The sequence below is a fragment of the Streptomyces sp. CA2R106 genome (assembly GCF_037034245.1).
In the GTDB taxonomy this organism is placed as follows: domain Bacteria; phylum Actinomycetota; class Actinomycetes; order Streptomycetales; family Streptomycetaceae; genus Actinacidiphila.
Map to the genome: position 1 here is coordinate 1 of NZ_JBAGKC010000008.1, position 115,343 is coordinate 115,343.

96 protein-coding genes and 1 pseudogene (1 of these 97 running past the window's edge) are annotated in these 115,343 nt (G+C 74.5%); 44 read left to right on the top strand and 53 right to left on the bottom strand.

What is annotated here, in order from left to right:
* The 4 genes from WA788_RS13950 to WA788_RS13965 form a co-directional block, all read right to left on the bottom strand.
* Positions 1-3,565 (bottom strand): beta-ketoacyl synthase N-terminal-like domain-containing protein (locus tag WA788_RS13950; protein ID WP_335976950.1); only part of this gene is annotated, 3,565 nt, incomplete at its 3' end.
* Positions 3,566-3,762: 197 nt separating this feature from the next.
* Positions 3,763-4,677, bottom strand: a complete 915-nt coding sequence (locus WA788_RS13955) for a thioesterase domain-containing protein (RefSeq protein ID WP_335976953.1) — start codon at positions 4,675-4,677, stop codon at positions 3,763-3,765.
* Positions 4,664-4,927, bottom strand: coding sequence for an acyl carrier protein (locus WA788_RS13960; RefSeq protein ID WP_335976955.1), 264 nt, complete (start codon positions 4,925-4,927; stop codon positions 4,664-4,666). The genes WA788_RS13955 and WA788_RS13960 overlap by 14 nt, the downstream gene beginning before the upstream one ends.
* 568 nt (positions 4,928-5,495) lie before the next feature.
* Entirely contained in the window at positions 5,496-7,532 is a 2,037-nt protein-coding gene (locus WA788_RS13965; protein WP_335976957.1) for a BTAD domain-containing putative transcriptional regulator, read from the bottom strand.
* Positions 7,533-8,208: 676 nt separating this feature from the next.
* Here WA788_RS13965 and WA788_RS13970 point away from each other — a divergent pair.
* Complete coding sequence (locus tag WA788_RS13970; protein ID WP_335976960.1) at positions 8,209-11,193, top strand: helix-turn-helix transcriptional regulator; 2,985 nt, start codon at positions 8,209-8,211, stop codon at positions 11,191-11,193.
* A 171-nt stretch (positions 11,194-11,364) separates the two neighbouring features.
* On the opposite strand, the gene WA788_RS13975 is transcribed toward WA788_RS13970, so the two are convergent.
* Complete coding sequence (locus WA788_RS13975) at positions 11,365-12,366, bottom strand: AfsR/SARP family transcriptional regulator (RefSeq protein ID WP_335976962.1); 1,002 nt, start codon at positions 12,364-12,366, stop codon at positions 11,365-11,367.
* A gap of 341 nt (positions 12,367-12,707) precedes the next feature.
* Between WA788_RS13975 and murJ the strand changes: the two genes are divergently transcribed.
* From murJ to WA788_RS14015, 8 genes are all read left to right on the top strand, one after another.
* Positions 12,708-14,825: a murein biosynthesis integral membrane protein MurJ gene (gene murJ, locus WA788_RS13980; protein ID WP_335976965.1), complete on the top strand. Its 2,118-nt coding sequence runs from the start codon at positions 12,708-12,710 to the stop codon at positions 14,823-14,825.
* Positions 14,826-14,982: 157 nt separating this feature from the next.
* Positions 14,983-17,400: a phosphatidylglycerol lysyltransferase domain-containing protein gene (locus tag WA788_RS13985; protein WP_335976968.1), complete on the top strand. Its 2,418-nt coding sequence runs from the start codon at positions 14,983-14,985 to the stop codon at positions 17,398-17,400.
* A gap of 1,006 nt (positions 17,401-18,406) precedes the next feature.
* On the top strand, positions 18,407-19,957 hold the full coding sequence (locus WA788_RS13990) for an ATP-binding protein (RefSeq protein WP_335976970.1): 1,551 nt from the start codon (positions 18,407-18,409) through the stop codon (positions 19,955-19,957).
* Position 19,958: 1 nt separating this feature from the next.
* On the top strand, positions 19,959-20,393 hold the full coding sequence (locus WA788_RS13995) for a roadblock/LC7 domain-containing protein (protein ID WP_335976972.1): 435 nt from the start codon (positions 19,959-19,961) through the stop codon (positions 20,391-20,393).
* Positions 20,390-20,743: a DUF742 domain-containing protein gene (locus tag WA788_RS14000; protein ID WP_335976974.1), complete on the top strand. Its 354-nt coding sequence runs from the start codon at positions 20,390-20,392 to the stop codon at positions 20,741-20,743. Before WA788_RS13995 ends, WA788_RS14000 begins: the two co-directional genes overlap by 4 nt.
* Complete coding sequence (locus WA788_RS14005) at positions 20,721-21,371, top strand: GTP-binding protein (RefSeq protein ID WP_335976977.1); 651 nt, start codon at positions 20,721-20,723, stop codon at positions 21,369-21,371. The genes WA788_RS14000 and WA788_RS14005 overlap by 23 nt, the downstream gene beginning before the upstream one ends.
* A 23-nt stretch (positions 21,372-21,394) precedes the next feature.
* Entirely contained in the window at positions 21,395-22,612 is a 1,218-nt protein-coding gene (locus tag WA788_RS14010) for a cytochrome P450 (protein ID WP_335976979.1), read from the top strand.
* Between the two features lie 13 nt (positions 22,613-22,625).
* Positions 22,626-23,870 (top strand): cytochrome P450 family protein, encoded by a 1,245-nt coding sequence (locus WA788_RS14015; protein WP_335976982.1) that lies wholly within the window; start codon positions 22,626-22,628, stop codon positions 23,868-23,870.
* A 115-nt stretch (positions 23,871-23,985) separates the two neighbouring features.
* Here the strand turns inward: WA788_RS14015 and WA788_RS14020 are convergent, their stop codons facing one another.
* Positions 23,986-27,420 carry a glycoside hydrolase family 3 C-terminal domain-containing protein gene (locus WA788_RS14020; protein ID WP_335976985.1) on the bottom strand — a complete coding sequence of 1,145 codons (3,435 nt, stop codon included), beginning with the start codon at positions 27,418-27,420 and terminating at the stop codon, positions 23,986-23,988.
* A 220-nt stretch (positions 27,421-27,640) separates the two neighbouring features.
* Positions 27,641-28,114, bottom strand: a complete 474-nt coding sequence (locus WA788_RS14025; RefSeq protein WP_335976987.1) for a MarR family winged helix-turn-helix transcriptional regulator — start codon at positions 28,112-28,114, stop codon at positions 27,641-27,643.
* Positions 28,115-28,187: 73 nt separating this feature from the next.
* Here WA788_RS14025 and WA788_RS14030 point away from each other — a divergent pair, with 73 nt between their 5' ends.
* Complete coding sequence (locus WA788_RS14030) at positions 28,188-29,639, top strand: MDR family MFS transporter (protein ID WP_335976989.1); 1,452 nt, start codon at positions 28,188-28,190, stop codon at positions 29,637-29,639.
* Between the two features lie 49 nt (positions 29,640-29,688).
* Here the strand turns inward: WA788_RS14030 and WA788_RS14035 are convergent, their stop codons facing one another.
* Positions 29,689-30,603 carry an oxidoreductase gene (locus WA788_RS14035; protein WP_335976992.1) on the bottom strand — a complete coding sequence of 305 codons (915 nt, stop codon included), beginning with the start codon at positions 30,601-30,603 and terminating at the stop codon, positions 29,689-29,691.
* 24 nt (positions 30,604-30,627) lie between these two features.
* On the opposite strand from WA788_RS14035, the gene WA788_RS14040 reads away from it, so the two are divergent.
* From WA788_RS14040 to WA788_RS14050, 3 genes are all read left to right on the top strand, one after another.
* Positions 30,628-31,515, top strand: a complete 888-nt coding sequence (locus WA788_RS14040; protein WP_335976995.1) for a MurR/RpiR family transcriptional regulator — start codon at positions 30,628-30,630, stop codon at positions 31,513-31,515.
* A complete protein-coding gene (locus WA788_RS14045) occupies positions 31,515-32,369 on the top strand; it encodes a DMT family transporter (RefSeq protein ID WP_335976998.1) in 855 nt (284 codons plus the stop codon). The genes WA788_RS14040 and WA788_RS14045 overlap by 1 nt, the downstream gene beginning before the upstream one ends.
* Positions 32,370-32,455: 86 nt before the next feature.
* On the top strand, positions 32,456-34,486 hold the full coding sequence (locus WA788_RS14050) for a WD40 repeat domain-containing serine/threonine protein kinase (RefSeq protein WP_335977000.1): 2,031 nt from the start codon (positions 32,456-32,458) through the stop codon (positions 34,484-34,486).
* 81 nt (positions 34,487-34,567) lie between these two features.
* Here the strand turns inward: WA788_RS14050 and WA788_RS14055 are convergent, their stop codons facing one another.
* Complete coding sequence (locus WA788_RS14055) at positions 34,568-36,304, bottom strand: aromatic amino acid lyase (protein WP_335977003.1); 1,737 nt, start codon at positions 36,302-36,304, stop codon at positions 34,568-34,570.
* 200 nt (positions 36,305-36,504) lie between these two features.
* Positions 36,505-37,479, bottom strand: a complete 975-nt coding sequence (locus WA788_RS14060; RefSeq protein ID WP_335977005.1) for an ABC transporter substrate-binding protein — start codon at positions 37,477-37,479, stop codon at positions 36,505-36,507.
* 369 nt (positions 37,480-37,848) lie between these two features.
* Here WA788_RS14060 and WA788_RS14065 point away from each other — a divergent pair, with 369 nt between their 5' ends.
* From WA788_RS14065 to WA788_RS14085, 5 genes are all read left to right on the top strand, one after another.
* Positions 37,849-41,253: an ATP-binding protein gene (locus WA788_RS14065; RefSeq protein ID WP_335977007.1), complete on the top strand. Its 3,405-nt coding sequence runs from the start codon at positions 37,849-37,851 to the stop codon at positions 41,251-41,253.
* Positions 41,250-41,708 (top strand): roadblock/LC7 domain-containing protein, encoded by a 459-nt coding sequence (locus WA788_RS14070; protein WP_335977009.1) that lies wholly within the window; start codon positions 41,250-41,252, stop codon positions 41,706-41,708. The genes WA788_RS14065 and WA788_RS14070 overlap by 4 nt, the downstream gene beginning before the upstream one ends.
* A 161-nt stretch (positions 41,709-41,869) precedes the next feature.
* On the top strand, positions 41,870-42,286 hold the full coding sequence (locus WA788_RS14075) for a DUF742 domain-containing protein (RefSeq protein ID WP_335977012.1): 417 nt from the start codon (positions 41,870-41,872) through the stop codon (positions 42,284-42,286).
* A complete protein-coding gene (locus WA788_RS14080; RefSeq protein ID WP_335977014.1) occupies positions 42,270-42,848 on the top strand; it encodes a GTP-binding protein in 579 nt (192 codons plus the stop codon). The genes WA788_RS14075 and WA788_RS14080 overlap by 17 nt, the downstream gene beginning before the upstream one ends.
* A 50-nt stretch (positions 42,849-42,898) precedes the next feature.
* A complete protein-coding gene (locus WA788_RS14085; protein ID WP_335977017.1) occupies positions 42,899-43,405 on the top strand; it encodes a DinB family protein in 507 nt (168 codons plus the stop codon).
* A 15-nt stretch (positions 43,406-43,420) separates the two neighbouring features.
* Here WA788_RS14085 and WA788_RS14090 read toward each other — a convergent pair whose 3' ends face one another.
* The 4 genes from WA788_RS14090 to WA788_RS14105 all read right to left on the bottom strand — a co-directional run bounded on the left by WA788_RS14090 (position 43,421) and on the right by WA788_RS14105 (position 47,084).
* Positions 43,421-44,194 (bottom strand): alpha/beta fold hydrolase, encoded by a 774-nt coding sequence (locus WA788_RS14090; RefSeq protein ID WP_335977020.1) that lies wholly within the window; start codon positions 44,192-44,194, stop codon positions 43,421-43,423.
* Entirely contained in the window at positions 44,191-44,928 is a 738-nt protein-coding gene (locus WA788_RS14095) for a VOC family protein (RefSeq protein WP_335977023.1), read from the bottom strand. The genes WA788_RS14090 and WA788_RS14095 overlap by 4 nt, the downstream gene beginning before the upstream one ends.
* A gap of 153 nt (positions 44,929-45,081) precedes the next feature.
* Positions 45,082-45,789, bottom strand: coding sequence for a response regulator transcription factor (locus WA788_RS14100; protein ID WP_335977026.1), 708 nt, complete (start codon positions 45,787-45,789; stop codon positions 45,082-45,084).
* Entirely contained in the window at positions 45,786-47,084 is a 1,299-nt protein-coding gene (locus tag WA788_RS14105) for a sensor histidine kinase (protein WP_335977028.1), read from the bottom strand. Before WA788_RS14105 ends, WA788_RS14100 begins: the two co-directional genes overlap by 4 nt.
* 310 nt (positions 47,085-47,394) lie before the next feature.
* Between WA788_RS14105 and WA788_RS14110 the strand changes: the two genes are divergently transcribed.
* Positions 47,395-48,348: a CPBP family intramembrane glutamic endopeptidase gene (locus WA788_RS14110; RefSeq protein ID WP_335977030.1), complete on the top strand. Its 954-nt coding sequence runs from the start codon at positions 47,395-47,397 to the stop codon at positions 48,346-48,348.
* A gap of 71 nt (positions 48,349-48,419) precedes the next feature.
* Here WA788_RS14110 and WA788_RS14115 read toward each other — a convergent pair whose 3' ends face one another.
* From WA788_RS14115 to WA788_RS14160, 10 genes and pseudogenes are all read right to left on the bottom strand, one after another.
* On the bottom strand, positions 48,420-48,824 hold the full coding sequence (locus WA788_RS14115; protein WP_335977031.1) for a hypothetical protein: 405 nt from the start codon (positions 48,822-48,824) through the stop codon (positions 48,420-48,422).
* A gap of 50 nt (positions 48,825-48,874) precedes the next feature.
* Complete coding sequence (locus tag WA788_RS14120) at positions 48,875-49,189, bottom strand: helix-turn-helix domain-containing protein (RefSeq protein ID WP_335977033.1); 315 nt, start codon at positions 49,187-49,189, stop codon at positions 48,875-48,877.
* Positions 49,190-49,240: 51 nt separating this feature from the next.
* Positions 49,241-49,420: a hypothetical protein gene (locus WA788_RS14125; RefSeq protein ID WP_335977035.1), complete on the bottom strand. Its 180-nt coding sequence runs from the start codon at positions 49,418-49,420 to the stop codon at positions 49,241-49,243.
* Positions 49,410-49,703 (bottom strand): annotated as a pseudogene (locus WA788_RS14130) (FAD-dependent monooxygenase); the annotation flags it as partial. The pseudogene WA788_RS14130 and the gene WA788_RS14125, both read right to left, overlap by 11 nt.
* A gap of 26 nt (positions 49,704-49,729) precedes the next feature.
* Entirely contained in the window at positions 49,730-50,212 is a 483-nt protein-coding gene (locus tag WA788_RS14135; protein WP_335977038.1) for a GNAT family N-acetyltransferase, read from the bottom strand.
* A 154-nt stretch (positions 50,213-50,366) separates the two neighbouring features.
* Entirely contained in the window at positions 50,367-52,442 is a 2,076-nt protein-coding gene (locus WA788_RS14140; protein WP_335977041.1) for an iron ABC transporter permease, read from the bottom strand.
* A 4-nt stretch (positions 52,443-52,446) separates the two neighbouring features.
* A complete protein-coding gene (locus tag WA788_RS14145) occupies positions 52,447-53,451 on the bottom strand; it encodes an iron-siderophore ABC transporter substrate-binding protein (RefSeq protein WP_335977044.1) in 1,005 nt (334 codons plus the stop codon).
* Positions 53,448-54,329 carry an ABC transporter ATP-binding protein gene (locus tag WA788_RS14150; RefSeq protein WP_335977047.1) on the bottom strand — a complete coding sequence of 294 codons (882 nt, stop codon included), beginning with the start codon at positions 54,327-54,329 and terminating at the stop codon, positions 53,448-53,450. The genes WA788_RS14145 and WA788_RS14150 overlap by 4 nt, the downstream gene beginning before the upstream one ends.
* A gap of 167 nt (positions 54,330-54,496) precedes the next feature.
* On the bottom strand, positions 54,497-55,276 hold the full coding sequence (locus WA788_RS14155; RefSeq protein ID WP_335977052.1) for a VOC family protein: 780 nt from the start codon (positions 55,274-55,276) through the stop codon (positions 54,497-54,499).
* Between the two features lie 222 nt (positions 55,277-55,498).
* Complete coding sequence (locus tag WA788_RS14160; protein ID WP_335977563.1) at positions 55,499-55,897, bottom strand: winged helix-turn-helix transcriptional regulator; 399 nt, start codon at positions 55,895-55,897, stop codon at positions 55,499-55,501.
* A 133-nt stretch (positions 55,898-56,030) separates the two neighbouring features.
* Here WA788_RS14160 and WA788_RS14165 point away from each other — a divergent pair, with 133 nt between their 5' ends.
* Positions 56,031-56,885 carry an NmrA family NAD(P)-binding protein gene (locus WA788_RS14165; protein WP_335977054.1) on the top strand — a complete coding sequence of 285 codons (855 nt, stop codon included), beginning with the start codon at positions 56,031-56,033 and terminating at the stop codon, positions 56,883-56,885.
* 184 nt (positions 56,886-57,069) lie between these two features.
* A complete protein-coding gene (locus WA788_RS14170) occupies positions 57,070-58,083 on the top strand; it encodes an SMP-30/gluconolactonase/LRE family protein (protein WP_335977056.1) in 1,014 nt (337 codons plus the stop codon).
* Between the two features lie 13 nt (positions 58,084-58,096).
* Here WA788_RS14170 and WA788_RS14175 read toward each other — a convergent pair whose 3' ends face one another.
* Positions 58,097-58,675 carry a TetR/AcrR family transcriptional regulator gene (locus WA788_RS14175; RefSeq protein ID WP_335977059.1) on the bottom strand — a complete coding sequence of 193 codons (579 nt, stop codon included), beginning with the start codon at positions 58,673-58,675 and terminating at the stop codon, positions 58,097-58,099.
* Positions 58,676-58,746: 71 nt separating this feature from the next.
* On the opposite strand from WA788_RS14175, the gene WA788_RS14180 reads away from it, so the two are divergent.
* The 4 genes from WA788_RS14180 to WA788_RS14195 all read left to right on the top strand — a co-directional run bounded on the left by WA788_RS14180 (position 58,747) and on the right by WA788_RS14195 (position 64,545).
* Entirely contained in the window at positions 58,747-59,643 is an 897-nt protein-coding gene (locus WA788_RS14180; protein ID WP_335977061.1) for an NADP-dependent oxidoreductase, read from the top strand.
* A 113-nt stretch (positions 59,644-59,756) separates the two neighbouring features.
* Positions 59,757-60,377 carry a hypothetical protein gene (locus tag WA788_RS14185; protein ID WP_335977064.1) on the top strand — a complete coding sequence of 207 codons (621 nt, stop codon included), beginning with the start codon at positions 59,757-59,759 and terminating at the stop codon, positions 60,375-60,377.
* Between the two features lie 145 nt (positions 60,378-60,522).
* Positions 60,523-60,894, top strand: a complete 372-nt coding sequence (locus WA788_RS14190; protein ID WP_335977067.1) for an SH3 domain-containing protein — start codon at positions 60,523-60,525, stop codon at positions 60,892-60,894.
* Between the two features lie 315 nt (positions 60,895-61,209).
* A complete protein-coding gene (locus WA788_RS14195) occupies positions 61,210-64,545 on the top strand; it encodes an AfsR/SARP family transcriptional regulator (RefSeq protein WP_335977070.1) in 3,336 nt (1,111 codons plus the stop codon).
* A gap of 14 nt (positions 64,546-64,559) precedes the next feature.
* Here WA788_RS14195 and WA788_RS14200 read toward each other — a convergent pair whose 3' ends face one another.
* Positions 64,560-65,318, bottom strand: coding sequence for a hypothetical protein (locus WA788_RS14200; RefSeq protein ID WP_335977072.1), 759 nt, complete (start codon positions 65,316-65,318; stop codon positions 64,560-64,562).
* Positions 65,319-65,509: 191 nt separating this feature from the next.
* Here WA788_RS14200 and WA788_RS14205 point away from each other — a divergent pair, with 191 nt between their 5' ends.
* The 3 genes from WA788_RS14205 to WA788_RS14215 are packed head-to-tail and all read left to right on the top strand — an operon-like array spanning position 65,510 to position 67,625.
* Entirely contained in the window at positions 65,510-65,770 is a 261-nt protein-coding gene (locus WA788_RS14205; protein WP_335977074.1) for a hypothetical protein, read from the top strand.
* A 33-nt stretch (positions 65,771-65,803) separates the two neighbouring features.
* Positions 65,804-66,595, top strand: a complete 792-nt coding sequence (locus WA788_RS14210) for an inositol monophosphatase family protein (RefSeq protein ID WP_335977076.1) — start codon at positions 65,804-65,806, stop codon at positions 66,593-66,595.
* Positions 66,596-66,644: 49 nt separating this feature from the next.
* Positions 66,645-67,625 carry a phosphotransferase family protein gene (locus tag WA788_RS14215; protein ID WP_335977079.1) on the top strand — a complete coding sequence of 327 codons (981 nt, stop codon included), beginning with the start codon at positions 66,645-66,647 and terminating at the stop codon, positions 67,623-67,625.
* Here the strand turns inward: WA788_RS14215 and WA788_RS14220 are convergent.
* On the bottom strand, positions 67,550-68,848 hold the full coding sequence (locus WA788_RS14220; protein WP_335977081.1) for an MFS transporter: 1,299 nt from the start codon (positions 68,846-68,848) through the stop codon (positions 67,550-67,552). The two genes, WA788_RS14215 and WA788_RS14220, sit on opposite strands and share 76 nt — an antisense overlap.
* Positions 68,849-68,937: 89 nt before the next feature.
* Here WA788_RS14220 and WA788_RS14225 point away from each other — a divergent pair, with 89 nt between their 5' ends.
* Positions 68,938-69,699 carry a DeoR/GlpR family DNA-binding transcription regulator gene (locus WA788_RS14225; RefSeq protein WP_335977084.1) on the top strand — a complete coding sequence of 254 codons (762 nt, stop codon included), beginning with the start codon at positions 68,938-68,940 and terminating at the stop codon, positions 69,697-69,699.
* A gap of 93 nt (positions 69,700-69,792) precedes the next feature.
* The gene (locus tag WA788_RS14230) at positions 69,793-70,821 is read left to right on the top strand and encodes a hypothetical protein (RefSeq protein ID WP_335977087.1); all 1,029 of its coding nucleotides are present in this window, start codon (positions 69,793-69,795) and stop codon (positions 70,819-70,821) included.
* On the opposite strand, the gene WA788_RS14235 is transcribed toward WA788_RS14230, so the two are convergent.
* The 4 genes from WA788_RS14235 to WA788_RS14250 all read right to left on the bottom strand — a co-directional run bounded on the left by WA788_RS14235 (position 70,736) and on the right by WA788_RS14250 (position 81,352).
* Complete coding sequence (locus WA788_RS14235; protein WP_335977091.1) at positions 70,736-71,962, bottom strand: MFS transporter; 1,227 nt, start codon at positions 71,960-71,962, stop codon at positions 70,736-70,738. The genes WA788_RS14230 and WA788_RS14235 overlap by 86 nt on opposite strands.
* A gap of 104 nt (positions 71,963-72,066) precedes the next feature.
* Positions 72,067-72,960 (bottom strand): alpha/beta fold hydrolase, encoded by an 894-nt coding sequence (locus tag WA788_RS14240; RefSeq protein ID WP_335977095.1) that lies wholly within the window; start codon positions 72,958-72,960, stop codon positions 72,067-72,069.
* 109 nt (positions 72,961-73,069) lie between these two features.
* Positions 73,070-79,288, bottom strand: coding sequence for an amino acid adenylation domain-containing protein (locus WA788_RS14245; RefSeq protein WP_335977097.1), 6,219 nt, complete (start codon positions 79,286-79,288; stop codon positions 73,070-73,072).
* Positions 79,289-79,486: 198 nt separating this feature from the next.
* Entirely contained in the window at positions 79,487-81,352 is a 1,866-nt protein-coding gene (locus WA788_RS14250) for a non-ribosomal peptide synthetase (protein ID WP_335977099.1), read from the bottom strand.
* A 647-nt stretch (positions 81,353-81,999) separates the two neighbouring features.
* Between WA788_RS14250 and WA788_RS14255 the strand changes: the two genes are divergently transcribed.
* On the top strand, positions 82,000-83,511 hold the full coding sequence (locus WA788_RS14255) for an amidase (protein WP_335977100.1): 1,512 nt from the start codon (positions 82,000-82,002) through the stop codon (positions 83,509-83,511).
* Between the two features lie 326 nt (positions 83,512-83,837).
* On the opposite strand, the gene WA788_RS14260 is transcribed toward WA788_RS14255, so the two are convergent.
* From WA788_RS14260 to WA788_RS14280, 5 genes are all read right to left on the bottom strand, one after another.
* Complete coding sequence (locus tag WA788_RS14260; RefSeq protein WP_335977103.1) at positions 83,838-84,155, bottom strand: nucleoside triphosphate pyrophosphohydrolase; 318 nt, start codon at positions 84,153-84,155, stop codon at positions 83,838-83,840.
* 99 nt (positions 84,156-84,254) lie between these two features.
* Entirely contained in the window at positions 84,255-85,043 is a 789-nt protein-coding gene (locus WA788_RS14265) for an SDR family NAD(P)-dependent oxidoreductase (RefSeq protein ID WP_335977104.1), read from the bottom strand.
* Positions 85,044-85,075: 32 nt separating this feature from the next.
* Positions 85,076-85,351: a DUF397 domain-containing protein gene (locus WA788_RS14270; RefSeq protein WP_335977106.1), complete on the bottom strand. Its 276-nt coding sequence runs from the start codon at positions 85,349-85,351 to the stop codon at positions 85,076-85,078.
* Positions 85,352-85,405: 54 nt separating this feature from the next.
* Positions 85,406-85,621, bottom strand: coding sequence for a DUF397 domain-containing protein (locus tag WA788_RS14275; protein ID WP_335977109.1), 216 nt, complete (start codon positions 85,619-85,621; stop codon positions 85,406-85,408).
* Positions 85,600-86,463 carry a helix-turn-helix domain-containing protein gene (locus tag WA788_RS14280; RefSeq protein ID WP_335977111.1) on the bottom strand — a complete coding sequence of 288 codons (864 nt, stop codon included), beginning with the start codon at positions 86,461-86,463 and terminating at the stop codon, positions 85,600-85,602. Before WA788_RS14280 ends, WA788_RS14275 begins: the two co-directional genes overlap by 22 nt.
* Before the next feature lie 441 nt (positions 86,464-86,904).
* Here WA788_RS14280 and WA788_RS14285 point away from each other — a divergent pair, with 441 nt between their 5' ends.
* Together WA788_RS14285 and WA788_RS14290 are read left to right on the top strand one after the other, a co-directional pair.
* The gene (locus tag WA788_RS14285) at positions 86,905-87,501 is read left to right on the top strand and encodes a DUF6907 domain-containing protein (RefSeq protein ID WP_335977113.1); all 597 of its coding nucleotides are present in this window, start codon (positions 86,905-86,907) and stop codon (positions 87,499-87,501) included.
* Positions 87,498-88,127, top strand: a complete 630-nt coding sequence (locus WA788_RS14290; protein WP_335977115.1) for a hypothetical protein — start codon at positions 87,498-87,500, stop codon at positions 88,125-88,127. The genes WA788_RS14285 and WA788_RS14290 overlap by 4 nt, the downstream gene beginning before the upstream one ends.
* An 87-nt stretch (positions 88,128-88,214) precedes the next feature.
* Here the strand turns inward: WA788_RS14290 and WA788_RS14295 are convergent, their stop codons facing one another.
* Both WA788_RS14295 and WA788_RS14300 read right to left on the bottom strand, forming a co-directional pair.
* Positions 88,215-88,754, bottom strand: coding sequence for a class IV adenylate cyclase (locus WA788_RS14295; RefSeq protein ID WP_335977117.1), 540 nt, complete (start codon positions 88,752-88,754; stop codon positions 88,215-88,217).
* Between the two features lie 142 nt (positions 88,755-88,896).
* On the bottom strand, positions 88,897-89,805 hold the full coding sequence (locus tag WA788_RS14300; RefSeq protein ID WP_335977119.1) for a helix-turn-helix transcriptional regulator: 909 nt from the start codon (positions 89,803-89,805) through the stop codon (positions 88,897-88,899).
* 197 nt (positions 89,806-90,002) lie between these two features.
* Here WA788_RS14300 and WA788_RS14305 point away from each other — a divergent pair, with 197 nt between their 5' ends.
* Complete coding sequence (locus WA788_RS14305; protein ID WP_335977120.1) at positions 90,003-90,860, top strand: SDR family NAD(P)-dependent oxidoreductase; 858 nt, start codon at positions 90,003-90,005, stop codon at positions 90,858-90,860.
* On the opposite strand, the gene WA788_RS14310 is transcribed toward WA788_RS14305, so the two are convergent.
* Positions 90,857-91,660: an SDR family oxidoreductase gene (locus tag WA788_RS14310; RefSeq protein WP_335977123.1), complete on the bottom strand. Its 804-nt coding sequence runs from the start codon at positions 91,658-91,660 to the stop codon at positions 90,857-90,859. The genes WA788_RS14305 and WA788_RS14310 overlap by 4 nt on opposite strands.
* Before the next feature lie 198 nt (positions 91,661-91,858).
* Here WA788_RS14310 and WA788_RS14315 point away from each other — a divergent pair, with 198 nt between their 5' ends.
* On the top strand, positions 91,859-92,740 hold the full coding sequence (locus tag WA788_RS14315; RefSeq protein WP_443034039.1) for a helix-turn-helix domain-containing protein: 882 nt from the start codon (positions 91,859-91,861) through the stop codon (positions 92,738-92,740).
* Between the two features lie 173 nt (positions 92,741-92,913).
* Here the strand turns inward: WA788_RS14315 and WA788_RS14320 are convergent, their stop codons facing one another.
* A complete protein-coding gene (locus WA788_RS14320) occupies positions 92,914-93,645 on the bottom strand; it encodes a TetR/AcrR family transcriptional regulator (protein ID WP_335977129.1) in 732 nt (243 codons plus the stop codon).
* A gap of 194 nt (positions 93,646-93,839) precedes the next feature.
* Between WA788_RS14320 and WA788_RS14325 the strand changes: the two genes are divergently transcribed.
* From WA788_RS14325 to WA788_RS14335, 3 genes are all read left to right on the top strand, one after another.
* The gene (locus tag WA788_RS14325) at positions 93,840-94,433 is read left to right on the top strand and encodes a flavodoxin family protein (RefSeq protein WP_335977131.1); all 594 of its coding nucleotides are present in this window, start codon (positions 93,840-93,842) and stop codon (positions 94,431-94,433) included.
* A gap of 92 nt (positions 94,434-94,525) precedes the next feature.
* A complete protein-coding gene (locus tag WA788_RS14330) occupies positions 94,526-95,515 on the top strand; it encodes an aldo/keto reductase (protein ID WP_335977134.1) in 990 nt (329 codons plus the stop codon).
* A gap of 57 nt (positions 95,516-95,572) precedes the next feature.
* Positions 95,573-96,079: a DUF1990 family protein gene (locus WA788_RS14335; protein ID WP_335977135.1), complete on the top strand. Its 507-nt coding sequence runs from the start codon at positions 95,573-95,575 to the stop codon at positions 96,077-96,079.
* Here the strand turns inward: WA788_RS14335 and WA788_RS14340 are convergent.
* The 9 genes from WA788_RS14340 to WA788_RS14380 form a co-directional block, all read right to left on the bottom strand.
* Positions 96,076-96,609 (bottom strand): DinB family protein, encoded by a 534-nt coding sequence (locus tag WA788_RS14340; RefSeq protein ID WP_335977137.1) that lies wholly within the window; start codon positions 96,607-96,609, stop codon positions 96,076-96,078. The two genes, WA788_RS14335 and WA788_RS14340, sit on opposite strands and share 4 nt — an antisense overlap.
* Positions 96,610-96,652: 43 nt before the next feature.
* Positions 96,653-97,303 carry a PQQ-binding-like beta-propeller repeat protein gene (locus tag WA788_RS14345; protein WP_335977139.1) on the bottom strand — a complete coding sequence of 217 codons (651 nt, stop codon included), beginning with the start codon at positions 97,301-97,303 and terminating at the stop codon, positions 96,653-96,655.
* 3 nt (positions 97,304-97,306) lie between these two features.
* Positions 97,307-98,773, bottom strand: coding sequence for a serine/threonine-protein kinase (locus WA788_RS14350; protein WP_335977142.1), 1,467 nt, complete (start codon positions 98,771-98,773; stop codon positions 97,307-97,309).
* Positions 98,774-98,914: 141 nt separating this feature from the next.
* On the bottom strand, positions 98,915-99,565 hold the full coding sequence (locus WA788_RS14355) for an ABC transporter permease (protein WP_435126296.1): 651 nt from the start codon (positions 99,563-99,565) through the stop codon (positions 98,915-98,917).
* A gap of 14 nt (positions 99,566-99,579) precedes the next feature.
* Positions 99,580-100,329 carry an ABC transporter permease gene (locus WA788_RS14360; protein ID WP_335977145.1) on the bottom strand — a complete coding sequence of 250 codons (750 nt, stop codon included), beginning with the start codon at positions 100,327-100,329 and terminating at the stop codon, positions 99,580-99,582.
* Entirely contained in the window at positions 100,326-101,510 is a 1,185-nt protein-coding gene (locus WA788_RS14365; protein ID WP_335977147.1) for an ABC transporter ATP-binding protein, read from the bottom strand. The genes WA788_RS14360 and WA788_RS14365 overlap by 4 nt, the downstream gene beginning before the upstream one ends.
* Before the next feature lie 157 nt (positions 101,511-101,667).
* Entirely contained in the window at positions 101,668-102,450 is a 783-nt protein-coding gene (locus tag WA788_RS14370) for an ABC transporter permease (protein ID WP_335977149.1), read from the bottom strand.
* Positions 102,451-102,455: 5 nt separating this feature from the next.
* A complete protein-coding gene (locus WA788_RS14375) occupies positions 102,456-103,985 on the bottom strand; it encodes an ABC transporter permease subunit (protein ID WP_335977151.1) in 1,530 nt (509 codons plus the stop codon).
* On the bottom strand, positions 103,982-104,905 hold the full coding sequence (locus tag WA788_RS14380) for an ATP-binding cassette domain-containing protein (protein ID WP_335977154.1): 924 nt from the start codon (positions 104,903-104,905) through the stop codon (positions 103,982-103,984). The genes WA788_RS14375 and WA788_RS14380 overlap by 4 nt, the downstream gene beginning before the upstream one ends.
* Before the next feature lie 224 nt (positions 104,906-105,129).
* Between WA788_RS14380 and WA788_RS14385 the strand changes: the two genes are divergently transcribed.
* The 3 genes from WA788_RS14385 to WA788_RS14395 are packed head-to-tail and all read left to right on the top strand — an operon-like array spanning position 105,130 to position 107,724.
* The gene (locus WA788_RS14385; protein ID WP_335977156.1) at positions 105,130-105,792 is read left to right on the top strand and encodes a response regulator transcription factor; all 663 of its coding nucleotides are present in this window, start codon (positions 105,130-105,132) and stop codon (positions 105,790-105,792) included.
* The gene (locus tag WA788_RS14390) at positions 105,789-106,949 is read left to right on the top strand and encodes a sensor histidine kinase (RefSeq protein WP_335977158.1); all 1,161 of its coding nucleotides are present in this window, start codon (positions 105,789-105,791) and stop codon (positions 106,947-106,949) included. Before WA788_RS14385 ends, WA788_RS14390 begins: the two co-directional genes overlap by 4 nt.
* 58 nt (positions 106,950-107,007) lie before the next feature.
* The gene (locus WA788_RS14395) at positions 107,008-107,724 is read left to right on the top strand and encodes a type 1 glutamine amidotransferase (protein WP_335977160.1); all 717 of its coding nucleotides are present in this window, start codon (positions 107,008-107,010) and stop codon (positions 107,722-107,724) included.
* 486 nt (positions 107,725-108,210) lie between these two features.
* Here the strand turns inward: WA788_RS14395 and WA788_RS14400 are convergent, their stop codons facing one another.
* Together WA788_RS14400 and WA788_RS14405 are read right to left on the bottom strand one after the other, a co-directional pair.
* Complete coding sequence (locus tag WA788_RS14400) at positions 108,211-108,612, bottom strand: hypothetical protein (protein WP_335977162.1); 402 nt, start codon at positions 108,610-108,612, stop codon at positions 108,211-108,213.
* 63 nt (positions 108,613-108,675) lie between these two features.
* Complete coding sequence (locus tag WA788_RS14405) at positions 108,676-109,824, bottom strand: Gfo/Idh/MocA family oxidoreductase (RefSeq protein ID WP_335977164.1); 1,149 nt, start codon at positions 109,822-109,824, stop codon at positions 108,676-108,678.
* Positions 109,825-110,034: 210 nt separating this feature from the next.
* Here WA788_RS14405 and WA788_RS14410 point away from each other — a divergent pair, with 210 nt between their 5' ends.
* Complete coding sequence (locus WA788_RS14410) at positions 110,035-111,042, top strand: helix-turn-helix transcriptional regulator (RefSeq protein WP_335977166.1); 1,008 nt, start codon at positions 110,035-110,037, stop codon at positions 111,040-111,042.
* Positions 111,043-111,561: 519 nt separating this feature from the next.
* Here the strand turns inward: WA788_RS14410 and WA788_RS14415 are convergent.
* Positions 111,562-111,729: a hypothetical protein gene (locus WA788_RS14415; RefSeq protein WP_335977168.1), complete on the bottom strand. Its 168-nt coding sequence runs from the start codon at positions 111,727-111,729 to the stop codon at positions 111,562-111,564.
* 489 nt (positions 111,730-112,218) lie between these two features.
* Positions 112,219-112,887, bottom strand: a complete 669-nt coding sequence (locus WA788_RS14420; protein ID WP_335977170.1) for a pentapeptide repeat-containing protein — start codon at positions 112,885-112,887, stop codon at positions 112,219-112,221.
* 106 nt (positions 112,888-112,993) lie between these two features.
* Between WA788_RS14420 and WA788_RS14425 the strand changes: the two genes are divergently transcribed.
* Positions 112,994-114,484 carry an FtsW/RodA/SpoVE family cell cycle protein gene (locus tag WA788_RS14425; protein WP_335977173.1) on the top strand — a complete coding sequence of 497 codons (1,491 nt, stop codon included), beginning with the start codon at positions 112,994-112,996 and terminating at the stop codon, positions 114,482-114,484.
* Positions 114,481-115,343: the 5' portion of a penicillin-binding transpeptidase domain-containing protein gene (locus WA788_RS14430; protein ID WP_335977175.1), read on the top strand. 628 nt of this gene lie beyond the right edge of the window; the window shows 863 of its 1,491 coding nt (coding positions 1-863); it begins with the start codon at positions 114,481-114,483; its stop codon lies beyond the right edge, outside the window. The genes WA788_RS14425 and WA788_RS14430 overlap by 4 nt, the downstream gene beginning before the upstream one ends.

Genomic DNA, 115,343 nt, shown 5'->3' on the forward strand with positions numbered 1-115,343 from the left:
CCATATCCAGCTCAAGCATCTCCGCCGGATAACCCGTCTTCTCCGCCACCACACCCAGCAGCGCGGTCTCGACGGCGCCGGAGTCCGGTCCGGCGGCCACCGGCGCCGCGACGACCGGGGCGGGCGCGGGGGCCGGGGCCGGGACCTCGACCGGGGCCGGTGCGGCGATCGCGGGCGCGGCTACCGGCGCGGGGGCGAGGACGGGTGCCGGGCGCGCCGGTTCGACGTACGCGGCCGGCGCGGGCAGCGCGGGGGCAGGGGCGACGGGTGCGGCGGGGGCCGGGGCGGCGGCGGGGGCCGTGCCCAGCTCCAGCCCGGCGAGGTCGCGCAGGATCTCGTTGGCCCGCAGGTGGGTGCGGCCGATGGCGAGGCCGTGCTCCTTGACCGCGGTGACCCCGGCGATCACCTGGTTCACCCGGCCCTGCTCGTCGGCGCGCTCCAGCAGCCGGGCGAGGCGCTCGGCGCTCTGCAACTGGCCGTTCAGGTAGTCGTCGTGCAGTTCGAGGTGGTCGGCCATCAGGTCGGCCAGGCGGTCGTTGTCCACGGCAGCTGTCTCCAGGACGGCGGGGTCAGGGGCAGGGGGCGCGGCCGGTACGGGGGCGGCCGCGGTGGGCACGGGCAGCGCGGGTGCGGGTGCCGGAGCCGGTACGGGCGCGGGCCGCGGGGTGTCGGCCGGAGCGGCGGCCGCGGCGGGCACGGGCACAGAAGCCGGCACTGGCACCGGTACGGGCACCCGGTAGCCGTTGTCGATCGCGTCCCGGTAGGCCGCCTTGCGCTGCGGCGAGACGTAGTTGATACCGTTGAGCGGGATCGTCATGCCCGGCGCCGGCTCGCTGCGCCGCGCCTCGGCGACGTAGCGGTCCGCGGTGGCCAGCGGCAGGCCCAGGACGGCGAGTTGGGCCACCGCCTGCTTCAGGGTCAGCTCCGCGTCGCGCTTGGCGCCGCCGTCCAGGGCGACCGCGGTGTGCTCGCGGTCGCCGAGCACCCGTCCGACGAGCCGGGTGAGCACCGAGGCGGGGCCGAACTCCACGAACACCCGGAACCCGGCGCCGTACAGCTCCTCCACGCGGGCGGCGAAGTCCACCGGGTGGACCAACTGCTCGGTGAGGACGCGGCGGTTGGCGGCGAGGTCGGCGCCGTAGACCGCGCCGCGGGTGTTGGGCAGCACCCAGCCGCTCGGCTCGCTCATCTCGGCGGCCGCCACGTGCGCGCCGAACTCAGCGACGGCGTGGGCGACATGGGGGGTGTGGAAGGCGGCGGACACCGGCAGCCGGGAGGCCCGCAGCCCGGCCTGCCCGGCCGCCGCGACCAGGTGCTCGATCTGGTCGGTGGCGCCGCCGACCACGATCTGGTCGGGTGCGTTGCGGTTGCAGACGGACAACCCGGGTCGGTCGGCGAGGAGTTCGGCGACCTTCTCCTCGGGTGCGGTGACCGCCGCCATCGCTCCGGCGTCGAAGCCGGGGTCGGCCGGGGGTGCCATGGCGGCGCCGCGGGCCCGGGCGAGCGCGAAGTAGGTGTCGCTGTCGAGCGCGCCGGCCGCCCACAGCGCGGTCAGCTCGCCGAAGCTGTGGCCGAGGAACCCCTCGGCAATGAAGCCGAGTTCGGCCAGGTAGCGGTACTGCCCGACGGACAGCGCGCCGATCGCGGGCTGGGCGTGCGCGGTCTCGCGCAGCGCGGCCTCCTGTGCGGTGCGGGCGCCTGCGTCGAAGGAGGGCGGCGGGAAGGCGATCCGGGACAGCGGCCGGGCGCCGGCGAACTGCCGGTTGGCCTCGTCGAAGGCGGCGCGCAGCGGCGGCAGCGCCAGTACGGCGGTCCTGCCGGGGTTGACGTACTGGCTGCCCTGTCCGGCGAAGAGCGCGGCGACCTTGGTGTCCTGGGCGGCGCGGCGGCGGAAGTAGACGCCCTTGGGGTGGGTCCAGGCGTCGGCGTCGGGGCGGGCGCGCAGTTCGCCGAGGGCCGTCTCGCGCAGGGCGGCGAGTTCCTCCCCGGTCCGGGCGACGAGGGCGAGGCGGGCGTGGCCGGCGGGCGCCGGGCCGCCCTGGGCGGCGGCGCCGCTCGCCAGGGCTGCGGTGAGCGCGGCGGTGTCGGGCGCGTGCCACAGGTGGACGGCGGCGACCGGGAACATCACCTCCAGGTCGGCGCCGTCGCCGTGCTCCTCCATGACGAAGTGGAAGTTGGTGCCGCCGAAGCCGAACGAGGAGATCGCCGCGCGGCGCCGGCCGAGCTTCGGGTCGCGAATCCAGGGCCGCAGTTCGGTGTTGACGTAGAAGGGGCCGCTGTCGAAGTCGATCGCCGGGTTGGGCTCGTCCACGTTGATGGTGGGCGGCAGCACCTTGTGGTGCAGCGAGAGCGCCAGCTTGATCATGCCCGCGGCGCCGGCGGCGGCCTTGGTGTGGCCGATCTGGGACTTCACGCTGCCGACGGCGGCGTACGCGCGCTCCTCGGTGGCCTCGCCGACGACGGCGGCGAGGGCGCTCAGTTCGGTGGCGTCGCCGACCGCGGTGCCGGTGCCGTGGGCCTCGAACAGCTCGATGCTCGCCGGTGAGCAGTCCGCGTCGTGGTAGGCGCGGCGCAGCGCGACCATCTGGCCTTCCTTGCGGGGCGCGTAGATGGACTTGAAGCGGCCGTCGCTGGAGGTGCCCAGGCCGCGCAGCACCGCGTAGACGCGGTTGCCGTCGCGCTCGGCGTCGGAGAGCCGGCGCAGGGCGAGCATGCCGATGCCCTCGCCGATCAGGGTGCCGTCGGCGTTCTTGTCGAACGGGCGGATGCGGCCGCCCTTGGACAGCGCCGGGGTCTTGCTGAAGCACATGTACATGAAGATGGTGTTCTCGGCGTCGCAGCCGCCGACCAGCATGGTGTCGGCGCGGCCTTCGAGCAGTTCGCTGACGGCTGCCTTGACCGCGCCGAGCGAGCTGGCGCAGGCGGCGTCGATCGTCATGTTGGTGCCGCCGAGGTCGAGCCGGTTGGCGATCCGGCCGGCGACGACGTTGCCGAGCATGCCGGGGAAGGAGTTCTCCTCCCACGGGGCGTAGGCCAGGCGGAACTTGGCGGCGATCTCGTCGGCGTCCCGCTCGGACAGGCCGCAGCTGCGGACCACTTCCTTGAGCACGGGCGTCTGGAGCCGCGCGGTGAGCGGCTGGGTGAGCTGGTTGGCGCCGGTGATGCCGAGGATGACGCCGGTGCGGGCGGCGTCGTACCAGGGCTGGTCGGCCCCGGCGTCCTTGAGCAGGTCGCGGGCGACCACCAGGCTCAGCAGCTGGAGGACATCGGTGACCTCCAGGGTGTTCGGGGGCAGCCCGAACTCCATGGGGTTGAAGGGGACGTCGGGGATGAAGCCGCCGCGCCGGGCGTAGGTCTTGTCGGGCGCGGTCGGGTCCGGGTCGTAGAAGGCGTCGACGTCCCAGTGGGTGGCGGGCACGTCGTCGATGCAGTCGGCGGCCGAGGCGACGTTCGCCCAGAACGCGGTCAGGTCGCGGGACTTCGGGTAGAGCGCGGAGAGGCCGACGATGGCGATGGGGTCACGGGCGAGCCGGCGGTCGAGCGCGGATTCCTGCGAAGGGTTCACGGCGAGTCTCTCTGGGATCTGGGCGAACGGGATCTTCCGTGGCGACGTCCGCGCGGCGCTGGGCGGGCCGGTGGGTCGTCCGGTGGGACCGGCGGCGCGTCCGGTGGAGGCGGGGCGTCCGGTGGAGCCGGGGCGTCCGGTGGGGACCGGCGGGTCGTCCGCCGGTGCCGGGCGGGCCGCCCGGCGGGGTCCGCGGGTCAGCGGGGCGGCCGGAGCACTTCCGCGATGGCCGCCGCGGCGTCGGGGCGGGTCAGCATCGTGTAGTGGTCGCCCGGGGTGGGCGGGCGCAGGTCCAGGCCGCGGGGGGCCAGCTCCTGCCAGCCGAGCGCGTCGTCGCCCAGGATGAGGCTGTTCGTGGCCTTGACCAGGGCCAGCGGCACCGACGAGGGCACCGGCCGGTGGGTGGCGGTCAGCCGGTTGTTGCGCAGCAGGCCGTCGACATAGGTGTCGTAGAGCTTGCGCAGGCCCGGCAGCGGGGTGCTTGCCGCCAGGGCGCCGCAGCCGACCGCCGCGTCCAGGACGCGCAGCAGCCCGGTGTCGGTGTCGAGTCCGGCGGTGCCGCCGGGGCCGAGGGCGACCTCGCGGTTCCGCTTGGCGCCGAGGTACATCGCGAACCAGCGCAGCAGCATGGGCGGGTCGAGCGCGTCGTCGGCCTGCTGGTAGGCGTCGGTGGGCGCGATGCTGTCCAGGAGCACCAGCCGCTCGGGGCGTTCGGCGGGCTCCAGGGTCTCCGTCATCGCCTGCGCGAGCACACCGCCGAACGACCAGCCGGTGAACGTGGTCCGCCCCGCGCCGGACCGGGCGGCCCGGTCGGCGCGCAGCTCGGCGGTGAGCTGGGCGGTAAGGGCGGCCACGGTCAGGTCGCTGCGGCCGCCGGACAGCGCCGCCTCGAAGTACTCCGGGACGCCGGCCAGGTCCAGTACGGCGAACCCGGTGCCGTCCGGCAGCGCGTCCGCGACACCGCGCCACACCTCGGATGGCAGGGCGCCGGGGTGGACGGCGTACACGGTGTGCCCCCCGGGCGGGGTGGGCCGGTGCCGGCGGACGATCGGCGGCGCCTGCGGGCGGGGGGCGGGGCCGCGGGCGGCGCCGGCGGCTCTAGGCCGAGGCACGCTGCGCGACCTCCTCGGCGAGGTGGGCCGCCAGGTCCTTGATGGTGGGGTGGTACCACAGCGCCGTGGTCTGGAGCTCGAAGCCGAGCCAGTTCTCCATCTCGCCGGCGAGGATCAGCGCCTCGGTACTGTCCAGGTCGAGTTCGTCGAAGTACTGCTCCGGCGGAACCGCGGCCGGCTCCACACCCAGACGGTGGGCGATCTTCTCGATCAGCCACTCCTGGGCTTCCTGGGTCGTGATGTTCCCCATGCCATTCCCTTCCCGACGACTTGGGTTTCCCGGCGGTCCGCACGTGTGGTCCGGCGGCCTTTTCCCACGGCCGAATTCGGGGTGCGTCCGCGGTTCGGGACAGTAGGCGGGAGGTCTTCGCCCGGGCAACCGGCGGCGGTCCGGAAAACGCCCCGCGGGGCGCCCGCAGCGTTTCGTTCGGTGTGCATGGAAACCAACTGCCCGGGCTGAGCTGGGGAAATACGATACGGCGCGGAGCGTGCGGTTCCGCTGTCAGCATCGCGCCCGCGTGTCAGCGAATCCGTCAGCGGATGTCAGCGGCAGTCGGCGCCCGGCCGGCGCGGAACTCCCGGGGGCCGCGCACGACGATCCCGGCACGGGCCGAGCGCATATGACGCGCGGGGGGACGTCATTCCCTCCGGCGGCGGACAGCGGTTTACCGCGGCGCCGGCACAGTTGTGGCGGAACGCCGGTGACGGGATTCCGGTTGCGGAATGCCGTTCGCGGGAGGCCCGTTGCGGAAGGAGGGCGCCGCGTCGCGTGGGGCGGGGGTGAACGGGCGGGCCGGCCGCCCGCCGTGGGAGGTCGCCTACGGGCCCGCCACCGCGCGGCCGGGGTGCCCGCCCGGGCCGTTGGCGCCCGCGCCGCCGTCCGCGTCGGTGCGGGACGGCGAGCGGCGCGGGCGGGGCTGCGCCTGCCGGACCGTGGTGCTGCGCACCCACTCCCGGATCGACGCGTTCGGCCGCGCGGCCAGTTGGGCGGCGGAGCGGCGCAGCGCCAGCGGGCGGCGGCCGCACACCTCCGCGAGCGCGGCCGTGGCCTCGGGCTCGGCGGCCGTACGGGAGGCGCCCAGGAAGGCGTCGAGCAGTTCGCGTGCCTCCGCCGCCGACAGCACGTCCAGCTCCAGCGGCTTGGCGCCGTTGCGCACCACCAGGTCGGGCAGCGGATGGCGGCTGGTGACGAGCACCAGGTTGCCGGGGGTGCCCGGCAGCAGCGGGCGGACCTGCGCGGAGGTGCCCGCGTCGTCCAGCAGCACCAGGACGTACCGCCCGGCGAGCAGGGTGCGGAACAGCGCGGAGCACTCGGCGAGGTCGGTGGGTATCCGGTCCCTGGCGACCCCGAGGGAGCGCAGGAAGCCGCCCAGCACGCTCAGCGGCTCCAGGGCGGCGCCCGGCGTGCCCTCGCCGCCGCGCAGGTCGGCGTAGAGCTGACCGTCGGGGAACCACGCGTGCGCCTCGTGCGCCCAGTGCACGGCCAGCGCGGTCTTGCCCTGCTCGGGCGGGCCGGAGATGGCCGCGATCGCCACCGACGCCTGGTCCTCGCGGTGGTGGGCCAGCAGCCGGTCGAGCGCGGCCAGCTCCGCGCGACGGCCGACGAACGGCCGCACCACCGGGGGGATCTGCGCGGGCGAGGCGGTGGTGCCGGCCGGGGCGGCGGCCGGCACCGGAACCCCGCGGTCGGGGCCGCCGCGGGGTACGGCCGGGCGGGCGGCGCCGGTGGGGCGGGCCGGAGCAGCGGGGCGGGCCGGGGCCGCCGGTGCGGCGGGGCGGGCGGAACCGGCCGGTGCGGCGGGGGCCTCGTCACCGGGCTGCGCGAGGATGCTGCGGCGCACCTCCCAGATCTCCTCGCTCGGCTCCACCCCCAGCTCCTCGTGGAACCGCGCGCGCAGCTCGCCGAAGAGCCGCAGCGCCGCCGCCTTCTGGCCGGACCCGGCGAGCGCGAGCATCAGCCGCCCCTGCACCCCTTCGTGCAGCGGCTCCTCGTACGCGGCCGCCATCAGCTGCTTCACCACGACGGCGTGCCGCTTCTGGCACAGCGCCAGGTCGGCGAACTCGATGACCATGTCGAAGCGGTGCTGGCCGATGGCGACCACCACCGGGTGCTGGCGCAGCGCGGGCACGTCCTCCAGCACCGGGCCGCGCCAGTGCTGGAAGGCGAGCCCGAACAGTTCCAGGGCCAGCGCCGGTTCACGCTCGCGCGCGGCCACGGCCTGGGCGGTGTACTCCTCGAAGCGCAGCAGGTCCAGCCCGCCGGGTTCGGCCGACAGGGCGTAGCCGCCGCGCACCGTGGTGACCCGGCGCTGGTCGCCGCGCCCGCCCGGGCCGCCCTCGAGGGTACGGCGCAGCCGGGCCATGTAGGTGTGCAGCAGCCCCAGCGAGGAGGGCGGTGCCTCGCCGCTCCACAGCACCTCGGTCATCTCCGCCTGGCTGACCACGCGGTGCGGCTGGATGGCCAGCAGGCCGAGCAGCGTGCGCTGTTTCAGCGGGAGTTCCACCGGTCTGCCGCGGTAGGAGACGGCCAGCGGCCCCAGGACGCGGATGTCGTGTGCGCTCGCGCCGGCGGCCGCGGCTGGGCCCGCGCCGCCGGCCCGCCAGGGGGCCGCGGCCAGGTCCATGCCGACGGCCTCCGCCAGCCGGTCCAGCGAGTGGCGCCGGGGCTGGGCCACGGTGCCGGACTCGATGTAGCGCAGTGCGCGTACGCTCATGCCGGCCCGCCGGGCGACCTCGTTCTGCGTCAGTCCCGAGGCTAACCGGGCCTCGCGCAGAACCGCGCCCCACAAAGCCCCACTCATACCCAGAAGCCTCCCCGTGGAAACGGGCCGATCCGCTTCCGAATTACTGGTCATGACGCGTGGTTCCGCTCGATCATATCGAGGTGTTCCGTCACGTCATCAGGGCGCCGATACCCGCGATCTTGGTTTTGGAACCGGCGATGTGACGCACCGTATCCGGCACGATACGTGGCCGTGACAGGTGGGTCCAGAGTGCTTGGCGGGCTTTCCGCCCTCCGCCCCCGCTCACCCAAGGTGACCCCGGGGAAAGATCGGTGCACGGCCCGCGCACGACCGGCGCACGCCCCGAAATCCCTTACCAGACAGGCGACTTGGCGATCCGAACGCGCCACGGTGGGGCGCGGCGGGAGCCGTCGTGGGAGCCCGTGGCGGCGGCCCGTCCGGTGGCACGGCGGTGACGCCGGCGGGGCGGGCCGGCGGCGGCCGACTGCCGGTCCGGCGGCCGGAATTTCCTCTTCTTCTTGCCGACCGCTCCGGTGCCGCCCGCCGTATCGCGAGGCCAGGCCGCCAAAACGGCCGGGGAAGCGCGCGCCAGAACGGGTACAGGTACGCTCCCAGCGTTTCGCTTACCGTTCCTGTGACCTCATCAGCGGAAAACGTGCGCCCGCCGGCGAAATTCAGCAGATGGAAATGACCGGTTCACATCGTTGTGACACCAGGTATTCGCGGGCCTCGGGGCATGGGGTACAGACCACCAGATCTGCGTCTTTCAGCGGGGAGTTGCGGGAGAATGCCGGTGGACACCGGGCACGACTGGCCGATGGCCGCGCGGGACAGGGAGCTGACCGCCGTCACGGCCGCCGTCGACCACGGCGGCGGGGTCCTGCTGGACGGGGACCCGGGCATGGGCAAGACCAGGCTGCTGGAGGCGGCGCTGGAGCGGGCCGCCGCGGCGGGCCGCAGCGTCGTCGCGGTCGGCGGGGCGTGGCGCGGCGGACAGGAGGACGGTGCGCCGGTCGAGACCGTCGCCACCCTCGCCGACTGCCTGGACCGGCTCGGCGCGCTGCCGCGGCAGGCGGCGGCGCCGCGGCGCCCGCTGGTCGGGCTCGACGACGCCCACCTCGTGGACGAGGCGTCCGCGGCACACCTCTACCGGCTGGCTGCCGCGGGGCAGTTGGCGGTGGCGGCCGCCGTCCGCCGCGGCGCGCCCGCACCGGCCCCGATCGACCAGCTGTGGGTGGCCCGGCTGGTGGAGCGGATCGAACTGGCCCCGTTCGACCGGCGGGCGGTGGCGCGCGCGCTGCACGAGCGGCTGGCCGGTCACCTCGAGGCCGCGACGCTGGAGCGGCTGTGGGCCGACACCGGCGGAAACCCCTTGATCCTGCGGGAGTTGGTGGAGCACTCGCTCGCCGACGGGTCGCTGCGGCAGGTGGACGGGATGTGGCGGTGGCGGGGCCTGGCCGAGCCGCCGACCCGGCGGCTGGCCGCGGTGGTGCACCTGGGGCTGCGGGATCTGGCCCCGGACGAGCAGGAGCTGGTGAACATGCTCGCCCTCGCCGAGCCCCTGGAGGCGGACATCGCCGCCCACTTCGACCTCTCGCGGGCCGCGGAGTCGCTGAACCTGCGCGGGGTGGTGGCGGTGGAGCGGGCCGGGCACCGGCTGCGGCTGCGGCTGGCGCTGCCGCTGAGCCGGGTGGTGGTGGCCGCGCGGATGTCCGACCTGACCGCGCGGCGGCTGCGCCGCCAGATCGCCGCATGGATCGAGAGCACCGGCGCGCGCCGGGCGGACGACCAACTGCGGCTGATCACCCTGCGGTTGGACGCCGGGCTGGTCCCCGAACCGCAGCAGCTGCTCAGCTCGGCGCACACCGCCTTCCAGCAGCAGGACTTCGCGCTCGCCGAGCGCCTGTGCCGGCTCGCGCTGGACAGCGCCGGCGGCCGGACGCCGTACGAACCGGCGCCGTACGAACCGGCCCCGTACGAACCGCCGCCGTACGGACCCGCGGGGCGCGGGGCCGGGCCGGACCGGACCGGGCGGGAGGCGGACGGGCAGGAGCGGGGCGAGCCGGAGTGGGACGGGCGGGCCGCGCGTGCTTCCGCCGTGTTGCCGGCTTTCGCACGCCGTGTTTCAACGCGCGTAGCGCCCACCGGAACCTGTCCCCCGGATGCGCCCGCCGACGTCCCGGCCACACTCCTGCTCGGCCGCATCATGGCCGGTCAGGGCCGCCACGCCGAGGCGGAACGGGTCTTCGCCGCCGCGCTGCACGGCGACTGCCCTGCGCCGGACTGCGACTTCCTCGCCGCGGTGCGCGCCCGCGCGGCCAACCTCGCCGAGGGGCTGCGCCGGCTGGCGGACGCCGCGGACGTCCTGGACCGGACGACCGCCGCGGTCGGCGCGGAGCGGGCACTGCCGCTCCAGGGCTACCGCGCGGTCATCGCGATCCTGGCCGGCCGGCTGCGGCACGCCGTCGAGATCGGCGACCAGGTGCTGCCGGCCGAGCCGGCCGCCTCCCGCGTCACTCAGGAACTGCTGCCCGCGGTCGCCTTCGCCCGGATCGAACTCGGCGACCCGGCCGCCGCGTCGGAGCAACTGGTCGCCTGCCGCGGCCAGGTGGACGCATGGGCGGACGACGCCCGGCTGCGCTACTTCGTGCTGCTGGCCCACTGCTGCTTCCTCAGCGGCGACCTCGGCGGTTACGGCGCCGCGCTGGAAGCGGTCCGGCGGCACAGCGGCGGCGACGAGCAGCAGCGCCGGCTGCACGTCGCGCTGCTGCGGGCCCGGCTCCACCGCGACTTCGGCCGGACCGGCGAGGCGGTCGTGCTGCTGCGGGAGGCGAGCGCGGTGCACGGCCACGGCGACGGCGACTGGCTGGCCACGCCCGCCTGGACGCTGGCCCGGCTCGCCGGCGCTCTCGCCCAGTCCGGGCAGCACAGCGACGCGCTGCGCACCCTCGTGGAGGCGCGGCTCGTGCAGAGCGAGGCCGCCGCGCACCCGGTGGCCGCCGACGACATCGCGCTGGAGCGCGCGCTCGTGCTCGCCTGCACCGGCGACCGGTCCGGGGCGGCCGGCCAGGCGCTCGCCGTGGCCAAGCGGGCCGTCGCCGGGCAGCGGCCGGCCGCCGCGGTGGCCGCGCTGCACCTGGCGGCACGGCTGTCCGACAGCGTGTCCGTGGCCGGCCAGGCAGAACGCCTCGCCGCCTGCACCACCTCCGAGTTGGCGCGGTTGCAGGCCGACCACATCAGGGCCCTGGCGGCCGGCGACGGCGACGCCCTGACGGCCGTGTCCGTACGCTTCCGGGTCCGCGGGGCGCTGCCGCTGGCGGCGGAGGCGGCCGCGCAGGCCGCCCGCGCCTACCGGGCGGCCGGACGCCGCCGCAAGAGCCGCGAGGCGCGCGCCGCGGCGCACGGCATCCTCGCCGACCACGGCGGCAGCCTGCCGCCGTGGATGGCGACCGAGCAGCCCCCCGTCCACGCTGCGGCCGCCCTCACCGCCAGGGAACGGGAAGTGGCCGCGCTCGCCGCGACCGGCCTGTCCAACCGCGACATCGCCGGCCGCCTCGTGGTGTCCGTACGCACCGTGGAGAACCACCTGCACCGCGTCTACCACAAGCTCGGCGTCACCGCCCGCGCCGAACTGGCCCGCGTCCTGGGCCACTCCCCCGCCCCGGTCCCGATCCACGACCCGCGCCCCGCCACCCCTGCGCCCCACCCGCACCCCGCCACCGAACCCCACTGCCCCGAATGCGCCCGCCTGGGCGACTGGGCCGCCTCCTGACCCGGCGGCCGGAAGAGGGGCGTGGCGGGGGCACGTTGAAGTGGCGGCGACTCAGGAGGCGCAGTCCGACGGCGTGTTGGCGAGGCGGTAAGGGCGCGGCCCGTGGACCAGGACGGGGACCGGGGCCCGCGTCCTGCTGATCCGCCCGGCCGGGTACGGCGCCCGCGGCGCTCAGCCCGCGCTGCCCGCCGCGGCGTCGCGGCCGAGCCACGACCCGTCCGCCGCACCGAACCCGCCGGCCCCGGCCGCCAACCGCTCGATCGCCGACCGCAGCAGGCTCTGCTCCGACATCAACTGCTCGACCTGGAGCCGCAGTCGGAAGACCTCCAGCGCGCTCGCCGGGTCGTCGGGCGCGGGCTGGACGCTGCCGGGGCGGACCGGCGACGGGAACGGCAGTGCCACCGTGGGGAGTTGGCCCGCCCGAGCGACCTTCACGGCCGTACGGTCCGCCTCGCGCACCTCGCGCCACCGGTCCACGTCCCGCGCCGCGGACGGCACCACGGCCGACGGCACCACCACCGGCGGCGCCCCGCGCCGCCCGCTCCTGCCGCGCGCGACCGCCAACTGGCGCCGGAACCGCTCCCGACCCGGGTGCGCGGCCACCAGCGCCTCCAACGGCCCCACCACCTGTCGTTCGACGCCCAGCCGCAGCGCCGCGTCGTACAGGTCCTCCGTCGCCTGCAACCGCTCCTCCTCCAGCCGGGCGGCGGCCCCGGCGCACAGCGGGCCGCCGCAGCCGCCGTCCATCGCCGGGCCGCGCCACAGCTTCAGCGCCTTCGTCAGCAGCGTGTAGGCGGTGCGCGGGTCGCCCGCGGCGAACCGGCGGGCCTGGGCGGCCTCCGTCCGGAACTGCGTGCTGTCGATCTCGTCCGGCCGGACCTGGAGCAGGTAGCCGGCGCCGCGGGCGACGAGCCGGGGCGCCTTGGCCCGCGCGGGCTCCACCTCGGTCAGCACCTGGCGCAGCCGTGAGACGTGCGCCTGGAGCGCGTTGGCCGCCTTGTCGGGCGCGTCGTCGCCCCACAGCTCGCGTAGGAGCAGGACCGTCGGCACCGGCGTGCCGGGCCTGGTCGCGAGCGCGCCGAGCAGCATGCGCTGCTTGGGGCTGTTCAGCCGGACCCGCCGCCCTCGCGCGTCGTCGTAGATCTCGGCGGGACCCAGGATTCTGACCTGCATGACGTCCTCCACCCCTCGGTGCGGCCCAGGTTTCCCGGTCCCTTACAGCTCAGCACGCGCACCCGGGCGCGGACCTGAGTGGGCGGTACTCAAAGCCGCGCCGGGCGCGCGGCTGGGACCGCGCGCCAGGGGTGCCGACCAGCCCCCGCGCGGCGCCCGACGCCGCCCCGCCCTGCTCCCGCGTCCCGTCCGGGGTGAGTACCGACCACTCAGGCCCCGGCCCGCGGCCGTGTGATCGGCCGGATGCGCACGGGCCGCCGCCGCGGATGAGAAGGTATGCCGTACGGGTGGCGGACCGGGGGTGTCGACCGCGCCCTGGCGCAGCGGAAGCGGAGAGTCCTATGAGCACGCCGGACGGCGGCGACGGTCGGCGTGACCTGCACGGCGAAGGCCCGTACGGCGAGTACCCGCAGTACGGCGAGCCGCAGTACGCCGAGCCGCAGTACGGCGAGCAGCCGCCCGGCCCGTACGAGCAGCCGTACCAGCAGTACCAGCAGTACCAGCAGTACGACCACGACCAGTACCAGCAGGACGAACAGCCCTACGGCCGCCAGCAGTACGGCCAGGAGCAGTACGGCCCCTACGGCTACACCTCCGTGCCGCAGCAGGGCCCGCCGGCCGCGGACCCGTACGCCCACCTGTACCGGGACCAGTACCGCGGCGAGTACCGCGACGACGACGCCGACTACTCCCTCTACTACGCCCCGAACGTCTACGGCAGCGCCAGCGGCGACGTGGCGGCGGAGGCGACGGGGACGTTCCCGGTGATCGACGTCGACCGGGCGCCGCCGCCCGAGGCGGGGCGCGGGCAGGCCGCCGGCGGCACCCGCAAGGGCTCGGTGCTCGGCTCGAGCGCCGTGATGGCGCTGGGCACGATGGTCTCGCGCGGCACCGGCTTCGTCCGCAACATGATGATCGCCGCCGCGATCGGCCAGGGTGTGATGGGCGACTCCTACCAGGTCGCCTACACGCTGCCGACGATGGTGTATTTCCTGGTCGGCGGCGGCGCGCTCAACGCGGTGTTCGTGCCGCAGCTCATCCGCAGCATGAAGAACGACGCCGACGGCGGCGAGGCGTACGCCAACCGGCTGCTGACGCTGGTGATCACCGCGCTCGGCGGGGTGGTGCTGGTGATGGTGCTGGCCGCGCCGCAGCTGGTGCGGCTGCTGTCGCCGTCGCTGATGTCCACCCCCTCCAGCGCGCACGTCACGGTGGAGATGGCGCGCTACTGCCTGCCGACGATCTTCTTCATGGGCGTGCACGTGGTGGCCGGGCAGATCCTCAACGCGCGGGAGCGGTTCGGCGCGATGATGTGGACCCCGGTGCTCAACAACGTCGTGGTGATCTTCACCTTCGGCATGTACATCTGGGTGTTCGGCAGCTTCGGCCACACCGCGGTGAGCCCGGGCACCATATCCCCGCAGGGCGTGCGGCTGCTGGGCGTGGGCACCCTGCTCGGCCTGGTGGTACAGGCCCTGTCGATGATCCCCTACCTGCGCAAGTCGGGGCTGCGCTACCGCCCGCGGTTCGACTGGCGCGGCCACGGCCTGGGCCACGCGGCCAAACTCGCCCGCTGGACCTTCCTGTTCGTGCTCGCCAACCAGGCCGGGCTGATCGTGGTCACCCAACTCGCCACCGCCGCGGAGAAGTCGGCGGCCGCGCACGGCTTCGCCAGCGGCACCGGCCTGGCGGCGTACACCAGCGCCCAGACCATCTGGCAGCTGCCGCAGGCGGTGATCACCGTCTCGGTGATGAGCGCGGTGCTGCCCCGGATCTCGCGCGCGGCCTCCGACGGAGACGCGGCCGCGGTGCGCGCGGACATCTCGCACGGGCTGCGCACCTCAGCGGTGGCGATCGTGCCCGCCGCCTTCCTCTTCCTGTCCCTGGGCCCCTGGATCGGCGCGCTGATCTACGGCACCGGCGCCAACGGCGGCCGCTCGGTGGGCTACATGCTCGCCGCGTTCGCCCTCGGCCTGATCCCGTACTCGGCGCAGTACGTCACGCTGCGCGGCTTCTACGCCTACGAGGACACCCGCACGCCGTTCTTCAACACGGTGTGGATCGCGGCGGTCAACGCGGCGGTCGCGGGGCTGTCGTACCTGCTGCTGCCGCCGCAGCGGGCGGTGATCGGCATGGCGTTCGGCTACGGCGTCGCCTACTTCGTCGGGCTGCTGGTGGCGCTGCCGCGGCTGCGGCGCCGGATCGGCACGCTGGACGGCCCGCGCATCCGCCGCACCTACAGCCGACTGGTGGCTGCCGCGCTGATCCCCTCGGTGCTCGGCTACTTCCTCGCCCGCGCCACCGAGAGCGCGCTGGGCGGCGGGCTGGTGGGCGCGGCCGGGGCGCTGCTGGTCGGGCTCGTGGTGCAGGTCGGGCTCTTCCTGGCGATCGCGAAGCGGATGCGGATCGAGGAGCTGAACGCGCTGCTGGGGATGGTGCGCGGCCGCCTGGGCCGCTGACCCCGCCCGCGTCCGGCGCGCATCCCGGCCCGCTCCCGCCCGCGCCCGGCGGATCGCCCGTCGGATCGTCATACAACGTGCCCCATATGCGGCAAGCGTGCCGAGCCGTCCCGCGCGTCCCGGTCGGCGCCGCGGCCGCGGGACGCACCCTGGGGCCATGACGTACTGGTTCGGCCGCGCGCACGGCACGCAGACCTCGGGCGCCGGGCGCGAGCAGCTGTTCCTGCTGCTGGGCGGGCTGGTCTGCTCGTTCCTGTTCATCAGGTTCAGCACCCGGATGATCCGCCGGCAGGTGTCCTGGTGGCCGGGGAACGTGCAGCCCGGCGGGATGCACATCCACCACGTGGTGTTCGGCCAGGTGATGATGATCGTCGGCGGGGTGGGCGCGTTCGGGGTGGCCGGCGGGCCGGTGGCGCACGACGTGCTCGCGGTGGTCTTCGGGATGGGCTGCGGCCTGGTGCTCGACGAGTTCGCGCTCGTGCTGCACCTGGAGGACGTGTACTGGAAGGAGGAGGGCCGCCGGTCGGTCGACGCGGTGATCCTCGCGGTCGCGGTGATCGGGCTGCTGGTGGCCGGCGAGGCGCCGCTCGGCGGGTACGTCGGCGGCCGGTCCTACGGGTCGTACGTGGTGGCCGCGGTGCTGCTGGGGTTCGTGGTGCTGTGCCTGCTCAAGGGCAAGGTGTGGACCGGGCTGCTGGGCGTGATGGTGCCGCTGCTCGCGGTGGTGGGCGCGCTGCGGCTGGCCCGGCCGCACAGCCCGTGGGCGCGCTGGCGCTACGCCGCCCGGCCGCGCCGGATGGCCCGGGCCGAACGGCGCGAGGAAGGCGCCCGGCGGCGCGTGATGGCCGCGAAGACCGCGGTGATGGACGCGGTGGCCGGGGCGCCGACCCCGGTGTCGCTGGCGAAGCGGGCCGGGCGGGCGCCGGTGGTGCCGACCGTGGTGGAGGTGCCGCCGTCCCGGCTGGAGGTGCTGCTCGCCCGGGTGCTGCGGCCGCTGCGCGCGCCCGGCGCGGCCGCCGCCGTGTGGTACCTGCGGCTGGCGGGCGTGGTGGACCTGGTCACCGGGCTGGCCGGGCCGCTGCGGGACCGGGTGCGGGCGGCCACCGGCGGCGAGTACGTCACCGCGTTCCTGGTCGGGCCCGGGTTCACCGGCGCCGCGCTGGCGTTCGTGCTGTCGGTGAGCCTGCGGCGGCGCAAGCGGGCGGCGTGGCTGCTCACCACGGCGGCGGCGGCCGCGTACACGGTGGCGATCGCGGTCTCCATGGCCGCGGTGCCCGGCGCGCACCGGCACGCCGTCAACTGGCTGGCCGTCGGGCTGACGTTGCTGCTGCTGTGCGCGCTGCTGGTCTCGCGCCCGGTCTTCAACGTCCGCGGCGAGCGGCGCAACGTCGCCGTGGGGCTGCTCAGCCTGGTGGTGGGCGCGGCCGTCGCGGTCGGCGCCGGGACGCTGCTGGTGCACGCCACCGACCAGGACCCGCCGTCCCGTTGGGGCCCCAGCGCCCGGTACGCGGTGGTGCGCACGCTGACGCTGTCGGCGATCTTCGACCACCCCGGGATCAGGGTGCCGTGGTGGGCGGACGTGCTGATCAACCTGATCAGCGTGGCGCTGCTGCTGCTCGTGGTGCTGGCGTTCCTGCGCGCGCCGCGCGGCCGGGACCGGTTGCAGCCGGCCGACGAGCGGCGGCTGCGGGAACTGCTGCGGGCCGACGGCGGCCGGGACTCCTTCGGGTACTTCGCGCTGCGCCGGGACCGCGCGGTGTGCTGGGCGCCGGGGCGGCAGGCGGCGATCGTGCACCGGGTGGTGAACGGGGTCACGCTCGCCGCGGGCGACCCGGTGGGGCCGCCCGCCGCCTGGCCCGCGGCCGTCGCGCACTGGCTCGCCACCGCTCGCGCGCACGCCTGGGTGGCAGCGGTCGCGCACGCCGGCGACGGCGCCGCGGGCGTCTACACCGCGGCCGGACTGCACGGCATGGACTCCGGATCGGAACCCGTGGTGCCGGTCGGCGCGCTGCCGCCGGGACCGGCCCGGGTCCGGCAGGCGATGGCCGCCGCCGGCTACGGGGTGGTGGTGCGCCGCCAGCGGGACGTCGCCGAGCCGGAGTGGGTCCGGCTGCGGCAGCTCGCCGAGGCCTGGCGGCGGCACGGGCGGGCGGCGGGCGGTGTGCAGTTGGGGCGGCTCGGCGACCCGGCCGACCCGGACTGCGTGGTCGCGGAGTGCGTGGACCGGCACGGCCGGACCTGCGCGCTGCTGGTGTTCGTCCCCTGGGGCGCCGACGGGCTGACGCTGTCGCTGCTGCGGCACGACCAGGAGTCCGGGCAGGGCCCGGTCGACCTCGCGCTGACCGAGGTGCTCTCGCGGGCCCACACCGGTGCCTCGCCGCTGGCCGGGGTGACCCGGGTGTCCCTCAACCTCGCCCCCGCGGGCGGCGATCCGGCCTACGCCGCCTACGGCCCGCACTGGTCGGCCCGCCATCTGCTGTACGAGCGCCGAGCCGAGCTCCCCCGCGTCATCGCCGCCGCGGCCTACACCGAATCCCTCCGCCTCAGCGCCGCCCTCACGCCGCACCATTCCTGACCGGCGGGCGGTTCTTCAGTTCATGTTTTCAGGTCATGTTTTCGGGATGTTTTCAGGTCATGGGCCGGGCGGAATTCGGGAGCCGACACGTCGGGCGGCGCGGAGAAACACCGGAATGTGGCGGCGGAGAAAGGGAATTCGGGTCGCGAGCGGCGCCGGCCGGCCGGTCCGCGCCCGCTCCGCGCCCGATGGGCGCCCGGTCCGCGCCCGGACCGCGGGCTTGGCGGGCACGGCGGGGCCGGGCCGCGCGGGGTGGCGGGGGCGGCCGCACATGCCGACGGCAGCCGTCCGGGTCATTTCCGAAAACGCGGCCGCGCACGCACCGGAAGCGGCGCCGTCGAACGCACCGTCAAGGTGACGGAACATCAACTCCCTTTCCAGTGAACCGTGTTGAATACACCCGGCGAAGCCCTTGGCCCGGGCCACCAGGGGTGATCGGCGCCGCGGGGGCGGGCCGCACCCGAAAAGTGCCGCCACTGCCGTACTCCGAGACGCCCGGCCACCGGTCACGGTAGGCTCTCGCCCCGTACCTGACCGCGATCGCCCGCGACGCCGGTCGTGAGCCCGTGCGCCCGCTCGGCGCGCCCGCCCCCACCACCCTCGCGGGCCACCGCAACACCCCCGGAGAAGTGGAGGATTCGGTTGCCCGATCGAACGACTCCCCCGATTCCGCCGCGTTCTCCCGCACCTCCGCACGGCGTGCAATTGCAGCGACTTGGCGCCGTTCAGCCGGCTGTATATGATCACGAAGTGGCCGCACCAGGGCCGTCCGAAATCGGCCAGGCACCTTCGAATCCAGCACGGCACCTTCCCGCACCGACCGCCCCGCGCGGCCGGTCCGCCGGGACATCACGTCCGCGCATTCCGGCCACCGGCCGGCGCGCCCGCCCGTATGGCACCGGGCCCGCCCGCCGCCGTCGCCACCTGTCAGCGTCCCCCGACCCCGCCACCGCCCGCGGCCGGGCGTCGCGCCGTGTCCCTAACTCTCATTCCCGATGAGGATCTGATGACCACGTTGATACAGGAGGCGGCCGCCGCGCTGCTGCTGGCGCTCGCCCTGGCCGGCGGCGGCACGGCTCTGCGGTTCCGCCGGAAGGCCCGCACCGGGCTGGCGCGAGCCGAGCAGGAACACGCCCTGACCCGGTCCGCGCTGCGGGCCGAGCAGGAACGCGTACGCCAACTGGCCGCCCGGCAGCGGGCGGTGGAGGACGCGCTGGGCTACCTGGCCGGCTCCGGGCTGGCCGAGGCCACCGCCGCGGCCCTGGAGCCGGGCGAGGAGCGCGAGGTCGAGTTCGTGCTGCCCGAGCCGCTGGCCGGCACCCCGCTCGCCCAGCACGTCGAGGACCTGGTCTCCCGGCACACCGCGCTGGTCCGCCGGACCCGGCGCGACGCGCAGGACACCGCGGAGCAGCAGGTGGCGCAGGCCCACGAGGACGCCCGCGACGCGACCCGCGCCGCGGTGCTCACCTTCGCCTCCGCCCTGGTCAGCCTCGGCTCCGAACTCGCCGAGGAGGTCAGCGTCGGCGTGCGCCGCCACGACGGCGACGACGCGTACGAGACGCTGATGGCGATCGACCACACCGCCCAGCAGATGCTGCGCATCGCCCAGGGCTACATGGTGCTGTCCGGCGGCACCCTCGGCCGCCGCCTGCCGGCCACCGAGTTCACCGACATCGCCCGCGCCGCGATGGGCCGCATCCAGAACTACGACCGGGTGCGCACCCAGGAGCTGGACCGGGCGGTGGTGCCGCGCGCGGTCGAGGCGCTGGTGCACACCCTGGCGATCCTGCTCGACAACGCCGTCCGCTACGCCCCGCCGACCTCCTACGCGGAGGTCTCCTTCCGCACCGGGCACAACGGCGTGACGGTGGTCGTGGACGACGCCGGGTTGCAGATGAGCCCCGAACAGCTGGAGCGGGCCCGGGAGATCCTCAGCGGCCGGCAGCCGCTGGACATCCACGCCCTCGGCGCCTACCCGCAGACCGGCTTCCGGGTCGCCGCGCAGCTCTCGGCGCGCTACGGCTTCCGGATCGACCTGGAGGCGCCCAACCTGTTCGGCGGCACCCGCGCGCTGGTCTTCGTACCGGCCGCGCTGCTGACCACGCTCCCGGTCGAGCAGCCGGGCGGGCACCTGCCGGTCCGCACCGCCGCTCAGCCCTACGTGCCGGCGCAGGCCGCGCAGGACCCGCAGCCGTACGAGGCGCCCGCGCCGCGCCGCGCCGAGGCGCGGACCGTCCCAGCCGCCGCCGACCAACCGGCCACCACCCCCGGCGGGTTGACCCGGCGGCGGCGCCGGCCGCAGCCCGCACCGGCGGCCGAGCCCCCGACGCCCCCGGCCGAGGCGAGGCCCGGGCGGCCCGACATCGCCGCCGCGTGGGCCGACGGGTCGCGGCGCGGCCGGGCGCTGTCGGAGCAGCAGGAGCGGGAGCCGTCGGCGCACACCCGGTCGGAGCAGGTCCCGGCGGAGCAGGAGCCCGTACGGGACGCCGGCGCGCGGGAGACCGCCGGACCGGACACGTCGCAGCACTCGTCGGCCACTTCGAAGGGCGGTTCCTGACATGCTCAAGACTCACGACGACAACGCGCTGGGCTGGCTGCTCGACGAGCACCTCGGCACGTGCCCGGGCGTGCGGTTCGCCGTCCACATGACCTCCGACGGCCTGCTCAGCTCGTACACCAAGACCGTCGACAAGGACACCGGCGACAAGCTGGCGGCCGTCACCGCGGCGCTGCGGGCGGCGGGCCTGGCCTGGGCGGAGGTCACCGGCCGCCGCGGCGAGCCCAACGCGGTGCGCCAGCACCTGATCGAGACCGACCAGTGGATCGGGCTGGCCTCGGCCGCCGCGGAGAACTCGCTGCTCGCGGTGTGCGCCGCGCCGGACAGCGACATCGGCCTGATCAGCGAGCGGATGAACGCGCTGGCGCAGCGGGTCGGCCACGAACTGGCCAGCAGGGAGCGCCGACCCGTCGGCGAGGGCGGCAGGGCGCGGTGAGCGGACCGCGGCGGGACCCGGACCTGGTCCGGCCCTACGTCCGCGCCGGCGGGCGCAGCCGCCCCTCGCGCGACGTGCGCCTGGAGTCCCTGGTGATCGCCGCGCCCGCCGCCCCGCCCCAGGGCCTGGCCCCTGACGCCCGCCGGGTGTTCGCCCTCTGCCGGGGCGGCGTGGTCGCGGTGGCGGAGATCGCCGCCGCGCTGGAGCTGCCGCCGTCGGTGGTCAGGATTCTGGTCTCCGGCCTGATCGACTCCGGCCACCTCGCCGCGCCGGTGCGGCGCACCCGCGCCGACGCGCCGTCCACCGAACTGCTGAAGGAAGTACTGCATGGCCTCCGCTCCATCGCCTGACACCGACCGGTCGAAGGCGGCCGGCCCGCCCGGCGACTCCGCTGCCCCACCGGGTTTCGACTATCTGCCGCCCACCATCACCCGCTCGGCGAAGCTGCTGGTCACCGGCCCGTTCGGGGTCGGCAAGACCACGCTGGTGGGCACCGTGGCGCCGCTGGTGCTGCGGATGGACGAGGCCATGACCGAGGCGAGCCTCGGCGTGGACGACCTGCGCGGCACCCCGGAGAAGACCACCACCACCGTCGCCATGGACTTCGGCCGGCTGCACCTCAACGAGAGCCTGGTGCTGTACCTGTTCGGCACCCCCGGCCAGGTCCGCTTCAAGCCGCTGTGGGAGGGGCTGGCCGACGGCGCGCTGGGCGCGCTGGTGCTGGTCGACACCCGGGACCTGGACCGCTGCCACGACGTGCTGGACCTGCTGGAGGAGTACGACACCCCGTACGCGGTGGCCGTCAACCGCTTCGAGGACGGCGTCGACTACCCGCTGGACGAGGTCCGCCAGGCCCTCGACCTGGCCGAGACGACACCGCTGACCACGTGCGACGCGCGGGACCGGCAGTCCTGTGTGGGCGCGCTGATCACGCTCGTCGAGTACCTGAACTCCCGCGAACTGGAGCCGAGCCCGTGACGTCCCCGCCGTACACCGGCCCTGTGCCGGCCCCTGCCGCGCCCGGCCGGCGCGTGCCGCTGCACACCGAGGAGTTCGCCGCCGACCCGCACGGCGCCTACGCCCGGATGCGGGCGGAGTTCGGCCCGCTGGTGCCGGTGGAGCTGGCCCCCGGCGTCCCGGCGACCCTCGTCATCGGGTACGCGCAGGCGCTGCGCATCCTCAACGACCCGCAGCGCTTCCCGGCCGACCCGCGGGTGTGGCAGCGCGACGTGCCCGACGACTGCCCGGTGAAGCCGATGATGGAGTGGCGGCCGAACGCGCTGCGCTCCTCCGGCGCGGAGCACCACCGCTACCGCGGGGCGAACACCGCGAGCCTGGACCGGGTCAACCAGCACCAGTTGCGGGCCACCGTGGAGCAGGTCGCCGCCGAGACGATCGGCGCGTTCAGCCCCACCGGGCACGCCGACCTGCTCACGCAGTACGCCTGGCCGATCGCGTTCCGGGTGCTCAACGAGATGCTGGGCTGCCCCCCGGAGATCGGGCAGCGGGTCGCCGCGGGCATGGCCGCGATCTTCGAGGGCGTGGACGCCGCCGCCGGCAACCTCCTGCTCGGGCAGGCGCTGCGCGACCTGACGTCCGGCAAGCGCGAGGCGCCCGGCGCGGACATCACCAGCTGGCTGATCGGGCACCCCGCGGAGCTGACCGACGAGGAGATGGACCACCAGCTGGTCACGCTCTACGGCGCGGGCATCGAGCCGACCACCAATCTGATCACCAACACGCTGCGGCTGCTGCTCACCGACGACCGGTTCTCCGGCGACCTGCACGCGGGCAGCCTGTCGGTGCGCGACGCGCTGGACGAACTGCTCTTCACCGACCCGCCGATGGCGTCGTACTGCGTGTCGTACCCGCCGCGGACGGTGGACGTCGAAGGGGTGCTGCTGCCCGCGCACCAGCCGGTCGTGATCTGCATGTCCGCCGCGAACAACGACCCGGCGATCGGCGCCGCGCCCACCCGGCGGGTCGGCAACCGCGCGCACCTGGCGTGGAGCAACGGCCCGCACGCCTGCCCGGCCAAGTCGCACGCCTACCTGATCGCCGAGACCGCGCTGGTCCACCTGCTCGACGCGCTGCCGGAGATGGATCTGGCCGTGCCCGCCGAGGAGTTGACCTGGCGGCCGGGCCCCTGGCACCGCGCGCTGACCGCGCTGCCGGTCACCTTCCCGCCCGTCCCCGCACCGCCCGCCTCCCCGAGCTGAACGGAGCACCGCCGTGTCCCAGTCCACCCCGTTCGTATTGGACCCCACCGGCTCCGACCCGGACTCCGAGCACGAGAAGCTGCGCGCGCAGGGCCCGGCCGCCCGCGTCGACGTCCTGGGGGTGCCGGCCTGGGCCGTCACCGACCCGGTGCTGCTCAAGCAGTTGCTGACCGGGCCGGACGTCTCCAAGGACGCCCGGCAGCACTGGCCGGCGTACGAACACGCCGTCGCGACCTGGCCGTTGGCGCTGTGGGTGTCGGTGCACAACATGTTCACCGCGTACGGCGGCGACCACCGCAGGCTGCGCCGGCTGGTGGCGCCCGCGTTCACCGCCCGCCGGATATCCGCGCTCGGCGCGCGCGTGGAGCAGATCGTCACCGACCTGCTCGACGGCCTGGGCACGCTCGCCGGCGAAGCCCCCGGCGAACCGGTCGACCTGCGCGAGCACTTCGCCTACCCGCTGCCGATCCGGGTGATCAGCCACCTGATGGGGCTGCCCGAGGAGCAGCAGGCGGACTTCCGCACCGTGGTGGACGGGGTCTTCTCCACCACGCTCAGCCCCGAGGAGGCGATGGCCAACACCGTCCGCCTGTACGGGGTGCTGGACGACCTGATCGCCGCGAAGCGCACCGGGCCCGGCGACGACATGACCTCGCTGCTGATCGCCGCGCGCGACGACGAGGGCGACGGCTCCGCGCTGGACGAGACCGAGTTGCGCGACACGCTGCTGCTGATGATCAGCGCCGGCTACGAGACCACCGTCAACCTGCTCGACCAGGCGATCGCCGCGCTGCTGACCCACCCCGACCAGCTGGACCTGGTCCGCTCCGGCGGCGCCGACTGGTCGTCGGTGGTGGAGGAGACGCTGCGGCTGGAGCCGGCGGTGAAGAACCTGCCGATGCGGTTCGCGGTGCGCGACATACCGCTGCCCGACGGTCAGGTGATCGCCGCCGGTGAGCCGATCCTCGCCGCCTACGGCGCCGCCAACCGGCACCCGGACTGGCACGGCGAGAGCGCCGGGGAGTTCGACGTCACCCGCAGCGCGCCCGGCCCGGAACACCTCGCCTTCGGCCACGGCGTGCACTTCTGCCTCGGCGCGCCGCTGGCCCGGCTGGAGGCGGAGGTCGCGCTGCGCGCGTTCTTCGCCCGCTTCCCCGGCGCCCGGCTCGCGACGCCGCTGGGGGCGCTGCCCCGGGTGCCGTCCCTGATCACCAACGGCCACCAGACGCTTCCGGTGGTGCTGGGCCCGGCCGGCTGAGCAGCGGCGGGCCGCCCGGAACTCCCGGACGGCCCGCCGCTGTCGGTCCCTTGCGGTGCCTCAGCCCCGCGAAGCCGGCTCGGCCCCGCGATGCCGGCTCAACTCGCGGAGACGCTCAGCCCACGGAGAGCGCGAACACGTGGATGCCGGAGTCGGCGGGCAGCGTCACCGTGGCCACCGTCTTCGACGCGTCGAGGGCGCCCCCGGTGGTGTACAGGCTCACCTTGTGCGCGCCGATGGTGTCGGTGGCCGGGCGGTTCCAGTTCGCGGTCGTCACCGCCAGCCGGCTGTTGCCACTGGCGGCGTTGGCGTACCAGTCGGGGAAGTCCACGCTCAGGTCCGTGCTGGTGCCGTCGGTGTAGGTGACGGTGACCGTGCCGGAGTGCGCGGAGCCGACCCCGGCGCCGAGCAGGCCCAGCTTCGCGCCCTTGCCGCTGACCTCGATGACCTGCCCGTTCGCCGCCACGTTGTCCGGTTGGCCGGGCTGGGTGTCCGGCCAGGTGTAGTCGAGCCCGTCGGCGGTGACGGTGGCGCCGGGGGTGTAGCCGACCGCCGCGAGCTGGGTGGCGGAGTAGCTGTAGCCGCCCGGGTCGAGGGTCCCGGTCGACGGGTCGCTGTCGGCGCTGATCCCCTCGTTGTCGTACGCGGCCGCGAGGGTGCGGTAGGGCACCACGGTGGTGGCGGTGCCGGTGCGGGTCTGCCGCCCGTCCAGGGTGTACGCCGCCTTGCCGGTGAGGGTGGCGGTCCCGGCGGCCGCGTCCGCGGGCGCGGTCACGGTCCAGGAGGTGCTGACCGCGGAGTGCGCGGCCACGGTCGGGTACGACGTGGTGCTGCCGGCGGCGGGCGCGGCGGTCCACCCGGCCGGCACGGTCAGCGCGAGCCGCGCGCCGCGTACCGCGGTGTCACCGGTGTTGGTGAAGGTCTGCCGCACCGTGGCGGTGCTGCCCGCCCCGGTGGTCGCCGCGGCGGTGACGGCGGTGGCCTGGACACCGGCGGTGCGGTGGACCGTCAGCGACGCGGTGAGCGGGGTGTCGGCGGAGGACTCGCCGACGTACACCGGGTAGCTGCCGTCCTGCACGGTCCAGTCGTGGTGGGCGCTGTCCCACACCCGCAGCGCGTCGGCGCCCAGGGTGAGCTGGACCCGCTTGGTCTGGCCGGGCGCCAACCGCACCTTCGCGAAGGTCTTCAGCTCCTTGGGGGGTTCGCCCGAGCCCTTGGGGTGCCCGAGGTAGACCTGCACCACCTCGGCGCCGGCGCGCTTGCCGGTGTTGGTGACGTCCACGCTCAGGCGCACCGGGTCGGTGGTGCCGCTGCCCGCGGTGAGCGTGCCCGCGCCGGGCGGGAGCACGGACAGGTGCGAGAGGCGGAACGTGGTGTACGTCAGGCCGTAGCCGAACGGGAACAGCGGGGTCTGGTCCTCGTCCTGGTACCAGCGGTAGCCGACGTCGAGCTGCTCGCTGTAGTCGTAGACGCCGTTCACCGCCGGGTAGCGGCCGGGGGCGGCGGCAACCGCGGTCTGGGTGTCGGTGGCCGGGAAGCTGACGGGCAGCCGGCCGCCGGGCGAGGCGTCGCCGGTGAGCAGGGCGGCCAGCGCGTTGCCGTCCTCCTGGCCCGGGTACCACATGTCGAGCACCGCGGGCACGTCCGCGAGCCAGGGCATCAGCACCGGGGCGCCGGCCCGCAGCACCACGACGGTCTTCGGGTTGGCGGCGGCGACCGCCTCGATCAGGTCGTTCTCGTTGCCGGGCAGCGCCAGCGTGGTGCGGTCCGACCCCTCGCTGGAGTAGTCGCCGACCACCACGACGGCGGCGTCCGCGCTCTTCGCGGCGGCGACCGCGGCCTGGATCGAGGGGTCGGGCAGGCCCGGGGCCGCCCAGCCGACGCTCACCGACGCGCCGCCGGCGTTCTCGTAGTACTCCACGCGCAGGGTGTGCGGCTCGCCCGCGGTCAGCTGGACCGGGCTGCTGGTGGCCGTCTGGGCGCCGTGGTCGCCCCAGTTGTCGACGACCAGCTTGCCGTCGAGGTAGATCCGGCTGCCGTCGTCGCTCGTCGCGGCGAAAGTGTAGGCGGCGGTGGCCGGCGCGGTGACCGTACCGGTCCAGCGGGCCGAGAACCCGTCGGCGGGGATGCCGTCGCCCGGGGAGCCGTTGCCCCAGTCGAAGTCGATGTCGGTGTCGCTGCGGGTGAGGGCCGGGGTGCCGCTGAGCGTGGTGTTGGCGAAGTACTCGCCTTTCAGCCCGGTCAGCGCGGACGCCGGGATCGCCGGATACCCGCTGCCGTGCCCGGCCTTGACCGAGGTGATGTCCACGCCGCTGCCCAGCCGCGCGGTCAGCCCGCTCAGCGGGTCGACGGTCTTGTACGGGGTGACCGCCGAGCTGCCGCCGCCCCCGGTGACCGCGGTGTCGGCGTTCGGGCCGATCACGGCGAGCGAGCCGAGCTTGCCGGTGTCCAGCGGGAGCACCGAGCCGCTGTTCTTCAGCAGCACGCTGCCGTCCTCTGCGGCGGTGCGGGCGAACGCGCTGTCCGCGTCGAGGTCGGCCGTGACCGGCGCCTTCGGGTCGAACTGCCCGGTGCGGAACTCCAGGCGCAGGATGCGGCGGGCCGCGTCGTCCAGCACCGACTGCGGCACCTGCCCGGCGGCGACGGCCGCGGGCAGCTGGGCGAAGTACGTGGTGCCGGCGAACTCCTGGTCCAGGCCGGCGTTCGCGGCCGCGACGGTGCTGTGGTTGGCCGGGTAGTCGGTGTCCACCACCCCGTCGTACTTCCACTCGTCGAGCAGGATCTCCCGCAGGATCTGCGCGTTCTCGCACGCGTAGGTGCCGTTGACCTTGTTGTACGCGCACATCAGCGACCAGACGTGGCCGTCCTTGACCGCCTTCTCGAACGCGGGCAGGTAGATCTCGTGCAGGGTGCGCTCGTCGATGTCCGAGCTGGACGTGGTGCGGGCGTTCTCCTGGTTGTTGCCCGCGTAGTGCTTGACCTGCGCGGCCACGCCCTGGTCCTGGATGCCGCCGATCTCGGAACTGGCGATGTCGCCGGCGAGTTCGGGGTCCTCGCCGAGCGTCTCGAAGTCGCGGCCGCCCAGCGGGGTGCGCACGATGTTCACCATCGGGCCGTAGATCACCTGGTAGCCGCGGGACCTGGCCTCGGTGCCCATCACCGCGCCGTACCGCTCGGCCAGTTCGGTGTCGAAGGACGCGGCCAGCGACACCGGGGCGGGCAGCGCGGTCGCCGGCTGCCCGTCGCGGACCCCGCTCGGCCCGTCGGTGAACTGCATCCCGGGGATGCCGAGCCGGTCGACGCCCGGGATGTAGCCGGTCGCGTGCGAGCCGCTCGGCTTGGCGACCGCCGTCATCAGCGACGCCTTCTCGGCGTTGGTCAGCTGTGCCAGCAGCAGGTCGACGCGCTTCTCCAGGGGCAGGTGGGCGTTGAGCCAGGGCCGCGCGGTGGCGGCGTCCTGCGGGTGTCCCGCGGCGACGGCCGCCGGCATCGCCATCGGTACGGTCAGAGCGACCGCGGCGGTCGCAGCGGCGACCGCGAGTCGAGCCATGCGCATACGATTTCTCCCAGGTGGGAACGATGCCCCGACCGCTTACGACCGGGCCATCTGCGGGTACCGAGTCGCGCTGTGTCCGCGTTCACAGGGTTCAGGGGTTTCACAGGATGAACGCAAACGCCTGGAAGTGTGCGCCCGACGCATGGCAGCGTCAAGGAAGTGAACAGACCCGCACAACGCGGCGGCCCGCGGCCCAGCCGCCGCTGTCGCCGCGTCAGGCCGGCTGCGACGGAGTGATCTTGCGCAGGAGGTCGCGGAGCGTGGTGACCTCGGCGGAGGTCAGACCGGCGAACGAGCCGGGCGGGGTGGCATCGGCGAGTTGGGCGCGGCGGGTGAGCGCACGGCCCTCGTCGGTCAGGACGATCACCTTGATCCGCCGGTCGGTGGGGTGCTGTTGGCGCGTGGCCAGCCCGCGCCGTTCGAGCGCGTCGACCAGCGAGGTCACGTAGGAGTTGTCGCAGCCCAGCCGCTTGGCGAGCTGCCGCATCGGGACCGGCTCGTCGAGCGGGAGGACGAGCAGCGCCCGTAGGGGCGCCAGCGGCAGCCCCGTCTCCTGGACGATCTGGTGGAAGGCCGCCATCGCGGCCGGATTGTGGCTGATCGCGCGGATGCGCTGCCACGCCTCGGCCGCGGCGTCGTCGCCGTGGTCGTCCGGGACCGGGATCGGAAGGTCTGACGCCGTGATCACATCGCCACCCTAGCCCATGTCGCTGGCATTATCAATAGTTGAGTATGTCAGTGATAGTGCTAGCGTTTTTCCTATGAGCCTCCGCCTGGATCAGAAGCCCGTCGTGGCGACGGTCTACGTCGCCGCCATGTTCATGGCCGTCATGGACACCACGATCGTCAACGTCGCCCTGCCCACGATCGGCAGCGACCTGCACGCCCGCGCCGGCAGCGTCGGCCTGGTCTCGATCGCCTACCTGGTGAGCCTGGCGGTGTTCATCCCCGCCTCCGGCTGGCTCGGTGACCTGATCGGCGGCAAGCGAGCGCTGCTGGGCGCGATCGGCCTGTTCACGCTCGCCTCCGCCCTGTGCGGGATCTCCACCGGCCTGGACGAACTGGTCGCGTTCCGCGTCCTGCAGGGCGTCGGCGGCGCGGTGATGACCCCGGTCGGGCTGGCGATGCTCTTCCGGGTCTACCCGCCGGCCGAGCGGGTCCGGATCTCCGGTGTCCTGGCGCTGGTCACCGCGCTGGCACCGGCGCTGGGCCCGATCCTGGGCGGGGTGTTCACGACCTACGCATCCTGGCGGCTGGCGTTCTTCGTCAACGTGCCGATCGGCGCGGCGACGTTGGCGTACGGCGTCGCGGCCCTCGCCGGCCACGTCCCCGCCCGCCCCGGGCGGCTGGACGTCAAGGGCCTGCTGCTGTCCGGGCTGGGGCTGGGCTCGGTCATGTACGGCATCTGCGAGGGGCCGTCGCGGGGATGGACGGCCGCACCCGTCCTGGCCGCGGCCGGCGCGGGCGCGGCGCTGCTGGCGGCGCTGGTCCTCGTCGAGTCGCGGGCGGCGCACCCGCTGGTCGACCTGCGGCTGTTCGGCAACCGCATGTTCGCCTGCGCGACGGGCCTGTACGGCCTCGGCTCGGTCGCCTACCTCGGCGCGCTGTTCCTGGCCTCGCTGTTCTTCCAGGACGCGCTCGGCCTGTCCGCGGTGCGCGCGGGCCTGACGGTGTTCCCCTCCGCGCTCGGCGTCATGGCCGGTGGCCAGCTGGTGACCCGCGTGCTCTACCGGCGCTTCGGACCGCGTCGGATCGCGGCCGCCGGGCTGCTGGTCATGGCGGGCACGCTGGCCTCGATGACCGGGGTCGGCACCGGCGCCGCCACCGGGAGCGGCACCGTGCCGGTGCTGCTGGCCATGCTGGGCCTGGGCCTGGGCGTCTCCTTCGTGTTCATCCCCAGCCAGGCCGCGTCGATGGCCACGGTCTCCAAGGAGCGGACCGGGCGGGCGTCCTCGCTCTTCAACGCGGGCAAGCAGCTCGGCGGCGCCGTCGGGGTGGCGCTCCTCAGCAGCGTGCTCGCGGCCACGGGTCCGGCGCGGGGCGGCAGCGCGGGCCGCGCCGCCGCGGACCTGGGCGCGTACCACGCCGCGTTCCTCGTGGCCGCGGCCGTGTCGCTGCTGGCCCTTCCGGTCGCGCTCGCCGTCCGCGACGCGGACGCCGCCGCGACCATGGCGCCGCGTCAGGCCCCGCGCCCCGCACGGCAGTCGGGCTGACCGTCGCGACGTACTGCCGGCCGCCGGACCGGAGTCGGTGCGGCCGCGGTCACCCGGGGCCGTCGCTCGCGGCGGCCAGCAGCGGGACGAGGACGTCGCTGATCGGGGTGGGGATGCCGTGGGCGCGGGCGCGGCGCGGGATGACGCCGTTGCGGATGTCCCACTCGAGCGGGCGGCCGGCCTCGCGGTCGGCGAGGATGGAGGTGCCCAGGTCCGGCGGGAACGCCCGGAACGCGTCGACGATCTCCTGCGGCACCTCGTCGCCGAGCACCGCGCCCTCGGCCCGGGCGACCCGCAGGCACTCGCGCAGGTACTCCGCCGTCAGCCGGGCGATGTCGGCGCGGGCGTACATGCCGGCGCGGCGCCCGGCCAGGACCATCAGACCCGCGCCCGCGTTCTGGAGCAGTTTGCGCCAGGCCACGGAGGTGAAGTCCGCGGCGAGGTCGACCAGGCACCGGGTGCCGTGCAGCGCGTCGACGACCACGCGGGCCGCGGGCACGTCCGGCAGCGTCAGGCGCGCCTGGCCCCGCAGCCGCACCGCGCCGTCCGGCTGGGCCTCGGCCGGGAACCACACGACCGAGGGCAGCACCGGGCAGCCGGGCGCGTACGGAGAGATCGCCGTTTCCTGCTCGACGCCGTTCTGGAGCGCGCAGACCACGGTGCCCGGTGCGCACAGCGCCGCCAGCCACGGTGCCGCGGCGGCGACCTGGGTGGACTTGACGGCCAGCAGCACCAGGGCGGCCGGTTCGGCGTGTGCCGGGTCGGTGCGCACCGGGCCGGGCACGGCCACCAAGCCGTCCTCGTCCCGCAGTTCGAGGTGCGCGCGGGGTGTGCGGCCGTAGAGCGCCGGGGTGCGGCCGGCCTCGTGCAGGGCCGCCGCGACGGTGGTGCCGATCGCCCCGGGGCCGACCACGGCGACGGCCGGGCCGGTGGGCGGGTGCTGGGGATCGCCGGTCTGAGCCATGACCGTCACGTTACTCTGTTACACGTGGACGACAAAAGAGGTAACGATGTTTCGTCGCGGGCGGACGACCCGCTCACCCGCTGGCTCGGCACCGTACGGGCGCGCAGCGGCGCCCTGCCCGCGAGCGAGGCGAAGGTGGTCGAACTCCTCCTCGCCGACCCGCTGTTCGTCGGCACCGGCACCACCGCGCAGGTCGCCGCACGCGCCGGGGTGTCCGCCCCGAGCGTGGTCCGCGCCGCCCGCGCGATCGGCTACCAGGGCTTCACCGAACTCAAGTTGGAGATCGCCCGCGCCCGCGGCACCACCGAGTTCTTCGCGCCCTCCGCCGCGCTCACCGAGGACGCCACCCCCGCCGCGGTGGTCGAGGCGGCCGTCCGCACCGGCCACGACGCGCTGACCGCGCTCGCCGGCGCCCTGGACCCGGCCGCCGTGGACGCGGCGGCTGACGCGGTGCGGGCGGCCGGCCAGGTCCTCGTCGTGGGCGCTGGCACCTCCGCCGCGGTCGCCGCGGACGCCGTCTTCCGGCTGCGCGCGCTCGGCGCGCGGGCCACCGGCATCGCCGACCACGAGTCGGCGATGATCGCCACGCGCCTGCTGCACGCCGGCGACGTCGTCATCGCGGTCAGCGCCACCGGCCGCACCTCCTCCACGGTCGCCGTCGCCGACGCCGCCAACTCCGGCGACGCCACGCTGATCGCGATCACCGACCACTACGGCACGCCGCTGGCGTCCCTCGCGGACATCGCCCTCGTCGTCGGCGGCTCGCCGCTGCCCGCCCAGATGGCCGCCGCGGGCAGCCGCCTCGCCCACCTCGTCACCGTCGACGCCCTCGCCGCCGCGCTCGCCCTGCGCGACCCCGAGCGCCGCCGCCTGGCCGACCGCGCCGGCATCGACCTCCCCGACATCTCCTGATGCGCCCGGGCACGATATCGATCGTCCTCGTCGCGGCCGCCGCCCACGCGGTGTGGAACACGGTCTCGAAGTACAAGCGGGGCGACACCGCCGTGTTCGTGTGGGCCTACACCTGCGCAGCGACCCTGCTGTGCGTACCGATCGGGGCCGTCCCCCTCATCACCGGTGCGCAGCACGTCACTTGGCGGCTCGGGGCCACCTGCCTGGTCTCGGCCGGACTGCACGCGGTGTACTCGCTGACGCTCCAGACCGGTTACGACCGCTACGAACTCGGCGTGGTCTACCCCGTGGCCCGCGGCACCGGGCCGGTGCTGACGATGTGCTTCGCGATCCTCCTGCTCGGGGAGCGGCCCACCGCGGTCGCGGTGCTCGGCGCGGCCGTGGTGGTGGCCGGGGTGGCCGTCGTGACCGGCAACCCGTTCCGCGGCGGCGGGGCCGACCCCCGCGGGGGCGTGCTGTGGGGCGCGGCCACCGGTGCCACGATCGCCGCGTACACCCTCTGGGACGGCTACGCGGTCACGTCGATCGCGCCCGTCACGTACTTCACCGGCACGTTCCTGTTGCAGAGCCTGGTCCTCACCCCCCGGGCGCTGCGCCGCCGGGAGCGGATACCGGCCGCCCTGCGCACCGACACCGGGCCGATCCTGACGGTCGCGGTGTTCTCGCCGCTCGCCTACATCCTCGTCCTCACCGCGATGCGCACCGCGCCCGTCGCCCTCGTCGCCCCGCTGCGCGAATCCTCCATCGTCCTCGGCTCCTTCCTCGCCTGGCGCCTCTTCCACGAGGGCGACCTCGCCCGCCGCATCCTGGGTGCCGCCATCGTCCTGGCCGGGATCGCGGCCCTCAGCCTCTGACGGCCGGGGGCGGCGCCCAACACGCCCGCGAGCCCGCGCTGTTCGGGGAGTGGTTGGGGCGTGGGGGCGGGGCTAGGGTGGCGGGCGTGACGGAGCGGGCGGGGAGCGTGGTGGCGGGGCGGTACCGGCTGGTCGAGGTGGCCGGGCGGGGCGGGATGGGGCGGGTGTGGCGCGGCCTGGACGAGGTGCTCGGGCGCGAGGTGGCCGTGAAGGAAGTGGTGCTGGCACCGCAGTTGGCGGAGGACGAGCGGCAGGCGCTGATCCGGCGGGCGACGGCGGAGGCGCGGACGGCGGCGCGGCTGAGCCACGAGGGCATCGTGACCGTGCACGACGCGGTGGAGGACGACGAGGTCCCCTGGATCGTCATGGAGTTCGTCCGGGGCGGGTCGCTGGGCGACGCGGTCCGGCGCGAGGGACGGCTCGACCGGCACCGGGTGGCGGCGGTCGGCGCGCGGATGGCCGAGGCACTGGCGCACGCGCACGCCGCGGGCGTGGTGCACCGCGACCTGAAACCGGACAACGTGCTGCTGGCCGCCGGGGGCGCGGTCCTCACGGACTTCGGCATCTCCCGCATCCTGGACGCCACGACCCGGCTGACCCGCACGCACACCATGGTGGGCACCCCGCAGTACATGGCGCCCGAACAGTTGGAGGGCGGGCCGGGCGGACCGGCGAGCGACGTGTGGGCGCTGGGGGCGACGCTGTACACGGCCGTCGAGGGCCACCCGCCGTTCGACGGACCGACGTTGACCGCCGTCATCGCCGCCGTACTGACCCGCGAACCCGAAGCGCCGCGCGAGGCCGGGCCGTTGGCGCCGCTCATCCTGGCCGCGCTGGCCAAGGACCCCGAACAGCGCCCCGACGCCGCGACCCTGGGGCGCCGCCTGCGCGACCTCGCCGGCACGGATGACGCCGTCCCGGCCCCCGCCGACCCGACGCCCACCGCACCGGCCGCCCCGGCGCACCCTCCCACCGCATCCCCGGCCCCCGCTTCCGACCTCACCACCGAAACCGCCCTGGTCCCGCCCCCGGTCACCAACCCCCCGGCCCCGTCCGCCACCCGCCGCCGCGCCCTCCTGTTCGGCGCCGCCGGCCTCGCCGTGGCCGCCGCGGGCGCGACCACCGCCGCGCTCCTGGTCCCCGGCGGCCACCACGGCGGCACCGACGCCAAGTCCACTCCTGCCTCCGGCGCCAAGTCCACCGCGACAGGCAGCGCCGCGGACTTCACCAGTTACCAGGGCGGCGTGAACTCGATCGCGTTCAGCCCCGACGGCAGGACCCTCGCGGGCGGCTGCGACGACCACGCCGTACGCCTGTGGGACGTCGCCACCCGCCGTACGGCCACGCTCACCGGCCACACCGGCGCCGTGAAGGCCGTGGCGTTCAGCCCCGACGGGACCATGCTGGCCACCGGAGGCGAGGACAGCACGGTGCGGCTGTGGCACGTCGCCACCCGCACCGCGTTCTCCACCCTGTCCCCGGGGAACGCGGTGGAGCACCTGGCGATCAGCCCGGACGGGAAGACGCTGGCCACCTCGGGCACCCTGTACCCGGCCCTGTGGGACCTGCCGTCCGGCGCGTTCCGCACCCTGCTCACCGGGGACGGCGTCATCCTGGACTCGCTGGCCTTCTCCCCCGACGGCCGGACCCTGGCCAGCGGCGCCTTCGACAGCCGCGACTACCAGGTGGGCCTGTGGAAGGTCACCGCCCACCCCGGCCGCACCCTCGACTACACGGCGCTCCTCGTCAGCGGGAAGACCGGCCTCGTCGCCACCATGGCCTCCGTCGCCTTCAGCCCCGACGGCCGGACCCTCGCAGGCGGCGGCAGCACCCTGTCCGGCAACGGCACCACGGTGTGGGACCTGGCCGGCCGCTCGGTGGTCACCACCGTCACCACCCCCTCCGGCGCCCCGAACGCGGTCGCCTACAGCCCCGACGGGAAGGCGCTCGCCGGGGGTATGAGCGACGGCACCGCCTGGCTGTGGAACCTCCCCACCTACGCCGTGATGGCCACGAGCAAGGGCCACCCGGGCGGGGTGCGGTCCCTCGCGTTCAGCCCCGACGGGAAGACGGTCGCGCTCGCGAGCAGGACGGTACGGCTGTGGGACGTGGGCTGAACCCGGGCCCTACCGGCGGTCGGAGCAGGCGATCAGCGCCGGCGGAGCCCGCTGGGGCAGCCCGCGATCGGAGCGCCGCGGTCACAGCGCCGCGAGCGCGGGCAGCAGGAGCGTGGCCGCGGTCACGTCGGCGGTGAGCGCGCGGTCCCCCGGCGCCGACGGCAGCCCGGGCGAGTCCAGCACCGCGCGGACCGGCGCGTCCGCGGCGAGCAGCGCCGACGGCTGGGTACGCAACGCCCGTACGGCCGCGACGAGTTCGCAGGCCAGCACCAGCCGGTAGGCGCCCGCCGCGCGCAGCGCCTGCCGCGCCGCCTGCGAGGCGAAGCTCGCCGCCTCCTCCAGCCCGCGGGAGATGACGGCGTGCCCGGCCGAGGCGGGCGCGGACGCGGCGGCCCGCAGCTCCGCGAGCGCGGAGTTGGCGCTGTACTCCAGGATCATGATCCCCGAACTGGCCGCCGGGCCGTCGGCGAGGAAGGGCCGCAGCCCGGTGATGTCGGGGTCGCCGAGGTGCCCGAGGCGCGCGGCGGACAGCCGCGCGGTCTGGAGCACCGACAGCGCGAGCTGGTCGAGCCCGAGGCCGAGCGGCGCGGCGAAGAACCCGCCGTGGTGGTGGACCGCGGGCCCGCCGTCCGGCCCGCCGTCCTCACTGATCAGCGGGTTCTCCGGCGGGCAGTTGATCTCGACGCCGACCACCCGGCGCAGCGCCCCGACCGACTCCAGCGCGGGCCCGTGCACCTGCGGGAACGCCCGGAAGCCGTACGGGTCCTGGATGCGCCGGCCCGGCACCTGCGGCCGGTCCGGCTGCCCGAGCAGCCGGCGCACCTCGGCGGCGGCGTGCCGGGTCCCGGCGTACGGGCGCAGCGCGTGCACCGGCGCGGCGTACGCCTCCAGGGAGCCGCCGACCGCGGCCAGCGAGAGCGCGGCGACCGCGTGCGAGGCGCGCAGCAGCACGTCGATGTCGTGGCAGACCAGCGCGGCCTGGCCGAGCGCCAGGGCGTTGCTGCTCATCAGGGCGAGGCCGTCGCCGCGCTGGAGGGCGACGGGCGCGGGTCCGGGCGCGGTCGCGCTGGTCCGCGGCGCCACCAGCGGCCCACCGCCGGGGTACGGATCGGCGTGCACCCCCACCGGCGCCTGGTCGTACGCACCCGTGTCACCGTACGCACCCGCGCCGTCCGGCGAACCGCCGCCGTACGCACCCGTGCCGGCCTCCGGCCCGATCGGGTCCAGTTCCGGGCCGAGCGGCCCCACCGGGTCGGCCAGCCACGGCCGTTCACCGATGAGCGTCAGCCCGGTCTGCGCCAGTGCCGTCAGGTCGCCGGTGCCCACCGCCCCGAACTCGTTGACCGCCGGGTGCACATGCAGCCGCAGCGCCTCGACCATCGCCCGCACCAGCGCGGGTTGCAGTCCGGAGCCGCCGGCGAGCACCTGGTTGGCGCGGACCGCGAGCATCGCGCGGACCTCGCGGGCCGGCAGCAGCGCGCCGACGCCCCCGGCGTGGCTGCGCAGCAGCCGCAGGTCCTGCTCGTCCTTGTCCTCGTCGCTGAGGAAGACCATCCGGTTGGCGCCGACACCGGTGTCGCGGCCGTAGATCCGGCCGGAGGCGGCGAGCCGGCGGGCGGTGTGCCAGGAGCGCTCGGCCCGGGCGTACGCCTCGGCCGGGACGGCGGGCTCGGTCACGCCGTCGGCGAGGAGCGCGACGCCGTCGGCGTCGAGGCCGAAGCCGTCGAGGACCGCGCTTCCGGGCGCCGCACCCGCGCGCCGGGGCGCGGGGGAAGCCTCGGGGCCGCGGTGCGACGACGACTCAGGGGGTGTTCCCATGGTCGCCTCCGGCGGGGCCCGTACTGAGAGGTGGAGGGTGAACTCGCGTGCCGCACGGCCGGATCGACCGTGCGCGTCGAGATGCTACGCCGGGCCTTCGGCGCGTCGCGCGCCGCCCCCCGGGGTTCCGTGGTAGCGGGACCCCGGGGCCCGGGACGGCCGGCGACTCGGCCGGCGGCCCGGGTGGTGCGGCGCCCGGTTCAGCTGGTGATGCCGATGGACTTCAGCCACGCCTGCGCGACGGCCAGCGGGTCCTTCTTCTCCGTCTGCACCTGGGTGTCCAGGTCGAGCAGCTTCGCGGTGTCGAGCTTCGCCGACACGTTGTTGAGCGCGTCGATCCCGGTCTGGTTCAGCCCGGTCTTGTAGTACAGCGGCAGCACGTTGCCGAAGCCGAAGAGGTTCTTCGGGTCCTGGAGCGTGACGAACTTCTCGGCGGTGATCGTCGGGTCCGTGGTGAAGATGTCCGCGGCCTGGACGTTGTTGTTCTTCAGCGCCGACTCGGTGAGCGGGCCGCCGGCGTCCAGCGCCTTGAACGACTTGGGCACCACGTTGTACTCGGACTTCAGGCCCACCAGGCCCTGCTGCCGGGTCTGGAACTCCGGCGAGCCGCCGATCACGATGTCCTTGCTGATCGCGGCGAGGTCGGCGATCGAGGACGACCCGGTCAGGTGGTACTTCTTCGCGGTGGCGGCGTTGACCGTCACCGAGTCCTTGTCCTGCGCCGGGGAGTCGGAGAGCACGGCCAGCTTCGGGTCGAGCTTGGCGGTGATCGCGGCGTCGGTCTCGGCCGCGGTCTTCGCCACCGCCTTCGGGTTCAGGTACGACAGCAGGGCGCCGTTGAACTCCGGCAGCACCGTGAGCGTGCCGTTCTTCAGCATCCCGTAGGTGGTCTCGCGGGTGCCGATGTTGAGCTTGTAGCTGACCTTGACGCCCTTGGCCTTGAGCGTCTCGCCGTAGATGTAGGCGAGCACGGTGCTCTCGGCGAAGTTGTTGGAGCCGACGACCACGGTGCCGCCGGACGCCTTCTTCCCGGCCAGCGGGTCGCCGCCGCTGCCGCTGTCCGACGAGGAGGAACAGCCTGCCAGCAGTGGCGCCGCCACGGCAGCGACCGCCGCCACCGCGGCAAGTCGGCGGTAGCTCGGGCTGGTCCAGGTGCTGTTCTCGCGAGTTGTCACGGTTTCCGCTTCCGCCTCGGTGTTCGAAAGATGATCAACGGTGTTCGAAACATGCCTGCCGACGATCCAATCCAGCAGCTTCCGTCGCAGTCAAGCGAACCCTGGTCACTGATTGGCATCGGCGCGACCGCGGCGGCCGGGCGGGCGGTCGGAGCGCACCGCGCTGACCTGCGACAAAGTCGATTTTCTGCCGACTCGGGCGGGTACGTGCGTAACAGGATCTTGATCTGCCGGCCAGTTGCCGTACCGCAAGACGAGGTAGTCTCCGGGCAGTTGGCGACCATTCCCGGACTGGCACGGGAAGTTTTTCGGCCACTTCCACACAGCTAGAGTGCTCCGGGTGGTCGAAGTCACGGAGGAGGGCGCGTCGTGTCCGCGAACGGAGCGAACGGACCGGAGCAGGAGCATCCGGTACCGGATGTCCCGGCACCAGGGGGCCGTTCACCGCGAACATCCGCACTCGCCCGGTTCGCCGACCGCCGGCCCTTCCGCCGCAAGCTCGACGTCCTGCTCGGTGTTCCGCTCGTAGTGATCGCCCTGCTGCTCGGCTATGTGATCTACGGACTGGTCGGGCAGGCCAGGAACGCGGGCTCCGCGGCCCAGCTGGTCCGCAGCAGCCGCCAGGTCGCCACGCTGGTCGACCGGGTCGAGTCCGAGCACCAGCAGGCACTGCTGCTGTCGGTCCGCTACGAGTCCGCCACCAACGGCTCCCGGCCCTCGCTGACCGCCTACCGCGGCGCCCAGAGCGCGGTGGACCGCCAGGTCACCGCGGTCCGCAAGGCGTTCGGGTCGCGACTGCCGTCCGCCGAGAGCCAGGTGCTCAAGGAGATCGCGGGCCTGAGCAGCCTGCGCAGCACCGTCGAGCAGAGCTACCTGCCGGCCGACAACATCGACCCGGCGTACACCTCGGTGATCGACGACCTGATCGACGGCCTGGGCCTGGACACCGACACCAACCTGTCCACGTCCCGCACCGGCAACCTGCTCGACTCGCTGCTGCGCGCCGAGGCCTCGCACAGCTCCTTCGAGACCAGCGTGTTCTCCGCCCAGACCGGCGACGCGAACGCGCTCATCGAGTTCGTCAGCGCGGTCGGCGCCGAGCAGGTCTACACCACCGAGGCGGCCCGGTTCGGCCGGTACGCCACCGCGCGGCAGGCGTCCGAGCTGGGCGCCATCGAGCAGGGCACGGCCTGGAACACCATCTCGCAGCAGTACGCGGGCCTCCAGGTGGACCCGAGCACCCTGGTGGCCAACGGCCCGGGCGCGATCAAGGCCGCGTTCACCTCCGCCCTCAAGGCGTACCCGCAGTACCAGCAGCAGGCCGAGAGCCGGCTGCGCGTCACCAACTCGCTCATCGGCCAGATCGCCGACCGGGCCGACAGCGCGTCCAGCAACGCCTGGTACCGGGCGGCCTGGCTGCTGGCCGCCGCGCTGGTCGCCTTCGCACTGTGGCTGGCGCTGTCGGTCGCGATCCGCCGCTCGGTCATCCGGCCGGTGCAGGCGCTGACCGGGGTGGCCGCGGAGGTCGCCGAGGTCGCCGGGCGCGAACTGGCCCGGGTCGCCGACGACGACGCGTCGGACGACAGCCCGGCGCTGCTGCGCGAGATGCCGGCCACCGCCCGCGACGAGATCGGCGACCTGGCCGCGGCGTTCAACCGGGTGCAGACCACCGCGGCCGCGCTGCTGGAACGCCAGGTGCTCAGCCGCCGCAACACCGCCGAGATGTTCGGCAACGTCGGCCGCCGCGTCAGCAACCTCACCGCCCGCCAGCTCTCGCTGATCGACGCGATCGAGCGCGGCGAGACCGACCCCGCGCTGCTGGAGCGGCTCTACCGCATCGACCACCTCGCGGTCCGCCTCCAGCGCAACGCCGACAGCCTGATGCTGCTCGCCGACATCCGCGAGTCCGGCTCGGAGACCGAGCCCACCCCGCTGACCAACGTGGTGCGCGCCTCGCTCGGCCAGATCGAGGGCTACGAGCGGGTCGTCCTGCACGCCGAGACCGAGGTCACCGTCGCGCCGGACATCATCGCCGACCTGACGCTGATGCTCGCCGAACTCCTGGAGAACGCGGTCGCGTTCTCCCCCGCCCGCAGCCCCGTCGAGGTGGTCGTGGGCGCCCGCGCGGACGGCGCGGTGGTCGAGATCGCCGACCACGGCCTGGGCATGAGCGCGGACCGGCTCGCCGAGGAGAACGCCCGGCTGGTGCGCCGCGAGCGCCTCGACCTGGTGCCGACCAAGGTGCTCGGCCTGTTCGTGGTCGGCAGCCTGGCCCGGCGCTGGGGCGTGCGGGTCGTGCTGACCCGCACCCAGGGCGGCGGCGTCACCGCGCAGGTCGCGATTCCGGCGGCGCAGCTGCTGTCGGCCAGCCCCTACGCCGAGTCGCAGCAGCCGTCCGGCGCGCAGGCCAGTGCGGGAGCCGGCATCGGAGCAGACGGCCGAGCTGCTGGGCGAGCCGGTTTCGAGCACCCGAACGGCGCCGGACGCGAGCCGCGCGGCGGCAGGTCGTACGAGGTCGCCCCGTACGACAACAGCCCGCGCGAGGTCCGGCCCTACCGCGAGGAGCCGCAGCCCAGCGGTACGTACGACAGCGCCCCCTACGGCAACGGCGCGTACGGCGGCGGGGCCTACGCCAGCGGCGCCTACGGCAACGGCCGGCCGCAGGGCGAGGCGTACCAGGCCGGCCCCGCGTACGGGGACCTGCCGTACGGGGGCCGTGCCGCGGAGCTGGAGCGCGGCGACCTGGCCGAGCGCAGCGAGCGGGCCGCGCGCACGCCCCGCCACGCCTCCCGGATGCCGCAGTTGACCGACGGCCGCGAGCACCCGGCCCCGCCGGCCGAGTCGCGCCGCGGCAGCGGGCGGCACGCCGCGCCGCCGCGCGAGGACGACTTCCGCGGTGACGCGCCGCGCGAACAGGCCCCCCGCGAGGAGCCCTTCCGCGGCGAGCAGCCGCACCGGCCTGAGCAGCACCGGCCTGAGCCGCGCCCGTCGGCGCCCCGCGAGGAGGCACCGCGCGAGGGCGGGCCCGCGCCGCTGCCGCGCCGGGTGCCGCAGCGCACCGCGGCGATCAGCTCCGCCGCCGTGCCGTCCGCGCGGGTGCAGCCGGGCGGCGGCCCGGTCCTGGGGTACGGGATGGGCGTGGACGGGGTGATGGGGGCACCGAAACTGCCGCGCCGCTCCGGAGCCGGAGCCGGGGCCGCACCTGGCGCCGTACCCGGTGCCGGTGCCGGGTCCGGGTCCGGTGCGAACCGTCCGGGCGCCCCCGCCGGCTTCGCCGGGCCGCAGGGCGGCGCGGGCGCGCCGACCGGCCGGCCGGCCCAGCCGCAGTCCCAACCCCGTCCACAGCAGCCCCAACCCCGGCCGTCGGCGGCACCGCTGCCGCCCATGGCCGCCACCGGTCCCCACTCCCCGCGTCCCCCCGCGTCGCCGATGTCGCCGACGTTCCCCACGGCACCGTCCGCCCCGTCGTCACCCTCGTCCGGTCCGTCCGGTCCGTCCGGCTCCTCGCCGGTCGACCGGGGCGCGCCGCGCCCGCTGCGGCGCCGGGTGAAGGGCGCGACCCTCCACGCCACGCTCGGCGCGGCCGCCGGTGCCGGCCCCGCCCCCTCCCCCACCGCCCACCGCCCCGCCGCCGACGCCGAGCAGGTCCGCTTCGAGCTGGACGAGTTCGAGGCCGCGGTCGAGCGGGCCAACCGCGACAGCGCGGCGGCCGACACCGGCCACAGCCGCCACACCACACCGACCACGGAGTTCCCGGAAGGAGCCGAAGAGTGACAACGCCGACAGGTGGCCGGCCCGACGATCTGCGGGCCGCCGCAGCCGATTTCACCTGGCTGCTGAACCGTTTCGCCACGGAGACCGCGGGGGTGGTCGACGCCATCGCCGTCTCCTCCGACGGCCTGCTCATCGCGGTGTCCCAACTGCGCGACTCGGCGGACTCCGAGCGGCTGGCCGCGATCGTCTCCGGCATGACCAGCCTCGCGGCGGGCGCCGCCGGCAGCTACGGACTCGGCCCGCTGAACAAGGTGATCATCGACCTGGCGCAGGGCCACATCCTGGTCTCCGCGATCGGCAGCGGCGCCGTCCTGGGCGTGGTGACCTCCAAGGAGGCCAAGCTCGGGAACATCGCCTACGAGATGACGGTGTTCGCCAACCGGGCCGGGGCCGCGCTCAACCCCGAGCTGGTGCTGGAGTTGAAGAACTCGGTCGGTCTGCCGTCGCGCCGTTGACGTAACGGCCGTTCCCGTATGGGGTGTCCTCGTACGGACCGGCGCCGTGCGGGTGGTCGACGCACGGGTGGCCGCCGTGCGGGCAGTTGACGTAAGCGCGGCCGCGCGTGCCGCCCCCGCCGGGGACACGCCGGCGGCTCACGACGAGGAGGTGCAGGCCCATGGGCGCCGGTGACGAACCGGTCGGCCGGGCACCCGCCGTACGGCCGTTCCTGGTGACCGCCGGCCGGGTGGCCGGCACGGACGCCGGGACCGGAGCCGTGCCGCCGATGCCGGTCGAGACCCAACTCGTGGCCACCGCCACCGGGTTGGAACGGCTCAACCTGATGTCGTTCGAGCGCCACGACATCGTGGCGTCCTGCCGCCGGCCGCAGTCGGTGGCCGAGATCGCGGCACGGCTGCATCTGCACCTGAACGTGGTCCGGGTGCTGGCCGAGGACCTTTCGGCCGGCGGCCACCTGTCGGTGTACGTGCCGAAGGCCGACATCGGCCGCGACGTTTCCGTATTGCGAAGGGTTATTGATGGTCTCCGCACCATCCCCGATTCCCGGGGGACGCTCCATGACACCGCCTACTGAGGCGCCCGGCGGCACCGCACCGCTGCCGGTGAAGATGGTGGTGGCCGGCGGGTTCGGGGTCGGCAAGACGACCGCGGTCGGCTCCATCTCGGAGATCAGCCCGCTCACCACCGAAGCGGCCATCACCGAGGTCGCGGCCGGGGTCGACGACCTCAGCCACACCCCGTACAAGACCACGACCACCGTGGCGATGGACTTCGGCTGCATCACCATCGACGCCGGTCTGAAGCTGTACCTCTTCGGCACCCCGGGCCAGGAGCGGTTCGGCTTCATGTGGGACGACCTGGTGGAGGGGGCCCTCGGCGGCCTGGTGATCGTGGACACCCGGCGGCTCGACGACTGCTACGCCGCCGTCGACTACTTCGAGCACCGCCAGATACCGTTCGCCGTCGCCGTCAACGCTTTCGACGGGCGCGTGGAGCACTCCCTCGACGAGGTCCGCTGGGCCCTCGACGTCGGCGCGCACGTCCCCGTCATCGCCTTCGACGCCCGCGAGCGCGGCTCGGTCCGCGACGCCCTCCTCGTCGTCCTGGACGTGGCCCTCACCCGCGCCGAGAGCTGACCGCGCGCGGCCGCGGGTGCGGGTGCGGGTGCGGGTGGTTGGATGGGGGGATGAGCAGAACGGACATGCCCGCGAGTTTCGACGAGCGGACGATGCTGACCACGTTTCTGGACTACGCCCGGGCCACCGCGGTGGCCAAGTGCGCGGGGGTGTCCGCGCAGGACGCGGCCCGGGCACCGCTGCCGGGCTCGCCGCTGATGACGCTCGGCGGGCTGCTGAGCCATCTGCGGTGGGTGGAGTACTGGTGGATGCAGGTCATGTTCCTCGGCGAGGAGGACACGCAGGCGCCCTGGACGGACGAGGACCCGGACCGGGAGATGCGGGTGGGCGCGCAGACGCCGCTCGCGGAGCTGGTGGCCGCGTACGAGGAGCAGAGCGCCCGCTACCGGGAGCTGGTGGCAGCGACGGAGCTGTCCGCCATCGCCAAGCGCCCGGTGCGGGACGGCACCCATGTCACGCTCGGCTGGGTGCTCATGCACCTCATCGAGGAGACCTCGCGGCACAACGGCCACATCGACATCCTGCGGGAGATGGCCGACGGCACCACCGGCGACTGAGCCGCCCGTTCCTGCTCAACCCGTTGCCGGGTACGCCTCGTTGAGGAAGCCGGCCACCAGTTCCGCGGTCTCGGCCGGCCGCTCCATCCCGGGGAAGTGCCCGGCCCAGGGCAGTTCGACGTGCCGGACGTCCGCGCCGCGCAACACCTGCGGCAGCCCCGCCGCGATCGCGCGGAAGTCGGCGAGGTCCTGCCCGCCGGACACCGCCAGGCACGGCGCCGCCACCGCCGCGAGGTCGACCGGCACCTCGCGCCGCCCGGCGCCGTCGGGCGCGGCGAGCTGGACGTCGAAGGCGCGGCGCTGCATGGTGCGCAGCGCCGTACGGGCCGGCTCGTTCGCCTCGGGCCCCAGCCAGGTCGCCACGTTCAGCTCGACGGCGCCGGCCACGTCGCCGGCGGCGAGCAGCGCGTCCTCCCGCTCACCGAACGCGCGGAGTTCCGCGCTGGGTTCGTACCCCGGCTGCCCGGCGCACAGCAGGGCGAGCGCGGCCACCCGCTCGGGGTGGCGCGCGGCGATCTCCAGGGCGACGTGGCCGCCGTAGGAGGAGCCGAGCAGAGCGGCGCGGGCGATGCCGAGGGTGTCCATCAGCGCGAGGACGTCCTCGGGGTCGTTGTGGGGCCCGCCGGTCAGCGGGGACGCCCCGAAGCCGCGGAAGTCGCAGCGTACGACCCGGTATCCGGCGCCGGCCAGGACCGGCCACTGCGGGTCCCACATGCGGCGGTCGCACACGCCGGAGTGCAGCAGCACCAGTGCGGGGCCGTCGCCGGTCACGTCATGGGCGAGGGTCATGTGCCAGCCTGCTTCCCGCGGTCCGCGCGCACCCGGAACTCGTTGCCGTCGGGGTCGAGGAGGTCCACCCACCCGGGCTCGGCCGCGGTGGTACGGCCCCGGGTCGCGCCCAGCGAGAGCAGGCGCCCGACCTCCGCGTCCAGCTCCTCGCCCTCCCCCGCGACCAGTTCGAACCTCACCCGGTCCCGGCCGGAGCGCGGCATCAGCGGCGGGCCGCCCCAGGTGAGTTTCGGGCCGCCGCGGGGTGAGCGGATCGCGGTCTCCTCGTCCTGGTCCCACACCAGCGGCCAGTCCAGTGCCCGGCTCCAGAAGTACCCCACCTCCCGGGTGCCGTCGCCGGCCAGGGCGCCGACGAAGCCGCAGTCCGCGAGGAAGGTGTTGCCGGCGGCGATCACGCAGAACTCGTTGCCCTCGGGGTCGGCGAGGACCACATGCGTCTCCTCGGGCCGCTGCCCCACGTCCGTGTGCCGCCCGCCGAGCTCCAACGCCCGTGCCACGGTGCGCCGCTGCTCGTCCGGGGAGCTGCTCGTCAGGTCGAAGTGCGCCCGGTTCTGGCCGTCCTTGGGTTCCTTCACCGGCAGGAAGCGCAGCAGGAAGCCGGTGTCGTCGCCGGGCACCAGTACGGTGCCGGCCCCGCCCTCCTCCGGTTCCCACCCCAGCAGGGCGGACCAGAAGCGGGCCAGCCGCTCCGGCGCGGTCGCGTCGATACTCAGGGCGAGGAGCTGTGACGTCATGACGGCAGTACGTCTCCGATGCGCGAGGGCAGGCCGGCCGTGGCCGCGCGGAACGCCGTTCCCGCCCCGCCCCCGCACCCTAGCCACCGCCCCCGCCCCGCGCATCCGGGTTAACGGCATGCCGCCGCCCATCCGATCGGACGAAGGCGGCCGTCAGCTCCGCCGGTGCCCCTCACCACCCCCGGCCAGCCCCGCCCGGTACGCCAGGACGACCGCCTGGACGCGGTCGCGGAGGTCCAGCTTGGTGAGGATGCGGGAGACGTAGGTCTTCACCGTCTCGTGGCTGATCACCAACGCGGCGGCGATCTCCGCGTTCGACAGTCCCTCGCTGATCAGCAGCAGCACCTCCTGCTCGCGGGGGGTGAGGACCCCCAGCCGGTCGCGCTCGGGGGAGGCGGCGGCGGCCGAGGGGCGGACCCGTTCGGCGAAGCGGCCGATCAGGGCGCGGGTGACCGCGGGGGCCAGCAGGGACTCGCCACGGGCCACGGTGCGGACCGCGTTGATCAGTTCGGGCGGCGGGGCGTCCTTGAGCATGAAGCCGCTGGCGCCGGCGCGCAGCGCCTCGTAGACGTACTCGTCCACGTTGAAGGTGGTGACCACCAGGATGCGCGCGGGACTCGCCGACTCCGGGCCGGCCAGGTGGCGGGTGGCCTCGATCCCGTCGAGCAGCGGCATCCGGATGTCCATCACCACCACGTCGGGCTTCAGCTGCTCCGCCTGCCGGATCGCCGCCCTGCCGTCCACCGCCTCGCCCACCACCTCGATGTCGGGCTGGGAGTCGAGAATGGTGACGAAGCCGGCACGCACCAGCCCCTGGTCCTCGCAGACCAGCACCCGGGTCACCGCGGCCGGCACACTCATGACGCCTCCTTCTGATCGCACTGCGCTTCGGCCGGTTGCCCACCGCGCCGGCCGGGCAACGAGCTCCCGGTGGGAATCCGCGCACACACCCGGAACCCGTCCGGCCCCGGCCCGGCCGCGAACTCCCCGCCCAGCATCTCCACCCGCTCCCGCAGCCCGGTCAGCCCCCGACCGCCGGAGATGTGCGGGCCGCCGGCCCGCACCGCCGCGGACGGGGGCACGCCGTCGGCGGTCCCGGCCGTGGTGACCTCGACGTCCGTCCAGTCGGCGGTGTGGGTCAGCCGCACCAGCGTGCGCCGGCCCGCCGCATACTTCACCGCGTTGGTGAGGGATTCCTGTACGACGCGGTAGGCCGTCAGCCGGGCGCCTATGGCCATGGCCGGCTGCTCTCCGTCCTCGACCAGTTCGACCGGCTGACCGCCTGCTCGTGTCTGCTCCACCAGATCGGGCACCCGGCCGGGCACCGGCGTACGCGCTCGGGGGTCCGCGTCACCGGTCGCCTCCAACACGCCCAGCAGGAACCGGAGTTCGGCCAGGGCGCGGCGGCCGGTGCCGTTGATGGCGGCCAGGGCCTCGCCGACGCGGTCCGGCGCCCCGGTGAGGTACTGGGCCGCTCCCGCCTGCACCACCATCGCGGTCACATGGTGGGTCACCACATCGTGCAACTCCCGGGCCAGCCGGTGCCGTTCGGCAGCGACGGCGGCTTCGGCGGACAGCCGCCGGCGCTCGGCCTCCTGCGCCCGCCGCCCCCGGACCAGCAGCCCCAGGCCCCAGACCGCGGCCAGCGCCAAGTAGAACAGAACGTAGTCGGTGAGCCCCTCGGGCGACCCCAGCGCGTGCAGCACGACGCTGAAGACCACGTACCCGCCGGTCGCCAGCGCCGCCACCACCCGCCGCAGGCGCGGCTGGAGGGCGCCCACCGAGTACAGCGCGATGTACAGCCCCAGGCCGCCGACGGTCGGCGGGCAGCCGAGGGACTCGTGGACCGCGAACGAACTCCCCGCCACCGCGAGGCAGATGGCCGGCCAGCGGGTGCGCACCACCAGCGGCAGGGTCTGCCCCAGGGTCAGCAGCACGCTCGCCACCGAGGCGCCGTGCGTGGGCAGGTCGCCGAACCGCGCCCCGATCCGGGAGAGCGGCTCGGTGAACGACAGCACGCTGAAGACGACGGCGAACTCGCGGTCCCTGGTCGCCGCCGGGCGCGACCCCCACCACCGCGCCACCATGCGGAGGCGGTCGACCGCGGCGGCCAACGGGCGTACGCCCGCCGGGGTTTCCGGTACTTGCCCTGCCATGGTGATCATCCCGGTCCGGTAGTTCCCGCTCTGAAACGGCGTCGCCGGAGGCCGGAAAGTGGTCCAGGACCCGTCCGCGCGGTGCCGCCGGTCCGGCCCCGCGGGGCCGGACAGTCTTACACGGCGAACGTAGCGCCCGGTGGCCGGGGCCGGGGTCCCTCGGAGGAGGACATCCGGTAGCTCGCTCGGGGGACCCGCGGGGGCGCCGACTGCCCACCCGGCGGTGACGATCCGAGGGTGCCGCCGCCCGTAGTTTTCCGTCATCGACAGCGCAGACCGCTCACCAGGAGCGGCCCCCGAGGAGGCAGCCATGCCGGCCGACATCCACCCGTCATCGATCCACCTCGACGACCACGGACCCCAAGGGACCGCGTCGACCGCTGCGGCCGCCTCCCCCTCCACCGTGCGGGACGGCGCCCGCCGCCCGGCCCGCTGGGCGAGGTCGACCTGGGTGCGGCTGGCGGTGCTCTTCGTGGCGATGCTGGGCGTGGACGCGATCGCCGGCGGGATCAACAAGGTCGCCGACGCCACCCCGCTGACCGCCCTGATCGGAGGGGTGGCCACCGGCGGTCTCGCGCTGGCCGCCTACCTCTGGCTGGTGCGCCACCTGGAGGGCCGCACCCGGCTGGAGGAACTGGCGCCGGCCAGGGCGCGGCCGGAGCTGCGCCGGGGGTTCCTGGTCGGGCTCGGCTTGTTCGCCGTCACCATCGCGCTGGTGGCGATGACCGGCGGCTACCACGTCCGCGGCTGGGGCTCGTTCGGTGGCGCGCTGACCACGTTGGGCCTGATGAGCTGTGTGGCGGTGACCGAGGAACTCGCCTTCCGCGGCGCCCTGTTCCGGGTCCTGGAGGAGAAGACCGGCACCTGGGGAGCGCTCGTCGTCTCCGGCCTCGCCTTCGGCGGCCTCCACCTGGTCAACCAGCACGCGACCCTCACCGGCGCCCTGGCCATCGCCGTCGAGGCCGGCCTGATGTTCGGCGCCGTCTACGCCGCCACCCGCTCCCTGTGGCTGCCCATCGGCATCCACCTCGGCTGGAACCTGGCCGAGCAGGGCGTCTTCGGCACCACCGTCTCCGGCTCCGACACCCGCACCGGCGGCCTCCTCCACGCGACCGTGACCGGCCCCCACACCCTCACCGGCGGAAGCTTCGGCCCCGAGGCCAGCATCTTCGCGGTCCTGGTCTGCCTGGTCCCCACCGTCCTCTTCCTGCTGATGGCGAAGCGCCGCGGCCGGCTCCGCCCGCGGCCCGCACGCAAGCACTGACCCGAAGCCGAACCCGAAGGGGCGGGCCTTGCGGCCCGCCCCTTCATCCGCACCCGTACCACCCCGAGCGGTCAGCTGAGGGCGCGGCGCAGGGTCGTGGTGACGTCCAGGCCCGGGAAGTGCCGGGAGATCTCCGCTCGGGCCTGCTTGATCAAGTCCTCCAGCAGGACGGGCGCCGCGCCGTACAGCACGTCGTGGAGGTAGGGGACGAGCGCGGACTCGTCGGCGGGCAGGACGAGTTGAACGCCCGGGGCGGTGCCGTCGCTCTTGTACCGGCCCGCCGGGAGCCCGACCTTCTCCGGATGGACGCACACCGGCACCCGTTCCGCGGTGTACCGGTTCCCGTCCGCCGGGTCGAACGGGCAGTCCCGCGTGGGCCGTTCGTACACGTCGAACTCCCCGACCGGAAAACGGCGGGAGGGGCAGATCCCGCACGCCAGGTGGTGAACGTCGTCACCGACGAAAGCGTCCGTCACAGCCCGAGGCTATCCCGTGACAACCACCCCGCACCGGCGCGCCCGGCGCTTCAGGCGGCACTGCCGTGCGGGGTGAGGTTGATCGTCAGATCCGCGTCGAGCGCCCGGGCCAGGCGCCGCAGGAGGGGAATCGTGGGCACGGTGCCGCCGCCCTCGATGCGGGAGATCTGCGGCTGCTTCATGCGGCAGCGGTCGGCGAGTTCGGCCTGGGACAGGCCCAGCGCGATCCGCCGGTCGTAGACCATCTGCCCGAGGTCGTGCGCGAGTTCGGCCTCTTCGTACAGCCGGTCGTACTCGGCGTTCTCCTCGGTGGCCTCGCCCAGCAGCTCACGGCGGCGGCGGGTCTTCCACTCAGCGTGGTTCATCGCGGTTCCTCCTTGATGTCGCGGCTGTAGACGGCGTGCTCGGCAGCCGGTTCATGGCCTGCCTCGCAGACGGCCTGAGCGGACCGGGCTCGCACCACCTCCGCCGCCTCGCGCATCCTCCGACAGCCGGTCGACCTTCTGCTCGGTGACGACGTAGCGGTGGGCAGGGATGTTCGCCAGCCAGAGGCGCACCTCGGGCTCGCTCTCGATCGTGTACCGCTCATCGCCCATAACGTCGATGATATATAACATCGATGTTATGGGTCAGCCGCGCCCCGACGGTGACGATACGGTCCGGCCTCGGTCCGTACGCGTACACGCCGGTGTCCGTGGCGGTCCACCCGACCTTCAACTCCTCGGCGCCGGTCATCTCCACGACCGCCTGGTGGCAGGTGGTCTCCGGGTCGGTACCTGGAAACGCGAACCCCGCGGGCTTGCGGACCGTGCTGCGGCCGCCGTCGCAGCCCACGAGCCAGCCGGCACGCAATGCCCCGTGGCTGTTCCGTACCGTGACGGCGCCGACGGCCACCCGCGTGCTCGTCATGCCCCGGCGGGCGGGCCGTCGAGGGGGAGTTTGAAGCCGACGTGGCTGGGGTGGAAGCCGAGCCGTTCGTAGAAGCGGTGGGCGTCCTCGCGGCCGGCGTTGGACGTCAACTGCACGACCGAGCAGCCGCGTTCACGCGCCTGCTGCACGCACCAGCCGATCAGCGCGCTGCCGAGGCCGGCGCCCCGGGCGGCGCTGCCGATCCGGACGGCCTCGATCTGGGCGCGGGTCGCGCCCTGGTGGGACAGGCCGGGCAGGAAGGTGAGCTGGGCGGTGCCGACGACCTCGCCCGCCCGGTCCGCGACGAGCAGGAGGTGCTGGGGGTCCCGGTCGATCTCGGCGAACGCGGCTTCGTACGGGGACAGGTCGCCGGCTGACTCGCGGGTGCTGCCGAGGACGTCGTCGGCGAGCAGGGCCACGATGGCGGGGAGGTCGGCGCGGGTGGCGCGGCGGAAGGAGACGGCCGTCGTAGAGGTCACAGCAGGAACCGTACGAGGTACCCGGCCGAGCGGCGCGGCCCGGGCTCCGTCGGCGCACGGAACCGCCGTACGGAACCCGGGCACGGAGCCAGCGCACGGAACCGCCGTACGGCACCCGGGCATCGGACCCGGGTGCGGCGGCTCCCCCGGCGGGCTACTTACGGGTGCGGAAGAGCAGGCGGATGAAGTACGGCGTGCCCACGACCGCTGTCATGAGGCCCGCGCCGAGCTGCGCGGGGGCGATGACGGTGCGGCCGAGCAGGTCGGCGGCGCAGACCAGGGCGCCGCCGAGGAGCATCGCGACCGGCAGGACGCGGACGTGGCGGCGGCCGACGAGCGCGCGGGCGGCGTGGGGGGCGACGAGGCCGACGAAGCCGATCGTGCCGGCCGCCGCGGTGGCGGTCGCGCTGAGCAGGACCGCGACCGCGAGGAAGCCGAACCGGGTGGGGGCCAGCCGCAGTCCGAGGAGGTGCGGGGTGTCCTCGTCGAGCGCGACGAGGTCGAGCGCGCGGCGGCGTACGACGGCGTAGCAGGTGCCCGCGGCGAGTACGACCGCCACCGGCAGCAGGTCGGGGGCGGTGCGCCCGTAGGTCGAACCGGACAGCCAGGTCAGCGCCTTGGTGGCGTTGAAGGGGTCGGTGAGCACGATGACGAGGCTGATCAGCGCGGTGGTGGCCGCGGACACCCCGACGCCGACCAGGACCAGCCGGTTCTGCCGGAACCCGCCGCGCGCGGCGAGCCCGAAGACGACGAGCGCGGCGAGCGCGGCCCCGCCGAACGCGGCCCCGGCGATGCTCCACGCACCGGCCGCCGGCACCGAGGTCACCAGCAGCACCGCGCCGAGCCCGCCGCCCCCGGAGACCCCGAGGATGCCGGGCTCGGCGAGCGGGTTGCGGGTGACGGCCTGGACGAGGGTGCCGGACAGCGCGAGCGCGGCGCCGGCCAGGAGCGCGGCGAGCACCCGCGGCACCCGGGTGTCCAGGACGAAGGTGACACCGCGGCCGGCGCGCCCCAGCGCCCAGTTGGTGACGTCGCCCATCAGCAGCTTGGTGTCGCCGAGCAGCACGCCCGCGACGACCACGCCGACCAGGACGGCGGCGAGCACCGCCACGCACAGCGCGAAGCCGGCCCGGCCGGGGATGCGCATCCGGTCGGTCTCGGCGGCGCCGCCGGACTCGCGGGCCCGCATCGCCATCGCGATGAGGAAGACCGCGCCGAGGATGCTGGTGACGACGCCGGTCGGCACGGAGGGGGCGACCTGCTTGGAGACCATGGCGCGCAGCAGTACGTCGGCGCCGAGGACGAGCGCGGCGCCGACCAGCCCGGCGAAGGGCACGGCGGCCCGGGCCCGGACGAGGGCGCGCAGCCGGCGGGCGAGCGGCCGGGCCAGCGCGGGCGCGCACAGCCCGACGAAGCCGATCGGTCCGGCGAGGGTCACGGCGGCGGCCGACAGCAGCGCGGCGAGCACCACGACGGTGATGCGGGTGCCGCGGACCGGGATGCCGACGCCGCGGGCCGCGTCGTCGCCGAGGGCGAGCGCGTCGATCCGGCGGGCGACCAGCAGCAGGCCGAGCAGCCCGGCGGCGACGACCGGCGCCATCTGGTCGACGCCGCCGAACCCGTTCTGGCTGATGCTGCCCTGGCTCCACTGGTAGAGGCCGTTGGTGCGCTGCGGGAAGAGCAGCAGCAGCGCGTCGGTGACGGCGCCGAACCCGAGCGCGAGGGCGCTGCCGGCCAGCACCAGCCGTACGGTGCCGGCGCCGAGACCGGACAGCCCGAGGACGACCGCCGCGGCGGCCAGGCCCCCGACGAAGGCGACGCCGGAGGACGCGAGGAGCGGCATCGACGCGCCGGTGACGGTGAGCACGCCGAGTGCGAGGTAGGAACCGGCGTTCACCGCAAGGGTGTCGGGGGCGGCCAGCACATTGCGGCTGACCGCCTGGAGTGCGGCGCCCGCGCTGCCGAGGGCGACGCCGACGAGCACGCCGGCGACCATCCGCGGCAGCCGCGAGGCGATCACCACGGAGGAGTCGGTCTGGTCGGCCTGGCCGGTGAGCGCCTTCCACACCTCGTGGGCGCCGACGGCCGCGGTGCCCTGGGTGATGTCCACGACCGCGAGGGCGGCGACCACCAGCAGCAGCCCCGCCGCGGCCGCGGCCGCCGGCAGGCCGGACCTGGCGGCGGCCGCACCGGCGGCGGGGGCGGTGGCGGTTGTCTCGGTGACGGCCACGGCGCTACTTCGTGAGGGCGGCGACGAGGCCGTCGATGTACGCCTCCATCGACTCCGGGCCGCCGAACATCCACATGCCGTCGGGCAGCCGGTGGACCTGCCCGGCCTTCACGAACGCCAGCGACTTCCACACCGCGTTCTTGGCGAGGTTGGTCGCGAACGGGTCGCCGTCGGAGTCGTTCTGCTCGTACACGAACTGGACGTCGCCCAGGCCCGTGAGCCCTTCGACGTCGGTGCTGGCCAGGCCGTACGCCTTGTCGCCCTTGAGGGTCCAGGCGTTCTTCAGGCCCAACTCCTCGTTGACGGCGCCGATGAGGGAGCCGCTGGTGTAGCCGCGGACGGTGACCTGGTTGGAGACCACGTAGCTGTCGGCGAAGGCGACCTTCTTGCCGGCCAGGCCGGCGGCCTTCAGCTTCGCGGCGCCGTCGGCGACCTTGGCGGTGAAGGCGTTCTTCACCTCGGTGGCCTTGGCGGTGGTGCCGGTGGCCTTGGCGATCAGGTCCAGGCCCTTGGTCATCGTGCCGATCTGGTCGGCGGCGTCGGCGGGCTTGACCACCAGGACGGTGGAGACCTTGCGCAGTTGCTTGATCACGGACGCCGACAGGTCGGTGGTGGCCACCACGAGGTCGGGGGTGAGGGCGGCGATGGTGTCGGTGCTGGGTTCGCCGCGGGTGCCGATGTCCTTGGGCGAGCCGGTCAGCGGGGCGGCCTTGTCCCAGGTGGTGTAGCCCTTGACGTCGGCGACGCCGGCCGGGGCGACGCCGAGCGCGACCAGGTCCTCGACGACGTCCCACTCGGTGGCGACGACGCGGGTGGCCGGGTGGTCGAGGTGGACGGTGGTGCCGGAGGCGTCGGTGAGCGTGACCGGGCCGGCGGCGGCCGTCGAACTCCCGGCGGTCGACGAGGACTTCGCGGAGTCGTCGGACTTCTCGGTGGTGCCGCAGCCGGCCAGCACCAGGGCGGCGGCGACGGCGGTGGATACGGTCGCGGCGGCGGGAAGACGTCTCATGACGGGGTGTGGTGCCTTTCGCTTCGTGCGTGGTGACGGCCGATCGCGCGGGTGCGCGGCCGGCCGGTCGCGGGGTCGGTGTCCACGGTGATCCGGATGCCGTAGACCTCGGTGAGGCGGTCCGGCGTCAGCACCTCCTCGGGGGTGCCGTCGGCCACGATGCGCCCGTCGTGGAGCAGGGCGACCCGGTCGGCGACGGCCGCCGCCTGGTCGAGGTCGTGCAGGACCACGCCGACGGCGATGCCGTGGTCGTCGGCGAGGTCGCGGATCAGGTCGAGGAGCTCGACCTGGTAGCGCAGGTCGAGGTAGGTGGTCGGCTCGTCGAGCAGCAGGACGCCGGTCTCCTGGGCGAGGCAGCCGGCGAGCCAGACCCGCTGGAGCTGCCCGCCGGACAGGTGGTCCACGCCGCGGCCGGACAGCTGCTCCAGCCCGGTCAGGGCCAGCGCCCGCGCCACCGCCTCGGTGCCGCCGGGGTCGGCCCGCCCCCACCGGCCGCGGTAGGGGTAGCGGCCGAACTCCACGACGTCGCGCACCGTCAGGCCGCTCGGCGTGGGCCGACTCTGGGTCAGCAGCGCGATCCTGCGGGCGAACTCCCGCGCGGACAGCGCGATGCAGTCCGCCGCGTCCTCGGTGCCGCCGTCGAGCGTCAACGACCCGGTGCGCGGCTGCTGGAGGCGCGCGAGGGTGCGCAGCAGCGTCGACTTCCCGCTGCCGTTCGGCCCGACGAGCGCGGCGACCTCGGCCGGCCGCAGGGTGATCGCGACGTCGTGGACGACGTCGACGCCGTCGTACGCCACGGTCACGCCCTCGGCCGCGAGCTCGTGCCCCCGCCGTGGCGGCGCTGCCGCCGGCCTGGATGTCCCTTCCCCAACTCTCACGCGAATTAGGATAGCCTTACTTTACTTTCCGCTGTTCAACGGGGGTGTTCCCGGCGGTGAACGGCCACGCAACAGGCGCCGCCGCTCCCGGAGTTCGGAGCGGCGGCGCCTGGGGGAAACCGCGGTGCGGTGCGGCGGTACTACGGCGGTACGGCGGTACGGCGGTACTACATCGGCTTCGGCTTGATCATCGCGAACGCGGCGCCCTGCGGGTCGGCCACCACGGACATCCGGCCCGCGACCATGTCGAACGGCGGGAGCAGGACGCTGCCGCCGCCCCGCACCAGGGCGTCCACGGTGGAGTCCACGTCGTCCACCGCGAAGTACGACAGCCAGTGCGCGGGGGTGCCGGGCGGGTCGTTGTCCAACTGGGTGGCGCCGCCGACGGTCCGGTCGCCGGCGCGCAGCTCCCAGTAGCCGTCCGCGCCCTCCATCGGCCTGATCTCCATGCCGAACACCTCGCCGTAGAAGGCGGTGGCGCCCGGCACGTCGGTGGTGTGCAGGTCGTTCCAGATCAGCGCGCCGGGCTCGTTGGCGATGCCGACGCCGGAGAAGTCGCCGGGCTGCCACACGCCGAAGACGACGCCCTGCGGGTCGGCGGCGATCAGCATCCGCCCGAGGCCGCCGACGTCCATCACCGGCGCGATGAGGGTGCCGCCCGCGCCGACGATCGCGTCCTGGGTGGCCTGCGCGTCGGTCGTGGCCAGGTAGGCGGTCCACACGGTCGGCGGCACCGGCTGGCCCTCGGCCGCCATCGCCCGGCCGATCCCGGCGACCGGCCGACCCTTCAGCTCGCAGACCGCGTACCCGCCGAACTGCTCCCCGCCGACCTCGCCCTGCCAACCGAGCAGGTCGCGGTAGAAGTCCAGCGCGGCCTGCTGGTCCTGTGCCATCAGATCGATCCAGCACGGGGTGCCGGTCGCGAACGGAGTGGTGACTTCGGACATTCTCGCCCTCTCTGGGTGCGGCCTCGGTACGGCTCACGGCGTACGGCCCACGGCTGTACGGCTTTCACCGCTCACCGCTCACCGCTACCGCTCACGGCTCTACGGCTCCGGGCGCCCAGCCTCCCGCCGCACCCACCGCCCCCGGGCCCCCGACACGCGGGCGCGCCCGCCACGCCCCCCGGAAGGCGGTCCGCCGCCGGGCACCACCGGCGGCGGCTACGGCTACCGCCCGCCGTCGCGCCCGTCGTACTCCTCGCGCGCCGCGAGCACCTCCTCGACGTGCCGCACCGACCACTCCGTCAGCGCCTTGAGCGGCTCCCGCAGCGTCTGCCCGAGCCCGGTCAGTTCGTACTCCACCCGGATCGGCACCTCCGGGTACACCGTCCGCCGCACCAGCCCGTCCCGCTCCAGCGTCCGCAGCGTCTGTGTGAGCATCTTCTCGCTCACCCCGGCGAGCGCCTGCCGCAGCCGAGTGAAGCGGCAGGCCCCGTGCCGGGCCAGCTCGCCGAGCACCAGCACCGCCCACTTGCTGCCGATCTGGTCGAGCAGATCACGCGACGGGCAGCCCCGCGTGTACGGGTCCCAGGACGGTGTGGGCTCGATCACCTCGCCTGCGCGCACCACGCGCCTCACCTCGTTCCTTTCGCAGAGGTGGCCACCTTACCCGGAAGTGGCTCCTTACTGAAGGAGAGCGACCAGGTCATCCTGGGTTTCTCGGCGCGGAAAGCCCGCGTCGGAGAGGAGTTGAAGACCTATGACGACCGTGGTCACCGCGGCCTCAGGACAGCTGGGGCGGCTCACCGTGGAAGCGCTGCTGGCCCGCGGGGTGCCGGCCGCCGACATCGTGGCGACCAGCCGCGACCCCCGCCGGATCGCGGACCTCGCCGACCGCGGCGTGACCGTGCGCCGGGCCGACTTCGCCGACCCGGCGAGCCTGCCCGCGGCCTTCGAGGGCGTGGACAAGCTGCTGCTGGTCTCGACCACGACCCCGTCCGAGCGCGTCGCCAACCACCGCCGGGCCGTCGACGCGGCAGTGGCGGCGGGCGCGTCGCTGGTGGCGTACACGAGCATGCTGCGCGCGGACACCGCCGGCACGATCCTGTCGGCCACCCACCACGCCACCGAGCAGTACCTGCGCGAGCGCGTCCCGACGGTGCTGCTGCGCAACGGCTGGTACCTGGAGAACTACACCGTCCAGCTCCCGCAGGTGCGCGCCGCCGGGGCGCTGGCCGGGGCGGCCGGGCGGGGCCGGATCAGCGCCGCCACCCGGGCCGACTACGCCGACGCCGCCGCGGTCGCGCTGAGCACCGACGGCCACGCCGGGCAGGTCTACGAACTGGGCGGCGACGAGACGTTCACCCTCGACGAGCTGGCCGCGGTGATCGCCGCCGTCACCGGGGAGCCGATCGCCTACCGCGACCTGGCGCCCGAGGTGTTCGCGAAGGTGCTGGTCGAGGCCGGGGTGCCCGCCGAACTGGCGGAGGTCCTGGTGGACGCCGATCTGGCCGCGGCCCGCGGGCAGATGTTCACCGACTCCGGGGACCTGCGCCGTCTGATCGGCCGCCCCGCCACCACCCCGGCCGAGGCGGTCGCCGCCGCACTGGCCTGAATCCGCCGGGCGCCGCCCCGCCGGACCCGGGCCCGTAAGCACCACCCGCCCGACGGCACCCACCCATCGGCGCCCGCCCGGCCGCGCGTCCCACCGGTCCCCTCCCCCGGACGGCGTTTCGGTGCAGCCGCCCGGACGTATCCACTCTCTCCCGGCCGCGACGGCCGGGGAAAGGTTCCCTCCCATGTCCCACCGCACACTCAACCACGCCGTCGCGCCCGCCACTTGGCGGCGCGGCGCCCTCACCCTCGGCGCCCTCGCCGCGGCCTCGGCCGCGCTGGTCACCACCGCGTTCCCCGCCGCCGCGGCGCCCGCCCACCGGCCCGGTGACGCCTCCGCCGCCTACCCGATCACGGTCGACGGCAGTGACGCGTTCCCCGAGAGCATCGCCGCCGACCGCCACCACGTCTACACCGGCAGCATCGCCGACGGCACCGTCTACCGCGGCAGCCCCGGCGCGAAGAGGCTCGAACCCTTCCTGCCCGCGGGGCAGGACGGCCGCACCCAGGCCACCGGGATCAAGACCGCGGGCGACCGCCTGCTGGTCGCCGGCGCGTTCACCGGCCGGTTCTTCGTCTACACCGACGCCGGGCAGCTCGTCTCCTCCTACCGCGTCCCGGACACCGGCGAGAAGACGCTGGTCAACGACGAGGCCGTGGCACCGAACGGCGACGTCTACCTCACGGACTCCCTGCGCGCGGTGGTCTACCGGGTGCCGGCCGCCGAGGTGCACGCCCCCGCCACCGGCGCCCAGCGCACGCTCCAGGTCGCCTACCGCCTGCCGGACTACGTGGCCGGGCAGTCCAACGGCAACGGCATCGTCACCAGCCCCGACGGCAGGTCGCTGATCATCGGCTACTGGTACAGCGGCGCGCTCTACCGGCTCACCCTCGCCACCGGCGAGGTGCACCGGATCGCCGCGCCCGCGCTGCCCAGCGCCGACGGGATCGTCCGGCGGGGGAACACGCTGTACGTCGCGCGCTCCGTCGACAACGAGGTGGACACCCTGCGGCTGTCCGCGGGCGCCGACCGGGCCGATGTCGTCGCCACCCGCACCTACCCCGGGGCCGACACCGTCACCGGCGTGGCGGTCAGCCGCGGACGGCTGCTGGTGACCAACTCCCAGATGGACACGTACCTCTACGGTGATCCGCAGACCAGCCCCGACTTCACCGTCGAGAGCCTGCCGCTGCGCTGACCCCGCGGCGCGGTCAGGTGCGGGCGGACGCCTGCCAGGCCGCCTCGACCATCACGAAGACCTCGTCCACCGCGGTCTGCGGGTCGGGCGCCTCACGCGCCACCGCGTACGCGTCGATCACGAACCTGGCGATCGCCCGGCAGGCCGTGGGGGTCCGGGCCAGGGCGGGGTCGGCGGCCATGGCCGCCGCCAGCGACTCCGCGTGCCGCAGCCGCATCGACTCCTCGTACTCCCGCAGGGCGGGCGAGGAGTCGATCATCCGCCAGGTCGGGGCGGCGGCGTCGGCCGTGCAGTGCCGCACCAGCGCCTGGATCTCGCGGCGCAGCGCCGGGACGAGCGGTTCGTCCGGGGCCCGTTCGCCGACCGCCCGCAGGAGGCTCTGCTCGAACTGCGTGTCCTGCTCGAAGACCAGCGCCTCTTTGGCGGCGAAGTGGGAGAAGAGCGTGGTCACGGCGACATCGGCCTCGGCGGCCACGTCACGGATGCCCACCGCGTCGTATCCCCGCTCCAGGAAGAGCCGCATCGCGGTGTCCGCGATCTTCTGGCGGGTCGCGGCCTTCTTGCGCTCGCGGCGCCCGGGCGGCGTGGTCATGATGATCACCTTAGCAGATACAAAACAATACCTGTTTCAAAAAACTAACCGTTAGTGCTACGGTCGGCGGCATGAGGAAAGTGAGCCACGCCGAGTTCGGCGGTCCCGAAGTGCTGCGCCTGATCGACGCCGAGGAGCCCCACGCGGGCCCGGAACAGGTGCGCGTCGCCGTGCGCGCGGCGGGGGTGAACCCCGTCGACTGGCGGATACGCGAGGGCCAGAAGCTGTCCGCGCACCCGGTCGAACTGCCCGCCGGGGTCGGGCTGGACGCCGCCGGGGTGGTGGACGAGGTCGGCCCGGGCGTGACGGGCGTCGCCGTCGGCGACCACGTGTTCGGCGAAGGGACCGACACCTACGCCGAGTTCGCGGTGCTGTCCGCGTGGGCGCGGATGCCCGCGGGCCTGAGTTTCGAGGAGGCGGCCGGATACCCGTCGGTCGTGGAGACCGCGCTGCGCGTCCTGCGCGAGGTGGGGATACAGCCCGGGCAGACGCTGCTGGTCAGCGGGGCGGCCGGCGGCGTCGGCTCGGCGGTCCTCCAGATCGCCCGCGAGCGCGGCATCGCGGTGGTCGGCACCGCGGGGGCCGCGAACCAGGACTACCTGCGCGAGCTGGGCGCCGAGGCCATCACGTACGGCGACGGCTGGGCCGAGCGGGTCCGGCGGCTCGGCCGCCCCGTCGACGCGGCCCTCGACCTGGCGGGCGCCGGCGTGGTCCGCGAACTCGTCGAACTGACCGGCGACCCGGGCGCGGTGCTCACCATCGCCGACCTCACCGCCCCGCGGTACGGCGTCCGCTTCTCCGGAGTGGCCGGGAGCGTGCCGGACGCCCTCGCCGAGGCGGCCGACCTCATCGCGCGCGGCCGGCTGCACATCCCCGTCGCGCGGTCGTACCCGCTCGACGAGGCGGCCGCCGCACACGTCGACAGCCAGGCGGGCCACACCCGGGGGCGCCGCGTCATCACCGTCTGATCCCGCGGCACCCGGCGGCCCGGAGTATCGTCCGACCGCCGCCGTCCACTTCGGCGACAGCACGAACATGACGCTGCGTCAGTAGGGGGCAACGGGTGGGCGGAGTAGCCGGGTTGGCCGGATTGGCCTACACGGCGGCAGGCGGTGTGGTGGGGGCGGCGGTCACCACGTACGTGTCCCGCGTGCACGAGCGGCGCCGGCTGCGCGCGGACGTCATGCAGCAGTTCCACCAGATCACCGCGGTACGGGACGCGGTGAGCGATGTGGTGCCGCGCCCCACCGGGCGGGTCGGCCGCGGAATCGGCACCCAACGGCGCACGGCGTCCCTGGAGTTGGGGGTCATGGCCGTGCTGGAGGACGGCGCCGACGCGGAGCGCGCGCTGCGCGCCGCCTTCTCCGGGCTCGTGGTGGCGGCGCTGTCGGCCGGAGTGCCGCGCCGGGTGCTGGACTTCGCGGGCGGCGCGGAGGAGCGCGCCCTCCAGTGCGAGGCGATCCGGCTGGCGGACCTGCGGGCCGGCGGCGTGCTGGGCGAGTCGCTCGACGTCCTGGTGACGGCGTGCGAGGAGTACCGGCGGGCCACCGCCCAGCTCCTGCTCCAGGCGCTGTGGCACCCCTGGCAGGCCAGGTGCCTTATGTACGGGCGGCTGTGCGGGCTGCGCCGGGCGGTGGACGCGCTCCACCGCCGGCAGCAGGAGGCGGTGGCCGCGCTCACGGCTGAGCTGAGAGGTTCCTGAGAGGCTGCTGAGAGAACGTGCCGCTTGAGTGGTCGCATGCCCGGCGGTGAGCAGGACGGACGGGGGACGGCAGTCGTGCGGTCATGGCTGCCGCGTCGTCCTGGGCCGCCGGGCGTCCGAATCCGCGTCCAGCTGAGGGAGAACGATGACCCGGCACACCACCCGGTTACGCAGCCGCGCCGCAGCGGTGGCGGCCGTCGCGACGGCGGTCCTGGCGCTCGGCGGCCTGTCCGCCGCCACCGCGCAGGCCGCCCCGCAGAGCGCCGGGACGCGGGCGGCGCCGATGACCACGACCACGGGGTTCTTCACCGCCGGCGGCGTCAACATCCGCTCCGGGCCCAGCACCGCCTACACCATCCTCGGCCAGGGCCAGCAGGGCCAGGCGGTGTACATCTACTGCGAGGCTCCCGGCGACTGGTACCACATCCTGGACCGCGCCACCGGCGTCAACGGCTGGTCGTACTGGCCGGACAACATCCTGATCGACTCGCTGTCGCCGAACCCGCCGGGCTGCTGACGGGCCGCGCCCCTCGTACGCGCCCGAGGCCGCACCTGGTCCGCGCACGAGCCGGGCCCGGCCGATCACCCCGTTCCGCCCGCAGGTGACGATGCGGGCGGGTCTGCCGGACCCTCGCCCCCTTCTCCGCCGCCATGGACGGAGGAGGGGGCTCGCCGCGTGCCCTCGGCCCGACCAGGTGTGCCCTCCGCCCGACCGCGCCCGCCCGGGCGCCCGCTCCGCGTAAGGTGGTCGTCCCATGCGGGCGTCCACCGCCCCGCCGTGGCTCCGGTCCGCCCCGCATGGCGCTACGCACCGGGGTACGGCAGGAGATCCATGGCCACGTTGGACATCGCCGTACTCGGCCCTTTCCTGCTGCGCCTGGACGGCCGCCCGGTGGAACTGCCCAGCATGCGCCAGCGCGCACTGCTCGCCGCGCTCGCGCTGCGGGCCGGCCGTACCGTGGCGAAGGGCGAACTCGTGGAGTGCGTCTGGGCGCAGCGGCCGCCCCGGCATGTGGCCTCCAGCCTGTACACGCTGGTCAACCGGCTGCGGACGCTGCTCGGTGAGGAGTCGGTGCGGACCGCGCCCGCGGGCTACCGGCTGGACGTGCCGCCGGACCGGGTGGACGCGCTGCGGTTCGAGCGGCTGCTCGACGCGTCCCGGGCCGCGTGCCCCGGCCTCCCCGCACCCGGCGCGGGCCCGGCCGCCGCGGACGTCCCGGCGGCGCACCGGCTGCTGTGCGACGCGCTCGCGCTGTGGCGCGGCGCCCCGCTCGCGGACGTCGGCTCCCCGCACGTCGAGGACGCGTACGCCGCCGCACTGGTCGAGCAGTACCTCGGCGCGGTGGAGCGCCGCGCCGACCTGGAACTGCGGCTGGACCGCGAGCCGTCGGCCGAACTCCTCGCCGACTTGCAGCAGTTGACCTCCCGCCACCCGTTGCGGGAGTCCCTGTGGCTGCGGCTGCTCACCGCCCTGGATGCCGCGGGCCGCCTCGCGGAGGCGCTGGAGACGTACGAGGCGGTGCGGCGGCTGCTGGACGACCAGCTCGGCACGCTGCCGTCGGCCGAACTGCGCGCCGCCCATGAGCGGTTGCTCCGCCAGGACGCCGGACCCCGGTCCGCCCGGAAGATCGCGCCGACCGGCTCGCCCACCCGACTCCCGCCGCAGGCGCCGGAGTCCGGCCCCACCACCGCGCCTGCCCCCGCACCGCCCTCGCTCCTGCCGGCCCGCACCGACGGCTTCGTGGGCCGCACGGCCGAACTCGCCCTGCTCGACGCGCTTCCGGCCGCCGTGGGCGACGGCAGCGGGCGCGCCGCCGTCGCCGTCGTGCACGGCATCGGCGGCGCGGGCAAGACCACGCTCACCGTGCACTGGGCGCACACCGCCGGGCGGCACTTCCCGGGCGGCCGGCTCTACGTGGACCTGCACGGCTTCGGCCCGGACACCCCGGTCGGCGCGCACCACGCGCTCGGCCTGCTGCTGGCCCAACTCGGCGTCGACCCCGACCGGATGCCTGCCGACGCCGACGAACGGCGCGCCCTGTGGCGGACGTCGCTGGCCGGGCGGCGCGCGCTGGTCGTCCTGGACAACGCGCACAGCGTGCAGCAGGTGCGGCCGCTGCTGCCGGGGGCCGGCTGCTGCGCGGTCGTCACCAGCCGCAACCGGCTCAGCGGGCTGGTCATCCGCGACGGCGCCCGCTCGGTGCCGCTGGGCGAGTTGACCGACAGCGAGGCGGCGGCGGTGCTGGCCACCGCCGTGGGCGGCGACCGTACGGCCGCGGAGCCGGAGGCGGCGGCCCGGCTGGCCCGGGTGTGCGGGCGGCTGCCGCTGCCGCTGCGGATCGTCGCGGAGCAGGTCTCCCGGCAGCCGGGGGCGACGCTCGCCGGGTTCGCCGCCCAGTTCGAGCAGGCCGCGGCGGCGGGCGGCATCGGGCCGGGCGGCGGCAGCCTGGACGCGCTGGCCGTCGCGGACGACCCGCTCAGCGACGTACGCACGGTGCTGTCCTGGTCCTACGACCAACTCGACCCGGCCGCCGCCCGGTTGTTCCGGCTGCTGGGCCTGGTGCCCGGCGGCACCGTGGACGTCGCGGCGGCCGCCGCGCTCGCCGGGCGCCCCGCCGCCGAGACCCGCGCCTGCCTGACCGGGCTCGCCGGGCTGCACCTGCTGGAGGAGGACGGCCCGGGCCGCTACCGCGCGCACGACCTGCTGCGGGAGTACGCCGCCGAGCGCACCACCGCCGAGGACCCGGCCGAGGAGCGCGCGGCGGCCCTGGAGCGGCTGCTCACCTGGTACCACCACGCGGTGGACGCCACCGTCCGCGTCCTCGCGCCGCGCTGGAACAGCCTGTGCGCGCCGGCCGGCACCCTCGCGGCGCCGCTGCCCGCGTACGACGGGGACGTGGTCGGTGCGCGCGGCTGGCTCGACGAGCGGCGCGGCGCGCTGGTCGCCGCGGTCGAACACAGCGCGCGCCAGGGGCCGCACGCCTTCGCGTGGCTGCTCGCGGACCGGCTGCGCGGGTACTTCTGGCGCAGCGTGCGGGTCGCGGAGTGGCAGGCCGTCGCCGACGCGGCGCTCACCGCGTCGGCCGCGCACGGCGACGCGGGCTCCCGCGCGGTGGCCGCTCTCAGCGCGGCCGACATGCACATGCACACCAGCCGGCCCGCCGAGGCGGTGCCGCTCTACCGGCGGGCGGGGGCGCTGGCACGGGAGGCCGGGCGGCCGGACCTCGCGGCGACCGCGCTCAACAACCTCGCCGGGACCCTGTGGCGGGCCGGGCGGCTCGCCGAGAGCGCGGAGTGCCTGCGGGAGGTGCTGGTGCTCAACCGCGAACTCGGGCGGGCGCACAGCGAGTTCGGCGCGCACCTGAACCTCGCCGCGGTGTGCCTGCCGATCGGCCGCACCCGGGAGGCGCACGAACACCTGCTGAAGAGCCTGGAGTTGGCCGACGGGCAGCAGGAGCGGGCCCGCGCGATGGTCAACCTGGTCGGTACGACGCACGCGTTGGGCCGCCTGGACGAGGCGCTGCGGTACGCGGACATGGCGCTGCCGGCCGTCCGCGCGTCGCACGACACGACGTGGCAGGCCGACTGCCACTCCCACCTCGCGGCGATCCACTGCGACCGCGGGGCGCGGGAGCCGGCGTGGGAGGCGGCGGAGGCCGCGCTGCGGGTCGCGGGCACCACGCAGGACCCGCTGGTCCAGGCGGAGTCCCTGCTCACCGCGGGCGCGGTGCGGGTGCGGTTCGCCGCCGGCGAGCCGTCGGGCGCCGAGCCCTTCTACCGCCAGGCGCTGTCCGTCGCCCGGGAGAACGGCCTGCCGTACGTGGAGGCCGGGGCCAGGACCGGGCTGTCGGAGGTCGCGACCGCCGCCGGGCGGCTCCAGGACGCCTCCGTGCACGCGTCGGCGGCCGCCGCCTTCGCCGAGGAGCACGGGTTCGTCGTCCGCGCCGCCGACGCGCTCCTCGCGCTGGCCCGGGTCCGGCTCCGCCAGGACGACCCGGCCGCGGCGGCCGAGCTCGCCGACCGCGCCGCCCGCGGCTACGCGTCGGCCGACCGGCCCGTCGGCTCGGCCCGCGCCCGTCTGCTGCGCGCCCGCGCGCTCGCGGCCCCCGCCGACCTCGCCGAGGCCGAGGCGACCCTGACCCGCCTCGGCTGCCCCGCCGCCGACTGACCCGCGCGGCGGCCTCACCGGATGCGGTGGGTGGCCCGGTCGAAGGTCAGCCGGAACTGCGGCAGCCGTATCCGCTTCGGGTCGAGCAGGTCGATCAGCTCGACCAACTGCTGCTGGACGACCTGGAGTCGGGCCACGGCGGGCGCGGTGTCCGCCGCGAGGCGGTCCACATCGGCGAGCAGCACGCCGAACCAGCCGGCGAAGGCGGCGTCCTGGTCCAGCTTCGCGCAGAACTCGGCGTAGCCCAGGCAGCGCCTACGGCCCGGCTCACCGTCGGGGTGGATCATCAGCTCGCCGACCGCCCGCTGCTGGGCGCGGAACAGCCGCAGTTCGCTGCTCGCCGCGTCGATCTTCGACAGGCTCGACCCGATCCGGGAGATCTGGAGCGTCACCTGCGAGTTGAGCCGGCTGGTGCCCAGGTCCAGGAACTGCACGTCCCGGCGCAGGATCTCCACCCAGCCCAGGTACTCCGCCAGCACGAACACGGTGCTGCGCCGCACGAACTCCGCCTCGCGGTCGGTGCCACGCGTCAGGAAGGACGTCAGGAAGCCGGACCCGCGCGACGTTTCGCGGTCGAGCACGTGGCCGTGCAGGATGTTGTACAGCCGGGTCTGGAGGTCGTACGCGGCCCACACCAGCGAGGCGCCGTACCGGTCCATGTACGTGCGCTGCTCCCACGACCGCAGGCGCCGCTGCTGCCAGTAGCTGAACAGCGCGGCGGCGGCCGCCCCGCACACGGCGAGTGCCGCCGACACCACGGACACCGAGTCCATCCGTCCCCCCGCCTCGCGGCGCCGCCCCCGGCCGCCAGGTTACCGAACGGCGCTTCGGGGGCGTGCGGACCGGGGAGGAACCCGGGGAAAACCGATGGAGCCGCGCGGGCGGGCGCCGTTACGGTGCTCCCGTCCGCAGGCGGCCCGCCGTGCTGCTTCTGGTCCTCTTCCCACGGGAACGGTGTAGCCCCATGACCAAGACCTGGGCCGTCGTGCCCACATGCCCCTCGATCGCCCTCCTGCACCGCCGCGGGTTCGGCGCCGTCCGGCTCCGCGTACCCGGTCTGCCCCGGATGCCGCGCGGCACGCACCGCGCCGACCGCCCCGCCTGGCAGTCCCCGTACGGTCCCCCCTCCCACCGCAGCCACCGCGGCCGCTGGGCCCCCGAGCCGGGCGTGGCCCGTACCCTGGCCGCCACCTACCGCGGTGTCCTGTGCAGCCGCTGCGACTGACCTGCCGCGCGGCGGGTGGCTAGGGTGAGCGGCATGAGCGAGGGGTACGCGGACGACGCCGAGGTGGCCGCGGCCGCGGCGCGGGCCGGGGCGGACGTGGTGCGGCAGATGTACGGGCGGCCGCTCGCCCGGATCGACAAGGGCGGCGGGGACTTCGCCACCGAGGCGGACGTGGCGGCCGAGGAGCGCATCCTCGGCGTCATCCTCGCCGCGCGCCCCGGGGACGCGGTGCTCGGCGAGGAGGGCGGGCGGCGCGGCGCAGCCGACGCGGCCCGCCAGTGGCTGGTCGACCCGCTGTGCGGCACGCTCAACTACGCGGTCGGCACGATGCTGGTGGCCGTCAACGTGGCGCTGCGCGGTGGACCGGCGGCGGTGGCCGACCCGTTCGGCGGCGAGGTGTTCGTCACGGACGGCGCCACCGCGCGCCTCCGGCGCGGCGGCCCCGACGGGGACGCCCCGCTCACGCCCACCGCCGCCTCAGGACTGGTGGACGTCAACCTCGACCCGCCGTTCCTGCACGCCCCGGGCTTCCATCCGGCCGCCCTGCTGGCGCACCCCGCCTTCGTCAGCCGCTTCCGGCCCCGCGTGGGGTCCACCAGCCTCGCCCTGGCCTGGGTCGCCGCGGGCAAGCGCGCCGGCTACGTCACCGACGGCGCCGACCTGACCGGCAGCGTCCACTTCGCCGCGGGCATCGCCCTGTGCCGCGCCGCGGGCTGCGTGGTCACCGGCATCGACGGCGCGCCCCTGGGCGAGACGGTCGGCGGCCTCGTGGCCGCGGCCGACCGGGAGACCCACCAGGCCCTGATGGCGGCGGTCCGCGGCTGACCCGGGCGCCCACGTACCCGTACGCCCCACGCCGTATCAGGAGGACCCGTTGGAGAGCATCACCAAGAACCGGCAGTCGCCGGCCGCGCTCCGCGCGATGGTCGAGCGCGCGTACGGACCCGCGCAGGTCCCCGAAGGCGAGGACTGGGCCGAGGAGTTGGGGTTCGGCTGGTTCAACGCCGCCTACCGGATACGGCTGCGCGACGGCGCCCGGGTCGTGGTGAAGATCGCCCCGCCGGCCGCGGTGGAGGTGCTGACGTACGAGCGCGGCGCGATGGACACCGAGCTGGCCGCCATCGAGTTGCTGCGCAAGCACACCGACGTACCCCTCCCCCGGGTGGACTTCGTGGACCGCAGCCGCGAACTGTGCGACAGCGGCTACTTCTTCATGGGCCACGTCGACGCGGACAACCTCGCCGTCCTCGCCGAAGGGCTCCCCGCGGCCGAGCGCGACGCCTACATGGAGCGGCTCGGCGCGCTCAACCGGGAGATCAACGCGGTGCGCGGACCCGGGTTCGGCCCGCTTTCCGGGCCGCCGGAGCCGAGTTGGCGGCGCGCCTTCTCCCGGATGTTCGAGGACATCGTGGCCGACGGCGAGCGCCGCGCGATCGACCTGGGCCGGGGGTACGACGAGATCCGCGCGGTGCTGGCCGCGCACGCGCCCGCGCTGGACGAGGTGACCGAGGCGCGCCTGGTCGAGTGGGACCTGTGGATCGGCAACGTCATGGTCCGCGACGGCGCGATCGCGGCGATCCTCGACCACGAACGGGCCTTCTACGGCGACCCGTTGATGGAGTGGGGGTTCACCGGGCACCAACTCCCCGCGTTCGGCGACTCGTCGGCGTTCCTCCGCGGTTACGGCATGCCCGAGCCGACCGGGGACGCGCTCGTACGGCGCCGGCTGTACTGCCTGTACGTGGCGCTGGTGATGGTGGTGGAGACGTACTACCGCGGTCACACCGAGGAGTCGGCGCGCGACTGGGCCCGGGAGCGGCTGGCCGAGTCGATGGCGCTGTTCGGCACGGCCTGACCGTCGGGACCGGAGCCGGAGCCGGAGCCGGACCCGGCGCCCGTGTCGGCGCGCAGCACCCCCGCCGCCGGCGCCGCGACCGCGCACAGCACCGTCAGCAGCAGGAACGCGTGGTTGAGCGCCACCACGTGGGTGAGCCAGCCGATGACGGCCGGGCCGGAGAGCATCCCGAGGTAGCCGATCCCGGAGACCCGGGAGACGTTGGTGCCCGCGGCCGCGGGGTCCACGCGCCCGGCGGCGCTGAAGAGCTGGGGCACGCACCCGGACAGGCCGAGCCCGAACAGCGCCCACCCGGCGAAGGCGGCCCACAGCCAGGGCGCGAGGGCGACCACGGTGATCCCGGCCGCGGCGGTGGCCGACCCGTACCGCAGGACGGCCAGCGGCCCGAAGCGGCCGGAGACGCGGTCGGCGAGCAGCCGCCCGAGGGTCATGGCCGCCGCGTAGGTGCCGTAGCCGATGGCGGCGACGTCCGAGGGCGCGCCGAGGACGTCCTTCAGGTGCAGGGCGCTCCAGTCGTTGGCGGCGCCCTCGGCGAGCATGACCATGGCGGCGAGGAGGGCGAGTACCCAGATCCGGCCGGGCGCCTTGCGCCGTCGCGCGGACGCCGCGGGTGCGGTATCGGGTACGACCTCGGGCGCGGTTCCGGATACGGCCCCGGGCACCCCCTCCGCCGGCAGCAGCCCGCGCGCCGCCACCACCGCGACCACCACCCCCACCGCCCCGGACACCCCGAGCGTGGCCGCCGGCCCCGCGCCGGCGCCCGCCGCACCCGCCGCGACGAGAGAGGCGAGGACCCCGCCGACCGAGAACGTCGCGTGGAAGGCCGACATGACCGGCCGCCCGTACGCCTTCTCCACGTGCACCGCGTGCGCGTTCATGCTCACGTCCAGGCAGCCGTCGAAGAAGCCGAACACCAGCAGCGCCCCGGCCAGCGTCCACGGGTCGCGCGGCAGCCCGGGCAGCACAAGGGTGGCCGCGCACAGCGCGGCGGAGACGGGTACGACGACGCGCGCGCCGATCCGGTCCGACAGGCGGCCGGCGACCTGCATCCCGGCGAAGGCGCCGAGCCCCAGCAGGACGAGCAGCAGGCCGAGGGTGGCGTGGCTGATGCCGGTGCGCTGTTCGATGGCGGGGATGTGCACGACCCAGGTGCCCATCAGGGTGCCGCACAGGACGAAGTACACGAAGGTCGCCGTGCGGGCGGACCGGAGCGAGCGTTCCATGCCCACACCGTAACGACCATCGTGCGTGTTTGAAAAGGGCATCTTCGAACAGTTTGCATGTGCGTTCCGCGGTGGTGTTCAATCGCCGTATGAGCAATGCGGACCGCCACCGGCTGATCGCGCGCGAGGTCGGGGCGGCGGGGTCGGCCACGGTCCAGCAACTGGCGGAGCTGACCGGCGCCTCCGAGATGACCATCCGGCGCGACCTCGACGCCCTCGCGGCCCAAGGCGTGCTCGAACGCGTCCGCGGCGGCGCCCGCACGCTGCTGCTGCGGGGCGAGGAACCGCCGTTCGCGCTGCGGCTGAGCGACGCGGTGGACGCCAAGCGGCGGATCGCCGCCGAGACGTCCGCGCTGATCGCCGACGGCGAGACCGTCGTGCTCGACAGCGGCACCACCTGCCTGGAGGTCGCCCGCCTGCTGCGCGAACGGCCCGTCACCGTCGTGCCGTTGTCGCTCCAGGCGATCCGCCTGTTCGGCGAGCAGCCCGGCCCGGCCACCCTGCTCGTGCCCGGCGGGCAGCCGCGCGCCGCCGAGGGGGCCCTGACCGGCCCGCTCACCCTCGCCTCGCTGGCGGCCCTGCGCTTCGACACCGCCGTCATCGGCTGCTGCGGCCTCAGCGCGGCGGAGGGCCTGACCGCGTACGACCTCGACGACGCGGCCGTGAAGAAGGCGGCGATCGGCGCCTCCCGGCGGGCGGTCGTGGCGACGGACGGCGGCAAGCTCGGGCACACCGCGTTCGCCTTCGTCGCGGCCGCGGCCCAACTCCCCCGCCTCGTCACGGACATCGACGCGCCCGCGGCGGAGATCGCCGCGCTCGAGGAGGCCGGGACCACCGTCCACACGGTCTGAGCCTGCCGCGCCGGGCCGGACGGTGGGCAACCGCGGCGGGCCGCGGCGCGTCCCCGTCAGGAAACGCCCCCGACCAGGCGAAGGCCCCGTTCCATGACGCAGCACGACCGACCCGCACCGTCCGATCCCCCGCAACGAGGCGCCGCCGCCACGGTGTCCGCGGTACTGCGGCGGCAGCGCGGCGCCCTCGTCCGGGCGACGGCACAGGTCGTCGGGCTGGCCGGGCTTGCCTGGCTGCTGCTGACGGCCGCCGTGTTCGCCTGCTCCTGGCCGCTGTTCACGCACATGCGCAACCAGCGCAACCGGTACCACTACGTCGAGGACCCGTACGTCCACGACCACACCGGGCTGGCGAAGGTCGCGCTCGGCACGCTTCCGCTCTTCCTGCTCCTGCTGGGCATCGCCAGCGCGGCCCTGCAAAGCGCGTGCTCGCGGGCCGTCACGGCGGCAAGTACCGTACGGCCAACAGGCGTTGCGGCCGAGCCGGGCGCTGCTTCGGGCCGCACCCGGATACCGGCCCTCCTCACCGTCTACACGCTGCGCGGGCTGATCACCTGGCCCCTGGTGCCGCTGGCCGTCGTCGCCGCGCACGGCCTCTTCGGCTACCACCCCAACGGCCGCGACGCCCACTCCTGGAGCAACACCCTCCTCACCTGCCTGCTGGTGCTGGCCGTCCTGGCCGCCGTCCTCCTGCGCGTCGGCCTCGCCCTCGCGCCCGCCGCCGCTGCCGCCGGCCTCAACGCCCGTACGGCGCTGCGCCGTTCCTGGTCCCAGGTCTGGACCCGCGCCGGAGCCGGCCGCGTCCTCGCCCTCACCCTGCCCGCCGCCGCGCTCTGCGCCCTCCTCGCGCGCCTGGCCACCCAGGTCGCCCTCCCCGCCCGCCCCGCCGTGCGCCACCTCCTCGCCGACACCACCGGCAACTTCTTCGCGGGCTACTACGCGGGCATCCTCGCCCCCGTCATCCTCGGGCTGCTCACCGCCGCCGCCCTCACCTACCCCTTCACCTGCACCGCCTTCGCCACCCTCCACGACCGCCTCAGCCGACCGCCTCGGGCGCGGGTGCGGCGCGCCGCAGGCGCAGCAGCAGGGCCACGGCGACCCCGCCCGCGACGGCGGCCATGACGGCGCCGGCGATCACATAGCTGTGCCCGATGCCGGCCGCGGCGGTCAGGGGCGCGGTGATGACCGGCGAGACGAACTGCCCGAGGAAGGTGGTGCAGACCCGGGCCCCGATCACCCGGCCCTTGGCCGCCGGGGGCGTCACCGCGAGCATCCAGGAGTTGAGGTTCGGGATCGCCGAGCCGAGCCCGGCACCGGTCAGGACGAGCGCGGCCACCAGCACCGGATACGACGACGCCGTGCCGAGCAGCACATACGCGGCTCCCAGCAGGCCGAAGGTCAGTACGGTGACGCGTTCGTACGGCATCCGCTGCGCCAGCCGCCGGTACACCAGGGAGGACAGCGCCCAGGCCACGCCCACCACCGACAGCAGCGCGCCCGCCCTGAGGCTGTCGCCGTGGTGGAAGGAGGCGAGGTAGAAGGGGAGGTAGACCGGCACCATGAAGTAGCCGACCATGTTGACGAAGAGCAGCACATAGGTGAGGGCGATCGTCCCCGTCGCGGCGGGGGGCACCTCCCCCTGCGCGGCCCGGGCAGCGGCCGGGGCTGCGGACACCGGCGCCGGGTCGTTCGTGCTCCGCGGCTCGCGGATCAGCACCACCGCCGCCGGCACCAGCACGAACCCGATCCCGTACAGCAGGAAGGGCCAGCGCCAGCCCTGGTCGGCCAGGAGGCCGCCGCTGAAGACGAACACCACGTTGCCCAGCGCCATGAACAGCGACTGCCGGCCCATCGCGCGGCCGATGCGGTCACGTGGCGTGTAGTCCGCGATCAGCGCGGTCGCGCAGGTGGACACGCCCGCGACGGCGGCGCCGAGCAGCAGCCGGGAGAGCAGGATCGCGTAGAGCGAGTGCAGCAGGAAGCCGGCGCAGCCGGCGGCGCCGTAGAGCACCAGGGAGGCGATGAACAGCGGTCTGCGGCCCCAGCGGTCCACGATCTGGCCGCTGGGAACGGCGAACAGGCCCGCGGTGAGCGCCGGCACCGTCAAGGAGACCTTCACCAGATAGTGCCCGTGCGGCGTGTCGGCGAAGACGTGGCTCATCTTCGGCAGCGAGGCCGCGATGGCGGTGGTCCCGATGATGGTGATCGCACTGGCGACCATCAGCAGCAGTTCCCTGAGCCTGGCCTGGAGGCTTGACGGCATTCCCAACTCTCCGTGCTTCATGGGCGGTTGCGGGGGTCTTCCCTGCGGTGGGCCCGGCTTCCGGGAGCGGAGCCGGGCCCGCCGCGGGGCCGGCGGTGCGCGGGTCAGCGCACCGTGGCGAGGAAGTCGGTGATGTGCCGGGCGAGCGCGGCGGGCTCCTCGAACTGCACCGCGTGGTGGGTGTCCAGGCGGTGCACGACCGGGGCGGTGCCGCGGATCTGCTCGGTCAGCATCGCCTCGACGCGGTCGTTGTCCACCAGCCGGTCCCGGTTGCCCAGGACCGCCAGGACGGGGATGTCGCCCAGCTCGGACAGGACGCCGCCCCGCGAGAGGGCCGCCAGCTGGTCCCAGACGTCCACGGTCGTGGTGGTGATCCGGTCCAGTTGCAGGGTGTCGGCGGCCACGAACTCCTGCCACTCGGGCCGGTCGGTGAAGTCGCTGATCTGCAACGGGACGGGCACGAACGCGCGGTCCGGCTCCGGCTTGACCTCCAGCGAGTCCAGGGCGGAGAAGATGCCCTGCATGGACAGCCGCAGGACATCCGCGTACCGCTCGGTGAAGGCGTAGCCCGGCGCGACGAGCACCAGGCTCGCCACGACCCCCTCGCCGGCCAGGCGCGCCGCGGCGATGGAGGCGATCTGGCCGCCGAAGCACCAGCCGGCCAGGTGCACCCGCCGGAAGGAGCCGGTCAGGGAGCGCAGGAAGGAGGCGATGTCCGCCAACTCCCGCTCGACCGAGGGCAAGTGGCCGCGCTGGGCGTTGAGGCCCGAGCCGCGCCGGTCCAGCGCGTAGAACGCCGCGTCGGAGGTGGCGGTGACGTGCTCGGCGAGCGGCTGCTGCCATCCGCTGTGGCTGATTCCGCCGTGCAGCAGCACGATGGCGTCCTCGCCGGAGGCGGGGCCCCAGTGGCGGTAGTGCGTCTGGTACCCGTCGGACTGCTGGTGGGTGCCGATGAGGGGCTCGGTGCGGGACTCGGTGCGGGGTGCGGTGTCGGTCATGGCGTGTCAGGGCCTTTCGGAGTGTTCGATGGGCGCCCCGGGAGGTGCGGGCGCCCCTGTCTGCTTTCCTTCGGGAGCGGCCCGCCGGGGTTCCGGCGGGCCGCCGCTGTCACGAGCCGTCGTACGCGCTGCTCTCCGCCGCGATGCCGGAGAGCACGTCCTGCCACGCCCGGCCGATCGCGCGCACCGCGTCCGGGGGCAGTACGCGCCCGTCCGCGTTGAGCGTGACGATCAGCCGTTGATGCCGCAGATCGTGGCCGACATTGGCGAGCAGCGCGAAGTGGGTGTGCTCGAACCATCGGATTCCGGCCAGCACCCGCCGCCCGTCCGCGGTCCCGTCGGCCGCCAGGTCGCCGTACGCCTCGAAGCGCGTGAAGTTGAAGGCGGTACGGGGAACGGCCGGGCCGCCCGGCGTGTACAGCTCGGTGACCGGGAAGCGGCGGTGCGGCAGGGCCCGGCGTTCGGCCTCGAACACGTGGGCGGCCAGGGCCGGCCACTGCGGGCGCCCGTCCAACCGGACATGCAGCGGGAGGAAGTTGAGGAACATGCCGATCATGTCCTCGGCCCCCTCGATCTCCTGGCGGCCGCCGCTGAACACCGCGGTGAGCAGGTCGGGTTGCGTTTCGAGTCCGCGCAGCACCTCCAGGTGGGCGGCGAGCAGCACGTGCTTGAGCGGCACCCCGGCGCTGCGGGCCAGCGCGGCCAGCCCGCGTCCCGTCTCCGGGTCCACCTCGATCGCGACCTCGCTCCACCGGCCGTGCGCCGCGCCCTGGTCCGCGGCGGGCGCCGGGAAGCCGGGCGCCGGGACGCCGCGCAGTTCCGCGAGCCAGAACTCCCGCGCCTGCCCGTCCGCCCGCGCGGCTGCCTCGGCGGCGGCGTACTGGCGGGGACCGGCCGGGGGGCGCACCGGTTCCGGCACCGGCCCCGCGGCGGTGTAGAGCCGCACGAAGTCGGCCAGCAGGCGGGACAGGCTCCACCCGTCGATGACGGAGTGGTGGAAGCTGAGCGTGAGGGTGAAGGCGTCCGGCCCCTGCCGGTGGGCGTGGAACCGCATCAGCTCCGGCCGGGACCAGGTGAAGCCCGACGCCTTCTCGGCCTCGAACCAGGCGTCGAACCACGCCTCGAGCCGCGCGTCGGCGTCGGCGCCCGCGAGGTCGCCGGGCTCGGGATCGTGCACCTCCAGCCAGGCGGGCGCCGGCGCGTGCACCACCTGGAGCGGTACCGGTCGGGCGTCGGTCAGGAACGCGGTGCGCAGCGTCGGATGCGCGGCGACGAGCGCGTCCAGCACCTCGCGCAGCCGCTCCTCGCGCAGGGGGACGGCCAGCCGGTAGGCGAACACGTCGTGGTAGACCGCCTGTGCGGGGTCGGCGTCGTGCCGCCGGATCATCTCCAGTTGCAGCGCGGTCGCCGGGTAGGCGTCCTCCGCGCCGGGCGGAAGGGCCACGGCGGCCGGTCCGGCCGCCGTCCCACCGGCGGGCGCCCGGTCGGCGGAACCGCCCGTACCGCCCACCTCGCCGGCGCCGCCCACCCCGCCTGCGCCGGCGGCCAGCGCGGCCGCGAGCGACCGCACCGTACGGTGCGCGAACACGTCCTGGAGGGTGACCGGCAGGCCCTGCCGCTTGATGCGCGCCACGACCCGGATGGCGGAGATGGAGTCCAGGCCGCGGGCGAAGAAGTCCTCGTCGGGGCCGATCGGGCCGCCGGTGAGCGCGCCGTCCAGGACCGCCGCGACGCGCTCGGCCACCTCGCCGCTCCCGCCGCCCGCCTGCTGCGGGCTGCCCGGCCGCAGGCCCGCGGCCGCCGAGGCCAGCGCCTCGGTGTACGCCTCCAGGTAAGCGGTGACGGTGTCCTCGGCCACCGCCGCGGCGTCGTGGTTCACGATGAGCGAGGCGCGGTCGGCGAAGTGGTCGCGGTGCACATGGACCACGAAGGGGAAGCTCGTCATCTCGAAGTACCGGGCGCCGGTGATCCGCACCGGCGTCTGCGGGGCGTCCCGGTAGACATGGAAATCGGTGTAGTTGAACACCGTGTCGAACAGCTCGCCGCGTCCGACCCGCCCGAGGATGTCCGCCAGCGGGTAGCGCCGGCGGGCCATCAGCTCCTGCTCCGACCGGAAGATCCCGGCGAACAGCTCCGCCCACTCGTCGGCCGTCGTCGCGGCCCGCACGGGCACCGTGTTCAGGAACAGCCCGGCCAGCTCCTCGCCGTCCGGCTCGGGCCGCCCGTTGACGACGAGCCCGGTCAGCAGTTCGCCGCGCCCGGTGACGCGACCCAGAGCGTGGACGTGCAGCCCCAGGAAGACGGTGCGGGCCGGCACGCCCAACTCGCGGGCGACACCCTGGAGGGCGGCGACCGAAGCGGCCGGCAGGTCCCGCTCCGCCGAGGCGGTCCCCGTCGCCGGTCCGGCCTGGCCGCTGCCCGCCCCGTCCTTCGCGGACAGCAGGGTCGGCTCGGCGCCCTCCAGCCGCCCCGCCCAGAAGGCGGCCTGCTCCGGGTCGGCCGCCGCTTCCCGCTCCAGGGCGACGAACGCGCTGTACGGCAGCTGTTCCCGGCCGGTCTCCGGGCGCTCGCCCGCCAGCAGCGCCGCGTACCGGCGGCGGATGCCCTCCACCACCAGCGCGACGCTCCAGCCGTCCAGCACCGCGTGGTGGAAGGCGAGGGTGAGGGTGAAGGCGTCCGCCGACCGGCGCTGGGCGTGCAGCCGCAGCAGGGGGGCGCGCTCGATGTCGAAGGGCCGGGCCTTCTCACGCTCCGTCCACCGCGCCAGCGCCGCCTGCTGCTCGGCCTTCGCCGCTCCGGCCGCGTCGGAGACCTCCAGCTCCAGGTCGGCGCCGCGGTGCACCAGTTGGAGCGGCTCGCCGAAGGACGCCAGGTCGAAGGAGGAGCGCAGCTGCGGGTGGGCCGCCGCCGTCCCGGCGACCGCCTGCCGGAGCAGGTCCGCGTCCAGCGGCGCCGCCAGGTCGTAGGAGAAGATGTCGTGGTAGACGGGCGAGTCCGGGTGCAGCATCGAGTGGTAGAGCATCCCGGACTGGAGGCGGCTGAGCGGCCAGGCGTCCTCGGTGTCCTCCGGCAGCAGCTCGCGGTCGGCGGGCGATACCAGCGCGAACGGCGCCGGTGCCTCCTCCCGGCCCGCTCCGTCCCGCGCGGTGCGGGTCAGGTGCCGGGCGAGGTCGGCGACGGTGGGGTGCTCGAAGATCTCCCGCACGCTCACCCGGTAGCCCAGCTCCCGCAGCCGCACCCCGATCCTGATGCTGAGGATCGAGTCGCCGCCGAGCTGGAAGAAGTTGCTGTCCGCGCCGACCTGCGTGTGGCCCAGCACCTCCCGCCACACCCGGGCCAGGGCGTGTTCCTCGGGGGTGCTCGGCGGCGTCACCGCGGCGCCGGTGCGCGCGGCGGCGGCCGCGACGTCACCGCCCGGGGCGGGCAGCGCGCGGCGGTCGAGCTTGCCGTTGGCGCTGAGCGGCACCGCGGCGATCTCCACGAAGACCTGCGGGACCATGAACTCCGGCAGGTGCCGGCCCAGCTCGGCCCGCGCGCCGTCCTGGGTGAAGTCCTCGCCCGGGACGACGTAGGCGACCAGGGCCCGGCTGCCGCCGTCGTTCTCGTGCACCACCACCGCGGCGTCGCGGACGGTCGGCAGGCCCTGGAGCACCGCCTCGATCTCGCCCAGCTCGATACGGAAGCCGCGCAGCTTGACCTGGTTGTCGATGCGCCCCAGGTACTCCAGTTGGCCGTCGGGCAGGTAGCGGGCCAGGTCGCCCGTCCGGTACAGGCGGGCCCCGGGGGCGTCGGTGAACGGGTCGGGCCGGAACGCCTTCTCCGTGAGGTCCGGCCGGTTGTGGTAGCCCTCGGCCAACTGGACACCGCCGATGCACAGTTCGCCGGGCACGCCGACGGGCTGCAACCGCATCCGCTGGTCGACCACGTACAGCCGGGTGTTGGCGACCGGACGGCCGATGGGGACGACCCGGCCGGGGTAGTCGGCGTCGGCCGCCCAGTACGACACGTCGATCGCGGCCTCGGTGGGACCGTAGAGGTTGTGCAGTTCGGCGGCGAGCCGTGCCCGGAAGGCGGCGACCGCGCTGTGCGGCAGCGCCTCGCCGCTGCAGAACACCCGGCGCAGCGACGCCGTCGCCTCGGCGAGTCCGTCCTCCTCCAGGAAGACGTTGAGCATGGACGGCACGAAGTGGAGGGTGGTGATGCCCCGTTCGCGGATCACCTCCTTGAGGTACTCGGTGTCGCGGTGCCCGCCGGGTTCGGCGACGACCAGCTGCGCGCCGTACATCAGCGGCCAGAAGAACTCCCAGACCGACACGTCGAAGCTGAACGGGGTCTTCTGGAGCACCCGGTCGTCCGCCCGCAGTCCGTACTGCTGCTGCATCCAGTGCAGGCGGTTGAAGAGCGCGCCGTGCCGGTTGACGACGCCCTTCGGCCGCCCGGTGGAGCCGGAGGTGTAGATCATGTACGCCCGGGAGTCCGGGGTCAGGGCCCGGGGGATGTCGCGGTCGTCCGCCGCGCCCGCCAGCAGCTCGGCCAGGACGACCGGCTCGGCGGCGGTGTCCGCCAGCGCCGCGCGGTGCGCCTCATGGGTGAGCACCAGCGGCACCCCGGAGTCCTCGAGCATGTAGCGGATACGGTCCGCCGGGTACTCCGGGTCGATCGGCACATAGGCCAGTCCGGCCTTCACCACGGCCAGCAGCGCGACGACCATGTCGGCCGAGCGCTCCATGAAGACCCCGACGAAGCCGCCGCGGACGTCCCGATCCAGCAGGGCGCGCGCCACCCGGTTGGTGCGGCGGCGCAGTTCGCCGTACGTCAGGGAGGTGTCGCGGAAGCGGACGGCCACGGCGTCGGGCGTGGCCGTCGCCTGCGCGTCCAGTTGCTCGGGGACCGTGGTGTCCGGGTAGTCCCGCGCGGTCGCGTTCCACTCGTCGAGGATCAGCGCGCGCTCGGCGTCGGGCAGTACCGGGACCTCGCGGACCTCGACGTCCAGGTCCGCCGCGAGCTGCCCGAGCAGGTGCGTGTAGTGGCCGAGTATCCGCCGGGCGGTGTCCGCGCCGAACAGGTCGGTGGCGTACTCCAGTTGGAGTTCGACGGTGTCCTCGTCCTCCACCACGTACAGCAGCAGGTCGAACTTGGCGGCGGTCCGGGTGACCGGGTGCGGCCGGACCACAGTGTCCGGGCCCAGGTCGAGGCCCCGGCGGCGGCCGAGCAGGGTGAGCATGGTCTGGAACACCGGGCTGTGGCTGGGTGTCCGGTCGACGTTCAGGCTCTCCAGGACCTTCGGGTACGGCGCGTCCTGGAACTCCATCATGTCCAGGGCCGCCTCGCCGACCTGGCCGAGGAGCCCGCGGAAGGTGAGGGCCTGGTCGGCCAGGTCCACCCCGAAGGCGACGGTGTTGGTGAAGTAGCCGACGGTCGCCAGGTGGTCGGCGTCGGTCCGGTTGAGCACCGTGGTGCCCACGGTGACCCGGTCCTGCCCCGAGTAGCGGTGCAGCAGCACGGCCCAGGCGCCCAGCAGCACGCTGAACTCGGTCGCCCCGGTCTGCCGCAGTGCCTGCTCGGTGAGCCCCTTCACCAGCGCCTGCGGCACCGCGGTGCTGACGGTGCCGCCGCCGGAGCTCTGCACCGGCGGCCGGGGGCGGTCCGAGGGCAGCTTCAGCAGTTCGGGGCCGCCGGCCAGCGAGCGCTTCCAGTACTCGACCTTGTCGGCGTAGGCGCCGTCCTCGTACGCGGCGCGCAGCTGCCGGGCCCAGTCGGAGTAGCGTCCGGCCGGTCCGTCCGCGGTCTCCTCGGCGGTGCCGCCGGCGCCGGTCAGCGAGCGGTAGGCGGTGCCGATCTCGGCGAGGACTACGCCGAGGCTCCAGCCGTCGGCGTTGATGTGGTGCACCGTCAGGGCGAAGAGCGCGGACCCGCCGGGCAGCAGGGCGGCCACCGCGCGCAGCAGCGGGCCGGCGGCGAGGTCGAAGGGCTGGTTCTGGGCGTCGTCCACCAGTTCACGGGCGCGCTGTTCGGCGGCCGGGGCGTCCTGCCCGGTCAGGTCGGTGACGGCCAGCAGCGGGGACGGGGCCTCGTCGAGCACCACGGCGCGCAGCCCGTCGGCGCCTTCGGTGTACACGGTGCGCAGCGCCTCGTGGCGGCGCACCGCCTGTTGCAGCGCGGCCTCCAGCGCCTCGGGGTGCAGGGGCCCGTCGATGCGGAACGCCACGGTCTCGTTGTAGGCGGTCGGATTGCGGGACATCGAGTCGAGCAGCCACAGGCTCTCCTGGGCGTACGACGGGACGAAGCTCGTGTCCGCGGCGCCGGTGGGGAAGTGGGACGAACTCACGGGAGGGAACCTTTCGGGGCACGGAGGAACGGGCCCGCGGCGGCAGGGCCGTGGGTTGCGGAGGGTGCGGGGGGAGGGGGTGCGGCTCAAGGACGCAGTTCGGGTGGTGCGGCTCGGGGGCGCGGCTCGGGTGTGCGGCCCGGGTGTGCGGCCCGGTGCGGCTCGGGACGTGTGCCGGGCGCGCCGCCCGGGCCGCCGTCAGACGGCGGCGGTGGCTGCGGCCGGCGCCGTTTCCGGAGCGGACAGGTGGGCGGCGATGGCGTCGATGCGGCGCAGGCCGAACAGGAGCCGGGGCGTGAGGTGGATGCCGTGCTGCCGGGCCCGGGCGATGATCTGCAACCCGGCCAGCGAGTCGCCGCCGGCCTCGAAGAAGTCCTCGGAGACGGCCACTTCGGGGCGGCCGAGGGTGCGCGCCCACACCGCGGCCAAGGTGCGTTCGAGCTCGGACTCCGGGGCCCGTCCGGTGTCCGCCGCCGGCTCGGCGGTCAGCACCTCGAAGGGCAGCCCGGGCAGCGCGGCGCGGTCGAGCTTGCCGTGCGCGGTGAGGGGGAAGCGCTCGGTGACCCGGAACTCGGAGGGCACCATGTAGTCGGGCAGCGCCTCGCCGAGCCGCTCGCGCAGCTCCCGCAGCCGTGGCGGCCGGCCGTCGGGCTCCAGGTGGGCCACCAGCCGGTTGCTGCCGGTCTCGGTGGAGACCACCGCGAGCACCGCGGCGTCGCCGACGCCCGGCACCCGCCTGAGGTGCGCCTCGATCTCGGCCGGTTCCACGCGGAAGCCGCGCACCTTGACCTGGCCGTCGGCGCGTGCGACGAACTCGAGGGAGCCGTCGGGGTGGCGGCGGACCAGGTCGCCGGTGCGGTACAGGCGCGTCGCGGGCGACCGCGGGTCCAGGCCGGTGCGGAAGGCGCGGGCCGTCAGCTCGGGCCGGGCGAGGTAGCCGCGGGCCAGGGCGATGCCGCTGATGTACAACTCGCCGGTGGCGCCGTCCGGTACGGGGCGGCCGGTGTCGTCCAGCACCCGGGTCCCGACGTTCGGTATCGGCCGCCCGATGGGCACGTACGGCAGCCGCTCACCCGGGAGGCAGGTGTGGGTGAGCACCTGGACGCTCGTCTCGGTGGGACCGTAGAGGTTGTGCAGGGGTAAGGAGAAGCGCTCGAAGAATTCGTCCCGCAGGGCGGGGGTGAGGGCCTCGCCGCCGGTGAACACCTGGCGCAGGGCGTCGCACCGGGCGAGGGCGGGCTCGGCCAGCAGGTGGCGCAGCATCGCCGGCACCAGTTGGATGCCGGTGATCCGCTCGGCGGCCGCGGTCTCGGCGAGGCGGCGCGGGTCGCGTTCGTCGCCCGGCCGGGCCATCACCAGGGTGCCGCCGGCCACGAGCGGGGCGAACAGCTCCCACACCGAGGCGTCGAAGGTGTACGGCGTCTTCTGAAGGATGCGGTCCGACGCGTCCAGGCCGTATTCGGCGACCATCCAGGTGAGCAGGTTGGAGACCCCGGCGTGCGGGACCATGACGCCCTTGGGCTCGCCGGTGGTGCCCGAGGTGTAGAGGACGTACATCAGGTCGTCGGCGGAGCCGGGGCCGTCGAGCGCGCCGTCCGGGTCTTCCGGTCCGCCCGGCCCTTCCGGTGCCGGCGGCACCAGGTCGATGTCGAGACGCGGTGTGGACGCGGGCGCCGCGGCGCCGGATCGGGTGACCAGGAGGCGGGCGCGGGTCTCGGTGAGGATGAAGTCGCGGCGCGCGTCGGGCGCCCGGGTGTCGATCGGCACGTAGGCGGCTCCGGCGCCCAGGATGCCCAGCAGGGCGATCGGCAGCAGCGCGGAGCGCTCCAGTTGCACCGCGACCAGGTCGCCCGGGCCCACTCCGCGTGCGGCGAGTTCCCGTGCGAGTGCGGTGGAGCGCTGCCGCAGGGCGCGGTAGGTGATCTCCTCGCCGTCCGAGACGACGGCTACCGCGTCGGGTGTGGCGGCGGCCTGCCGGTCGACCAGCCGGTGGATGGGCGCCGGCAGCGCGGTGCTCGCGGGCCCGGCGGGCAGGCAGGAATGGACGGTAGCGGCGTCTGACACCGAAAACCCCCGTTTTGAATATCGGCGTGCAATGGGATGTACGCAGATCTGCTGGCAGACACAACGCATCGGACGCTAATCGGAGCGACTCGCGACTGTCAACCGCAATTAACATGGCCAGGGTCGGCGGAGAATATTCCCCGGACCCGCGATCTTTCCGCGTGAGCTATTTCATACGCCCAGCGAGTAAGCGGAACGTGAAATTCAGATGGCGCCGCCAGGCGAGAACAAGCCAGTCCGGAATGAACCGAATGTACGATGTGAGAGTCTTCGCCCCAGCCCGTCACAGCCGGTCAAGGGGGGTCACACCACCCACGCTGAGCTGCGTCTATCAGCAATCCCGCACGGGAGCGCGACGCACCCCGGCCGCGGTCGCGGCGGTGACGCAATCCATACGCACCCCCGTTTACCCCTTGACAGCAACCCCCCGGTCGTTAGTCTCGAAGCCGCGGACGGGGAGAAATTACGGCGGAACACGGGGCAGCCGAAATCGGCACGCGAGCGCATCTCCGGAGTTTCGTGTATACGGTTTTTCCTGAATAGCAGCCGCCTCTCGACGGCAGCCGGAGCCGTCGGTGGAGAGTTTCCCGAGCGGTCCCTTCCGCGTGCGCGGACAGGTGTCGACGGATCGTCCCGGAGGATGGCGCATGCCAGAAACGCACGACCTCACCGCGCTGGAGCAGGGCGCCCTGGTGGCCGCCGGCGACCTCTCACCGGTGGAGCTGGTGGAGCACTACCTGAAGCGGATCGACCGCATCGACCGGCACCTGGGCGCCTACGTCACCGTGGCCGCCGGCACCGCGCTCGCCCAGGCCCGCCGACGCGAAGGGCAGGCCCTGGCCGCGCGCCGGTCCGCCACCCCGCTGCCGCCGCTGTTCGGCGTGCCGGTCCCCGTCAAGGACTCCGTCCGGACGGCGGGGATACGGACCACCTTCGGGTCCGCCGCCTTCGCCGACCACGTGCCGGCCGAGGACGACGACGCGGCAGCCCTCCTGGCCGCCGCCGGCACCGTGCTGCTGGGCAAGACCAACACCCCGGAGTTCGAGCTGTCCGGCCACACCGAGAACCGGGTGGCGCCGCCCGCCCGCACCCCGTGGCACCCCGAGCGGTCGGCGGGCGGTTCGAGCGGGGGATCGGCGGCGGCGGTCGCGGCGGGGCTCGCTCCCCTCGCCCACGGCAGCGACTCCGCCGGGTCCGTCCGCGGCCCGGCCTCGGCGTGCGGGCTCTACGGGTTCAAGCCGAGCCGCGGCCTGGTCTCCGCAGGGCCCCGGCCGTGGGACGTCAGCGGCCTGACCACGGCCGGGGCGCTGAGCCGTACGGTTCGGGACGCCGCCGCACTGCTCGATGCGATGGCCGGTCCCCCGGGCTCACCCCCGGGCGGCACCTTTCTGGCCGCGGCGGGGCAGCGGCCGGGCCGCCTGCGCGTGGGGCTCGTGACGCGCTCGACCGTCCCGGGCGCCGAGGTGCATCCGGAGTGCCGGGCGGCGGCGGAGGAGGCCGCGGAACTCCTCACCCGGCTCGGCCACCACGTCGAGCCTGCCGAGCTGCCCGCCGGCGCGTCGATCGCCCGGGTCTTCCCGCCGGTGTGGGGGGTGCTGGCCGCCTCCCGCCCGGTCCCCGAGGGGAGCGACGACCTGCTGATGCCGCTGACCCGGCATGTGCGCCGGCAGGGCCGCGAGGTGTCAGGGGTCGGCTTCGCCGAGGCGCTCCAGGGCTTCCACGCCGTGGACCGTGCGATGGACCCGCTGCGCGAGCGCTTCGACCTCCTCCTGACCCCCACTCTGGCGCAGCCGCCGCAGCCGGTGGGCGCGCTGCGCGAGGAGGACGACCCCGGGGCCGAAGCCCTCCGCACCGTGCGGAACTCCCCCTTCACCGCCCTGTACAACGTCACGGGCCGGCCCGCCGCGAGCCTTCCGCTGCACTGGACCGCGGACGGCCTGCCGGTCGGCGTGATGCTCGCGGCCGATCGCGGCGCCGACGCCCTGCTCCTGGCGGTGTCCGCGCAACTGGAGGAGGCCGCGCCCTGGAACACGCGGCGCCCGCCGCTGTGGTCGTCGGCGCACCCGGAGACCGACGGCGGCGACCTCCGGCAGCCGCCGCCCGCGCCGCTTCCTCTTCCTCCCGCGAGGTCTTCCGGTCAGCGCGTCGCCCGCAGGTGACGCTTGGGCGGCGGGGCGGGCGTGAACGGCCCTGCGGCGACCCGCCCGTTGCCCGCGGGCGGGCGGGTTCGCGCAGGTCAGAGGGGGGACGTCCCGGGGTGTGCCCAGATCGCCGCGGCGGCTGGCGGTGCGCGGCGTGCGGGGGCGACCGTAGGCCGCAGTTGATCAGTGCCGCCGAAAGGACGCGGGCATCCTCATGATGCCGGGCACCGCCCAAGCCTCTTCCGGGGGCGGCTGCACCAGCGCGTGGGCCGCCGACAGCGACCAAGCCCCTCGTCCTGGACTACATTGTCGGCCCACCCACGACGGGTCGGGGCGGGCCGCGCTCAGCGGTTGCCGGTCCAGATGACGCGGTCAGTGAAGCCCCCGCGCTCGCTCGCCTTGGCCGCGCGGAGCTTCTCCAACTGGTCCGGGCCGAGGCCGAGGTCCGCGGCGAGCGCGTGGACGACCTCCAGCACGTCGGCGAGTTCTTCCGGCGCCTCGGCGTCGTCGGCTGCCAGGAACTCGGCGACCTCCTCGCCGAGCTTGTCCCGCAGCCGGCTGCGGTACTCCGCGGCGTCCGCGGTGCGGACGACGGGCTCCGCACCGTTCTCGCGGATGATCTGCGGAATCCGGTCCCGCACCAACTTGCCGTGCTCGTTCATGTCCAAGCAGCCTAGGCACTACGCATCAGCGCACGCCATGCGAACCGCCATCCCCACCCGTTCGGGGGGCGCGGGAGGACGGGGTGACCGGGGTGGGGGTCAGGTGGCGGTGTAGCCGCCGTCGACGGAGAGGATGGAGCCGGTGACGTAGGAGGCGGCGGGGGAGGCGAGGAAGGCGTAGGGGGCGGCGATCTCCTGGACGGTGGCCCGGCGGCCGAGCGGGGTGAAGGTGCGGATGCGCCGGTCGGAGGCGGGGTCGTCGTGAGCGGTGACGGCGTCCATGATGTTGGCGACGTACCCGGGCGCGACCGCGTTGACGCGGATGCGGTGTTCGGCCCACTCCGCCGCGAGGGTGCGCACGAGTTGGTTGACGCCGCCCTTGCTGGCAGCGTAGGGAGCCAGGGTCGGGATGCCGACGGCACCGGCGATGGAGGACGTCATCGTGACGGACCCGCCGCTGGCCGCGGCGATCCAGTGGCGGGCGGCCGCCTGAGCGGGCTGGAAGGCGCCGCGCAGGTTGACCGTCAGGATGCGGTCCCACTCCTCGGGGGTGTAGTCGACGGCGGGCTTGATGATGTCGATGCCCGCGTTGCAGACGACGTGGTCGAGGTGCCCGAAGGCACGCACCGCTTCTTCCACCAGGCCGCGGGCCAGATCCGCGTCGGTCACGTCGCCGGCGAGGGCGGCGACCCGGGGCCGTTCGCCCGGGCCCTGCGGATGCCCCGCCCGCAGGACCTCCGCCGCTGCGGCGGTCTCGGCCGCGTCGTAGCCGTTGACGAGGACCCGCGCGCCCTGGGCCAGCAGGGTGCGGGCGACGGCCAGCCCGATCCCGCGGCTGGACCCGGTCACGACGGCCGCGCAGCCGGTGAGGTCGAACAGATCGCTCATGCCGGGCTTCCTCCGGGGTGCGCCGACCGCGGTCAAACGGTCGGGAACTCCCCCGCCCGCACCGCGGATACGAACAACGTCCACGCGTCCCCGGAAAAGGCCAGCGCGGGCCCCTCGGGGTCCTTCGAATCACGGACCGGGACCACCCCGGGAACGTTACGAGCGAACTCGACGCACGCGCCGCCGCTTCCGTTGCTGTACGTCGACTTACGCCACACGGCCGCCACTTCAACGCACTCGCCGCCGTTGCCCTCGCTGTACGAGGACTTACGCCAGCGCGGGCGGCCCAACTCGGACTCTGTAGACATGCGTGCAGCGTCCCGCCAGGGCCACCTACCGGCAAGAGGGCGTTCCGGCCACGGTCAGACGGTCGGGAACTCCCCCGCCCGCACGGCGGATACGAACGACGTCCACGCGTCCGCGGAAAAGGCCAGCGCGGGGCCCTGGGGGTCCTTCGAATCACGGACGGGGACGAGGCCCGGGAAGTCGTCAGCGACCTCCACACAGCTACCGCCGGTGCCATTGCTGTAGGACGACTTACGCCACACAGCCGCAGTCAGGTCAGGGGTGGTGTACATCGCGCGTACTCCTCAGCCGCCGAGTCGAGGAGGGCCAGGGACGCATCAGGTGAGAGTGCGACAGCCCTGGCGAGATCGTACGACCTCCAGTAGCGGCCAACAACTTCGTTCTCATCGATGATTTGTCCGGAATGAACGCCTTCGGTATATGCCAGGTCGGGGGCATCTTCGAAGGACATCAGCGACACCATCCCGGCCATCATCGCGTGGGCACCGTCTTCAAAACGCAGCACCTGCACGATGATCCGCCCGGCTCGTGCCCGCGCGACGATCGAACGCAGTTGCTCAGCCATGACGCTTGATCCTCCAACCGGAACCCGAATTACAGCCTCATGCAGGATCGCCCAGAACTCCGGCTTGGACGGGTCGTCCAACAACGCCGCTCGTTCACGTTGCGCCTTAACGAGTAGCTCGACCGTCTCAGGCTGAGCGAGCGGGAGGGCCGCCTTGATCACTGCCCGGATGTACGACTCCGTCTGGAGCAACCCGGGCACCAGCGTGGGCGCATACTCCGCGATCGCCGAGGCGCGAGCCTCGTGGAACGCGGCCTCCGCGAAGTAGCTGGCATGCCCGCCGGCGTGCAGCGGCTTGGACTTCTGGGCCATCACACACAGGTTGTACAGATGCTTGCCCGAGCCGAGTGCGTCGTCGAGGCGTACCGACAACTCCAGTTGGGGCTTGCGGATGGCCGTTTCGATCTGCCCGATGTACGCGGCCGAGACGAACACCCGTTTGCCCAAACGCTCTTGAGTGAGGCCCGCTGCTTCCCGCAGCCGCCGAAGCTCCGAACCGTAGAACGCGTAGGGGCTCTCAAACGGGTCCAGTTGTTTGGGCTCGGTCATGCGGCAAACCAACCTCTCTACCGTGCCGATGTAGGCCGTTGACGCTTCCGAAGCTAGTGCTTCTTCGGCCACTCTGTGAGGGGTCGGGCACAGAGCGTGGACGACACGGAACCCCGGGAGGGAGCCATGCCGTACGGCGAGGGCACCTGGGTGGTGGACACCCGGACCGGGGACGTAGGCCAGGTGATGCGTAGTACCGCGTGGTCACTCTCCCTTCAGCGGCCGGGGAACCGGGGGCTGTGGGCGGCGGAACCGTGCAGCGTACGGCAGGCGCGCCCCTCCGAGATCGCCTCGGCGGAAGCCGCCTGCCGGGCCCGGGAACTACGCGTAGGGCACCCGGGGGAAGGCACGGAAAGCGAGCCCTCGCCCGTCATGGGCAGGCCCACCCGTTGGCTCGTAAAGCTCACTTCGAAAGAGATCGCGCAGAAAGGGAAATTGCACATGGAACCCACCACCGTAGAGGGCGGGCCGTTCCCGTTGCTGGGGCAGCCCGGCAAGGACGGGAGCGAGGCTTTACCGCTTGCTGAGGCGCCGCAGGCACGCAAGTGGCGCATCACGACGACGAGTCGGCACACCGTGAGCGGATACCTGCCGCCGTGGGCGGCGGAGGACCCGAGCGAAGTGGACGTGCCGATCGAGCACTTGGCGGCGCGGCTGGTGGACGTCCACCACTACGCGGACTTCGACGGGCAGACGCTGCGGGGGGTGCGGCGGACCGGGCAGGACGGCGGGGAGCCGGGGACCCTGCACCTGCTGTGCGGCAGCATCGACTGCGTGCCGTACGCGGCGGACCCGGAGCCGCGGGTGCCGACGGTGACGGTGAACGTCACGCCGGAGTGCTGGCTGAGCGAGTTGGGCCCGGCGGACGTGCTGGCGCTGGCGGAGCAACTGCGGGCGCAGGCGGACCGGTTGGCGTACGAGGTGCACCCGGCGCTGCTGGGGGCGCGGGCGGACTGGGCGGCGGCGCACGACGAGGAGGAGGGTGCGGGCGGGCTGGCCGTACGCCCCGCCGCCGGGGACTTCGGGGGGTGCGCGTGAACGCCTCGCAGCCGCCGCGGCAGCCGGCACCCACCGTGCCGTACATCGCGACCTGGAGCGCGGAGGAGCGGTCGGCCGGGCCGGTGGTGCTGCGGGCGGACGGGCGCGGCATCGCCTACCGCGACGAGGTGCCCCACGACCGGGACGCGGAAGGGGTGTTGTGGATGCGCTCGGGTCTGGCGCGGGGGCGCGGGAAGCCGTCGTTCGGCGCCGTGCACCCGGCGCGGCAGCGGCGCGCGATGCGGTTGCTGCTGTGCCAGGTGTGCGCGGAGCCGGCGGACCGCGACGCCGAGGGTGTGCTCTGGCTGCTCGGGGACGACCGGGACGACTGGCCGGGGTGGCCGGAGGAGATGGGCGCCACCCATCCGCCGATCTGCCGGCCCTGCGCGCTGGTCTCGCTGCGCCTGTGCCCGTACCTGCGGCGCGGCCACGCCGTCTACCGCGTCGCCTCCCCCGAGGTCGCCGGCGCCCACGGCATGCTCTTCGCCCCCTCCCCCGATCCCGCCTCCCCGCGCCCGGTCCCCCTCGGCCCGGCCCTCCTCCCCTACGACGACCCCCTCACCCCCTGGCTCCTCGCGGCCCAACTCTCCGTCCGCCTCCACCACTGCACCCCCACCACCCTCTGACCGGGCCACCCCTTCACCGGCCCCCGCCGTACTCCCGCCCGAGCCGCCGCACCTCGGCGTCCTTGAACGCAGACCGGTCCCTCTCCCTCACTCGAAGGTGAGCCGGGGGATCGTGTCGAGGTCGATGCCGTAACGGCGGTAGACGGCGGTCGTGTTCTCGCTGGTGAGCTCGTGCGCGGGCAGCCCGAGGGCCGCCGCCACCTCGTGGACGTGCTCGCCGCTGGTCCCCTCGATCTCCAGGTAGGGCGGAATGAGCGGCCAGTGGTCGATCTCGACGGCCGCGCCGAGCAGGGTCCACGACGAACGCCGGTTCTCCTGGTACGCCTTCGGCAGGTAGCCGAGCTTGCCGAGGATCGCGTGCGTGGCGTCGAAGTCGCCCACGGTCGTCTCGGTCTCCCGCACCCCGTCGATCGCGTCGCTCAGGATCTCCTTCACGCACAGCGTCGCGGTCTCACCGTTGGCGCGCAGCCGCACCCACGTCCCCGGGCCGCCGGGGATGTCGTACACGTACCGGCGCTGGAGCCGGTCCCCGGTGTGCTCGGCACCGGCCGCCAGCAGCCTGGCGCGGATCTCGTCGGGGTCGATCCCGAGGGCCTTCGCCTCGAACTCGATCGCGGTCGTGCTCATCGCAGCTTCCTCCTGTGGGCTTGGGGGCTTGGGGTCCCCCTCGCAACGGCGCCGGGCGGTTCCGAGGCGCCGTACGGCCAGCACACCACGCCGACCGGGCGGGCCGCTGCGGGGTGGGAGCGCCACCACTCGCTCGGGTTCCTCAGTCGTGCGGCGCTGGGGACTTGGCTGCGGCGGCTCCGGTGCGCGCTGACGCGTTCGTCCATTGGGACAGCAGGCGCAGCGAGGTCTCGGAGGGGCTGCCGGGTTCGGTGGCGTAGACGAAGAGGGTCTGGTCCAGGTCGTCCCCTGGAGTGAGGGCCTGGTAGGTGACGGTGAGGTCGCCGACGAGCGGGTGGTGGTAGTCCTTGGTGCCGGTCGTGCGGCGGTGCACCTTGTGGTCCGACCAGAAGCGGCGGAACTCCTCGCTGCGGATGGACAGCTCGCCGACCAGGGCGCTCAGGCCGGGGTCGTCCGGGTGGCGGCCCGCGTCGAGGCGGAGCATGGCCGCGGTGTCCGCGGCGACGCCGGCCCAGTCCCGGTACAGCTCGCGCGCGTGCGGGTCGAGGAAGACGAAGCGGGCCTGGTTCCGCTCGGCCGCGGGCAGCGCGCGGAACTCGGTGATCAGGCGCCCGGCGAGCTGGTTGTGGGCCAGCACGTCAAGGCGCCGCCCGAGGACGAAGGCGGGGCGGCAGGTCTGCTGGAGGGCGTCCAGCAGGTCCCAGGTGGCGCGGTGGACCTGCTGGGGGCGGGGGCGGCGGCGCCGGGCGGGCCAGGACCGGGGCCGCCCGAGCGTGTGCAGGTGGCTGCGCTCGGCGTCGTCCAGGTGCAGGGCGGTGGCGAGCGCGTCGAGGACCTCCGCCGAGGCGCTGCGGCTGCGGCCCTGTTCGAGCCGCGTGTAGTAGTCCACGCTCACACCGGCCAGCCGGGCGAGCTCCTCCCGGCGCAGGCCGGACACCCGGCGCCGGCCCCCGCCCGGGTCGTCGAGCCCGGCTTCCCGCGGGGTGAGGCGCGAGCGGGCGGAGCGGAGGAATTCCGCCATCGGTGCGCTGTCGGGGTGCTCACGGTCCATCCCTCCAGGGTCGCGCACGCGCCGGCGCCGCGGGGAGCTGGAAGGTGGCCCAGTTCCTCCCCCGATCAGGCGGGCCCTCCTGCGCCCTCTTCTGCCTGCTCAAAGCTGGTTCGGTGGAAGCCGTCCCCGCCGCCGGGAGTGGCGGTCGGGGCAGCGTCCGAACAGAGGAACAGGACAGAGGAACAGGGAGGAATCTCATGTCGACATGGTTCATCACCGGTGCGTCCCGAGGGCTGGGGCTGGAGATCGCGCGGGCCGCGCTGCGGGGCGGCGACACGGTCGTGGCCGCGGCCCGCAACCCGCGGAGACTGCCGGCCGACCTGCTCGGCTCCGACCGCGTCCTCGGCGTCACCCTCGACGTCACCCGGAGCGAGGAGATCACCGCAGCCGTGGAAGCGGCGGTGCGGCGCTTCGGGACGGTCGACGTCCTCGTCAACAACGCGGGCCGCGGCCTGCTGGGTGCGCTGGAGGAGGTCACGGACGCCGAGGCGCGTGCCCTGTTCGACCTCAACGTCTTCGGGCTGATCGCCATGACCCGCGCCGTCCTGCCCGTCATGCGCGCGGCCGGGGCGGGGAAGATCGTGCACATCGGCTCCCGCTCCGGGTTCGAGGGGGAGCCCGGGGTGAGTATGTACAACGCCTCGAAGTTCGCGGTGGCCGGCATCGGCGAGGCCCTCGCGGTGGAGCTGGCGCCGTTCGGCATCCAGAGCATGGTCGTGGAACCCGGTGTCTTCCGCACCGACTTCCTCGACACCAGCTCCCTGTCGACCGCGGCCCGGCGCATCCCCGCCTACGACGGCACGCCCGCGCACGCCACCCTGGACTGGGCCGGCACCGCCAACCACACCCAGCTCGGCGACCCCGCCAAGGGCGCCGCCCTGATCCACGAGGTCACCTGCGGGGACGAACTCCCCGGGCACCTGGCGCTCGGGCGCGACGCGATCGAACGCCAGCAGGTGAAGATCCGCAGCCTTCAGGCCGACCTCGCGGCCTGGCAGGACAAGTCCGCCGCCACCGCCTGCGACGACGCTGACGATACGGAGGCCGCCGCCTAGGTGCCCGTCGCGGTCGTGGCGATGCCGCCGTCGACCGGGATGACGGTGCCGGTGAGGTAGCGCCCGGCCCGGCTGGCGAGGAAGACGGCGACACCTGCCATGTCGTCGTCGCGGCCGAGCCGGCGCAGGGGGGCCTTCGCCGCGATCGTGTCGCCGACGGCCTCGAGCGTGGCCGCCATCATGTGCGACGGGAAGGGCCCCGGGGCCACCGCGTTGACCGTGACGTGCTGGGGGCCCAGTTCCCTGGCGAGCACCCGGGTGAGCTGGTGGAGCCCCGCTTTGCTGCTGGCGTAGGAGTAGTTGGGCGACTCGGCGACGTGGATGGCGGCGATGCTGCCGATGTTGACGACCCGCGCGGGGTCGTCGGCGGTGCCCGCCCGGCGAAGTGCGGGCAGCAGCGCCTGCACCAGCCAGAACGGCGACTTGAGGTTGAGGTCGATCACCGTGTCCCACGCCTCGTCCGGGAACGTCTCCAGCGGCTCGCGCCACATCGCGCCCGCGTTGTTGACGAGGATGTCCAGGCGTTCCGCGTCGGCCGTGACGAGATCGGCGAGGCGCCGGCACTCGTCGTGCCGGGACAGATCGGCGGGGATGGCCTGGACGTCGCCGAACGCCGACAGTTCCTGTTGTGCCCGCGCGCACGCGTCCGGGGTGCGTGAGCTGATGACGACGCGGGCGCCGGCCTGGAGCAGGCCGCGCGCGATCATCAGCCCGATCCCCTTGGTGCCGCCCGTGACAAGTGCGGACTTCCCCGTCAGGTCGAATAGGTCTGCGTGCGCGGTGAATTGGTTGTCTGCCATGGGTCTCCGTCCTCGGAATCGGTCTCCGCAGCCTAGGCACGTATTGCGGGCGGCCGGGAGGCCCTGCTGTTCGGGGAACTGCCGATTCCCCCTTGCCCGAAGGCGCATTGCCGCGGGTACGGGGTGCGTTGCCGAAAGGGGCACTGGCAGGGCCTGTCTCCGCCTGCGGGCAGGGCTTATGGTGAAGCGGTGGCCAGCATCGATCCGCGTACCGAGATCAAGGAATTCCTGACGTCGCGCCGCGCGCGGATCGCGCCCGAGCGGGCCGGGCTGGCCGCTCACGGCGGCAACCGCCGGGTCAAGGGGCTGCGCCGGGAAGAGGTGGCCCTCCTGGCGGGGGTGTCGGTCGACTACTACGTGCGGATGGAGCGCGGCAGCCTGACCAGTGCCTCCGACGAGGTGCTCGACGCGTTGGCCACCGCCTTGCAGCTCGACGAGGCCGAGCGCGACCACCTGTTCCACCTCGCGCGGCAGTCCCGGGCGCCGGGCGGTCCGCACCGCCGGCGGCCCGCGGTGACGGTGCGCCGGGCGCTTCAGCAGGTGCTCGACGCGCTCACCGACGCGCCGGCATGGATCTGCAACGGCCGTTATGACGTACTGGCCACGAATCACCTGGCCCGCGCGCTGTATTCACCGGTGCTCGCCGACACGCGGCGGCCGGCGAACACCGCGCGGTTCGTTTATCTGGAATCCGATGCGGCCCGCGCGTTCTTCGTCGACTACGACCGGATCGCCCGCGATGTGGCCGCGAAACTGCGCATGGAAGCCGGCCGCGATCCGCGCGACGGGGAACTGGTCGCCCTGGTCGGTGAATTGTCCACGCGCAGCGAGCTGTTCCGGCAGCGGTGGGCGTCCCAGGACGTCCGGCTCCACCGGTCCGGGCACAAGCGCCTGCACCATCCGGTGGTGGGCCGGCTCGACCTGGACGTCGAGTCGATGGAGCTGCCCGCCGACCCCGGCCTGCACCTGAACGTCTACACCGCGCCCGCCGGCACACCGACCGCGGGCAATCTGGTGCTCCTGGCATCTTGGGCGGCCGGCCAGGGGAAGCCGCCGACCGGGGCTCCCGCGCTCGGCTGAGGGGGCGGTCCCGGGTGCGCCCGGTGGGCTGCGGCTCCCCGCCGCGGGGGTCTCTGCTTGTCGGCCGGGTGCCGCCCGGTGGAGGGCTGGTCGCGCAGTTCCCCGCGCCCCTCGGTGGGGTTGCTCGCCGTCGTCGGGTGCGGGCCGCACCTGCCCCGGGGCGCGCGGGCGGCTCAGCCCGCCAGCTGCCGGAGCCATTCGCGCAGCAGAGCCGTCTCCGTGGATCTCAGGGGCGCCCCGGCGCCCGCGGCGGCGGGCGGTTCGGCGGTGGGCGCGGTTTCCAGCGCCGCGTCGAGGGCGAGCGCGCGCGAGGCCAGGTCCGACCCGGACGCGGCGGGCGCGTCGGTGGTGACGGAGGCGATGACGGTGTCCCGCAGCCGTGCCGACGTGGTCAGGTCCCGCTGCGCGGGCGGTTCGCCGATCAGCGCCAGCGCGGCACCCGTCGTCGCCGCGTGGATGACGCGGGTCGCCTGCTCCACCGGGACCCGGAGCCGCCCGGCCTCGGCCGCGCGGCGCAGCACCCCCACCAGCAGGGCGTGCGCCTCGTCCGCGGCGGGGGGACGCTGCCCGGGCCGCACCGTGCCGTACATGAGCATGTAGAACGCGGGGTGCCGCAGCCCGAAGTCGACGTGCAGGTCCCAGCCGCGGTAGAGGTCGGCGACCGGGTCGTGCGGGGTCAGCGCCAGCGCCTCCTCCTTCTCGGCGAGGTACATCTCGAAGCCGTAGGCGGCCAGTTCGACCAGGAGGCCGTCCTTGTCGTCGAACATCCGGTAGAGCGCGGGGGCCGTGATGCCCGCGGCCGCGGCGACCGCCCGCGTGGAGACCGCTTCGCTGCCGCCCTCCTCCAGGAGCTTGGCCGCCACCTGTAGTACCTGGCGCCGCGCGGCGCGTCGTCCCTCGTCCATGGAACAACGATACCCGATTTTGCATACCGACGTTATATCGGTGCTACTGTTCTTAGCGGAACGGCGATACCGGCCTGATGGCGGGCGCCACCGGTCCGCGGGGCTCGGCATGCCCCGCGCCCCGGCCGGGGCCGCCCGCCCCCGCCGAGGCACCACCGCACACGCCGCCACCGCGGCAGGAGAGGAACACCCCCATGTCCGACATCTCGATCGTCATCGCGTCGCACTCCGGCTACGGCCACACCGCGCAGCTCGCCACCGCCGTCGCGGACGGCGCCCACTCCGTGGCCGGGACACAGGTCCACCGCGTGGACGTCGCCGCCCTCAGCGACGCCGACTGGGACCTGATGGACGCCGCGGACGGCATCATCTTCGGCACCCCCACCTACATGGGCACCGCGTCCGGGGCGTTCCACACCTTCGCCGAGGCCACCAGCAAGCGCTGGATGTCCCGCGCCTGGAGCGACAAGCTCGCCGCGGGATTCACCAACTCCGGCTCCATGAGCGGCGACAAGCTGCACACCTTGCAGTACCTCTCGCTCCTGGCGGCCCAGCACGGGATGCTCTGGGTGAGCCTGAACCTCCTGCCGGGCTGGAACACCACCACGTCCGGCCCCGAGGACGACAACCGCCTCGGCTTCTACCTCGGCGCCGGCGCGCAGAGCTTCAACGACACCCCCGACGTCCATGACGCGGACCTCAGCACCGCCCGCCACCTCGGCCGGCGCGTCGCCGAGCAGACCCGCATCCACCGCGCCGGACTGGCCGCCGCGACCCACGCGCGCTGACCCGGCCCGCACCGACCTGTCCGTCCACGAACCGCACTTCAAACCACACTTCAGACCGCACTTCAGACCACACTTCATCGAAGGAGCGCACCATGCACACCCGGACGCTCGGCAGCCAGGGCCTGGAGGTCTCGGCGATCGGCTACGGCGCGATGGGCCTGACGATGGCCTACGGACCCGCCGACGAGGAGGCCGGCGTCGCCGCCCTCCGCCGCGCCCACGAACAGGGCGTGACCTTCTTCGACACCGCCGAGATGTACGGCTGGGGCACCGGCTCCAACGAGATCCTGGTCGGCAAAGCGGTCCGGGACTTCCGCGACGACGTGGTGCTGGCCACCAAGTTCGGCGTCGACATGTCGGTCCCGCCCGAGCAGATCGGCGTCCGACTCGACAGCCGGCCCGCCACCATCCGCAAGGTCGCCGACAACAGCCTGCGCTACCTCGGCGTGGACCACATCGACGTCTTCTACCAGCACCGCGTCGACCCCGAGGTGCCCGTCGAGGAGGTCGCGGGCACCGTCGGGGAGCTGATCGACGCGGGCAAGGTGAAGTACTTCGGACTCAGCGAGGCCGGACCCGAGACGATCCGCAGGGCGCACGCCGTGCAGCCGGTCTCCGTCCTCCAGACCGAGTACTCCCTGTTCGAACGGGACGTCGAGCAGCTCTTCCCGGTCCTGGCCGACCTCGGCATCGGCTTCGTCGCCTACTCGCCCCTCGGCCGCGGCTTCATCACCGGCACCGCCAGGCCCGCCGGCCGGTACGAGGGCAACGACATCCGCAACGCCGACCCGCGCTGGCAGCCCGGCAACTTCGAGAAGAACCTCGAAGCCGTCGAACAGCTCGCCGCCCTCGCGGCGGCCAAGGGCGCCACCGTCTCCCAGCTCGCCCTGGCCTGGCTCCTGACCCGCGGCGAGCACGTCGTGCCCATCCCCGGCACCCGCAGCCCGCAGCGCATCGACGAGAACGTGGGCGCCGCCGACCTCACCCTCACCGACGCCGACCTCGCGGCCATCGACGCGATCCTCCCCCACGGCGGCTTCGGCGCCCGCTACGCCGGCGGCAACGTGCCGACCTGGACCTGATCCCCGTCCCGGGCAGGGGAGCTTGCGTCCCGGGGCGAGGGGCAGTTCGATCGGCGTATGAGCGGGACACGTGCCGGTGTGACGTACGACGCCGTGGGGATGACGAAGGGAGCGGCGGCGCCCGAGGGGTTCCGGGCGCTCACGGTGCGGACGCGGCTCGGGGGCGGGGCGTACGAGGACGCGGTGCGGGTGCTGTCCAGGTGGGGGATACACCGCGGGACACCGGGGATGAGGGTGCCCGCGGGGACGCCGGCGGCCGCGCCGGGGGTGCGGGTGGAGCTGCGGTGGGGGCCGGTACGGGCGCCGTGCGAGGTGGTGTGGACGGTCGCGGAGCCCGATCGCGCGGGCTTCGCCTACGGGACGCTGCCCGGGCACCCGGAGTGCGGCGAGGAGTCCTTCGTGATCCGCCGACTCCCGGACGGCGCCGCGGAGTTGACGGTGCGGGCGTACAGCCGCCCGGCCGCGTGGTGGCTGCGTACGGCCGGCCCCCTCGGCCGGTGCGGGCAGCGCGCCATGGCCCACCTGTACGGGAGGGCGCTGCGCCGGGCGTGTGGGGGAGGCTAGGGCGCGTAGGGGTTGCCGGGGAGCCAGGCGGTGCCGTCGGACAGTTCGCGGGCCGCGTCCAAGTGGCCGCAGTGGCAGGCGACTTCGGTGAGGACGTGGATGAGCACGTGCCGTACGTCGGGCAGCCGCCAGTCCGGCCACAGCTCCACCGGCCAGGCGGCGAGGGGCTGTTCGGGGCGGGCCGCGGCCAGGACGGCGTCCGCCCGGTCGATGGCCGCGCGGTACTCCGCGAAGACCTCCGCGGCGCCCATCCCCTCGGGGACGGACCAGTGCGGCCGCGCGCCCGCCGCGAGCTGCCCCGCCACGTCCGGCGCCCCCGCGACCACCCCGGCGAACCAGAACAGCTCGACGTCCACGGTCAGATGCCGCACCAGCGCCAGGCAGCTCCACCCGCTGGGCAGCGCCGCCCGCCGCAGCTCCTCCTCCGAGAGCCCGTCGAGAATCCCCAGTACGTGCTTCCGCTGGCCGTCCAACGCCGCTTTCAGGGCGCCGATTTCGGCGCTTCCCTTGCTACCCGTGCTACCCGTCATGCCCGGCAGGCTAGCGCGGGGGTGTGACAGTCCCGCCGCGGTGTCACACGGTGAACGCCCCGGTGGCGGCGTCGAGGGCCATCACCCGGCCGCTGATAGAGGCGTAGACGAAACCGTAGGCGGCCGCCATGTCGCTCCCCACCTTCTCCAGCATCGTCGTGGACCAGCGCTGGGAGCCGTTGCCGGCGTCGATGGCGTAGACGGTGCCGTCCTTGTCCGAGGTGTCGGCGACGAAGACCAGGTCATCCGCCAGTGCGATCTGCGTGGGGTACTCCTGGCTGGTCTTCACCGCATGGCCCCACTTCCGCTTCCCCGTCAACGCGTCGAGCGCGTGGACCAGTCCGTTCCCCACATCGTCGCCGCCGGTGAGGTAGAGCGTGTCGCCCGCCGCGCGGATGCTCTGCCCGTTGTACTGGAGCGACCACTTCTTGGTGCCCCGGGTGGCATGGAGCGCATAGAGGTCCGTGGAGTCGTCGAGGACGTACACGACTCCGCCGGACACGACAGGCGGCGCGTCGGAGCGCGTTCCGAGGCTGAGCGGGAAGTCCCACTTCTTGGTGCCGCCGGCCGCGTCGAGCGCGTGCAGGGCCTTGTCACCGTTGACGTACACCGTGCCGTCGGCCACCGCCAACCCGCCGGAGTCCTTGTCCCCCAGCGGGTGGTCCCACACCTTCCGGCCGGTGGCCGCGTGCACGGCTTACGCGTGGCCGTCCGCCGTGAAGTAGACGGTCCCGCCGGCCACGACCGGCGCGTGCTCGGAGTCGCCGAAGGTGCAGAACCACTTCTTCTTGCCCGTCGCGTCCAGCGCGCCCAGGCCGTACGTGCTGCCGATCTGCCCGCCCGCGCACACCACCCCGCCACCGGCCGCCAGGGGGTCGCGGAACCGGTACTCCCGGGAGAAGTCGGCAGGACCCTTCCAGCGCGTGTGTCCGGTGCGGGCGTCCAGGGCGACGATGGTCTCCTCGGTGGAGACGTACAGGGTGCCGTCGGCCACGGTGAACCGGGGCGGATCATCGCTGTGGATCGATTCCTCGTAGTAGGCCCACGGCTTCACCTTCTGCTTGGGCGTGGACGAGGTGCCGTCAGGGATCAGGGCGGCCCCGATGCCGCCGGCCGCCAGGACGGCCGCGCCCAGACCGAACTTCAGGGCGCGGCGCCGCCCGAGCGTCCCGGGCGCCTCGGGTGCCGAAGCCCCGCCGGGCCCCGGGGCGGCGGGCGGTGCCGACGGGCCGCGGGTCTGGGTCGGCAGGTGGTGCGGCGCACGCGGCTGGACCGAACCGCCCGGTGCGTACGGGGACGGGGGCGCGGCGGGAGCGGCGGGGGCCGTGGGCACATCGGGCGCGGTGGGCGTCGGCACCGCCGCCAGGTCCAGCGCCCGCAGCTCGTCATGAACGGCGGCCGCCGACTGCGGACGGTCGGCCGGGTCCTTCGCCAGCAGCCGCAGCACCAGCGCGTCGAGCGCCGTGGGCACCCCGGTGCGCAGCGAACTCGGCGCCTGCGGCGGCCTGGTGAGATGCGCGGTCATCAGCGACACCGGGTCGCCCATCGGGAACGGCGGCTTCCCGGTGAGCAGTTCGTGCAGCACGCAGCCGAACGCGTACAGGTCGCTGCGCGCGTCCCCGGACTGCTCGGCGAACCGTTCCGGCGCCATGTACGCCAGCGTGCCCATGACCTGGCTGGACTTGTCCGTGGCGGCCATGAAGCGGGCGATGCCGAAGTCGAGGACCTTCACCTCGCCGCCGTCGGTCAGCATCAGGTTCGCCGGCTTGAGGTCCCGGTGCACCACGCCCGCCCCATGGGCGGCGCCCAGCGCGGCAGCGGTCTGCGCGGCCCACTCGACGCTCACCGCGGGCGGCGGCGGACCGTCCTCGTGCAGGACGACCGCGAGGTCGCGCCCGGTGACGTACTCCATGACGAGGTAGAGCGTGCCGTCTGCCGGGTCGCGGCCCATGTCGTGCACGGTGACGACACCGCGGTGGCTGAGTCCGCCCGCCGTGCGCGCCTCACGGAAGAACAGGTCGGCGGCGAGGCCGTGTTGGTGGTCCGGCAGCAGCTTGACCGCGACCCGGCGGCCGATCACCCGGTCCCGGCCCTCCCACACCTCCCCCATCCCGCCCCGGCCCACGAACGCCACGAGTTCGTATCTGTCCGCTATGACGCGCACCGCTGTTTCCCTCCGTACCGGTCCCCCGTTGCCCCACCCAACTCCGCACCGTAACGGACCTCGCGTGTCCCACGCGTCCCAACGCACGGGCCGGCTCGCACAGGATGGCGAGCCGGCCCGGGAACTGCGGGAGGGGGAAGGTCAGTTGCTGCGCCGCACCCCGGGGGAGACCACGGCCCGCTCGACCAGCCAGATCAACCCGACCATGGCCAGGGCGAGCAGCGCGATCAGCGTGGCGCCGCCGACCACGGTGGCGTAGTTGCGCTGGTAGAGCCCGTCCACGATGTAGCGGCCGAGACCGCCGAGGCTGACGGTCGCGGCGATGGCCGCGGTCGAGACGACCTGGATGGCCGCGGAGCGGAACCCGCTGATGATCAGCGGGAGCGCCGCGGGCAGTTCGACCTGGAAGAGGACCGCCGCGGGGCCCATGCCCATGCCGCGGGCGGCGTCCACCGGCGCCGGGTCCACGGTGCGGATCGCCTCGTAGGAGGTGACCAGGATCGGCGGGACCGCGAGTGCGACCAGCGGGATCATCACCGGGACCAGGCCGATGCCCAGCCAGAAGAACATCAGCACCAGCAGGCCGTAACTGGGCAGTGCGCGGCCCGCGGTGGCCACCAGCGCGAGGGCGTTGCCGCCGCGCCCGGTGTGGCCGGTGATGAGGCCGATCGGCAGCGCGATGACGGCCGCGATGGCCAGCGCCTCGAAGGTGTAGCCGAGGTGCTCCTCCAGGCGGTGCGGGACGCCCGCGTACCCGTGCCAGTGGGCGCCGTCGCTGAAGAAGACGTTCATGAAGTGGAAGATGTTCACTTGGCCGCGCCTTCCAGCTGGGCCGGGTGCTCGGACCGGGCCGGACCGTCGGACTCGACGGCCGCCGCCAGGCTCGCCCGCTTCGCCGCCTTGCGCCCGCGCGGCATCCACGGCGTGAGCAGCGTGCGCAGGCCGATCAGCAGCAGGTCCATGACGACGCCGAGCACCGCGATCGACACCACGGACGTGACCGCGAGGTTGGAGCGGTGGTAGGCGAGCGCGTCCCCGAGCAGGTTGCCGAGCCCGCCCTGGTTGCCGATGATCGTGCCGACGCTGACCAGGCTGATGCTGGAGACCGTCGCCACCCGCAGCCCGGCGAAGATCGCGGGCACCGCCATGGGCAGCTGCACCTGGAAGTAGCGCTGGAAGGAGTTGAAGCCCATCGCCTCGGCGGCGGCGAGCGTTTCCGGGGGCACCGATCTGACGCCGTCGACGATCGACGGCAGCAGGATCACCAGACTGTAGACGGTCAGCGGGATGATCACCGTGGTCGCGCTGTCGCCGGTGTAGTCGATCAGGAAGACGAAGAACGCGATCGACGGGATGGCGTACAGGATCGTGGTGACCCACAGCACCGGCGGGTAGAGCCAGCGGAACCGCACGCACGCCTGGGCCAGCGGCAGCGACACCGCCAGTCCGATCGCGACCGGGATCAGCGACTCCTCCAGGTGGATGCCGATCAGCCCGGCGTAGGAGTGCTGGAGGTCGCTGGGGAGGTCGAAGAACCCGTTGCCGCCGCTGCTCATCGGGCGACCTGCACCGGGCCGGCGTCCTGCCCGCTCTTGTTCTGCTTGCCGCGCTTGCCGTGGTTCCCGCCGCGCTCGGCGTGCGCACTGCGGATCGCCGCGCCGATCGTCGCCTGCGAGGTGACGCCGACCACGCGCCCGTCGCCGTCCACGGCGACCGCCCAGCCGGTGGGCGAGAGCACCGCGCAGTCCAGCGCGTCCCGCAGCGACTCGCGGCCGAACTCGAACGGCCGCCCGTAGCTGATGAGTTGGTCGGCCGACAGGCTCTTCCCGCCGCCCGCGAGGTACTTCGGCTCGGCCCAGCCCAGCGGCTTGCCGTCGGCGCCGGTGACCAGCAGGTAGGGCACCTCGGCGGCGGCCCGCTCCGCGATCTGCGCGGGCGTGGTGTCGACCGAGACCACGGGCGCGGTGGTGAGCTCCAGGCCCGCGGAGGTGAAGAACGACAGCCGCCGCACCCCGCGGTCGGTGCCGAGGAAGTCCTCGACGAAGTCGTCGGCCGGGCGGGACAGCAGCTCGTCCGGCGGCGCGAACTGCGCCAGCCGGCCGCCGGTCCGCAGCACCGCGATCATGTCGCCGAGCCGGATCGCCTCGTCGATGTCATGCGTGACGAAGACGATGGTCTTGCCCAACTCCTCCTGGATACGCAGGAGTTCGGCTTGAAGTACCTTGCGGACGATCGGGTCGACGGCGGAGAACGGCTCGTCCATCAGCAGCACCGGCGGGTCCGCGGCGAGCGCCCGGGCCACCCCGACGCGCTGCTGCTGGCCGCCGGAGAGCTGGTAGGGATAGCGCTTGGCGAGCGAGGAGTCCAGGCCGACCCGCTCCATCAGCTCCGACGCGCGGCTGCGGGCCCGGTTCTTGTCCCAGCCGAGCATGCGCGGGACGGTGGCGATGTTGTCCAGGATCGTACGGTGCTGGAAGAGGCCCGCGTTCTGGATGACGTAGCCCATCGACCGGCGCAGCGCGTTGACCGGCTGCTGGTGGATGTCGGCGCCGTCGATCAGGATGCGCCCCGAACTCGGCTCCACCATGCGGTTGATCATCCGCATGGTGGTGGTCTTGCCGCAGCCCGAGGGGCCGACCAGCACGGTGATGGCGTTGTCCGGTATCTCCAACGACAGGTTGTCGACCGCGGTGGTGCCGTCGGGATACCGCTTGGTTATCGACTCGATCTGTATCAAAAGTCCGTGTCCCCTCCGGGATTGGCATCGCTGCGGCCTGCTCCCGGGCACGCGCGCACAGCCGTCGCGGGCAGAGTCTAGACCGGCAGTATGACAACAGTTTGAATCCGGCCAGGACGGCCGGTCTTATGCCCCGGTACGTACCGCGGACCCTACGTCACACGTCCCGGGCGCGCAGCGCCCACACCCCGGCGAGCAGCGCGCCCGCCGCCCATCCCGCCGCCACCGCGAGCCCGGCCCACGGCCCGATCGGCAGCGCCCGCACCGCGTCCGGCACGGTGGTCCGCACCCCCAGCCCCGCACTGGCCGGCCCGACCCGCACCAACCGCCGCTGCCACACCGGGTCGTCCACCAGCGCCGCCGCCACCGGGAAGAGGTACAGCAGCGCGAGGACGCAGCCGACCGACGCGCCCGGGTCCCGTACGACCGCGGCCGTACCGAGCGCGAGCAGCGCGACCAGCACCACGCACACCGCCGAACCGGCCGCCGCACGCAGCACCGGACCGTCGGCCAGGGACAGTCCGGGCCGGGCGGCGGCGGGCAGCAGCAGCCGTCCGGCCAGCAGCGAACCGCCGACCGCCAGCAGGGCCGCGGGCAGCACCAGGCCCACCAGCACCACCGCCTTCGCGGCCAGTACGGTGCCCCGGCCCGGCACCGCGGCGAAGGTGCTGCCCAGCATCCCGGTGGCGTGCTCGCCCGCCAGCGCCCCCGCCCCGAGCACCGCGGCCACCGCCAGCCCGAGGTGCACCCCGGTCAGCGCGGTTTTGGCCGCGGCCGTCCCGGGACGGCCGTCCACCGACCCGGCGGCCAGCGCACCGACCGCGACGGTCAGCACCACGAGCACGCCGAGCAGCGGCCACGTGGCGGGGGACGTGCGTGCCTTGGTCCACTCCGCGCGGACCGCGTCCCGCAGCGCCCCGCACCGGAGGCGCCCGTCCACGGCGTTCACCCGTCCCTCCGGCGCAGCAGCGCGTACGCGGCGGTGAGCACGGCCGCGGTCCAGCCGAGGAGGACCGCCAGCCCCGCCCACGGCGCCAGCGGGTAGTAGCCCTCCGACGCCGTGTAGAGGCCCGCGACCTGCCGGTAGCGGACCAACGTCTGCTGCACGGCGAACGCGGCCGCCGGGGTGAGCCGCAGCACCCACCGGGCGGCGGCGTCCGGCAGCGCGGTCAGCACCAGGAGGTAGGGCAGCACCACCCCGGCGACGACCGCGGCGACCGCACCGGCCGCCCGGCGCAGCACCACGCCCACGGCCAGCGCGAGCACCGCGGACAGCGCGAGGAGCAGCGCGGTGCCGACCACCACCCGCGCCTGCGTAGCGGTGCTCGCCGGGAGGACGAAGACCCCTTCGGCGTGCAGGCGGCGGGTGGTGAGCGCGAGCGACAGCGCGGCGGCGGCGAGCCCGGCGGCGAAGGCGGCCGCGCCGACCACCACCGCCTTGGCCGCGAGGACGGTGCCGCGGTGCGGCTGGGCCGCGAGGGTGGTGCGGATCAGGCCGCGCCGGTATTCCGCGGTGGCGAAGGAGGTGCCGAGCACCACCAGGACGAGCAGCCCCGCGAACGTGCCGGCCAGCCCGCGTTCCACGCTCCGGGCCCCGAACGCCTCTCCCCCGACGGCGGGCGCGATGTCGCCGGAGCCGCGGACGGTGAACGCCGCACCGCCGGGCAGCGCGCGCCGGGCGGCCCCGGAGCCGGCGGCGGCGACCGGGTCGGCGCCGACGACGGTGGTACGCCAGCCACCCGTGTCCGGTACGCCCGCCGGCTCGGCACCGCTCAGCGTCACCCGGTCGAACTCCGCTGTGGCACGGGTCGGTTCGCTCGTCGCCGCCGAGCCGACGGCGTGCCGGTCCACCGCCACGCGCTCCGGGGCGGTGGCGAAGAGCCCGACCTGAGCGGTCGCGGGCAGGCCGGGCAGCGTCGCGGCGGCGACCCTCGTCCAGTGCGCGCCGTCGGACGAGGTGAAGGCGGTGACGGTCGCGCCCGCGCGGGTCAGCCGCAGCCAGCGCGGCGCGGCGGCCGACGGAGTGGGCACCTGCGGACCCGCCGTGTCGTGCGTGAAGTCGCTCTGCACCCGCACCCCGTGGCCGCCGGTGGCCATGACGGCCGCGTACGTACGGCCCTGCGCGGTGCCGTCCCGCACGATCAGGCCCGCCTTGGCCCACGCCTCCAGGTCGGGCGCGCCGTCGTCCGGCGCGGCGAGCCGTCCGGTCAGCGAGGTGATCCGCGCGGTGAGGGTGCCGTGCGGGCCCAGCGGCCGGTGCACGAAGGTGAACGTGTCCACCACGGCCACCCCGCCCGGGCCCTTCGGCGGCCCGCACACCCGCATCCCGGGGCAGCCGCCGGAGCGGGTCCCGGTCGCCGAGGCGTACCCGATGCCCACGGTCACCGCGACCGCCGCCACCAGGGCGACGACCCAGCCGCGTACGGTGCGCAGCTTCGTCCACTCGGCGCGCACCGCCGACCACAGGCCGCTCATGACCGCTCCCCCGTGAACTCCGCTTCCGCCCTGGTCAGTCGCAGGTACACGTCCTCCAACGTGGCCCGGTGCGCGGTCACTTCGGTGAACGCCACGCCCGCGTCGGTGAGGCGCGCGACGACTTCCCGCGCGGCCAGGCCGGCCACGCGCAGAACGCCGGCGCCGCCCGGGGTCGCGGTGCCGCCCGCCGCGGTGAGGACGCCTGCGGCCAGGTCCGGCCGCGGGGTCCGCAGCGTGACGTGCCCGCCGTCCGACGCGGCGGCCAGCAGTTCGGCCACGGCCGCGTCCGCGACGACCCGGCCGCGGCCGGCCACCACCAAGTGGTCGGCCGCGCCCTGGAGTTCACCCATCAGGTGGGTGGAGATCAGCACCGCCCGCCCCTCGGCGGCGAGACCGCGCAGCAGTCCGCGCAGCCAGACGATGCCCTCGGGGTCCATGCCGTTGAACGGCTCGTCCATCATCAGCACCCCCGGGTCGCCGAGCAGTGCCGAGGCAATGCCCAGCCGCTGCCGCATCCCGAGCGAGAAGCCGCCCGCGCGGCGCCCCGCGACCGCGGCCAGCCCGACCTGCCCGAGCACCTCGTCCACCCGGCGCGCGCCGATGCCCTGCGAACGAGCCAGCCACAGCAGGTGGTTGCGCGCGAGGCGGCCCGGCTGGAGAGCGGCGGCGTCCAGCAGCGCGCCGACCCGCGTCATCGGCCGCCGCAGTGCGCGGTAGGGCCGCCCGCCGATCAGCGCGGTGCCCTCGTCCGCGGCGGCCAGGCCCAGCACCACCCGCATCGTGGTCGACTTCCCGGCGCCGTTCGGCCCCACGAAGCCGGTGACCCGGCCCGGCACCACGGTGAAGTCCATCCCGTCCAGCGCCACAGTCGGCCCGTACCGCTTGCGCAGGCCCCGCACCGCCACCCCCGCCTCGCCCATCGCCACGGCTCCTTTCCCGGCCGCACGCCCGCCCCCGCCCTCCGGCGGCGTGCCCGTACGGCATCGGCACCGGTTCTACGGCGCCCCCGGTGCCGCCCCGGTGCCGCCGACCGACACCTCCCTGACACCGCCCCGCCGCCACCCCAACTCCCCACCGTCACCCCGCCGCCACCCCCAGCCCCGCCGACACCTCCCTGACACCGGGCGGCTGGCATCGTGGACACATGAGAGTGCTGGTGGTCGAGGACTTCGAGGTGCTGGCGACGGCGGTGGCGACCGGGCTGCGCCGCGAGGGCATGGCGGTGGACGTGGCGCTGGACGGCCCGCAGGCACTGGAGCGGCTGGCCGTGACCCGGTACGACGTGGTGGTCCTCGACCGGGACCTGCCGGGGGTGCACGGCGACGAGATCTGCCGCGGCCTGGCGGCGGGCCCCGCCCACAGCCGAGTGCTGATGCTGACCGCGGCGGCGGCGGTCAGCGACCGGGTGGACGGCCTCGCGCTGGGCGCCGACGACTACCTGCCCAAGCCGTTCGACTTCGCCGAACTGGTCGCGCGGGTCCGGGCGTTGGGCCGCCGTTCGACGCCGGCGCTGCCGCCGGTGCTCACCGCCGGCGGAGTGCGGTTGGACCCCGCCCGGCGGACCGCCTTCCGCGCCGGGCGCCGACTCGACCTGAGCCCGAAGGAGTTCGCGCTGCTGGAGTGCCTGCTCGGGGCGCGCGGCGCGGCCGTCTCCGCGGAAGAGCTGCTGGACCGGGTGTGGGACGAGGCCGCCGACCCGTTCACGACCACCGTGAAGACCACCGTGCGGCGGCTGCGGCTGAAGTTGGGCGAGCCGCCGCTGATCGAGACCGTCCGCGAGGGCGGCTACCGGATCGAGGAGTCGTGACGGCGGTGCGGGCGGTCCGGCCGCTGCCGTGGCCCCGTACGGTGCGGATGCGGCTCGCCGTGCTCTACGGCGGCCTCTTCCTGCTCTCCGGTACGGTCCTGCTCGCCATCCCCAACCTGTTCGTGGGGTCGACCTCGACCATCCGCGCGCCCGGCACCGCGGCAGCGGCCCCGCACCCGCCCGGGTACGGCCCCTCGCTGGCGGAGACCCAGCACGGCCGCGACATGCGGCAGTACGTCACCGGGTCCGCGGTCGCGCTGGTGGCACTGGTGGCCCTGTCGGTGGCGCTGGGCTGGCTGCTGTCCGGGCGGCTGCTCCGGCCGCTGCGGACGATCACCGCGGCCGCCGGGGAGATGTCCGCGGCCGGCCTCGGGCGGCGGCTGGCGATCCGCAGCTCGGGCGACGAGTTCACACAGCTCGGGCAGACCCTGGACGACCTGTTCGCCCGGCTGGAGGCGTCCTTCCAGGCCCAGCGGCACTTCGTGGCGAACGCCTCGCACGAGCTGCGCACACCACTGGCGGCCGAACGCACCCTGCTCCAGGTCGTGTTGGCCGATCCCGGCGCCGACGCGGCGGCGCTGCGGGAGGCGTGCGAGCAGGCGCTGCTGCTCGGGGCGCGGCAGGCCCGGCTGATGGAGGCGCTGTTCGCGCTCGCCACCGGGGAGCGCGGGGTGCGGCAGTGGGAGGACGTCGACCTCGCGGAGGTCGCGGCGGAGGTGCTGGCCCGCCACGGCGAGGAGGCCGCCGGCCTGGACGTCGAGGTGGCGGCCGGCCTCGGCCCGGCGCCGGTACGCGGCGACCGGGGCCTGGCCGACCTCCTGCTGGACAACCTCGTGGGCAACGCGCTGCGCCACAACCACCCCGGCGGCCACGTCCGCGTCCGCACCGGCGGCTCCCCCGGCGGCGGGGGCCACGTCGAAGTCGCCAACTCCGGGACGGTCGTGCCGCCGGAGGAGGTCGACCGCCTCTTCGAGCCCTTCCAGCGGCTGGGCACCGCGCGCACCGGCGCGCACCGGCACGGCCACGGGCTGGGCCTGGCCATCGTCCGCGCCGCCACCACCGCCCACGGCGCGGCCCTCACCCTCACCCCGCACCCCGGCGGCGGCCTCACCGTACGCGTCGACTTCCCGCCCGGCCCGGCTGCGAAGGCGCGGTGAGGATGGGCTTGGATGGGGGGAACGGACGGCGAACGGCAGTGGAAGGGCAGGTCACGGCATGACGGTGACGGCACTGGTGGTGCAGAACACCCCGACCGGCGGGCCGGGGCGGTGGGAGCGGTGGCTGTACGAGGGCGGGCTGACGCTGGAGGTCGTGCACGGCTACGCGGGCGACCCGCTGCCGGAGCGGCTGCGGCCGCGCTACCAGGCGCTGGTGGTCCTCGGCGGCGGCTACCTCCCGGACGACGACGCTCGCGCGCCCTGGCTCGCGCGCACCCGTGAACTGGCCGGCGAGGCCCTGGAGTTCGGCCTTCCGGTGTTCGGGATCTGCCTGGGCGGCCAGTTGCTCGCCCAGGTGGGCGGGGGCGCGGTGCGCGGCGAGCACGGCCGGCCCGAGGTCGGCGACGTGGAACTGACGCTACGTCAGGAAGCGGCGGACGACCCGCTGTTCACGGGGTTGCCGAGCCGCCCGCACGCCATCGAGAACCACGTGGACGCCATCACCGCCCTGCCCCCGGGCGCCACCTGGCTCGCCTCCACCGAGGGCTGCCCCTACCAGGCGTTCCGGCTCGGCGGCAGCGCGTGGGGCGTCCAGTTCCACCCCGAGGCGGCCGCCGACCGCATCGCCCACTGGGACCCCGACCGCCTGGCCCGCCTCGGCGCCGACCGCGACACCCTGCACCGCGACGCCCTGGCCGCCGACGCCGCCGCGGCGGCCGTCTGGCAGAAGGTGGCCCTGCGCTTCGCCCACCACGCGGCCACCACCGCGGCGTGACGCTGCTGGGCATCCCCCCGGGCGTCCGGCCGGGCATTCCCGGGCGTCCCCCGGGGCGGCGCGGCGGAGATTTTTAGCCAGAATGAAACGCAACGACTGTCCGATTCACTCCTGTTGACGGGGGCGGGCGGTGAAGTCCAGGATTGTGCCGAACGTCGATCGACACGCGCGGCCGGCACCCGACCAGGGCCGCGGCCCGAAAGACCGGCCGGGCCGGCGGCTCCCCCCGTGGTTGCCGGCCCGGCTGCCGTCCGTTCCGGTGCCCGACGTGAAATCGCCACGCCGAAAACCGCGTGCTTCGCCACACCATCCGCCGAAGGCGCGTAACGTAGGACCTGCGTGGCGGCCCCCATCCCCCCCCGGGGCCGTCACTGCACTCGTTCGGCGGCTCCGGGTGACCCCGGAGCCGCCGTTTTTTCGTGCGGGAGGTGCCGTACGGCCGGTGCGGTCCGTCCGGCGCGTACGGTCAGTGGCGACCAGTGGCGGTCAGTGGCCGAACAGGTGCCGGCCGTGGCGGCGGGACCCGGTGTGCGCGGGACTCACCCGCTGCGCGCCCGCCCCGGCCGCGGCCGCCTCCTCGTTCTCCCGCCGCGCGACCAGCGCGTCCCGCTCGCGGTCGGCGGCGGCCGCGTCGTGCCGCAGCGCCCGGTACCGGCGCGACCTGCGCCGGTGCAGCGCGCCCCCGCCCATCGCCATCAGGCAGCCGAGCCCGAAGATCAGGGCGAGGGCGAGCCCGGCGCAGAAGAGCGCGAGGCCGTTCATGGTCGCGATGTGGTGGCCGAGCACGGTCACGTCGTAGTGCGGGCCGCCGCCGAGGTTGTCGGCGATGGCGAGCCCGACGAACGCGGCCGTACAGGCGAGGAGCAGCAGTCCCAGCAGGATCAGCATCTGCGGTCACCTCCGAAGAACGGGGACCCCCTCTGCTGACCGGCTACCCCCGTCCGCCGGAGGTCACGCCAATCGCAGGGCCGCCTCGCGCACCGCGCGCGTGTCCGTGCGCACATCCGCCAGCCCCGGCAGCGCCTCCCCCGCCGCGCCCCGCGGCCCTGGCTCCCCTCGCAGTTGCCGCGCCCAGGCCAGCAGCTGGCGCCGGAACCCGGTCTGCCCCGGCTCGGCGGTGTACACGCGCCGCTCGGCCGGCCCGCCCGCCGGGTCCCACCTCTGCACGGTCAGCGTGGCTGCCTCGTCCCGCGCGTACGGCGAGGGCAGCGTGAGAGTGGCCACACCGTCCGACGCGGTGAACTCCAGCACCTCCCGGTAGCGGCGGTGCGCGGGCAGCCGCTGGTGGGTCATGTCCACCAGCAGCCCGTCGTCGGGCCGCCACCGGCAGCTCACCCCGGCGCCCTGGGCCCACCCGTCGGCGTGCAGCAGCCGCCCGGCCAGCTCCCGGCCGCTGCCGGCCAGCACCGCGTGCACCAGGTTGACCTGGTGGATCAGCGAACCGCCGAGCCCGCGGGCGTACGCCTCCCGCTGCGCCTGAGAGGCGGCCGGCCCGAGCGCGCGGGCCAGCGCCTCCCGGGCCGGCGGCGGCTGCGGGCCGAAGGGCGGCGGGTCGTACGGCAGCAGGTGTGCGACCTGGTGCGGCGCGTTCGGGTCGTGGATGTCCACGGTCAGGCGGCGGGCCCGGTCGAGCCGGGCCCGGCAGTGGTCGAGGAAGAGCCGCACCACCGGGTCGTGCCGCTTCATGTACCCGGCGGTGACCGGCAGGCCGGTGCGGCGCTCGGCCGCGGCCAGCTCCTCGATCTCCGCGGGGTCGAGGGTGACGGGTTTCTCACAGAGCACCGGCAGGCCGGCGGCCAGGCACTCCAGGACGACGTCGCGGTGCGTCCACCACGGGGTGCAGACCAGCGCGGCCCGGGCGCCCGCCCGGGCGGCCGCGGTGACCGATGCGTACCGGTCGACCACGCCGAGGCCCACCCGGTGCAGGGCGGCGATGTGGGCGGGGTCCGGCTCGACCACGGCGGCGAGGTGCAGCTCGTCCGGGAGGTCGCGCAGTTCCCGCAGGTGGGCGGCGTGCGCCACCTTCCCGGCGCCCACCAGCACCACGGGCACCGGGCCCCCGCCCGCCCGCTCCCCGCCGATTCCTGCCCGTTCTGCCATCGGAAACCCCTTCTCCGGCACGCCGGAATGGTGACATTCGGCGGACACGTGATCGATTATGTCCGGCACCTTCCGAGGCCGCGGCAAAGGACGGCGAAGCAGCGCCCCTGGCACCCGCCGCATCCATTGCTAAAGTCGCTACGGGCGCGGACTCGGTGACGGCTCGGGCCTGCCGGAGCAGCACAGCGCGTGGAGTGAGGGGGAGCAGACGTGGCCGGTACGGCACGACGTGGGGACGCGGATGCGGCCGCGATCGGACTCGCGATATACCGGGCGCTGTTGGCCAGCGGCTCCAGCGAGCGCGAGAAGGTCAACGAGAGCCTGGGCCTCACCCTGGAGGAGGCCGCGGCCGGCTGGCAGGAACTGGACGAGCTGGGCCTGGTACGTCCGAGCTGGCGCCCGGGCAAGATGGACTCGGTCGAACCCGACACCGCGATCATGAGCCTGCTGGCCAAGCAGCGGGACACTCTCGTCGCGCAGCGTGACGAGCTGACCTCCGTGGTCAAGGCGGCCGAGACCCTGATGGAGCGCTACCGCCCCATGGTGACCAGGGAACCCGCCGACGTCGAGGTGGAGGTGCTCAGCGGGCCGGCCCGCCGCCGGGAATTCGTACGCGATTTCGGCGCCACGGTATCGGAAGTCGTGTCCTCCATGCACCCTGGCCCATTGCCGCCGCCGGAATTCCTGGAGAGCTCGCTCGATTCCGACCGCGCGTTCATCGAGAAGAACATCCGTGTGCGCGCCATTTACGGCCAGAGCGTGAACTCCGGTCCACGGCAACGGAAATACCTCACCGACCTCGCGGCGCTCGGCGCGGAAGTCCGGCTCATTCCCCAGGTGCCGTTCGATCTCCTGGTGGCCGACGAACACACGGCGCTCACCCGAGCGGAGCCGTCGGACCCGGACGGCCCGGCGGTAGTGATCCGCGGCCCGGTCCTGGTCCGCTGCTACCTGGCCATGTACGAGGACTGCTGGCTGCGCGCCGTGCCGTACAGCAGCAGAGGCCAGACCGGCCAGGACGACAACAGCGAACTCACCGAGCAGCACCGCACCACCCTGCGCCTACTCGCAAACGGCCTGACCGACGAACGCATTGCCCGAAAACTAGGGGTGTCATTGCGCACCGTGAGTCGCCTGGTGTCAGAGGTGATGCGCTATCTTGATGCGGAGAGCCGATTCCAGGCCGGGGTGCTTGCTGCGACCAATGACCTGATCTGACGTGCGCGTCCACGCCATGGCGTACTTTCGCACCCACGGAACGTGGCATTCCAGTTGGCCGCTTGGCATGCTGGTAGGCGTTATGCATATTTACGCATAACGCACCATCCCAGGCTCCCCCCCGGCCTTGACCGTTAAGGAACCCAATGTCGCGTAAATGGCTCAGGGCTCACGTGCCCGCCGTCGCCGCGTTGGCGCTTGCACTCGGATCGATCGGCGGCACGACTGTCGCCGTCGCGGCCGACGCATCCGCCGCCGGTCCGTCGGCAGTCAGCCCGTCGCACTCCGCAGCAGCACACTCCGCGGCCATCGCGTCGAGTGACACCACTGGCAACCTCGCGTCTCCGCTCATCTGGTACCCGCCGGCGTAAGCACCGGCAGCGTGCGATTCGCGCTGTACGGCCCGAGATGATTCACGGGCCGTACAGCGCTTCCTGCGTGTGGGGGGCCGTTGTGTGTGGGGGGAACGGCTTCGCAGGAAGTTCGGGGTGGGTGGGTGGGGTGAGAGGTAGTGGGGGGTCAGGCCGCGCGGCCGGTGGAGGTGGGGGTCGCGGAGAAGGTGGGGGGTCGCAGGGCCCGCAGCGCCTGCCGGAGCACCGCGTCGATGTCCGCGGCGGCGTCCTCGGCGGCCGGATGTACGGCCAGCCAGCCGAGATGCCTCCGGAGGAAGGCCGCGAGGGCCGGCACCGTCCGCAGGGGGAGACGGACGGTGCGGCCCTCGACCATCAGATCGGCCCAGGAGGCAAGAGTGCCTCGTACAGCGGCGCGCGCCTCGACAGCCGGCCCGTTCAGGGGGATGCCGGGCCGGGCAGTGCCGGTCTCACGATCGCCGGAGTCCGGCGCCGCTACGAGGGGTGCCTCCAACTCGCCGTATACCCGGGGAAGCAAGGCGAGTTGCCGATCCAGCCGCTCCTGGCAAGGCTCACACAGGGCCGGGTCCGTCTCGACACACAGATGGTGTGCGCTCCGGAACTCGGTCTCCTGCACTGAGTCGTTCCTTCCTCGCCGGGGGCGGTAAGAAGAGAGAACCAGGAACCGGGTGATCCGGACAATGCCCACCGACCGGCCGGAATCCGCAATGGCGCGTTCGCGCAGCAGAACCGCGGTCAGCCCTGTGACCTGGGGCGTCGGAACGCGAGCCATGTGGCGTGCGGGGCAGGCACGTTCGCGCAATCCTCAGCGGTCCCGCACCGTGATGCCGAGGGTCTGCGCCAGCGCGGGAGCGAGGTCCAGCAGCTGGTGCGAACCGATCACCGCGCCGCGCAGGCTGTCGTACCCGTCGGCGAGGTCGATGGCGACCGCGCCGCGCAGGTCGGTGCGCTTCAGCTCCGCCCGGCCCAGCCGGACCTGCTCCAGCCGGCTGCCGGGGAAGGCCGCGCCCGTCAGCCGGGCGCCGCCGAGGTCGACGTCCCGCAGCACGCAGTCCTCGAAGACCACGTCGTCCAGCCGCGCGGCGCGCAGGTTGACCGAGTCGAGCTTGCAGCGGCGGAAGACCACCCGGCGCAGCACCGCGCCGAACGCCTCGACCCCGGCGAGCGAGCAGCCGACGAGCGCCGAGTCCAGCCAGGTGCTCTCGGCGAGCGAGACGCCGGTGAAGCGGGTGCCGGACGCCCACAGGTCGTTCATCCGGGCGCCGCGCAGGTCGGTGCCGTCGAAGGAGCAGTCGGTGACGGCCGATTCGAGGAAGCGGGACCCGGCGGCGCGGCCGCCCGGCGGGACGTCGAGCCGGTCCAGATGCACGGTGTCGTAGTCGCCCTCGACCTCCAACGGGCCGGTGTGCGGGCGCAGCAGGTGCGCGTACGGCAGGTCGGCGAGGTCGTCCGGGGCGTGGGGCACGGCGGTCATACCGATCACCCTAGGCCGGGGCACCGACAGAGCCGGCCGTGGCGAACACCAGCACGCAAGGCGACTTAACGGACATACCGGTCGGCGGTTGCTAGCGTGACCGCCCATGAGCGCAACGTCGGCGACCGCTCCTCCCCCGCCCACCCCGCCCCACCCGGCCGCCCAGACCGGCGCGGCGCGGCCCCGCCCGGCCGCCCGCCGCGGTGTGGAGCTGTGCCTGCTGGTGGCCGCGGTGGCCATTTCGGTCTGCGGCTACGCGGACGTGGGACTGGCCCGCAGCGGCGCGGCGCCGAAGGACGCGCTGTCGTACGGCGCCGGGCTCGGCGGGCTGGCGCTGCTGGCGCACCTCGCGGTGCGCGCCCGGGCCCGGTACGCCGACCCGCTGCTGCTGCCGGTCGCGGTGCTGCTCAACGGTGTGGGGCTGGTGCTGGTCCACCGGCTGGACCTGGAGCCGGTGCTCGGCCCGCGGGCGGCGCCGGCCCAACTGGTGTGGTCCGCGTGCGGGGTGGGCCTGTTCGCGGTGGCGGTGCTGGTGCTGCGCGACCACCGGGTGCTGGCGCGGTACACCTATGTGAGCGTGACCGCGGCGCTGGTGCTGCTGGCCGCGCCGATCGCCTTCCCGGCGGTGAACGGGGCCCGGATCTGGATCAGGGTGGCCGGGTTCTCCATCCAGCCGGGCGAGTTCGCGAAGGTGCTGCTGGCGGTCTTCTTCGCCGGCTACCTGGCGGCGAACCGCGCGGCGCTGGCGTACGCGGGCCGCCCGCTGCCGCTGGCGGGGCGGCTGAAGGGGCTGCGGCGGCTCCAGTTGCCGACCGGGCGGGTGCTGGGGCCGGTGATCGCGGTGTGGCTGGCGAGCGTGGGCGTGCTGGTGCTGGAGCGCGACCTCGGCACGTCGCTGCTGTTCTTCGGCCTGTTCGTGGTGATGCTCTACGTGGCGACCGGGCGGGTCGGGTGGACCGCGGCGGGGCTGGCGCTGCAGGCGGGCGGCGCGGTGGCGGTGGGCGCGACCGAACCGCATGTGCACGCGCGGGTGCGGGACTGGCTGCATCCGTTCGCGTCGATCGGCGCCGGGCAGGGGCCCGGCCAGCTCGCCCAGTCGCTCTTCGCGTTCGGCGACGGCGGGGCGCTGGGCACCGGGCTCGGCCGGGGCTCGTCCTACCTGGTGGGCTTCGCCGCGAAGTCGGACTTCGTGCTGGCCACCGTGGGCGAGGAGTTGGGGCTCGCCGGGGTGTGCGCGCTGCTGGCGCTGTACGCGCTGCTGGTGGCGCGGGGCTTCGCGGCGGCGCTGGCCACCCGGGACCCGTTCGGGCGGCTGCTGGCGGCGGGGCTGGCGTCGATCGTGGCGCTCCAGGTGTTCGTGGTCACCGGCGGGGTGACGGACCTGATCCCGCTGACCGGCATGGCGATGCCGTTCCTGGCGCAGGGCGGCTCGTCGGTGGTGGCGAACTGGCTGGTCGTGGCGCTGCTGGTGCGGATCAGCGACCGGGCCCGCCGCCCGGACCCGCAAGGACCGAACGCGCAAGGACCGAACGGCCCGAACCCGCCCGGCCCGGCCCCGGAACGCCGACGCCCGCAACTGCCCGGGAACCCGGCGTGAACCGCTGCGTACGGCACGCCGCCGTCTTCTGCCTCCTGCTGCTGCTCGCCCTGCTCGCCAACGCCACCCGCGTGCAGCTCGTGGCAGCCGGCGGCTACGCGGCGAACCCCGCCAACCGGCGCGCGGACATCGCCCGCTACGCCCAGCCGCGCGGCGACATCCTCGCCGGCGGCCGCGCCGTCACCGGATCGCGGCCGGCCGGCGGCCCGTTGCGGTACGTCCGCAGCTACGCCGACGGCCCGCTGTACGCGCCGGTGACCGGCTTCTCCTCGCAGACCTACGGCGCCACCCTGCTGGAGGGCACCGAGGACAGCCTGCTCGACGGCACGTCGGGCGCGCTGGACGACCAGCCGCTGTGGCGCGAGATCACCCGGGCCCGGCAGCGCGGCGGCGACGTCCACACCACGATCGAGCCGGCCGCGCAGCAGGCCGCGTACGACGGGCTGGCCGGGCGCAGGGGCGCGGTGGCCGCGCTCGACCCGGCCACCGGGCGCATCCTCGCGCTGGTCTCCTCGCCGTCCTACGACCCGGGGCTGCTGTCGGGTGCGGGCGCGTCGGTGACGGCGGCCTGGAAGCGGCTGAACGCCGACCCGCAGCAGCCGATGCTGGACCGGGCGATCCGCCAGACGTACCCGCCGGGTTCGACGTTCAAGGTGGTCACGGCGGCCGCCGCGCTGGCCGCGGGCGAGGTCACCGATCTGCGGGCGCCGACGAACTCGCCGGACCCGTACCGGCTGCCGGGCACGGACGTGGCGCTGACCAACGAGGGCGCGGGCTGCCGCGACGCCAGCGTCTACGACGCCTTCCGCTACTCCTGCAACACGGTGTTCGCCAAGCTCGGCGCCGACCTGGGCGCGGC

Bases quoted from the DNA above. Each gene is read 5' to 3' on its own strand.
- WA788_RS13960 (WP_335976955.1), bottom strand. From the start codon at position 4,927: ATGGGGAACATCACGACCCAGGAAGCCCAGGAGTGGCTGATCGAGAAG.
- WA788_RS13965 (WP_335976957.1), bottom strand. From the start codon at position 7,532: ATGACCAGTAATTCGGAAGCGGATCGGCCCGTTTCCACGGGGAGGCTT.
- WA788_RS13970 (WP_335976960.1), top strand. From the start codon at position 8,209: ATGCCGGTGGACACCGGGCACGACTGGCCGATGGCCGCGCGGGACAGG.
- WA788_RS13975 (WP_335976962.1), bottom strand. From the start codon at position 12,366: ATGCAGGTCAGAATCCTGGGTCCCGCCGAGATCTACGACGACGCGCGA.
- murJ (WP_335976965.1), top strand. From the start codon at position 12,708: ATGAGCACGCCGGACGGCGGCGACGGTCGGCGTGACCTGCACGGCGAA.
- WA788_RS13985 (WP_335976968.1), top strand. From the start codon at position 14,983: ATGACGTACTGGTTCGGCCGCGCGCACGGCACGCAGACCTCGGGCGCC.
- WA788_RS13990 (WP_335976970.1), top strand. From the start codon at position 18,407: ATGACCACGTTGATACAGGAGGCGGCCGCCGCGCTGCTGCTGGCGCTC.
- WA788_RS13995 (WP_335976972.1), top strand. From the start codon at position 19,959: ATGCTCAAGACTCACGACGACAACGCGCTGGGCTGGCTGCTCGACGAG.
- WA788_RS14005 (WP_335976977.1), top strand. From the start codon at position 20,721: ATGGCCTCCGCTCCATCGCCTGACACCGACCGGTCGAAGGCGGCCGGC.
- WA788_RS14020 (WP_335976985.1), bottom strand. From the start codon at position 27,420: ATGGCTCGACTCGCGGTCGCCGCTGCGACCGCCGCGGTCGCTCTGACC.
- WA788_RS14030 (WP_335976989.1), top strand. From the start codon at position 28,188: ATGAGCCTCCGCCTGGATCAGAAGCCCGTCGTGGCGACGGTCTACGTC.
- WA788_RS14035 (WP_335976992.1), bottom strand. From the start codon at position 30,603: ATGGCTCAGACCGGCGATCCCCAGCACCCGCCCACCGGCCCGGCCGTC.
- WA788_RS14045 (WP_335976998.1), top strand. From the start codon at position 31,515: ATGCGCCCGGGCACGATATCGATCGTCCTCGTCGCGGCCGCCGCCCAC.
- WA788_RS14055 (WP_335977003.1), bottom strand. From the start codon at position 36,304: ATGGGAACACCCCCTGAGTCGTCGTCGCACCGCGGCCCCGAGGCTTCC.
- WA788_RS14075 (WP_335977012.1), top strand. From the start codon at position 41,870: ATGGGCGCCGGTGACGAACCGGTCGGCCGGGCACCCGCCGTACGGCCG.
- WA788_RS14080 (WP_335977014.1), top strand. From the start codon at position 42,270: ATGACACCGCCTACTGAGGCGCCCGGCGGCACCGCACCGCTGCCGGTG.
- WA788_RS14085 (WP_335977017.1), top strand. From the start codon at position 42,899: ATGAGCAGAACGGACATGCCCGCGAGTTTCGACGAGCGGACGATGCTG.
- WA788_RS14090 (WP_335977020.1), bottom strand. From the start codon at position 44,194: ATGACCCTCGCCCATGACGTGACCGGCGACGGCCCCGCACTGGTGCTG.
- WA788_RS14095 (WP_335977023.1), bottom strand. From the start codon at position 44,928: ATGACGTCACAGCTCCTCGCCCTGAGTATCGACGCGACCGCGCCGGAG.
- WA788_RS14100 (WP_335977026.1), bottom strand. From the start codon at position 45,789: ATGAGTGTGCCGGCCGCGGTGACCCGGGTGCTGGTCTGCGAGGACCAG.
- WA788_RS14105 (WP_335977028.1), bottom strand. From the start codon at position 47,084: ATGGCAGGGCAAGTACCGGAAACCCCGGCGGGCGTACGCCCGTTGGCC.
- WA788_RS14110 (WP_335977030.1), top strand. From the start codon at position 47,395: ATGCCGGCCGACATCCACCCGTCATCGATCCACCTCGACGACCACGGA.
- WA788_RS14120 (WP_335977033.1), bottom strand. From the start codon at position 49,189: ATGAACCACGCTGAGTGGAAGACCCGCCGCCGCCGTGAGCTGCTGGGC.
- WA788_RS14125 (WP_335977035.1), bottom strand. From the start codon at position 49,420: ATGGGCGATGAGCGGTACACGATCGAGAGCGAGCCCGAGGTGCGCCTC.
- WA788_RS14145 (WP_335977044.1), bottom strand. From the start codon at position 53,451: ATGAGACGTCTTCCCGCCGCCGCGACCGTATCCACCGCCGTCGCCGCC.
- WA788_RS14155 (WP_335977052.1), bottom strand. From the start codon at position 55,276: ATGTCCGAAGTCACCACTCCGTTCGCGACCGGCACCCCGTGCTGGATC.
- WA788_RS14165 (WP_335977054.1), top strand. From the start codon at position 56,031: ATGACGACCGTGGTCACCGCGGCCTCAGGACAGCTGGGGCGGCTCACC.
- WA788_RS14170 (WP_335977056.1), top strand. From the start codon at position 57,070: ATGTCCCACCGCACACTCAACCACGCCGTCGCGCCCGCCACTTGGCGG.
- WA788_RS14175 (WP_335977059.1), bottom strand. From the start codon at position 58,675: ATGACCACGCCGCCCGGGCGCCGCGAGCGCAAGAAGGCCGCGACCCGC.
- WA788_RS14180 (WP_335977061.1), top strand. From the start codon at position 58,747: ATGAGGAAAGTGAGCCACGCCGAGTTCGGCGGTCCCGAAGTGCTGCGC.
- WA788_RS14190 (WP_335977067.1), top strand. From the start codon at position 60,523: ATGACCCGGCACACCACCCGGTTACGCAGCCGCGCCGCAGCGGTGGCG.
- WA788_RS14195 (WP_335977070.1), top strand. From the start codon at position 61,210: ATGGCCACGTTGGACATCGCCGTACTCGGCCCTTTCCTGCTGCGCCTG.
- WA788_RS14200 (WP_335977072.1), bottom strand. From the start codon at position 65,318: ATGGACTCGGTGTCCGTGGTGTCGGCGGCACTCGCCGTGTGCGGGGCG.
- WA788_RS14205 (WP_335977074.1), top strand. From the start codon at position 65,510: ATGACCAAGACCTGGGCCGTCGTGCCCACATGCCCCTCGATCGCCCTC.
- WA788_RS14210 (WP_335977076.1), top strand. From the start codon at position 65,804: ATGAGCGAGGGGTACGCGGACGACGCCGAGGTGGCCGCGGCCGCGGCG.
- WA788_RS14220 (WP_335977081.1), bottom strand. From the start codon at position 68,848: ATGGAACGCTCGCTCCGGTCCGCCCGCACGGCGACCTTCGTGTACTTC.
- WA788_RS14225 (WP_335977084.1), top strand. From the start codon at position 68,938: ATGAGCAATGCGGACCGCCACCGGCTGATCGCGCGCGAGGTCGGGGCG.
- WA788_RS14230 (WP_335977087.1), top strand. From the start codon at position 69,793: ATGACGCAGCACGACCGACCCGCACCGTCCGATCCCCCGCAACGAGGC.
- WA788_RS14235 (WP_335977091.1), bottom strand. From the start codon at position 71,962: ATGCCGTCAAGCCTCCAGGCCAGGCTCAGGGAACTGCTGCTGATGGTC.
- WA788_RS14240 (WP_335977095.1), bottom strand. From the start codon at position 72,960: ATGACCGACACCGCACCCCGCACCGAGTCCCGCACCGAGCCCCTCATC.
- WA788_RS14255 (WP_335977100.1), top strand. From the start codon at position 82,000: ATGCCAGAAACGCACGACCTCACCGCGCTGGAGCAGGGCGCCCTGGTG.
- WA788_RS14260 (WP_335977103.1), bottom strand. From the start codon at position 84,155: ATGAACGAGCACGGCAAGTTGGTGCGGGACCGGATTCCGCAGATCATC.
- WA788_RS14265 (WP_335977104.1), bottom strand. From the start codon at position 85,043: ATGAGCGATCTGTTCGACCTCACCGGCTGCGCGGCCGTCGTGACCGGG.
- WA788_RS14270 (WP_335977106.1), bottom strand. From the start codon at position 85,351: ATGTCTACAGAGTCCGAGTTGGGCCGCCCGCGCTGGCGTAAGTCCTCG.
- WA788_RS14275 (WP_335977109.1), bottom strand. From the start codon at position 85,621: ATGTACACCACCCCTGACCTGACTGCGGCTGTGTGGCGTAAGTCGTCC.
- WA788_RS14280 (WP_335977111.1), bottom strand. From the start codon at position 86,463: ATGACCGAGCCCAAACAACTGGACCCGTTTGAGAGCCCCTACGCGTTC.
- WA788_RS14285 (WP_335977113.1), top strand. From the start codon at position 86,905: ATGGAACCCACCACCGTAGAGGGCGGGCCGTTCCCGTTGCTGGGGCAG.
- WA788_RS14295 (WP_335977117.1), bottom strand. From the start codon at position 88,754: ATGAGCACGACCGCGATCGAGTTCGAGGCGAAGGCCCTCGGGATCGAC.
- WA788_RS14300 (WP_335977119.1), bottom strand. From the start codon at position 89,805: ATGGACCGTGAGCACCCCGACAGCGCACCGATGGCGGAATTCCTCCGC.
- WA788_RS14305 (WP_335977120.1), top strand. From the start codon at position 90,003: ATGTCGACATGGTTCATCACCGGTGCGTCCCGAGGGCTGGGGCTGGAG.
- WA788_RS14310 (WP_335977123.1), bottom strand. From the start codon at position 91,660: ATGGCAGACAACCAATTCACCGCGCACGCAGACCTATTCGACCTGACG.
- WA788_RS14320 (WP_335977129.1), bottom strand. From the start codon at position 93,645: ATGGACGAGGGACGACGCGCCGCGCGGCGCCAGGTACTACAGGTGGCG.
- WA788_RS14325 (WP_335977131.1), top strand. From the start codon at position 93,840: ATGTCCGACATCTCGATCGTCATCGCGTCGCACTCCGGCTACGGCCAC.
- WA788_RS14330 (WP_335977134.1), top strand. From the start codon at position 94,526: ATGCACACCCGGACGCTCGGCAGCCAGGGCCTGGAGGTCTCGGCGATC.
- WA788_RS14335 (WP_335977135.1), top strand. From the start codon at position 95,573: ATGAGCGGGACACGTGCCGGTGTGACGTACGACGCCGTGGGGATGACG.
- WA788_RS14340 (WP_335977137.1), bottom strand. From the start codon at position 96,609: ATGACGGGTAGCACGGGTAGCAAGGGAAGCGCCGAAATCGGCGCCCTG.
- WA788_RS14355 (WP_435126296.1), bottom strand. From the start codon at position 99,565: ATGAACGTCTTCTTCAGCGACGGCGCCCACTGGCACGGGTACGCGGGC.
- WA788_RS14360 (WP_335977145.1), bottom strand. From the start codon at position 100,329: ATGAGCAGCGGCGGCAACGGGTTCTTCGACCTCCCCAGCGACCTCCAG.
- WA788_RS14375 (WP_335977151.1), bottom strand. From the start codon at position 103,985: ATGAGCGGCCTGTGGTCGGCGGTGCGCGCCGAGTGGACGAAGCTGCGC.
- WA788_RS14380 (WP_335977154.1), bottom strand. From the start codon at position 104,905: ATGGGCGAGGCGGGGGTGGCGGTGCGGGGCCTGCGCAAGCGGTACGGG.
- WA788_RS14385 (WP_335977156.1), top strand. From the start codon at position 105,130: ATGAGAGTGCTGGTGGTCGAGGACTTCGAGGTGCTGGCGACGGCGGTG.
- WA788_RS14395 (WP_335977160.1), top strand. From the start codon at position 107,008: ATGACGGTGACGGCACTGGTGGTGCAGAACACCCCGACCGGCGGGCCG.
- WA788_RS14400 (WP_335977162.1), bottom strand. From the start codon at position 108,612: ATGCTGATCCTGCTGGGACTGCTGCTCCTCGCCTGTACGGCCGCGTTC.
- WA788_RS14405 (WP_335977164.1), bottom strand. From the start codon at position 109,824: ATGGCAGAACGGGCAGGAATCGGCGGGGAGCGGGCGGGCGGGGGCCCG.
- WA788_RS14420 (WP_335977170.1), bottom strand. From the start codon at position 112,887: ATGACCGCCGTGCCCCACGCCCCGGACGACCTCGCCGACCTGCCGTAC.
- WA788_RS14425 (WP_335977173.1), top strand. From the start codon at position 112,994: ATGAGCGCAACGTCGGCGACCGCTCCTCCCCCGCCCACCCCGCCCCAC.